At 73.2% G+C, this 113,446-nt stretch carries 96 protein-coding genes (1 of these 96 cut by a window edge); 62 read left to right on the top strand and 34 right to left on the bottom strand.

Going from position 1 to position 113,446, the window contains the following annotated elements:
- Window positions 1–438: the start of a DeoR/GlpR family DNA-binding transcription regulator gene (locus tag ACQ9ZG_RS01815; RefSeq protein WP_109917446.1), read on the bottom strand. Its footprint begins 453 nt before the window's first position; 438 of the gene's 891 nt are visible here — the first part of the coding sequence; its start codon is at window positions 436–438; its stop codon lies off the left edge, out of view.
- 256 nt (window positions 439–694) lie between these two features.
- On the opposite strand from ACQ9ZG_RS01815, the gene ACQ9ZG_RS01810 reads away from it, so the two are divergent.
- Window positions 695–3,250 (top strand): hypothetical protein, encoded by a 2,556-nt coding sequence (locus ACQ9ZG_RS01810; protein WP_499279720.1) that lies wholly within the window; start codon window positions 695–697, stop codon window positions 3,248–3,250.
- Here the strand turns inward: ACQ9ZG_RS01810 and ACQ9ZG_RS01805 are convergent.
- From ACQ9ZG_RS01805 to ACQ9ZG_RS01790, 4 genes are all read right to left on the bottom strand, one after another.
- Entirely contained in the window at window positions 3,220–5,661 is a 2,442-nt protein-coding gene (locus ACQ9ZG_RS01805) for a right-handed parallel beta-helix repeat-containing protein (protein ID WP_499279719.1), read from the bottom strand. The two genes, ACQ9ZG_RS01810 and ACQ9ZG_RS01805, sit on opposite strands and share 31 nt — an antisense overlap.
- 355 nt (window positions 5,662–6,016) lie before the next feature.
- Window positions 6,017–6,640 (bottom strand): Rv1733c family protein, encoded by a 624-nt coding sequence (locus tag ACQ9ZG_RS01800; protein WP_499279718.1) that lies wholly within the window; start codon window positions 6,638–6,640, stop codon window positions 6,017–6,019.
- A gap of 34 nt (window positions 6,641–6,674) precedes the next feature.
- On the bottom strand, window positions 6,675–7,499 hold the full coding sequence (locus ACQ9ZG_RS01795; RefSeq protein ID WP_109914250.1) for an MOSC domain-containing protein: 825 nt from the start codon (window positions 7,497–7,499) through the stop codon (window positions 6,675–6,677).
- A 68-nt stretch (window positions 7,500–7,567) separates the two neighbouring features.
- Window positions 7,568–8,056 (bottom strand): DUF6643 family protein, encoded by a 489-nt coding sequence (locus tag ACQ9ZG_RS01790; RefSeq protein ID WP_028417313.1) that lies wholly within the window; start codon window positions 8,054–8,056, stop codon window positions 7,568–7,570.
- A gap of 583 nt (window positions 8,057–8,639) precedes the next feature.
- Here ACQ9ZG_RS01790 and ACQ9ZG_RS01785 point away from each other — a divergent pair.
- Together ACQ9ZG_RS01785 and ACQ9ZG_RS01780 are read left to right on the top strand one after the other, a co-directional pair.
- A complete protein-coding gene (locus tag ACQ9ZG_RS01785) occupies window positions 8,640–9,326 on the top strand; it encodes a 2-phosphosulfolactate phosphatase (protein WP_499279717.1) in 687 nt (228 codons plus the stop codon).
- A 115-nt stretch (window positions 9,327–9,441) separates the two neighbouring features.
- Window positions 9,442–10,812, top strand: coding sequence for a TerD family protein (locus ACQ9ZG_RS01780; protein WP_462933972.1), 1,371 nt, complete (start codon window positions 9,442–9,444; stop codon window positions 10,810–10,812).
- A 150-nt stretch (window positions 10,813–10,962) separates the two neighbouring features.
- On the opposite strand, the gene ACQ9ZG_RS01775 is transcribed toward ACQ9ZG_RS01780, so the two are convergent.
- Window positions 10,963–12,282 (bottom strand): glycosyltransferase, encoded by a 1,320-nt coding sequence (locus ACQ9ZG_RS01775; protein WP_499279716.1) that lies wholly within the window; start codon window positions 12,280–12,282, stop codon window positions 10,963–10,965.
- A gap of 58 nt (window positions 12,283–12,340) precedes the next feature.
- On the opposite strand from ACQ9ZG_RS01775, the gene ACQ9ZG_RS01770 reads away from it, so the two are divergent.
- The 7 genes from ACQ9ZG_RS01770 to ACQ9ZG_RS01740 all read left to right on the top strand — a co-directional run bounded on the left by ACQ9ZG_RS01770 (window position 12,341) and on the right by ACQ9ZG_RS01740 (window position 19,016).
- Window positions 12,341–13,126: a glutamate racemase gene (locus ACQ9ZG_RS01770; protein ID WP_499279715.1), complete on the top strand. Its 786-nt coding sequence runs from the start codon at window positions 12,341–12,343 to the stop codon at window positions 13,124–13,126.
- Window positions 13,127–13,220: 94 nt separating this feature from the next.
- Window positions 13,221–13,784, top strand: coding sequence for a hypothetical protein (locus ACQ9ZG_RS01765; RefSeq protein WP_018491396.1), 564 nt, complete (start codon window positions 13,221–13,223; stop codon window positions 13,782–13,784).
- Between the two features lie 212 nt (window positions 13,785–13,996).
- Window positions 13,997–15,589: an apolipoprotein N-acyltransferase gene (gene lnt / locus ACQ9ZG_RS01760; RefSeq protein WP_109917272.1), complete on the top strand. Its 1,593-nt coding sequence runs from the start codon at window positions 13,997–13,999 to the stop codon at window positions 15,587–15,589.
- Window positions 15,590–15,687: 98 nt separating this feature from the next.
- Window positions 15,688–16,173: an NUDIX hydrolase gene (locus ACQ9ZG_RS01755; RefSeq protein ID WP_028417308.1), complete on the top strand. Its 486-nt coding sequence runs from the start codon at window positions 15,688–15,690 to the stop codon at window positions 16,171–16,173.
- A 286-nt stretch (window positions 16,174–16,459) separates the two neighbouring features.
- Window positions 16,460–16,933: a carboxymuconolactone decarboxylase family protein gene (locus tag ACQ9ZG_RS01750; RefSeq protein WP_018491393.1), complete on the top strand. Its 474-nt coding sequence runs from the start codon at window positions 16,460–16,462 to the stop codon at window positions 16,931–16,933.
- Between the two features lie 257 nt (window positions 16,934–17,190).
- Entirely contained in the window at window positions 17,191–18,120 is a 930-nt protein-coding gene (locus ACQ9ZG_RS01745) for an oxidoreductase (protein WP_499279714.1), read from the top strand.
- A gap of 110 nt (window positions 18,121–18,230) precedes the next feature.
- Window positions 18,231–19,016, top strand: a complete 786-nt coding sequence (locus tag ACQ9ZG_RS01740; protein WP_109914077.1) for an SAM-dependent methyltransferase — start codon at window positions 18,231–18,233, stop codon at window positions 19,014–19,016.
- Window positions 19,017–19,260: 244 nt separating this feature from the next.
- On the opposite strand, the gene ACQ9ZG_RS01735 is transcribed toward ACQ9ZG_RS01740, so the two are convergent.
- A complete protein-coding gene (locus ACQ9ZG_RS01735) occupies window positions 19,261–19,944 on the bottom strand; it encodes an HSP18 transcriptional regulator (RefSeq protein ID WP_499279713.1) in 684 nt (227 codons plus the stop codon).
- 153 nt (window positions 19,945–20,097) lie between these two features.
- Here ACQ9ZG_RS01735 and ACQ9ZG_RS01730 point away from each other — a divergent pair, with 153 nt between their 5' ends.
- Together ACQ9ZG_RS01730 and ACQ9ZG_RS01725 are read left to right on the top strand one after the other, a co-directional pair.
- Window positions 20,098–20,529 (top strand): Hsp20/alpha crystallin family protein, encoded by a 432-nt coding sequence (locus ACQ9ZG_RS01730; protein ID WP_028417304.1) that lies wholly within the window; start codon window positions 20,098–20,100, stop codon window positions 20,527–20,529.
- A 277-nt stretch (window positions 20,530–20,806) separates the two neighbouring features.
- A complete protein-coding gene (locus tag ACQ9ZG_RS01725; RefSeq protein ID WP_084996603.1) occupies window positions 20,807–21,265 on the top strand; it encodes a DUF2267 domain-containing protein in 459 nt (152 codons plus the stop codon).
- Between the two features lie 448 nt (window positions 21,266–21,713).
- Here the strand turns inward: ACQ9ZG_RS01725 and ACQ9ZG_RS01720 are convergent, their stop codons facing one another.
- Together ACQ9ZG_RS01720 and ACQ9ZG_RS01715 are read right to left on the bottom strand one after the other, a co-directional pair.
- Window positions 21,714–23,183, bottom strand: a complete 1,470-nt coding sequence (locus tag ACQ9ZG_RS01720; RefSeq protein ID WP_109917423.1) for a SulP family inorganic anion transporter — start codon at window positions 23,181–23,183, stop codon at window positions 21,714–21,716.
- Window positions 23,184–23,787: 604 nt separating this feature from the next.
- On the bottom strand, window positions 23,788–24,435 hold the full coding sequence (locus tag ACQ9ZG_RS01715) for a class I SAM-dependent methyltransferase (RefSeq protein ID WP_499281564.1): 648 nt from the start codon (window positions 24,433–24,435) through the stop codon (window positions 23,788–23,790).
- A gap of 229 nt (window positions 24,436–24,664) precedes the next feature.
- Between ACQ9ZG_RS01715 and ACQ9ZG_RS01710 the strand changes: the two genes are divergently transcribed.
- Window positions 24,665–24,925 (top strand): hypothetical protein, encoded by a 261-nt coding sequence (locus ACQ9ZG_RS01710; protein ID WP_028417300.1) that lies wholly within the window; start codon window positions 24,665–24,667, stop codon window positions 24,923–24,925.
- Between the two features lie 13 nt (window positions 24,926–24,938).
- On the opposite strand, the gene ACQ9ZG_RS01705 is transcribed toward ACQ9ZG_RS01710, so the two are convergent.
- Window positions 24,939–26,828 (bottom strand): ABC transporter ATP-binding protein, encoded by a 1,890-nt coding sequence (locus ACQ9ZG_RS01705; RefSeq protein ID WP_109916729.1) that lies wholly within the window; start codon window positions 26,826–26,828, stop codon window positions 24,939–24,941.
- Between the two features lie 200 nt (window positions 26,829–27,028).
- Here ACQ9ZG_RS01705 and ACQ9ZG_RS01700 point away from each other — a divergent pair, with 200 nt between their 5' ends.
- Both ACQ9ZG_RS01700 and ACQ9ZG_RS01695 read left to right on the top strand, forming a co-directional pair.
- Window positions 27,029–27,823 carry an SDR family NAD(P)-dependent oxidoreductase gene (locus ACQ9ZG_RS01700; protein ID WP_109916730.1) on the top strand — a complete coding sequence of 265 codons (795 nt, stop codon included), beginning with the start codon at window positions 27,029–27,031 and terminating at the stop codon, window positions 27,821–27,823.
- A 112-nt stretch (window positions 27,824–27,935) separates the two neighbouring features.
- A complete protein-coding gene (locus ACQ9ZG_RS01695) occupies window positions 27,936–28,655 on the top strand; it encodes a ribonuclease H family protein (RefSeq protein ID WP_499279712.1) in 720 nt (239 codons plus the stop codon).
- Between the two features lie 55 nt (window positions 28,656–28,710).
- Here the strand turns inward: ACQ9ZG_RS01695 and ACQ9ZG_RS01690 are convergent, their stop codons facing one another.
- A complete protein-coding gene (locus tag ACQ9ZG_RS01690; RefSeq protein WP_078507791.1) occupies window positions 28,711–29,121 on the bottom strand; it encodes an ATP-binding protein in 411 nt (136 codons plus the stop codon).
- A gap of 168 nt (window positions 29,122–29,289) precedes the next feature.
- Between ACQ9ZG_RS01690 and ACQ9ZG_RS01685 the strand changes: the two genes are divergently transcribed.
- From ACQ9ZG_RS01685 to ACQ9ZG_RS01670, 4 genes are all read left to right on the top strand, one after another.
- On the top strand, window positions 29,290–30,135 hold the full coding sequence (locus ACQ9ZG_RS01685) for a helix-turn-helix domain-containing protein (RefSeq protein ID WP_028417296.1): 846 nt from the start codon (window positions 29,290–29,292) through the stop codon (window positions 30,133–30,135).
- Window positions 30,136–30,227: 92 nt separating this feature from the next.
- Entirely contained in the window at window positions 30,228–31,352 is a 1,125-nt protein-coding gene (locus tag ACQ9ZG_RS01680) for a PP2C family protein-serine/threonine phosphatase (protein ID WP_499279711.1), read from the top strand.
- A gap of 81 nt (window positions 31,353–31,433) precedes the next feature.
- Window positions 31,434–31,691: a WhiB family transcriptional regulator gene (locus ACQ9ZG_RS01675; protein WP_018491378.1), complete on the top strand. Its 258-nt coding sequence runs from the start codon at window positions 31,434–31,436 to the stop codon at window positions 31,689–31,691.
- Between the two features lie 82 nt (window positions 31,692–31,773).
- The gene (locus tag ACQ9ZG_RS01670) at window positions 31,774–32,133 is read left to right on the top strand and encodes a YkvA family protein (protein ID WP_028417294.1); all 360 of its coding nucleotides are present in this window, start codon (window positions 31,774–31,776) and stop codon (window positions 32,131–32,133) included.
- Between the two features lie 262 nt (window positions 32,134–32,395).
- On the opposite strand, the gene ACQ9ZG_RS01665 is transcribed toward ACQ9ZG_RS01670, so the two are convergent.
- Both ACQ9ZG_RS01665 and ACQ9ZG_RS01660 read right to left on the bottom strand, forming a co-directional pair.
- On the bottom strand, window positions 32,396–32,944 hold the full coding sequence (locus ACQ9ZG_RS01665) for a hypothetical protein (RefSeq protein WP_109917522.1): 549 nt from the start codon (window positions 32,942–32,944) through the stop codon (window positions 32,396–32,398).
- 423 nt (window positions 32,945–33,367) lie between these two features.
- Window positions 33,368–33,784: an ATP-binding protein gene (locus ACQ9ZG_RS01660; protein ID WP_181398234.1), complete on the bottom strand. Its 417-nt coding sequence runs from the start codon at window positions 33,782–33,784 to the stop codon at window positions 33,368–33,370.
- A gap of 274 nt (window positions 33,785–34,058) precedes the next feature.
- Here ACQ9ZG_RS01660 and ACQ9ZG_RS01655 point away from each other — a divergent pair, with 274 nt between their 5' ends.
- The 7 genes from ACQ9ZG_RS01655 to ACQ9ZG_RS01625 all read left to right on the top strand — a co-directional run bounded on the left by ACQ9ZG_RS01655 (window position 34,059) and on the right by ACQ9ZG_RS01625 (window position 44,915).
- Window positions 34,059–37,370, top strand: a complete 3,312-nt coding sequence (locus ACQ9ZG_RS01655; protein ID WP_109915372.1) for a LamG-like jellyroll fold domain-containing protein — start codon at window positions 34,059–34,061, stop codon at window positions 37,368–37,370.
- A gap of 444 nt (window positions 37,371–37,814) precedes the next feature.
- On the top strand, window positions 37,815–38,900 hold the full coding sequence (locus ACQ9ZG_RS01650; RefSeq protein WP_109915373.1) for an ABC transporter substrate-binding protein: 1,086 nt from the start codon (window positions 37,815–37,817) through the stop codon (window positions 38,898–38,900).
- A 97-nt stretch (window positions 38,901–38,997) separates the two neighbouring features.
- The gene (locus ACQ9ZG_RS01645; RefSeq protein WP_499279709.1) at window positions 38,998–40,737 is read left to right on the top strand and encodes a sugar ABC transporter ATP-binding protein; all 1,740 of its coding nucleotides are present in this window, start codon (window positions 38,998–39,000) and stop codon (window positions 40,735–40,737) included.
- The gene (locus tag ACQ9ZG_RS01640; protein WP_028417289.1) at window positions 40,734–41,708 is read left to right on the top strand and encodes an ABC transporter permease; all 975 of its coding nucleotides are present in this window, start codon (window positions 40,734–40,736) and stop codon (window positions 41,706–41,708) included. The genes ACQ9ZG_RS01645 and ACQ9ZG_RS01640 overlap by 4 nt, the downstream gene beginning before the upstream one ends.
- Window positions 41,705–42,751: an ABC transporter permease gene (locus ACQ9ZG_RS01635; protein ID WP_028417288.1), complete on the top strand. Its 1,047-nt coding sequence runs from the start codon at window positions 41,705–41,707 to the stop codon at window positions 42,749–42,751. The genes ACQ9ZG_RS01640 and ACQ9ZG_RS01635 overlap by 4 nt, the downstream gene beginning before the upstream one ends.
- A gap of 48 nt (window positions 42,752–42,799) precedes the next feature.
- Window positions 42,800–43,819, top strand: a complete 1,020-nt coding sequence (locus tag ACQ9ZG_RS01630) for a LacI family DNA-binding transcriptional regulator (RefSeq protein WP_028417287.1) — start codon at window positions 42,800–42,802, stop codon at window positions 43,817–43,819.
- A gap of 25 nt (window positions 43,820–43,844) precedes the next feature.
- Window positions 43,845–44,915, top strand: coding sequence for an aldose epimerase family protein (locus ACQ9ZG_RS01625; protein WP_109917546.1), 1,071 nt, complete (start codon window positions 43,845–43,847; stop codon window positions 44,913–44,915).
- 97 nt (window positions 44,916–45,012) lie between these two features.
- Here ACQ9ZG_RS01625 and ACQ9ZG_RS01620 read toward each other — a convergent pair whose 3' ends face one another.
- Entirely contained in the window at window positions 45,013–48,036 is a 3,024-nt protein-coding gene (locus ACQ9ZG_RS01620; RefSeq protein WP_109917545.1) for a carbohydrate binding domain-containing protein, read from the bottom strand.
- A 225-nt stretch (window positions 48,037–48,261) separates the two neighbouring features.
- Between ACQ9ZG_RS01620 and ACQ9ZG_RS01615 the strand changes: the two genes are divergently transcribed.
- Entirely contained in the window at window positions 48,262–48,678 is a 417-nt protein-coding gene (locus ACQ9ZG_RS01615; protein ID WP_109917544.1) for an acyl-CoA thioesterase, read from the top strand.
- A gap of 72 nt (window positions 48,679–48,750) precedes the next feature.
- Here ACQ9ZG_RS01615 and ACQ9ZG_RS01610 read toward each other — a convergent pair whose 3' ends face one another.
- A complete protein-coding gene (locus tag ACQ9ZG_RS01610) occupies window positions 48,751–49,284 on the bottom strand; it encodes an EF-hand domain-containing protein (RefSeq protein ID WP_028417284.1) in 534 nt (177 codons plus the stop codon).
- A 259-nt stretch (window positions 49,285–49,543) separates the two neighbouring features.
- On the opposite strand from ACQ9ZG_RS01610, the gene ACQ9ZG_RS01605 reads away from it, so the two are divergent.
- The 11 genes from ACQ9ZG_RS01605 to ACQ9ZG_RS01555 all read left to right on the top strand — a co-directional run bounded on the left by ACQ9ZG_RS01605 (window position 49,544) and on the right by ACQ9ZG_RS01555 (window position 64,485).
- Complete coding sequence (locus tag ACQ9ZG_RS01605; RefSeq protein ID WP_050451295.1) at window positions 49,544–50,359, top strand: helix-turn-helix domain-containing protein; 816 nt, start codon at window positions 49,544–49,546, stop codon at window positions 50,357–50,359.
- 254 nt (window positions 50,360–50,613) lie between these two features.
- On the top strand, window positions 50,614–51,648 hold the full coding sequence (locus tag ACQ9ZG_RS01600; RefSeq protein WP_109917543.1) for an iron-siderophore ABC transporter substrate-binding protein: 1,035 nt from the start codon (window positions 50,614–50,616) through the stop codon (window positions 51,646–51,648).
- Window positions 51,645–52,688: a FecCD family ABC transporter permease gene (locus ACQ9ZG_RS01595; RefSeq protein ID WP_018491362.1), complete on the top strand. Its 1,044-nt coding sequence runs from the start codon at window positions 51,645–51,647 to the stop codon at window positions 52,686–52,688. Before ACQ9ZG_RS01600 ends, ACQ9ZG_RS01595 begins: the two co-directional genes overlap by 4 nt.
- The gene (locus ACQ9ZG_RS01590; protein WP_028417280.1) at window positions 52,685–53,758 is read left to right on the top strand and encodes a FecCD family ABC transporter permease; all 1,074 of its coding nucleotides are present in this window, start codon (window positions 52,685–52,687) and stop codon (window positions 53,756–53,758) included. Before ACQ9ZG_RS01595 ends, ACQ9ZG_RS01590 begins: the two co-directional genes overlap by 4 nt.
- Window positions 53,755–54,633 carry an ABC transporter ATP-binding protein gene (locus ACQ9ZG_RS01585; protein WP_109915661.1) on the top strand — a complete coding sequence of 293 codons (879 nt, stop codon included), beginning with the start codon at window positions 53,755–53,757 and terminating at the stop codon, window positions 54,631–54,633. The genes ACQ9ZG_RS01590 and ACQ9ZG_RS01585 overlap by 4 nt, the downstream gene beginning before the upstream one ends.
- A 99-nt stretch (window positions 54,634–54,732) precedes the next feature.
- Window positions 54,733–55,968 carry a cytochrome P450 gene (locus ACQ9ZG_RS01580; protein WP_084996622.1) on the top strand — a complete coding sequence of 412 codons (1,236 nt, stop codon included), beginning with the start codon at window positions 54,733–54,735 and terminating at the stop codon, window positions 55,966–55,968.
- Window positions 55,969–56,002: 34 nt separating this feature from the next.
- Window positions 56,003–57,121: a type III polyketide synthase gene (locus ACQ9ZG_RS01575; RefSeq protein ID WP_028417277.1), complete on the top strand. Its 1,119-nt coding sequence runs from the start codon at window positions 56,003–56,005 to the stop codon at window positions 57,119–57,121.
- Window positions 57,122–57,223: 102 nt separating this feature from the next.
- Window positions 57,224–58,414, top strand: a complete 1,191-nt coding sequence (locus ACQ9ZG_RS01570) for a S8 family peptidase (protein WP_499279706.1) — start codon at window positions 57,224–57,226, stop codon at window positions 58,412–58,414.
- Between the two features lie 230 nt (window positions 58,415–58,644).
- On the top strand, window positions 58,645–62,934 hold the full coding sequence (locus ACQ9ZG_RS01565; RefSeq protein ID WP_109915513.1) for a discoidin domain-containing protein: 4,290 nt from the start codon (window positions 58,645–58,647) through the stop codon (window positions 62,932–62,934).
- 125 nt (window positions 62,935–63,059) lie between these two features.
- The gene (locus ACQ9ZG_RS01560; protein WP_028417274.1) at window positions 63,060–63,377 is read left to right on the top strand and encodes a cupin domain-containing protein; all 318 of its coding nucleotides are present in this window, start codon (window positions 63,060–63,062) and stop codon (window positions 63,375–63,377) included.
- Window positions 63,378–63,558: 181 nt separating this feature from the next.
- On the top strand, window positions 63,559–64,485 hold the full coding sequence (locus ACQ9ZG_RS01555; protein ID WP_109915514.1) for a YihY/virulence factor BrkB family protein: 927 nt from the start codon (window positions 63,559–63,561) through the stop codon (window positions 64,483–64,485).
- Here the strand turns inward: ACQ9ZG_RS01555 and ACQ9ZG_RS01550 are convergent.
- A complete protein-coding gene (locus ACQ9ZG_RS01550) occupies window positions 64,469–65,479 on the bottom strand; it encodes a zinc-binding dehydrogenase (RefSeq protein ID WP_028417272.1) in 1,011 nt (336 codons plus the stop codon). The genes ACQ9ZG_RS01555 and ACQ9ZG_RS01550 overlap by 17 nt on opposite strands.
- Window positions 65,480–65,535: 56 nt before the next feature.
- Complete coding sequence (locus ACQ9ZG_RS01545) at window positions 65,536–66,390, bottom strand: zinc-dependent metalloprotease family protein (RefSeq protein WP_109914066.1); 855 nt, start codon at window positions 66,388–66,390, stop codon at window positions 65,536–65,538.
- A gap of 226 nt (window positions 66,391–66,616) precedes the next feature.
- Here ACQ9ZG_RS01545 and ACQ9ZG_RS01540 point away from each other — a divergent pair, with 226 nt between their 5' ends.
- Window positions 66,617–67,492: a substrate-binding domain-containing protein gene (locus ACQ9ZG_RS01540; RefSeq protein WP_499279704.1), complete on the top strand. Its 876-nt coding sequence runs from the start codon at window positions 66,617–66,619 to the stop codon at window positions 67,490–67,492.
- A 6-nt stretch (window positions 67,493–67,498) separates the two neighbouring features.
- Here the strand turns inward: ACQ9ZG_RS01540 and ACQ9ZG_RS01535 are convergent, their stop codons facing one another.
- A complete protein-coding gene (locus ACQ9ZG_RS01535) occupies window positions 67,499–67,927 on the bottom strand; it encodes a nuclear transport factor 2 family protein (protein WP_109914219.1) in 429 nt (142 codons plus the stop codon).
- A gap of 130 nt (window positions 67,928–68,057) precedes the next feature.
- Between ACQ9ZG_RS01535 and ACQ9ZG_RS01530 the strand changes: the two genes are divergently transcribed.
- The 9 genes from ACQ9ZG_RS01530 to ACQ9ZG_RS01490 all read left to right on the top strand — a co-directional run bounded on the left by ACQ9ZG_RS01530 (window position 68,058) and on the right by ACQ9ZG_RS01490 (window position 78,272).
- The gene (locus ACQ9ZG_RS01530) at window positions 68,058–68,612 is read left to right on the top strand and encodes a PadR family transcriptional regulator (RefSeq protein ID WP_109914220.1); all 555 of its coding nucleotides are present in this window, start codon (window positions 68,058–68,060) and stop codon (window positions 68,610–68,612) included.
- A 126-nt stretch (window positions 68,613–68,738) separates the two neighbouring features.
- Window positions 68,739–69,476: a helix-turn-helix domain-containing protein gene (locus ACQ9ZG_RS01525; RefSeq protein WP_499279702.1), complete on the top strand. Its 738-nt coding sequence runs from the start codon at window positions 68,739–68,741 to the stop codon at window positions 69,474–69,476.
- Window positions 69,473–70,876 (top strand): MFS transporter, encoded by a 1,404-nt coding sequence (locus ACQ9ZG_RS01520; protein WP_499279701.1) that lies wholly within the window; start codon window positions 69,473–69,475, stop codon window positions 70,874–70,876. Before ACQ9ZG_RS01525 ends, ACQ9ZG_RS01520 begins: the two co-directional genes overlap by 4 nt.
- Window positions 70,877–71,035: 159 nt before the next feature.
- Window positions 71,036–71,983, top strand: a complete 948-nt coding sequence (locus ACQ9ZG_RS01515; RefSeq protein WP_415738413.1) for a carbohydrate kinase family protein — start codon at window positions 71,036–71,038, stop codon at window positions 71,981–71,983.
- A gap of 80 nt (window positions 71,984–72,063) precedes the next feature.
- Entirely contained in the window at window positions 72,064–73,206 is a 1,143-nt protein-coding gene (locus tag ACQ9ZG_RS01510) for a beta-ketoacyl-ACP synthase 3 (RefSeq protein ID WP_499279699.1), read from the top strand.
- Window positions 73,190–74,446, top strand: coding sequence for a beta-ketoacyl-[acyl-carrier-protein] synthase family protein (locus ACQ9ZG_RS01505; RefSeq protein ID WP_499279698.1), 1,257 nt, complete (start codon window positions 73,190–73,192; stop codon window positions 74,444–74,446). The genes ACQ9ZG_RS01510 and ACQ9ZG_RS01505 overlap by 17 nt, the downstream gene beginning before the upstream one ends.
- 62 nt (window positions 74,447–74,508) lie before the next feature.
- Window positions 74,509–76,611: an acyl-CoA dehydrogenase family protein gene (locus tag ACQ9ZG_RS01500; RefSeq protein WP_499279696.1), complete on the top strand. Its 2,103-nt coding sequence runs from the start codon at window positions 74,509–74,511 to the stop codon at window positions 76,609–76,611.
- 120 nt (window positions 76,612–76,731) lie between these two features.
- On the top strand, window positions 76,732–77,013 hold the full coding sequence (locus tag ACQ9ZG_RS01495; protein ID WP_018491342.1) for an acyl carrier protein: 282 nt from the start codon (window positions 76,732–76,734) through the stop codon (window positions 77,011–77,013).
- Entirely contained in the window at window positions 77,010–78,272 is a 1,263-nt protein-coding gene (locus tag ACQ9ZG_RS01490; protein ID WP_499279693.1) for a beta-ketoacyl-[acyl-carrier-protein] synthase family protein, read from the top strand. The genes ACQ9ZG_RS01495 and ACQ9ZG_RS01490 overlap by 4 nt, the downstream gene beginning before the upstream one ends.
- A 293-nt stretch (window positions 78,273–78,565) precedes the next feature.
- Here ACQ9ZG_RS01490 and ACQ9ZG_RS01485 read toward each other — a convergent pair whose 3' ends face one another.
- The gene (locus ACQ9ZG_RS01485; protein WP_499279692.1) at window positions 78,566–79,600 is read right to left on the bottom strand and encodes a PRC and DUF2382 domain-containing protein; all 1,035 of its coding nucleotides are present in this window, start codon (window positions 79,598–79,600) and stop codon (window positions 78,566–78,568) included.
- 221 nt (window positions 79,601–79,821) lie between these two features.
- Here ACQ9ZG_RS01485 and ACQ9ZG_RS01480 point away from each other — a divergent pair, with 221 nt between their 5' ends.
- On the top strand, window positions 79,822–80,727 hold the full coding sequence (locus ACQ9ZG_RS01480) for an adenosylcobinamide amidohydrolase (RefSeq protein ID WP_499281563.1): 906 nt from the start codon (window positions 79,822–79,824) through the stop codon (window positions 80,725–80,727).
- Here the strand turns inward: ACQ9ZG_RS01480 and ACQ9ZG_RS01475 are convergent.
- The 4 genes from ACQ9ZG_RS01475 to ACQ9ZG_RS01460 form a co-directional block, all read right to left on the bottom strand.
- On the bottom strand, window positions 80,720–81,994 hold the full coding sequence (locus ACQ9ZG_RS01475) for a sulfite oxidase (RefSeq protein WP_499279691.1): 1,275 nt from the start codon (window positions 81,992–81,994) through the stop codon (window positions 80,720–80,722). The genes ACQ9ZG_RS01480 and ACQ9ZG_RS01475 overlap by 8 nt on opposite strands.
- The gene (metX, locus tag ACQ9ZG_RS01470) at window positions 81,991–83,202 is read right to left on the bottom strand and encodes a homoserine O-acetyltransferase MetX (RefSeq protein WP_499281562.1); all 1,212 of its coding nucleotides are present in this window, start codon (window positions 83,200–83,202) and stop codon (window positions 81,991–81,993) included. Before metX ends, ACQ9ZG_RS01475 begins: the two co-directional genes overlap by 4 nt.
- Window positions 83,199–84,560 carry a bifunctional o-acetylhomoserine/o-acetylserine sulfhydrylase gene (locus ACQ9ZG_RS01465; protein WP_099218683.1) on the bottom strand — a complete coding sequence of 454 codons (1,362 nt, stop codon included), beginning with the start codon at window positions 84,558–84,560 and terminating at the stop codon, window positions 83,199–83,201. Before ACQ9ZG_RS01465 ends, metX begins: the two co-directional genes overlap by 4 nt.
- A gap of 231 nt (window positions 84,561–84,791) precedes the next feature.
- Window positions 84,792–85,667 (bottom strand): RNA polymerase sigma factor SigF, encoded by an 876-nt coding sequence (locus tag ACQ9ZG_RS01460; protein WP_028417257.1) that lies wholly within the window; start codon window positions 85,665–85,667, stop codon window positions 84,792–84,794.
- A gap of 673 nt (window positions 85,668–86,340) precedes the next feature.
- Between ACQ9ZG_RS01460 and ACQ9ZG_RS01455 the strand changes: the two genes are divergently transcribed.
- From ACQ9ZG_RS01455 to abc-f, 6 genes are all read left to right on the top strand, one after another.
- Window positions 86,341–87,099 (top strand): GNAT family N-acetyltransferase, encoded by a 759-nt coding sequence (locus ACQ9ZG_RS01455; protein ID WP_499281561.1) that lies wholly within the window; start codon window positions 86,341–86,343, stop codon window positions 87,097–87,099.
- Window positions 87,100–87,391: 292 nt separating this feature from the next.
- Window positions 87,392–88,582, top strand: coding sequence for a PP2C family protein-serine/threonine phosphatase (locus tag ACQ9ZG_RS01450; RefSeq protein WP_109914132.1), 1,191 nt, complete (start codon window positions 87,392–87,394; stop codon window positions 88,580–88,582).
- Window positions 88,583–88,653: 71 nt separating this feature from the next.
- The gene (locus tag ACQ9ZG_RS01445) at window positions 88,654–89,376 is read left to right on the top strand and encodes a TetR family transcriptional regulator (protein WP_499279689.1); all 723 of its coding nucleotides are present in this window, start codon (window positions 88,654–88,656) and stop codon (window positions 89,374–89,376) included.
- The gene (locus ACQ9ZG_RS01440) at window positions 89,373–90,146 is read left to right on the top strand and encodes an SDR family NAD(P)-dependent oxidoreductase (protein WP_499279687.1); all 774 of its coding nucleotides are present in this window, start codon (window positions 89,373–89,375) and stop codon (window positions 90,144–90,146) included. Before ACQ9ZG_RS01445 ends, ACQ9ZG_RS01440 begins: the two co-directional genes overlap by 4 nt.
- A gap of 143 nt (window positions 90,147–90,289) precedes the next feature.
- Window positions 90,290–91,330: an NAD(P)-dependent alcohol dehydrogenase gene (locus ACQ9ZG_RS01435; RefSeq protein WP_109916466.1), complete on the top strand. Its 1,041-nt coding sequence runs from the start codon at window positions 90,290–90,292 to the stop codon at window positions 91,328–91,330.
- 339 nt (window positions 91,331–91,669) lie between these two features.
- Window positions 91,670–93,409, top strand: a complete 1,740-nt coding sequence (gene abc-f, locus ACQ9ZG_RS01430) for a ribosomal protection-like ABC-F family protein (RefSeq protein ID WP_109916465.1) — start codon at window positions 91,670–91,672, stop codon at window positions 93,407–93,409.
- On the opposite strand, the gene ACQ9ZG_RS01425 is transcribed toward abc-f, so the two are convergent.
- The 4 genes from ACQ9ZG_RS01425 to dhaK all read right to left on the bottom strand — a co-directional run bounded on the left by ACQ9ZG_RS01425 (window position 93,340) and on the right by dhaK (window position 96,074).
- A complete protein-coding gene (locus ACQ9ZG_RS01425; RefSeq protein WP_109916464.1) occupies window positions 93,340–93,846 on the bottom strand; it encodes an NUDIX hydrolase in 507 nt (168 codons plus the stop codon). The two genes, abc-f and ACQ9ZG_RS01425, sit on opposite strands and share 70 nt — an antisense overlap.
- Window positions 93,847–93,981: 135 nt before the next feature.
- The gene (locus ACQ9ZG_RS01420; protein WP_018491327.1) at window positions 93,982–94,392 is read right to left on the bottom strand and encodes a PTS-dependent dihydroxyacetone kinase phosphotransferase subunit DhaM; all 411 of its coding nucleotides are present in this window, start codon (window positions 94,390–94,392) and stop codon (window positions 93,982–93,984) included.
- Window positions 94,389–95,003, bottom strand: a complete 615-nt coding sequence (gene dhaL, locus ACQ9ZG_RS01415) for a dihydroxyacetone kinase subunit DhaL (protein WP_499279684.1) — start codon at window positions 95,001–95,003, stop codon at window positions 94,389–94,391. Before dhaL ends, ACQ9ZG_RS01420 begins: the two co-directional genes overlap by 4 nt.
- Window positions 95,004–95,081: 78 nt before the next feature.
- Window positions 95,082–96,074, bottom strand: a complete 993-nt coding sequence (gene dhaK / locus ACQ9ZG_RS01410; protein WP_018491325.1) for a dihydroxyacetone kinase subunit DhaK — start codon at window positions 96,072–96,074, stop codon at window positions 95,082–95,084.
- A gap of 519 nt (window positions 96,075–96,593) precedes the next feature.
- Here dhaK and ACQ9ZG_RS01405 point away from each other — a divergent pair.
- Window positions 96,594–97,832, top strand: a complete 1,239-nt coding sequence (locus ACQ9ZG_RS01405; RefSeq protein ID WP_109917010.1) for an endonuclease/exonuclease/phosphatase family protein — start codon at window positions 96,594–96,596, stop codon at window positions 97,830–97,832.
- Between the two features lie 594 nt (window positions 97,833–98,426).
- Here the strand turns inward: ACQ9ZG_RS01405 and ACQ9ZG_RS01400 are convergent.
- The 6 genes from ACQ9ZG_RS01400 to ACQ9ZG_RS01375 all read right to left on the bottom strand — a co-directional run bounded on the left by ACQ9ZG_RS01400 (window position 98,427) and on the right by ACQ9ZG_RS01375 (window position 105,560).
- Window positions 98,427–99,296, bottom strand: coding sequence for a trypsin-like serine protease (locus tag ACQ9ZG_RS01400; RefSeq protein WP_146225930.1), 870 nt, complete (start codon window positions 99,294–99,296; stop codon window positions 98,427–98,429).
- Window positions 99,297–99,570: 274 nt separating this feature from the next.
- Window positions 99,571–100,569 (bottom strand): acyltransferase domain-containing protein, encoded by a 999-nt coding sequence (locus ACQ9ZG_RS01395; RefSeq protein ID WP_258312483.1) that lies wholly within the window; start codon window positions 100,567–100,569, stop codon window positions 99,571–99,573.
- 8 nt (window positions 100,570–100,577) lie between these two features.
- Complete coding sequence (locus ACQ9ZG_RS01390; protein WP_499279682.1) at window positions 100,578–102,398, bottom strand: glycoside hydrolase family 20 zincin-like fold domain-containing protein; 1,821 nt, start codon at window positions 102,396–102,398, stop codon at window positions 100,578–100,580.
- An 82-nt stretch (window positions 102,399–102,480) separates the two neighbouring features.
- Window positions 102,481–103,386, bottom strand: coding sequence for a polysaccharide lyase (locus ACQ9ZG_RS01385; protein ID WP_109915388.1), 906 nt, complete (start codon window positions 103,384–103,386; stop codon window positions 102,481–102,483).
- A 72-nt stretch (window positions 103,387–103,458) separates the two neighbouring features.
- Entirely contained in the window at window positions 103,459–104,526 is a 1,068-nt protein-coding gene (locus ACQ9ZG_RS01380) for a dihydrodipicolinate synthase family protein (protein WP_109915387.1), read from the bottom strand.
- Window positions 104,526–105,560 (bottom strand): NAD-dependent epimerase/dehydratase family protein, encoded by a 1,035-nt coding sequence (locus tag ACQ9ZG_RS01375; protein WP_109915386.1) that lies wholly within the window; start codon window positions 105,558–105,560, stop codon window positions 104,526–104,528. Before ACQ9ZG_RS01375 ends, ACQ9ZG_RS01380 begins: the two co-directional genes overlap by 1 nt.
- 122 nt (window positions 105,561–105,682) lie before the next feature.
- Here ACQ9ZG_RS01375 and ACQ9ZG_RS01370 point away from each other — a divergent pair, with 122 nt between their 5' ends.
- The 6 genes from ACQ9ZG_RS01370 to ACQ9ZG_RS01345 all read left to right on the top strand — a co-directional run bounded on the left by ACQ9ZG_RS01370 (window position 105,683) and on the right by ACQ9ZG_RS01345 (window position 112,002).
- Window positions 105,683–106,816, top strand: coding sequence for a GntR family transcriptional regulator (locus ACQ9ZG_RS01370; RefSeq protein WP_109915385.1), 1,134 nt, complete (start codon window positions 105,683–105,685; stop codon window positions 106,814–106,816).
- A gap of 55 nt (window positions 106,817–106,871) precedes the next feature.
- Window positions 106,872–107,894 carry a Gfo/Idh/MocA family protein gene (locus ACQ9ZG_RS01365; protein WP_109915384.1) on the top strand — a complete coding sequence of 341 codons (1,023 nt, stop codon included), beginning with the start codon at window positions 106,872–106,874 and terminating at the stop codon, window positions 107,892–107,894.
- On the top strand, window positions 107,891–108,667 hold the full coding sequence (locus ACQ9ZG_RS01360) for a sugar phosphate isomerase/epimerase family protein (RefSeq protein ID WP_499279680.1): 777 nt from the start codon (window positions 107,891–107,893) through the stop codon (window positions 108,665–108,667). Before ACQ9ZG_RS01365 ends, ACQ9ZG_RS01360 begins: the two co-directional genes overlap by 4 nt.
- 106 nt (window positions 108,668–108,773) lie before the next feature.
- The gene (locus ACQ9ZG_RS01355) at window positions 108,774–110,093 is read left to right on the top strand and encodes an ABC transporter substrate-binding protein (protein WP_109916819.1); all 1,320 of its coding nucleotides are present in this window, start codon (window positions 108,774–108,776) and stop codon (window positions 110,091–110,093) included.
- Window positions 110,090–111,079: a carbohydrate ABC transporter permease gene (locus tag ACQ9ZG_RS01350; RefSeq protein WP_109916820.1), complete on the top strand. Its 990-nt coding sequence runs from the start codon at window positions 110,090–110,092 to the stop codon at window positions 111,077–111,079. The genes ACQ9ZG_RS01355 and ACQ9ZG_RS01350 overlap by 4 nt, the downstream gene beginning before the upstream one ends.
- Entirely contained in the window at window positions 111,076–112,002 is a 927-nt protein-coding gene (locus tag ACQ9ZG_RS01345; RefSeq protein ID WP_018491274.1) for a carbohydrate ABC transporter permease, read from the top strand. Before ACQ9ZG_RS01350 ends, ACQ9ZG_RS01345 begins: the two co-directional genes overlap by 4 nt.
- A gap of 548 nt (window positions 112,003–112,550) precedes the next feature.
- Here the strand turns inward: ACQ9ZG_RS01345 and ACQ9ZG_RS01340 are convergent.
- Entirely contained in the window at window positions 112,551–113,438 is an 888-nt protein-coding gene (locus ACQ9ZG_RS01340) for a bile acid:sodium symporter family protein (RefSeq protein ID WP_109916935.1), read from the bottom strand.
- Window positions 113,439–113,446: the final 8 nt, after the last annotated feature.

The raw sequence follows: 113,446 nt of genomic DNA, 5'->3' as shown, positions 1-113,446 counted from the left end.
GCCGGACGCGGCGCGCTGGGCGTCGTGGAACACATCGGCCACCCGCACCGAGTTGGTGACCACCGTCAGATCCGGCACGTCCAGCAGATGCCGGGCCAGCGCATAGGTCGTCGTACCGCCCGAGAGCGCGATCGCGCTCCCCGGCTGGGCCATCGCCGCCGCCGTCCGCGCGATGTCCTCCTTGGCGCTCAGCTCCAGCGCCGACTTGGCCTCGAACCCCGGCTCGTGGGTGCTCGCCTCGACCACGGGGACGGCACCGCCGTGGACCTTCTCGATGACCCCCTGGCGGGCCAGCGAGTCCAGATCCCGACGGATCGTCATGTCCGAGACGTTCAGTCTGCGGGTCAGCTCGTTGACCCTGACCCCGCCGCGCCTGCGCACCTCGTCGAGGATCAGGGAACGTCGCTGCTCCGCGAGCAGATTCTGATTCTCGCTCAACGCGGTCGCCCGGTCCTTCCCTCTGCCGTACGGTCCGCAGCGGTCTGCGAGACACGCTCATCCTGCCACGCAGGCATGTCCCGCGTACCACCTGGGGAGATTCCGTGAGACCGCTCACGCACGCGCCCCGCCCGAAGGACTCTGGGGCCGGGCCGCGGGCCGGGGCCCACGGCTCCGCGTGCCCCGCGCCGCTCCATCCCTGTCATGTCTCCGTCGGCCCGAACGCGCGGCCGACGCGCCCGAGAGAGAGTTCCCCTTGGCTCCTGCCGTCCCGCCCCCGAAGCCGCCCCCGCCGAACAGCGGGGCAGCGCTGGAACTGCTGGTCCACGGTGTGGGAGGCGCCACCCCGCAGGAGATGCTCGGTGATCCCCGGACGGTCCGGGTCACCGGGGACGCGACCGCCGCCGTCTACCGGCGCACCGAGGACGCCCACGGCGAGGACCACCCCGAGCGCTACCGGGACGAGCCCGTGGCCGAGGCGTACTGCTGGTCGGGGCTCACCTCCGGCAACGGCTCCCGCGCCCTGTGGCTGCTGCTCCTGCCGTTCATGGTGGTCAACCTGGCCCACTGGATGCGCCCCACCGCCACCGGCCGCACCCGCGCGGTCCGGCTGTACGGGGTGGTGGTGCGGCTCATCGCGCTCAGCCTCACCGTGCTGCTCACCGCGGCCGCCTGCGAGGTGGCGCTGGACCTGGTGGCCTGGCAGTGCGCGGGCACCTCCGCCTGCTCCGAACGCCGTTCCTGGCTGGGCTTCCTGTCGAGCCATCAGGGCGGCTGGTGGTCCGAGCCGGGCCGACGGCTCGGGCTCGCGGCCGTCGTGCCCGCCGCCCTGGTGGGGCTGTTGTGGTACCTCTCCAACCGGACCTGGAGCGCCTACGAGTCCCAGAGCCCGCTGGATGCCACGGACGCCGACGCCTGCGACCCGGACGGGGCGGAGGAGGCCCACGGGCCCGGCGCGCCGGGGGCCCCGGAAGGCCGGGCGGCCCGGGACGGCTCGAACACCCCGGCCACCGCGACCCCCCCCGACCCGGCGGGCTCCCCGGCCGCGGGGAACTCCCCGGGACCCCAGGCGCCCCCGGGCTTCCCGTGCGGAGTCCCCGCCCCCGCGCCCCCGGCCCCCGCCGTCCGCCCCGCGCTCGGCCGGCCCGGCTTCTGGTACGGGCGGCGGCTGGTGGCGCGGCTGCGGGCCGCGCACACCGCTGCCGGGTTCCTCACCGTCGCCGCCGCCGTCTCGGTCCCGGTCGCCCGCCACGACCGGACCGCCGACAGCCCGGTGCCCCAGGTGCTGGGCGCGGCCCTGGAAGCCGGCCTGGTCCTCTGCGCCGTGGTGACCGTGTGGGTGGTCTGCCGGCGCGGGCGCAGCGAGAGCGCCCGCGACACCCGGCTCGACGGCGCCCTCATCACCTATCTCCCGGGCTCCGCGCTCGCCCTGCTGGTCCTCGCCGTCCTGCACGCCGGGTGGTCGCGGCCGGCGTGGGAGTCCTCCGGCAGCCTGCCCGGCGAGGCGGTCTTCCGGTTCCTCGCCGTCGCCCAGGGGCTTCTGGTCGTGATCCTCGCCCTGGTCGCCCGCAGCCTCTACCGGCGCACCCCCGAACTCCGCACCACGCTGTACGGGCTCGGCGGACCGTCCGTCGCCATGCTGGCCTGCGCCCTGGGCGGCGTGATGACCGGGGGCGTGGCCCAGCGCGTCGCGGACTGGCTGGACGGACCGGGCACCCCGGGCACGGGGCGCGGCTCCATCATCGAGGGCCCGCCCGTCCTGCTCAGCTGGCAGGCCTCCGTCATCCCGGTGCTGCTGCTCATGCTGCTCGCCCCGGTCCTCTACCTGGTCGTCCGCACTGCCCGCCGGGCCCGCCGGATGGGGCCGGACATCGAGGCGGAGTACGCCCCCGAGCCGCCCGACCGCGCCCGCACCCGGCGGATCGCCCGGATCCGGGCCACCGCAGCCCTCACCGACTCGGCCCCCTGGATCGTCGGCGTGGTCTCCGCCGCCACCCTGTTCCTCGGGGCGGCGGCCGTCGTCGGCTCCTGGACCAGCGGCGAGGTGCCGGGCCTCGCGACGGACGGGGCCGCCGCCCCCGTCGCATCGCTCGCGGAGGCCGCCCAGTCGACCGGCTCCTGGCTGATCGGCCTGGGCTTCATACTGTTCGTCGCGGGCGGCCGCCGCGCCTACCGGGACGCCTCCGCCCGGCGCACCATCGGCATCCTCTGGGACGTGGGCACCTTCTGGCCGCGCGCCGCCCACCCCTTCGCGCCCCCCTGCTACGCCGAACGTGCCGTCCCCGACCTGGCGTCCCGCATGTGCGCCTGGACGGCAACGACCCGGGGCCGGCTCATCATCTCGGGCCACTCGCAGGGCAGCGTCCTCGCGGCCGCCGCCGTCTGGCAGCTCCCCGCCACCGCCCGCCGCCGGGTCGGACTGCTCACCTACGGCTCCCCGATCGAGCGGCTGTACGGCCGCTGGTTCCCGGCCTACTTCGGCGCCGTACCCCTGCTCGGCCTGCACGACTCGGTGCACTGCTGGCGCAACCTGTGGCGGGCCACCGACCCGATCGGCGGGCCCGTCCGGCTCGCCACCGACCACGACCCCCGGGTCGACCGGGGACCGCTCAAGGACCCGCTGGCGTACGGGCGTACCACCGCGCTCCCGCTGCCCGAACCGATCCTCGGCCACTCCGACTACCAGGCCGACCCGGTCTTCGCCCAGGAGCGCACCGCCCTCCTGGAGGAGCTGGGTCCCCGCCTGCCCCGGCAGACCGGGGGAGAGGAGGGCGGGCGGCTTCACAAGAGCGGGGGCAGGTCCTCCGGATAGAGCAGGGTCAGGTCGTCCGTGCTCGTCTCGGCGAGCTGGGCGACCCGGCCCGCGTGCCGCTCCACCATCGACTCGAAGGTCTGCCGGGCGGTGCGGCCGTTGCCGAAGGCGGGGCCCTTGGGCAGCTCCGTGAAGTACTTCAGCAGCGCCTCGCCGGTCCCGTCCGCCAGGCTGTACTCGTGCTCCTCGGCCTGCTGCCCGACGATCCGCAGCAGCTCCTCGGGGGCGTAGTCGCTGAAGGTGATGGTCCGTGAGAAACGGGACGCCACGCCGGGGTTGACGGTGAGGAACCGCTCCATCTCGTGGGTGTACCCGGCGACGATCACCACCACCGCGTCCCGGTGGTCCTCCATCAGCTTCACCAGCGTGTCGATGGCCTCCCGGCCGAAGTCCCGCCCGGAGTCCTCGGGGGAGAGGGCGTACGCCTCGTCCACGAAGAGCACCCCGCCGCGCGCCCGGTCGAACGCCTCCTGGGTCCGGATCGCGGTCGAGCCGATGTGCTCCCCGACCAGGTCCACCCGGGAGACCTCCACCAGATGGCCGCGCTCCAGCACCCCGAGGGAGGCCAGGATCTCCCCGTACAGCCGGGCGACCGTGGTCTTGCCCGTGCCGGGGGAGCCGGTGAAGACGAGGTGGCGGCGGACGGAGGCGGCCTTGAGCCCGGCCTCCTGGCGGCGGCGGCCCACCTCGATCATGTCGGTCAGCGCCCGCACCTCGCGCTTGACGCTCTCCAGCCCCACCAGCGCGTCCAGTTCGCCGAGGACCGCCGAGGCGTCCCGGGCGGGCTCGGCGGCGGGGGCCGGGGGCGCCGGGGCGGCCGGTTCGGGCGCCACGGGGCGCTGACCGGGCAGGGCGGAGAGCAGGCCGGGCGTCGCCTGGGTGGCCGTCAGCACGGGGGGCGCCGGAGCCGGTGCCGTCCGCAGACCGCTCTCGTCGCTCGTGCAGTCGGTGACCACCGGCCCCGACGCGCCGGCCCCGTCGCCGCCCTCGGGGAACTCGTAACCACCGCGCGCGCACCGCTCGGTGCGGCAGCGGGTCAGCGTGGTGCGGCAGCCGTCCATGACGTGGAAGCCGTACCCCTCGCTGCCCGTCACCCGGCAGCTGTCGAAGGTGCCCCGGCCCTCGGCGGAGACGTAGAACCCGGCCTCGGCGGGGTTGGTGACCGTGCACCGCTCGATCACCGGGTCGGCGCCCTTGGTGACGATGACCCCGGTCTGGGCCGTGTCGATCGTGCAGTTGTTGAGCGTGCCGCCGCTGCCGTGGTCGCGGAACCAGGCGCCGGTGGAGGCCTCCCGGATCCGGCAGTCGTCCAGCTGCGCGGTGGCCCCGTCGCTCACCGAGACGGCGGTGTTGCGGATCTGCGAGAGGTCGCTGTCCACCACGTCGGCGCGCGAGCCCCGGTCCAGGACGAAGAGGGCGTCCGGCACGTCGTGGACCCGGCAGGCGTCCAGTATCACCGTGGCCCCGTCGCTCACCCAGACCGCCGGGTAGTCGCCCGTACTGTCGTGGATCTCGCACTGGTTGGCGTCCACCCGGGTCCCCGGGTCCCAGACCGAGAGGCCGTTGCGGCCGAAGCGGCGGACCGTGGAGCGGGTCAGGGTGAGCACCGACCGCGACCGCAGGTCGATCGCGTTCTCCGGGATGTCGTGGATGTCGCAGTCGGCGAGCGTCAGCACCGCGTCGGTGTCCAGCGTGACGCCGTCGCCCGACGTGCGGTGCACGGTGCAGTCGGTGAGGTGCGCGGTGGCACGGGCGGTCACCTGGACCCCGCTGCCCTTCACCTCGTACACCTCGCAGCCGATCGCCTCCAGGCCGCTGCCCTCGCCGGTGACGCCGATGCCCGCACCGGAGGCGTGGTGGATCCGGCACCGGTCGAGGCGGGGGTGGCCGCCGTCGCGTACCGAGACACCCGACTGCCCGGCCGAGACGATCTCGCACTCCTCGAAGACCCCGCCCGCCCCGTCCAGCACGGCGATGCCGACCCCGGCCGGATTGTCGACGGTGCAGCGCCGCACGGTCGGCCGGGCCGCTCCCCGCACCTCCACGCCCGCCGCCGACCGCGTCACCACCCGCAGATCGGTGAACTCCGGGGTGCCGTCCTCCACCAGCAGCGCCGGGGCGGCCGAGTCCTGCCCCTCGATGTGCAGGTCCTGGATGATCGCCGAGGCCCGGACCGTCAGCGGTACGCCGTCGGTGGGCGCGATCCGCACGGAGCCGACCGAGCCCTCGGGGCCGCGCAGGGTCACCGCCCGGTGGACGACGAGGTTCTCCCGGTAGGTCCCGGGCGCGACGGTGAGGACGTCGCCCTCGGCCGCCGCTTCCAGGGCCGCGGAGAGGGAGGCGTACTCGCCCGTGCGGCGGCGCCATCGCGATGTTCCGGTGTGCGTCACCTGGACCGTGCCCTGTGCCATGGAGTTGCTCTGCCCCCACCTCGTGCCGTGCGCTGCCTCGGGTCCGTCCGCCCGGCCTGCCTCTGCGGCTGCTCGGGGGCCGGACGCGGTCGGACCACCGTAGCGCGCGGGAGGGGCGGGAGTTGACGAGTCGGGGTGGTGCGGGGCGGAGGGGCCGCCCGCGCCGACCTGCTGTGCGTCTCCCGTCACCGTCCGCGCGGGTCCGCTGTGCGTCTCCCGTCACCGTCCGCGCCGGTCCGCTGTGGGCTCCCCGTCACCGTCCGCGCCGGCCTGCCGCGCGTTTCCCGTCATCGTTTGCGCCGGTCTGCCGCGCGCTCCCGGCCACCGTCCGCGCCGGTCCGCTGTGCGCTCCCCGTCACCGTCCGCCGTACGGTTCCGGCTCCCCGCTGCCGGTCCCGGCCCGGCCCCAGTCGGCCCCCGCGTCGGCCCACGCCCGGTCCCAGCGCGCGTACCGCGCCCGCACCAGGCGCCCCACGACCAGCCGCCTGCCCGCCTCGACACACCCGGCGGCCAGCAGGAACGCCCCGATGCCACCGAGCACCGCATGCGTACGGGCCGTGCCCGGGGCCATCGGGGGCGGTACGGGGACCCCGGCGCCGTCCGTCCAGATCCGCACCGGCGAACCGGGCGCCCCGGACCCCGACACCACGGTGACCTCTCCGGTGCGCGGAGAGCCGTCCGGCGCCCGCCAGGCCGCCACCACCGTCCGCCCCGACGTCACGTCGGGGTCACCGGTGAACCGCCGCGCCCCCGGCGGCCCGCCCACCACGGTGGCCGCCGTCGCCCGGCGCTCGGCGTGCTGGGCCGCCACCTCCCGCTGGAGCGAGGCGTCCGCGAGTGCGCCGGCCGCCCAGCCGGCCGCGGGCGCCCCCACGGTCAGCAGCACCAGCGCGCCGAGCGTCACCCACGCCTCGTGGCGGTCGGTGGCGCGCCACAGCGGGTTGTGCCGCCACCGCCGGACTCCCCTGATCGCCCCCATGTGCTGACACCTCTCCCCCTCGGGCCCGCCGTCCTCAGTCGAGGATCTTGACGGGGTCCCCGGCCCGGATCACCCCGGTCCCGTCCGGAATCAGATTCTGGCCGAAGAGCAGCCGCTTGCCGACCCGCCGGTGCCGGGCCAGGGTGAGCAGCGGCTCCTTGCCGCGCTCCGCGGTGCGCTGGTCGGTGGTGGTGATGACGCAGCGGGCGCAGGACTTCACCACGGAGAAGTGCACGTCCCCGATGGCGATCCGCCGCCAGTCGTCCTCGGCCCAGGCCTCGGCGGTCTCGATCACGACGTTCGGCCGGAAGCGGTTCATCGGCAACGGCCCCTCGTGCGGATGGTCGCCCGCCGCGATGAGGTCGTTGAGCGCGTCCAGCGAGGCGGTGGTGGTCAGCAGCAGCGGATAGCCGTCCGCGAGGGAGACCGTGTCGCCGGGGCGCGCGTACTCCGGGTCGACGGGCCTGCGGTGGGCCGGTTCGTCGAGATGGACCAGCCGGATCTCCGCCCCCAGGACCTCGCTGAACCAGGCGTGCGCCTCCGGTGCCGCCTCGGCCACCGTGATGGTGTCCCGGCGCACCTCCGCCCGGATCAGCCGCTCGGGACCCGGCACCTCGACCCGGAGCGGCGGACGCCCCGGCAGGGAGACGGCGATCCCGCCACCCGGCAGCGGCGCGGCGGAGATCAGCGCCATCGACGGCTGCTCGCGCTGGGTGATCCCCCGCGAGGTCTTGTCGACCAGCATCCAGCGGCGGTCGCCGTCGAGTCCCCATGGCTCGACGGCAACCTCGTCGGATGTCTGGGCGCCCAGCGATTTGACCGGATACACATGGACGGACCGGAGCACAGGAAGGGCCATGAGCCCATACTGCCAGCCACCCCGCATGCGTACGCCCGGTCTTTCGCGGACCCGTCAGGTGGACGCCGTCAGTACCCGCGGCCCTGGTAGGGCCGGTTGTACGGATCCTCGTACGGCGACGGGGTCGGCGCGGGCCGCGGCGCGGCCGGTCGCATCGACTCGTACCCCGAGGCGGGTGCCGGGCGCTGCGGCTGGGGCTGCTGCGGATAGCCGCGCACGGCCGAGGGCTGCTGCGGGATGTACGGCGCCGGGGCGTTCTGCAGCCCGGCGGGATACATCGGGGCGCTCTGCGCGGGAGCTGGCTGGTACTGCGGCACCGGCTGCTGCTGCGGGTAGCCGTACGAACCGCCCATGGGCTGCGAGGGCGCCGCGGGAAGAGCCGGCAGCGCGGACGGCAGGGCCGGCAGATAGCTGCTGGACGTGTCGTACGCGGCAGGGACGCGGATCGGGGCGATCTGCGGGGTGCCCCGCTCCGCGACCAGGGAGTCGTAGATCGGAGTGTCGGGGAACGACGCGGAGTAGTAGCCGCCGCCGAAGGCGGAGCGAGGGGAGGTCATGGCACCTAAGTTAAGCCCACGACGAGCCGGTTGGGGAGCCCCAATCCTGTGCTCATCACATTTTCATCGCTTCTGTCGGCCGGAACTGCCGGAACACCGCTCATCCCGCCCTCACCAGGAGGCTTTTCTCTTCATGGTCGCCATTGTTGACGAGAAGTGGCGGGCGGGTTACGAACGGCGACCCCGGGCCGGCGCGCGACGTCATTTCCCCCGGTAATGCGGATGGGCCCGAGAAGCGACGACGGGCCGTGGCGACCCGGTGCGCGGGACCGTCGCCGGGCGGGCCGGGACACGGCGGGCGGCCCGGGACCGGACGGCTCCGGGCAGGGCGGCGGCCCGCAATCGGGCGCCGCTCCGGGCCACCCGTAAACGAGGGCCCGGACGTGACCCGCCCGCTATCCCGGCGACAAAGGTCCGATACGATTCCGGCAACGCGACTCCGTGTGTTCCCCCGGCCCGGGCGTCGGCAACCGCCGCGCACGTACGGCTTTGTGTCACCCCGTCATGAACGCCATACCGGCAAACCCGCACCGGACGCACACCCGTCGGGCGCTTCCCCTCGGGCATAGGCGACCATGATCGGATGGAATCCCGTTTCCTCGGCATAGGTGAACTGCGCTCCACTCCGTCCGTGGCCGTCGTGGTCGACGTCATGCGCGCCTTCACGGTGGCCGCCTGGGCCTTCGCCCGCGGGGCCGAGAAGATCGTTCTCGCCGGGTCGCCGGACGAGGCCCTGGCGCTCAAGGCCCGCAACCCGGAGTGGATCGCGCTCAAGGACGGGGCGCCCGCCCCCGGGTTCGACACCGTCAACTCCCCGGGCCTGCTGCGCTCCCTCGACCTCGGCGGGCGGACCGTGGTCCAGAAGACCACGGCGGGGACGGTCGGCGCCCTCGCGGTCAAGGACGCGCCGCTGGTGCTGTGCGCCGGGTTCGTGGTGGCCGAGGCGACGGCCCGGGTGCTGCGGGCCCGCGGAGGAGACAGCGTCACGTACGTGGTCACCGGCGAGGACGGCCGCGCCGACGAGGACCTGGCCTGTGCCCAGTACATCGCGCGCCGGGCCGCCGAGGACGGCCCCGGGACGGACCCGGCCGACTACCTCCGCCGCGCCCGCGACTCGCGCGCCGCCCACGAGCTGGCGGAGGGGGTCCGCCTGGGCGTCCACCCCGACGACATCGCCCTCTGCCTCGAACTCGACCGGTTCCCCTTCGCCATGGTGGCGACCCAGGAGGACGCGCTCACGGTCCTCCGCCCGCACCGCACCGACGGCTGACCGCCGCACCGACGGCTGACCGCCGGACCGTGCCGGTCCGCCGCACCCCGGAGGGATTAGGTTGTGGGGGAGAGGCCTGCGGGCAGCCGGACACCTGATGGGGGCGACCATGACCATGCAAAAGGGAACCAACGTTCCGGTGCCGGCGGGCACCGTGCGCGTCGAGCTGGGCTGGCGGTCCGCCGCGGGCACCCCGGACGTCGACGGCTCCGCACTCCTCCTGGTGTCGGGGAAGGTCCGCAACGACGCCGACTTCGTCTTCTACAACCAGCCCGCCCACTCCTCCGGCGCCGTCCGCCACGAGGGCAAGCGGACCGCGGGCGACGCGGTCACCGACACCCTCTTCGTCGACCTCGGCCGGGTCGAGCCGGCGATCGAGCGCATCGTCGTCGCCGGATCGGCGGACGGCGGCAGCTTCGGCCGGGTGAGCGGCCTGTACGTACGGGTCGTGGACGCGGCGAACGGCGCCGAGCTGGCCCGCTTCGACTCCACCGACGCCACGGTCGAGACCGCGTTCATCCTCGGCGAGCTGTACCGCCGCCAGGGAGCCTGGAAGTTCCGCGCGGTCGGCCAGGGTTACAGCACCGGGCTCGAAGGACTGGCCACGGACTTCGGCATCTCCGTGGACGAACCGCAGCAGGCCGCCCCCGCGGCACCGCCCGCCCCGGTCGCGCCGCCCGCCCCGGCCTGGCCCGCCGCCCCCGGCTCCGTACAGCCCCCGGCCCCGCCGGCACCCCCGGCGCCCACCCCGACGCTCCACACCGCGCCGACCCTCCACACCCCGCTGTCCACCCCGGCGGCACCACCCGCCCCTCCGGCCCCGCCCGCCCCGACGCCCGCGCAGCCCGTCCGGCTGTCCAAGATCACGCTGACGAAGGAGGCCCCGGCGGTCTCCCTCGCCAAGCAGGGCGGCACCTCCGGCGCGCTCCGCGTCAACCTCAACTGGGAGGTGCGCAAGCAGTTCAAGGGCTGGGGAGCCAAGCTCGGCCGGGCCGTCGCGATGCACGCCGACCTCGATCTCGACCTGTGCGCCCTGTACGAACTCACCGACGGACGCAAGGGAGTCGTGCAGGCCCTCGGCAACGCCTTCGGGTCGCTGCACCAGCCGCCGTTCATCCACCTCGACGGCGACGACCGCACCGGCGCGGTCTCCACCGGCGAGAACATGACGGTCAACCTCGACCACAAGAACCTGCTCCGCCGCGTCCTGATCTTCGTCACCATCTACGAGGGCGCCCGCAGCTTCGCCGACCTGCACGCCACGGTCACCCTCCAGCCGCAGAACGGCGCGGCGATCGACTTCTCCCTCGACGAGTGCACCGTCCCCTCCACGGTCTGCGCCCTCGCGCTGATCACCAACAACGGCGGCGACCTCACCGTGCAGCGCGAGGCCCGCTACCTCGTCCCGCAGCGCGGAGTCAGCCCGCAGCGCACGATCGACGCCGCCTACGGCTGGGGCATGAACTGGACGCCGGGCCGCAAGTGAGCCGTGCGCCCGGGGCGCCCCCGAGCCGCGCCTGACGTGCTTCCGGACGGTGCTCCGAGCATTGCTCGCCCGGCCGGCGACGCGACGGTAGGCGCCTCTGAGGTGTCACCGCCCGGCCGGTGACGCCGACAGGCACGAACACCCGTCGCGTCACCGCCCGGGCGCGGTCCCAGGCGCTCCGTCCGGCCCGGCCCCCGGCGCCACGTCCGGCCGAACGGTCCCGTCCCGGCCCGGCGCCACGTCCGTCCCGGCCCTTCCGTCCCGGCCGGGGGCCACATCTCCGTCCCGGCCGGGCGGAGCGTCCGGCTCCGGCCGCGCGTATGTCCGCCCCTTCCAGGCCGCCCCCCGCCCCCGGTAGTGCCGCACGGCCGAGTCCACCGTCATCAGCAGATACAGCACCGCCGTGAGCGGCAGCAGAGGGCCGAGCCATGGCGACTGCCGGTAGTAGGCGAGCATCGGCAGGTACGTCACCGTCATCACCGCCCACGCCAGGCCACCCGCCCAGGCCGCCACCGTGTCGCCCGTCGCCAGCCCGGCCGCCAGGGTCGCGGGCGGAGCCACGTACACGAGCAGCAGCCCCGGCACCGTCCCCGCCAGCAGCAGCGGGCTGTGGCGCAATTGGGCGTACGCGCTGCGCGCCACCATCCGCCACAGGTCCGCGAGCCGCGGATACGGCCGCACGCTGTCGACCCGGTCCGCCAGCCCCAGCCAGATCCGGCCGCCGCGGCGCCGGACCTCGCGGGCCAGGGACACGTCGTCGATCACCGCCTGCCGGATCGACTCCGGGATCCGCGCCCGCTCGGCGGCCTCCGTGCGCAGCAGCACACAGCCGCCCGCCGCGGCCGCCGTCCGCGACTCCGGCCGGTTCACCCGGCGGAACGGGTAGAGCTGCCCGAAGAAGTAGACGAACGCGGGCACCACCAGCCGCTCCCAGAAGCTCTCCACCCGCAGCCGCGCCATCTGCGACACCAGGTCGTACCCCGCAGGCCCTTCGGCCCCGGCCGCCGCCACCAGATCGCGCAGGCTGTCCGGCTCGTGCGCGATGTCCGCGTCCGTCAGCAGCAGGAAGTCCGGCTTGTGGCGCCGGGCCAGCGCGATCCCGTGCCGCAGCGCCCAGAGCTTGCCCGTCCACCCCGGCTCCGGCTCCCCGGGCTCCACGACGGTCAGCGGGAGCCCGCCGTACCGGGCGGCCAGCTCCCGGGCCAGCTGCCCCGTACCGTCGGCGGAACAGTCGTCGACCAGGATGATCCACGCCTCGCCCGGATAGTCCTGGACCAGCAGCGAGGGCAGGCTCACCGGCAGCATCTCCGCCTCGTCGCGGGCCGGGACCACCACCGCCACCGACGGCCAGCGGGCGGGATCGGCGCGGCGGGGCAGCCGCTGGTCGGTCCGCCAGTAGAAGCCCTGCCCCAGCAGCAGCCAGCCCCACGCGATCAGCGAACCCACGGCGATCCAGGCAACGGCGCTCATTCGCCGCAGTCTGCCCCACTGAGCCGGGTCCGCAAGGGCTGTCGGCTAGGGTGACCGGGTGAAGATCGCGCTCATGGACTCCGGAATCGGCCTGCTGGCGGCAGCGGCCGCCGTTCGCCGACTGCGGCCCGACGCCGAGCTGGTCGTCTCCTCCGACCCCGGCTCCATGCCCTGGGGCCCGCGCACCCCCGAGGACGTCACCGCCCGCGCCCTGGCCGTGGCCCGTGCCGCCGCCGACCACCGGCCGGACGCCCTGATCGTCGCGTGCAACACCGCCTCCGTCCACGCGCTGCCCGCGCTCCGGGCGGCGCTGGAGCCCGCGCTGCCGGTCATCGGCACGGTCCCGGCCATCAAGCCCGCGGCGGCGGGCGGCGGCCCCATGGCCATCTGGGCCACCCCGGCCACCACCGGCAGCCCCTACCAGCGCGGGCTGATCGCCGAGTTCGCCGGGTCCGTCGACGTCACCGAGGTGCCCTGCCCCGGACTGGCCGACGCCATCGAGCACGGCGACCAGGCCGGCATCGACCGCGCCGTCACCGCTGCCGCCGCCCTCACTCCGCCGGGCGTACAGGCCGTGGTCCTCGGCTGCACCCACTACGAGCTGGTCGCGGACCGCATCCGCGCCGCCGTCCAGCAGCCCGGCCGCCCGCCGCTCGTCCTGCACGGCTCCGCCGGGGCGGTGGCCGCCCAGGCGCTCCGCCGGATCGGCGCCGGGCCCGCCCCGACGGCCGCCCCTTCCGGCACCCTCACCGTCCTGCTCGGCGGCCGCCCCGGCACCCTGCCGGAGCCCGCCTTGGCCTACGCGGAAGGCCGGGCCCTCCAGACGGTCGCCCCCGCCCGCTGACCTGGGACTTTCCGCCGGTTCCGGCGGTGCGGAACCACCGCGCGGCGCTCGGCCAGCCCGGGCCGGGCGGCCTCGACGTGGGTACGCTGCGCCTATGACGGACCACCCCGAGAGCACGCGCCACGGCTCGACGCAGGCACCGTCCACCGTCTGGACCGGCCGTGCGACCAACCACCTGCAGTGGCTCCTGGCCCTCGCGGGCGCGGGCTGCATGGCCCTGGGCATCGAGCTGGCCGTCGTCTCGCCCTGGTCCTCCGGCCTCACCCCGCTGCTGATGTCCGTCATCGGCTGCCTCGCCGTCGGCCTGCTGATCCTCTTCGGGACGCTGGCCTTCGTCCACGTGGCCGTGAAGGTCGACGGCGACGCCCTGGAGGTCCGCTGCGGCCACGCCGGCCTGCCGCGCCGCAGGATCCTGCTCGACCATGTGGTCGGCGCGGAGTACGTCCCCCGGATCAACCCGCGCCAGTGGGGCGGCTGGGGCTACCGCTGGCGCCCCGAACAGGGCACCGCCGTCGTCGTGCGCAAGGGCGAGGGCATGGCCCTCCGCCTGGGGGACGGCCGCACCTTCACCGTCACGGTCGACGACGCGGAGACCGCCGTACGGTTCATCCGCGAACGCCTCCACCTGGCGGGGCGGGCGGAACGGGACCGGGGCTGAGGAGGCGCGCCCGCCGACCGGGACCGGGACGGATGGGCGTGCGGGCGGCCCCGCCCCGCGCGGCCTTCCTGCATGGCCCTCCTGCACGGCCTTCCCGCACGGCCTTCCCGCACGGCCCTCCTGCGCGGCCCTCCTGCGCGGCCCTCCCGCACCACCCTCCTGAGCCGCTCTCCACAGCCGCCCACCGTAGACTCCGCCAGGTGAGCGCCACTATGACCCCCGTCGACGACCCGCAGCCCGCGCCGACGCCCCAGCCCTCCGGATGGCCGCGGCGGCTCCTGCGCCCGTCCGCCGCAGCCCTCTCCGGGGTGCTGCTGTACGCGAGCTTCCCGCCCCGGCCGCTGTGGTGGCTGGTCCTGCCCGGCTTCGCCCTGCTCGGCTGGGTGCTGTACGGGCGCGGGCTGCGCGCCGCCTTCGGTCTCGGGCTGCTGGCCGGGCTCGGCTTCATGCTCCCGCTGCTGCGCTGGACCGGCGAGGACGTCGGCCCGGTGCCGTGGCTCGCCCTGGCCACCGCGGAGGCGCTCTTCATCGCGGTGGGCTGCCTCGGGATCGCCGCCGTGACCCGGCTCGCGTACTGGCCCGTCTGGGCCGCCGCCGTCTGGACCCTGGACGAGGCGGTCCGCGCCCGGATCCCGTTCGGCGGCTTCCCCTGGGGCAAGATCGCCTTCGGCCAGGCCGAGAGCGCGTTCCTGCCGCTCGCCGCGCTCGGCGGCACCCCGCTGCTCTCCTTCGCCGTCGTCCTGTGCGGCTTCGGCCTCTACGAGACGGTTCGCCGGCTCCGCACGTACCGCACCTCCGGGCACGCCCACCGTGCCGCGGCCGCCGGAGCCGTCGCCTGTGTGCTCGCCCCCGTCGTGGCCGCGGTCGCCGCGCTCCCGCTCGTCGACGACTCGGCCGAGGACGGCACCGCCACCGTCGCCGCGATCCAGGGGAACGTGCCGCGGCTCGGCCTGGACTTCAACGCCCAGCGCCGCGCGGTCCTGGACAACCACGCCCGGCGCACCACCCAGCTCGCGGAGGAGGTCAGGGCGGGGAAGGCGAAGCAGCCCGACTTCGTCCTGTGGCCGGAGAACTCCTCCGACCTCGACCCGTACCTCAACGCCGACGCCCACCAGGTCATCGACGACGCCGTCAAGGCGATCGGGGTCCCGACGGTGATCGGCTCGGTGGTCGAGAAGGGCTCGGACAGCCTGCGCAACACCTTGATCGAGTGGGACCCGGAGCAGGGCCCGGTGGACACGTACGACAAGCGGCACATCCAGCCGTTCGGTGAGTACATGCCGATGCGGACGGTCGCCCGGTTCTTCAGCGAGGACGTCGACCGGGTGCAGCGCGAGTTCGTGCCCGGCACCGAGGTGGGCGTCTTCGACCTCGCCGGTACGAAGGTGGGGCTGGTGACCTGCTACGAGGCCGCCTTCGACGACGCCGCCCGCGACACCGTCCTCAACGGCGGCCAGCTGATCGCCGTACCGAGCAACAACGCCACCTTCGGCCGCAGCGAGATGACCTACCAGCAGCTCGCCATGTCCCAGGTCCGCGCGGTCGAACACGGCCGGGCCGTCGTCGTCCCCGTCACCAGCGGGGTCAGCGCCGTCATCCGCCCGGACGGCACCATCGCCGACCGGAGCGGCATGTTCACCCCTGACGCCCTGGTCGCCGAGGTCCCCCTCCGCTCCTCCCTCACCCCGGCCACCCGGCTGGGCCCGCTGCCGGAGGGCCTGATCGCCCTGGTGGCGGTGGCGGGCCTGGGCTGGGTCGGCGTGTCGGCGGTACGGGCCCGGAGGGCGCGGGGGACCGAGGGGTAGCCCGGGGCGCGGAGGCCGAAGGACCGCCCCCGGACCGGCAGCCGGGCGGGACCGGGGAGCGCGCGGCAGCCCGGCACCGGCCGCGTAGGCTCGGGCCCATGGCGACTCCCGACTTCATCCGCACCATCCGCGCCACCGCCGGCCACCAGCTGCTCCTGCTGCCCGGGGTGACCGCCATCGTCTTCGACGACGAGGGCCGGGTCCTGCTGGGACGGCGGGCGGACACCGGCAAGTGGTCGGTGATCGGCGGCATCGCGGAGCCCGGCGAGGAGCCCGCGCTGACGGCCGAGCGCGAGGTCCTGGAGGAGACCGGGGTGCACTGCGTGGCCGAGCGCGTGGTCCTCACGCAGGCGCTCCAGCCCGTGCAGTACGCCAACGGCGACCGCTGCCAGTACCTCGACATCACCTTCCGCTGCCGGGCCACCGGCGGCGAGGCCCGCGTCAACGACGACGAGTCCCTGGACGTCGGCTGGTTCCCCCTGGACGGGCTGCCGCCGCTCGCGGAGTTCGCCCTCTTCCGGATCAAGCAGGCGCTGACGGACGGACCGGCCTGGTTCCAGCGGACGCCGGCGCCGGAGGCCTGACCCACGTCGGCCGCTGGTCCACGGGGCCGGGGCGGGGGCTCCTCCCCGGTTGACCCGTTCCTGGACCGCCCACCATGCCCCCGTACAAGCCTCGTTGCGGCCACGGGACGGGGGGCCACAACGCGCGGGGCCGCGGGCCCGATGCGGCCGGGGACACGGCCGTGTGCACCGCCACGACAGAGGTGACGGGTCCGCGTGTCACATCAGGAAGATCCTTTCCGTCCTGAGGCCGGTCGGACACCCTCAAGGTGCAGGGACCGATGACCACCCAGAAGGAGCCGGAAAGATGAGCGCCCGACTGAACATGCTCGGCAGCCCGACCGCGGGCACGATCCTCAAGAACCTCACCGCCGCGGGCCGGGCGGTGTCGGAGACCCGGCTGCCCGGTGCGACGCGGGAACTGGTGAAGATCCGTGCGAGCCAGATCAACGGCTGCGGGTTCTGCACGGACATGCACACCAAGGAGGCCGCGGCGGCGGGGGAGACGCAGCTCCGCCTCAACCTGGTCGCGGCCTGGCGGGAGGCCACGGTCTTCACCGACGCCGAGCGCGCGGCCCTGGAGCTGACGGAACAGGGCACCCGCATCGCGGACGCGGCCGGTGGCGTCCCGGACGATGTCTGGGCGCGGGCCGCCCAGCACTACGACGAGGAACAGCTCGTCGCCCTGGTCTCCCTGATCGCCCTCATCAACGCCTTCAACCGGCTGAACGTCATCGTCCAGCAGCCCGCGGGCGACTACCAGGTGGGCCAGTTCGGCTGACACCGGCCCCGCCAACCCATCTCGGGCCCTACTGCCAGGCCTCCGCCGCCTTCCGGCATCCCCGCCGGCGGGTTCTTGGCAGAGCCTCAGGCAGTCCTCAGTCAGTCCTTCGGCGGGCCTCCAGCGGGCCTCCAACGGGCCTCCGGTAGTCCCTCGACGGGCTTACGACTGGCCTCTGACGGGCCTCCGGCCCCTCCCCGGTCCGTCTCCGGCCGAACGGCGGGTGTGATCCGGCCCCCGCCGGGGAGGTGTGCGGCATGCACTCCTGGAACCTCGACGACATGCCCGACCTCTCCGGCAGGACCGCCGTCGTCACCGGCGCCAACAGCGGCATCGGGGCGGTCACCGCGCTCGCCCTCGCCCGCTCCGGGGCCCGCACCCTGCTCGCCTGCCGGGACCCGGAGCGGGGGCGGCGGGCCCTGGAGGCCGTCCGCCGGGCCGCGCCGCGTTCGGACACCCGGCTCGTCCGCCTGGACCTGGCGGATCTGGCCTCGGTGGCCGAGGCGGCCGACACCGTGGCGAAGGAGGTGGACGGCCGCCTCGACCTCCTGGTGAACAACGCCGGGGTGATGGCGCTGCCGCTCCTGCGGACGGCGGACGGCTTCGAGATGCAGTTCGGCACCAACCACCTCGGACACTTCGCCCTCACCCTCCGGCTGCTCCCGCTCCTCGGCGTGACGGGGCCCGCCCGGGTGGTGACCCTCTCCTCGCTCGGTCACCGCATCGGCCGCATCGACCTCGGCAATCTCGACGCCGCGCGCGGCTACAGCAAATGGGGCGCCTACGCCCAGTCCAAGCTCGCCAACCTGCTCTTCACCGCCGAACTCGACCGGCGCGCCCGTGCCTCGGGCCGCGACCTCCTCGCGCTCGCCGCCCACCCCGGCCTCGCCGCCACGGAGCTGGGGCAGGCCGGACCGCTGCTGTCCGGCCGGAAGTGGGCGGCGAAGCTGGAGCGGGCGTCGCGCCTGTACACCCAGCCCGCCTCCGCCGGAGCGCTGCCGACGCTGTACGCGGCGACGCTCCCGGACGCGCCCGGCGGCTCGTACTACGGCCCCCGGCACCTGGGCGAGACCCGGGGCGCACCGGGACCCGCCCGCAGGTCGGGACGGGCCCGGGACATGGCGATGGCCCGGGCGCTCTGGGAGGAGTCGGCACGGCTGACCGGCCTGGACGCGGACCTGGTCTGAACGGGAGCCGGTCCCGCGTGGGCCGGAGGCGCGATGTACGGTCAGCTCAAGGCTCTCACCGGCGGTCATGCGGTCAACGGCCTTGCACGGACAGTGAGTAGAGGAGAGACATGAGCGTCGACGACGTTGAGTTCCGCCGCAGGATCCGCTCCGATGTCCCGCACTCGGCGAGGGTGTGGAACGCCTGGCTGGGCGGCAAGGACAACTACCCCGTGGACCGGGAGCTGGCCGACGCCGTGAGCGCCGCCTACCCCCAGATGGTCGACATCGCGCGCGCCTCCCGGGCTTTCCAGGCCCGGGCGATCCGGCACCTCGCCTCCCTGGGAGTCCGTCAGTTCCTGGACGTCGGCACGGGGCTGCCGGTGGCGAACAGCACCCACGAGGTGGCCCAGGGCATCGTGCCCGAGGCGCGGATCGTCTACGTGGACAACGACCCCATCGTCCTCGCCCACGCCCACGCCCTGCTGACCAGCGCCCCGGAGGGCCGGACCGCCTACGTGGACGCCGATCTCTCCGAGACGGACACGGTGGTGGACGAGGCGGGGAAGACGCTCGACCTCTCCGAGCCGGTCGCCGTGCTGCTGCTCTCGACCCTGGGGCACCTCACCCCGGCCGACGGCATCAGGGTCGTCCAGCAGTACATGGCCCGGATGCCCTCGGGCAGCTACCTGGTGCTCTGCGACACGGTGAAGACCCCGCAGACACTGGCCGCCCAGGAGGCGTACGACTCCGGCGAGAACCCTCCGTACCTGGTCAGGGAACCGGAGGAGATCACGGACTGCGCGGCGGGTCTGGAGATCATCGAGCCGGGCTTCCTGTCGATCGCCCTGTGGCGCCCCGAGGAGGACGACCCGGTGCTGGTCGACCAGTGGGGGCTGGTGGCCCGCAAGCCGTAGCGGGGAGGCGGGTCTCGCCCGGGGGCGGAGGGTGCCGGAACCCTCCGCCCCCGGGCGTTTCCCGTGCGGGCGTACGTCGCGTTCTCCGCGGCCGGATCCGTTACGCGGCCTTGGTCCCGTACGCGGTGTTGTTCCCGCCCCGCCCAGCCCCTGCCCCGCCCAGCCCCTGCCCTGGGCCGCCCCTGCCCTGGTCCGTCCCGCCCCGGTTCGTGATGTAGCGCGGCCCTCGTCGCCGCCCCCTCGCTCAGCCGCTCTGCCGCCGCGCCGCCGTGTCCTCGCGCAGTTCGCCCGTGCGTCGGGTGAGGGAGTCGATCCGGTCTGCCAACTGCCTTTGCTCCGAAGGAAGATGCGGCCGGACCGCCGCGAGCGGGGCGACGAGGAGGGCGGCGTCGTCGGCGGCGAGAGCCCGGCGCAGCTGGTCCAGCGGGGCGCCGGCGGAGGAGGGCAGGCCGGTGAGAGCGGTGACGCGGCCGGCCAGCGAACGCAGGTCGGCGGCGTTCTCGCGGGCCCAGGTGGTGATGGTGCGGTCGGCCGCGCGCCGGTCCCGGGTGGCCTTGACCCGCTCCTCCCCGGTGGAGCCGAGGGAGCCGGGGCGCAGCCGCAGATAGCGGCGCTCGGCCGCCTGCCGGCTGGCGACGCCGAGCGGGTCGGCCAGCTCGGCCCAGCTGGCCCCCGCCGCCCGGGCGGCCTCGATCAGTCCGGTCTCCCACCCCGCGAGCCGCTCCCGCAGTTCGCGCAGCAGCTGCAGCGAGTCCAGTGCCTGGGCCCGGTCCGGATCGGCCGCCGGGCCCTCGGCCTGCTCCGCCGTGGTGGTCCGGGCGTCGCGGACCGCGCCGTCGATGATGCCCAGGGCCGCGGCTGCGGCGAGGAGGGAGACGGCGTCCGGATCGGGGTGGCGGGTGGCGTCGGGCTCCTCCGCTGCGGGCATGGTGACTCCTTCGACAGGTGCGGCTTCACGACAGGTTCGCTCTGGTGTCGTCCTTTCGGTGACATTTCATTTGTCATCGAATGGATGACATGCTACAACGGTCTCAGGTGAAAAGCGCGGGCTACCGCCCGACCGACTGGAGGTGTTTCCGCAATGCTCATGCGTACCGACCCCTTCCGTGAACTCGACCGGATCACCGAGCAGATCCTGCGCCCCGGCACCTGGTCGCGGCCGTCGGCGATGCCGATGGACGCGTACCGCGAGGGCGACGAGTACGTGGTGGCGTTCGATCTCCCCGGTGTCTCGCCGGACGCGATCGACGTGGACGTCGAGCGCAACATGCTGACCGTCCGGGCCGAGCGCCGACCGGCCGTCAACGCCGACAACGTTCAGATGGAGCTGTCCGAACGGCCGCTGGGCGTGTTCTCCCGGCAGATCGTCCTGGCGGACACCCTGGACACCGAGCGCATCGACGCCGACTACGACGCGGGTGTCCTGACCCTGCGCATCCCGATCGCCGAGCGCGCCAAGCCCCGCAAGATCTCCATCGGCGGGGGCTCCTCGCGCAAGCAGATCAAGGGCTGACCGTCCCCGTCCCCGCCCTCTGCGCCGCATCGTGCTGCACCTGCCGGCGGGGTACGACCTGCTCTGCGGCCGCCCGTAGCCCCGGGTGGCCGCAGAGTCGTCCCGGGAGCCTGTCCGGATCGCTACCGGACCTGGGCCTGGGCCGGACCCGGGCTTGGGCCCGGAGCCTGCCCCTGATCACTCCCGGATCACCCCCGGGGGGTGTACGGCGGCGCTTTCGGAGAAGAAGCCAGATGCAACGTGACACCGCGGAACCACGAGAAGGGCTGCTGCCGCCATGATTCCTGAGCCTCGGACCATCGCCGCCCCGAAGGCCATGACGTTCGACCGGCTGCTGGAGAAGATCAGATACGAGGGTGCCTACCCCACCCGGGAGCGGGCGGAGGAGGCTCTGAACGCCGTACTGGGCGGGCTCGGCGCGCAGATCACCGGTGAGGAGCGGGTCGCGTTCGCCGCCGCGCTTCCCAGGGAGGCCGCCCGGGTGTTCACCGGCGAGGCTCCCGGCATCGACCCGGCCCCGGCCGCCCGCTTCGTGGACGACCTGGCCGTGCGGACGGGCGGCACGGCGGCGACCGCCCGCTGGGACGCGGGCACGGTGCTGGCGGCCGTCGCCACGCTGATGGACCCGGCACTCGTGACCCGGGTCATCGAGTCCCTGCCGCCCGGCTACGCCCTGCTCTTCGGTCGCGCCCAACTCACCACGGCGGCCCGGACCCAGCTCAGCGCGGCAGCCTGATCGGTCCGAGCGGCCCAGGAGGTCCCCGCACGGTCCGAGCGGCCCAGGAGGTCCGGGGAGCCCGGACGGGGTGAGCCGTGGGGCCTGGGCGCTCATGTGGGCGGGCCGGCCCGAGAACACCGCCGGGGGCCCGGGACGACACCGTCCCGGGCCCCCGGCCCGTACCGTCAACGCGCCCCGGCCCGTACCGTCGGCGCGGTCGGCTCGTCCAGCCTGCGCCGGGCCTTCCGCGGCGGGGCCGGGCTCGGCCTCTCCGGGTGGCGGCCCCGGTCGCGCATCGGCCGCTCGCTCCGGCTGCCCGCCGCGGACGCCTGGTGACCACGGCCGCTGCCCGGGCCGGCGTCGGCTCCACCGACGGCCGCGTCCTGGCCTTCCGGCGCTGCGTCGGCGGGTCGCCGGGCGCCGGGTGGAGCGCCCGACGACCCGCACGGCCGCCCGAACCGCCGGTCTACCGGCGGATCGTCACCGGTTCGATCTCCGCGTTGTTGTGCCGGCGAGCCCAGTTCTCCAGGGCCACCCGGCAGGCGTGGTCGAGGTGGCGCAGCCCGGTCAGGTCCAGCTCTATGGGCTGGTCCTGCGGCAGCTTCTCCAACTGCTCCAGGATGCGGGGCAGGCGCAGGAAGGTCGCGTTGCCGGTGAGCGTCACCACGACCCGGCCGCCGGTCAGCTCACGTGTGGAGAGCTGTACGTGGGAGGTCTCCCAGGCCGACTTGACCACGGCGAGCAGCAGCCCCAGCACCACGCCCTCGAAGAGGTTGGTCACCACGATGGCCAGTGCGGTGACCGCCAGCAGCACGGCCTCGCCGCGGTGTTCGCGCCAGAGCGGGCCGAACTCCTTCCAGGGCACGAGCTTGCACCCGGCGTGCACCAGGATCCCGGCGAGCGAGGCGAGCGGGATGATGCCGATGGCGGCGGGCAGCAGTGCGGCGAAGAGCAGCAGCCACACGCCGTGGGCGACCCGGGAGAGCGCGGTGGTGGCCCCGGCCTGGACGTTGGCCGCGCTGCGGACGATGACGGCGGTCATGGGGAGCGCGCCGAGCGCCCCGCAGATGGTGTTGCCGACGCCCTGGGCGACCAGCTCCTTGTCGTAGTCCGTACGGGGACCGTCGTGCATCCGGTCGATGGCCGCCGCGCTGAACAGGCTCTCGGCCGAGGCGATCAGGGCGAAGGCGAGCACGGTGCCGATGACGGCCACACTGGCCAGATTGCCGAACTCGGCGGCGCCCGGCAGGTCGATGGCGTGCAGCAGCCCGTTCACATCGGCCACCATCGGCCGCAGCCCGGCCAGGGCGGCGACGGCGGTGGCGAGCCCGACCGCGGCGAGGGGGGCCGGGACCATCCGCACGCGGGCGGGGAGCCTGGGCCAGATCAGCAGGACGGCGACGGTCCCGGCCCCGAGGCCGAAGGCGGTCATCGCCTCGCCGTCGGTGATGATCTCGACGGCCAGTCCGGGGAGCCCGGCGAGCTTGGCGAGGGCGGTGTCCGGCTGTTCGGTGTCGGCCATCGCGTAGAGCTGGCCGAGCACGATGACCAGGCCGATGCCCGCGAGCATGCCCTGCACGACGGAGACGGAGATGGCGCGGAACCAGCGGCCGAAGCGCGCGAAGCCCATCACCACCTGGAGCAGGCCGGCGGCCAGGACGATCGGCCCGAGCGTGGCGAGGCCGAACTCGGTGACCGCCTCGTAGACGAGCACGGTGAGACCGGCGGCCGGGCCACTGACCTGGAGCCTGCTGCCGGGCAGCAGACCGACGACGATGCCGCCGACGATCCCGGTGACCAGGCCGAGTTCGGCCGGTACGCCGGAGGCGACGGCGACACCGACGCAGAGGGGAAGGGCGACCAGGAAGACGACGAGTGACGCCAGCAGGTCACGTCGTACGACGTGGGGGTTCTTGAGTTCCTTCACGGAGATCACGGGTGACGATTCCCTCGGGGGTCAGATCCGCGCCCGGCCGGAGCCGGGCGCGGACAGGGTGGGGGCGGGAAGCCGTCAGAGGCGGCCGCACGACGGGCCGCTCTCCGGCCGGTGAACGCGGATCGGGCCGGGACGCAGCGCGCCACGGACCGAAGGGAAAGGTCTCGGGGGCCGGGCGTACGTGGGGAGCCCGGCCTCCTTTGCGTTCGCGGTGTCGTGCTCGGTGAAAGTCCGGGCGGGTGCGACAAGGGACTTCATGGGGTGGCCTGCCTCCTGCACCCGGTGGTTCCGGGGAGCGGTGTGGTCGGGTCATGGGGACGAATGCGCTGATTAAATCCGGATGAATGTTCGGGGAGAGATGGGTGTTCCACCTCGCGCTTTTATCGAACATCCGGGCTGTGGAGCCGCGCGTACGGCATCCGAACGGGTACGACTACAGCTCAGCATATAGACGAGAACTTTGCTATCGCATTACCTTCTCGTGAAGGAACGCGAATGCGCCATTCTTGTCATTCATTCGGCTTGTTCTTTGTGATTGCGAAAACCTTTGGGGTAATGGCGCCCTATGCGACGGCAGGGGAACGGGATGCGTCCGGCGGGGACGTCAGGGGCGTCGGCCGTCCAGGAAGAGATGCGGCTCGGGCTCGCCCATCCGGTGGTCCGGGGTGAACAGCACGCTCTGCCGCTCCTCCACCGCGAACCCCGCCCCGGCCACCACCGAGACGAACTCCTCCTCACCGAAGCTCGACACCACCACCGGCTGCCCCATGAACACCACGCTCACCTCCGCCGCGTCCACCGGCACGGTCGCCACGGCCAGCCGGCCGCCCGGCCGCACCGCACGGGCCAGCCGGCCCAGCAGCTCCCGCTGTTCGCCGCGGGCCAGCTGGAGCAGCGAGAAGTAGACACAGACGGCGTCGAACTCCCCGTCCACCAGAGGCAGCTCACGGACGTCACCGCACCGGAACTCGGCCTCCGGCACCTGTCGGGCCGCCAGCGCCGTCATCACCGGCGAGACGTCCACCCCCACCACCCGGTGCCCGGCCGCCGCCAGCCGCCGCGCGGTCGGCACCCCCGTACCGCTTCCCACGTCCAGCACCCGGCTGCCCGGCGCGAGCCGCTCCAGCAGCCGGTCCAGGGCGGCGTGGTGGGCCGCCGAACCGGCGAACGCCCGCTCGTACTCGGCGCCCAGCGCGTCGAACACCGTCGCGGCGGGGAGTCCCGCGGGCCGTTCAGGCGTCCGGTCGCTCATGCCGGACGTCCGGTCGCTCAGGTCGGGCGTGTGGTCGCTCATGGGACGTGGTCCTTCCGGTGGTACGGGGCTCCGCGAAGCCTCCGGTCCGAGGCCCCGCGGCCGCCGCGCCCCCGCCGACCGGGGTCGCGTCCCCAGCGTCCCCGTGCGCGCGTCTGAGTATGCGGTGCGCCGCATACTGAGTACCCGGTCCGATGCTCCGGCCCCCGGCCGCTGTTCGAATGGGGTCATGGACTCCGCAGCGCGGCGCAACCCCCGCATCCAGCACGTCACCACCGCCGGTACCGCCCTGGCGGTCTCCCTGCTGCCCCTGGTGGTCGGTGTGCTGCTGGCCAAGTCCATGGCGGCGGACCCGATGACCTCGGTCAACGCCCTTGTCACCAACGGCAGCCACCGCCCCCGGGTCTCGCCCAAGCAGTGGCGCAGCTGCGGCGGGGACGCCCTGCGGCGCCTGCGCACCACGGGACGCCCCCGCCTCGTCCGCCGCTGAGACCGGTCCGCCGTCAGCCGACCGGCTGGGCCTCGTCCGCCGACGGCCGCTCGAACTGGGTGCGGTACAGCTCCTCGTACCGGCCGCCCGCCGCCAGCAGTTCGGTGTGGGTGCCGCGCTCGACGATCCGGCCCGCCTCGACGACCAGGATCTGATCGGCCGCCCGTACGGTGGAGAGCCGGTGGGCGATCACCACGGCGGTCCGCCCCTCCAGCGCCTCGGCCAGGGCCTCCTGGACGGCGGCCTCGGAGGTGGAGTCCAGGTGCGCGGTCGCCTCGTCCAGGATGACGACCCGCTGACGGGCCAGCAGCAGCCGGGCGATGGTCAGCCGCTGGCGCTCACCGCCGGAGAGCCGGTAGCCGCGCTCGCCCACCACCGTGTCCAGCCCGTCGGGCAGCGAGGCCACCAGCCCCTCCAGCCGGGCCCGGCGCAGGGCGTCCCAGATGTCGTCCTCGGACGCCTCCGGTCGCGCGAGCAGCAGATTGGCCCGTACGGACTCGTGGAAGAGGTGCCCGTCCTGGGTGACCATGCCCAGGGTGTCGCGCAGCGAGTCGGCGCTCAGGTCCCGTACGTCGATCCCGTTGAGCCGTACGGAACCGGCGTCCGCGTCGTACAGCCTCGGCAGCAGCTGGGCGATGGTCGACTTGCCCGCGCCCGACGAGCCGACGAGGGCGATCATCTGCCCCGGCCCGGCGCGGAACGACACGTCGTGCAGGACCGGCGTGCCGCCCCGGTTGTCCAGCGTCGCGACCTCCTCCAGGGAGGCGAGGGAGACCTTCTCCGCCGACGGGTAGCCGAAGGAGACCCGGTCGAACTCCACCGACACCTGACCCTCCGGCACCTCCCGGGCGTCCGGCTTCTGGGCGATCAGCGGCTTCAGGTCCAGCACCTCGAAGACCCGCTCGAAGCTGACCAGGGCGCTCATCACCTCGACCCGGGCCCCGGCCAGCGCGGTCAGCGGGGCGTACAGCCGGGTCAGCAGCAGGGCCAGGGCCACCACGGACCCCGGCTCCAGCGTGCCGCGCAGCGCGTAGAAGCCGCCGAGCCCGTAGACCAGGGCGAGCGCGAGGGCGGAGACCAGGGTGAGCGCGGTGATGAAGGCGGACTGGGCCATCGCGGAGCGGACCCCGATGTCCCGCACCCGGCGGGCCCGTTCGGCGAACTCGGCCGACTCCAGCGACGGGCGGCCGAAGAGTTTGACCAGGGTGGCGCCGGGGGCGGAGAACCGCTCGGTCATCTGCGTGCCCATCGAGGCGTTGTGGGCGGCCGCCTCCCGCTGGAGACCGGCCATCCGGGCCCCCATCCGGCGGGCGGGCACGACGAAGACCGGCAGCAGGACCAGCGACAGCAGGGTGATCTGCCAGGAGATCGTGAGCATCACGCCGAGCGTCAGCAGCAGGGTGACGAGGTTGGAGACGACCCCGGAGAGCGTGTTGCTGAACGCCCGCTGGGCGCCGATCACGTCGTTGTTGAGCCGGCTGACCAGGGCGCCGGTCCGCGTCCGGGTGAAGAAGGCGACCGGCATCCGCTGCACATGGTCGAACACGGCCGTTCGGAGGTCGAGGATCAGCCCCTCACCCAGGTTGGCCGAAAGCCACCGGGTGACCAGACCGAGGCCCGCCTCGGCCACCGCGATCAGCGCGATCAGCAGGGCGAGCCGGGTGACCGTGCCGGAATCCGCACCCCGCACGATGGCGTCGACGACCCGCCCGGCGAGCACCGGTGTGGCCACCGCCAGCAGCGCGGTCACGGTGCTGAGCAGCAGGAACCGGCGGATGCGTGTCCTGTGCGGCCGGGCGAAGGCCAGGATGCGGCGGAGCGTCGCCTTCGAGAAGGGGCGCCGGTCCTGCTCGGCGTTCATCGCGCTGTGCAGCGAGGTCCACGCGGTGACTTCCATGTCCATGGGGTGCTCCGACACTCTGCCGACCTGGATGGTGGCGACTGATCGGAACGCTAGGACCTCACGTTTGGTTGAGGTCAACAGGGCGCGCCGCCCTCCGCCGGGCGCCGCCCTCGGCCCGGTGCGAGCCTGAGGGGGGAACGCCCCGCCCGGGGTGGCCGGCCGACCGGCAGCCGGGACGAACGGACCAGAGGAGCGACGGCGTGCGCATCGATCTGACGGGCAGGAACGCGTTGGTGACCGGCTCCTCGCAGGGCATCGGCCTCGCCATCGCCACCGGGCTGGCCGAGTCGGGCGCCGAGGTCGTCCTCACCGGCCGCTCCCGGGACCGGCTGGACGCGGCGGCGGGCTCCCTGCGGGATCAGGTCCCCGGGGCGGCCGTCACGGCGGTGGCCTGCGACCTGACCACCGAGGAGGGGGCCGCCGAGCTGTACGCGGCCGTTCCGGCGGTGGACGTCCTCGTCAACAACCTCGGCATCTTCGGCTCCCGCCCGCCCCTGGAGATCACCGACGAGGAGTGGCGGACGTACTTCGACACCAACGTGCTCAGCGCGGTCCGGCTCATCCGCCACTACCTGCCGCCGATGACCCGCAAGGGCTGGGGCCGGGTGCTGAACATCGCCAGCGACTCCGCGCTCGTCATCCCCGCCGAGATGATCCACTACGGCATGTCCAAGACCGCGCTGCTGGCCGCCTCCCGGGGCTTCGCCAAGGAGGCCGCCGGGACCGGGGTGACGGTGAACTCCGTGATCGCGGGCCCCACCCACACCGGGGGCGTGGAGGACTTCGTCTACGAGCTGGTCGACAGGGACCTTCCGTGGGAGCGGGCCCAGCGGGAGTTCATGCGGCTGCACCGGCCGCAGTCCCTGCTCCAGCGGCTGATCGAACCCGAGGAGATCGCCAGCATGGTGGTCTACCTCAGCTCCGTCCAGGCCTCCGCGACGACCGGGGCGGCGGTGCGGGTCGACGGCGGATACGTCGACTCGATCGTGCCCTGAGCAAGGAGCCCGACGCGGGACGTGCCCGAAGCGTGCGCGGGGCGTGCCCGGCGCGCCGGGGGAGCGGTGCGGGCCGGTCGGGACGGTCATGCGGGGCTGGCATGATCGGGGGATGAACGAGAGCATCATCGCCGCGTGTGACGGCGCGTCCAAGGGAAACCCCGGTCCGGCCGCCTGGGCCTGGGTCGTCGCGGACGCGCAGGGCAGCCCGGAGCGCTGGGAGGCGGGCCCGCTGGGCACCGCGACCAACAACGTCGCCGAGCTGACCGCCCTGGCCGAGCTGCTGGAGTCCACGGACCCGGCGGCGCGTATCGAGGTGCGGATGGACTCGCAGTACGCGATGAACGCCGTGACCAAGTGGCTGCCGGGGTGGAAGCGCAACGGCTGGAAGACCTCGGCGGGCAAGCCGGTCGCCAACCGTGAGCTGGTCACCCGTATCGACGCCCTGCTCACCGACCGTACGGTGACGTTCCGCTACGTCCCCGCCCACCAGGTGGACGGCGACCCGCTCAACGCACTCGCCGACCAGGCCGCCAGTGAGGCGGCGGTGGCGCAGCGCCCGGCCGGTACCGCGCACGGGGCGACCGCCCTGCCCGTCCCCGCCCCGACGCGCTCCACGAAGGGGCGTACGGAGACGGGCGGCGGCGGCACGGGCGGTGCGAAGGCGAAGGGGGCGGGGGGCTCGTCCCGGTCCGGGCGGTCGTCGAGCGGCACGATCAAGGCGCGGTTCGCCGGCCGGTGCCACTGCGGCAAGCCGTACGCGGCCAAGGAGCCGATCGCGAAGAACCCCAACGGCTGGGGTCACCCGGAGTGCCGTACGGCCACCGTCTGATCAGGGACGGTCCGGACGCTGCGGGGAGTCGCGGGAGGCGGTCACGCGGCGGGTCTCAGAGGTCGGCCCAGACGAGCCGGCCGGCCAGCGCGGCGCGCGTGCCCCAGCGGGCCGCCAGGGCCTCCACGAGAAGAAGGCCTCTGCCGTCCTCGGCGAGGCAGTCGAGCGAATCATCGCCGTCCGGGCCGTCCGCCGCCGGGGCCGCCTCGACGGGCAGCCCCGCCGGATCGGCCGGGCACGCCGGCGCCGGGATCCGGGCCCGGCCGCGGTTCCACACGCAGATCCGCACCCCGTCCGCCGAGCGGAGGAGGCGACAGCGGATCCTGCGGGTACGGGTGTGCTGGACGGCGTTGGTGACCAGCTCGGTCACTATCAGCGCCGCCGCCTCGATGCGTTCCGCGGGTTCTCCCCACGCGCGCATCACCTCCTGCACCCGGTGCCTGGCCTCCGGAACGCCCCCCGGCAACCGGGGGACCCACCAGCTGTGTGCACCTCTGACACTCCCCTCGGCGGGGGCGCGTTCTGCGCAACTGACTATTTCCGACATGTATGCACTCTCGGCGCAAAACGCGTACTTTGCAAGCGACAGAGTGTTTAAGGCTCCGTACCGGGGCTCGACGAACGAGGTACGACCATGCGACCCCGCTCCGGCCCCACGGTGCAGCACCGCGTCCTGGCGGCCCGGCTGCGCATCCTGCGGGAACAGGCCGGGGTCTCCCTGCGGGCCGCCGCCGACGCCCTGGGCGCCCACCCCGCCACCGTACGGCGCATCGAGCGGGCCGAGACCGGGCTCGATGTCCGGCAGGTCACCGAACTGCTGCGCTGCTACGGCGCTCCGCCCCGGATCGCGGAACCGATCCTGGCCGGGCTCGGCGCCGCGAACCTGCCCGGCTGGTGGCACCGGTGGCGCGACACCATGGAGGGCTGGCAGCAGGACGTCATCGGGGTCGAGTCCTCGGCCAGCCTGGTCCGCACCTGGCACCCGGCCCTCGTGCCCGAACTGCTGCGGACGCCCGACTACGCCGCCGGGCTCGACCGGATGCGGTACCCGGACGACGGACCCGACCGGATCGAGCGCCGCGTGGAGCTGCTCCGGGAGCGGCAGCGCCGGCTGTGTGAACGCGGTACGGCCCTGTGGGCGCTGTTCCCGGCCGTCGCCCTGCTCACCCGGGTGGGCGGTCCGGAGACCATGGCCGGGCAGCGGCGGGCGCTGGCCGCGGCGATGGAGCAGCAGCACGTGACCGTCCAGGTGGTGCCGCTGGACCACCCGCCGCACGCCATGACCGGCATGCCGCCGCTGCACCTGCTGCGGGTCCCGGCCCCGGAGATCGGTGACCAGGCGGTCCTGGAGACGCCCGGGGTCCGCGTCGACCTCGTCCACGAGCCGGAGGCCGTGATGGCCCACCGCATCCGGCTCGACGCGGCGTGCGCCGCCGCCCCGCCGCCGGAGACCCCGCTGCCGGACCCCGCGGCCGGCTGACCTGCCTGGTGGGGCGGGGGAGAGGCCGTTTCCCGGTGTCCGTACGGACCACTCCGGATGCGGCGCGGGCCGGGGCCGTACAGCGTGGGGGAGTGGTGCGGCAGCGCAGGGCCCAGTGGATCCCGGTCGGGGTGATCGCGCTGTCCGTCGTGATCGATCTGGTGACCCCGACCGACGTGACCTCCGCGCCCCTGCTCGCGACGGCGCCCGTCGCCGCCGCGCCCCTGCTGAGCCCGCCCGGCATCGTCGCCATCGGGATCCTCTCGATGATCGTCCAGGTGATCCTCGCCCGGGTCGACCACACCTTCGGCTGGCACGGCGGCGTCGCCAACCAGCTCACCCTGGTGGCCGTGACCGTGCTCGCCGTCCTCATCAACCGCACTCTGACCGGCCAGAGCGCCCGGACCCGGCGCGCCCGCCAGGTCGCCGCCGTGGCCCAGGCCGCCGTCCTGCCCAGGCCGCCCTCACGGCTGGGCGACCTCGCCATCGCCGCCCGCTACGTCCCCGCCGAGGACGAGGCCATGATCGGCGGCGACCTCTACGTCGTCCAGGACACCCCGCACGGCGTCCGCGTGATGGTCGGGGACGTCCGGGGCAAGGGGCTGGGCGCCGTCAGCGCGGTCTGCGCGGACCTGGGGGCCTTCCGCTACGCCGCCGACGAGGCGGAGGACCTGCCGCGCCTGGTGGACGCGCTGGAGTGGGCCCTGCTGCGCGAGGGCGGGCGGCGCGGCGGCCAGGAGGAGGACGAGGGGTTCACCACCGCGCTGATCGCGGAGTTCGCCGCCGGGCTCGACACCGTACGGATCGTCAACCGCGGCCACCCGCCCCCGCTGCTGCTGGACGCCCAAGGCGGAGCCGTCGTGCTCGGCCCGTCCCACGAGGCGCCCCCGCTCGGCATGGGGGACCTGGGCACCTGGCGGGCCCCGGTCGACACGTTCGCCTTCCCGCCCGGCTCCACCCTCCTCTGCTACACGGACGGCGTCACCGAGGCCCGCGACGAGAACGGGGTCTTCTACGACGCGGCCGTACGCCTGCCCGACCTGCTGCGCCACCGCTCGCTCGTGGGCGACCCGCCGGCCCCCGCCCAGATCCTCCAGCTGCTGATCGACGACGTCGGCCGCCACACCGGCGGCCGTGTCCAGGACGACCAGGCCCTCCTGGCCCTGCACCGCCCCGCCGGGGCGACCGGCCCGGTTCTCCGGCCGCCGCGTGTTTGAGGCGCCGATCACCGGTCACCCGCACGGTACGGCCGTGGGCAGGTGCCTACGGCACGCATCCGACACCCGGGAGTGAGCAGCATGGAGAACTGGCGCACACACGCGGCCTGCCGCGACGAGGACCCGGACCTGTTCTTCCCCATCGGGACGTCCGGCCCCGCCGTCGTCCAGGCGGCGGAGGCCAAGGCGGTCTGCCGGACCTGCCCGGTGCAGGCCCAGTGCCTGGAATGGGCCCTGGAGACCGGCCAGGACACCGGCGTCTGGGGCGGTCTCGCCGAGGACGAACGACGCGCGCTGAAGCGTCGCAACCGCCGCCGTACGAAGAACTCCGCCGGCTGACCTCCGGCCACGGCTCCGTCCGCCACCGAGGTCCGCCCGACGGAGAATTTCGTCATCGGCGGCAGTGGGTAGACGATGAGCCATGGACACCACCGTTTGGCTCGTTGTCGCAGCCGTCGCCGCCCTGGCCATGCTGGCCCTGGCCGTCGTCCTGCTGGTGCGGGTCTTCAAGGCCCGGAAGCTCCTGGTCGACGCCGGGATCCCGCTGCGCAGCAAGGCCCTCGTCTGGGCGGCCGTCGTCTACACCGTCTCGCCGGTCGACCTGCTGCCCGATCCCGTCTACCTCGACGACATCGGCTTCCTGCTGCTGGCGCTGCGCTCCCTGCACTCCGCCGCCGCCTCGGCCGGACTCGGACGGGCCAAGGGCGCGGGCGCCCCGGTGGAGCTTCCGCGCCCGGAGAAGACCGGCAGGGTGGACCGGCGGCCGGACGCCGTGCTCTAGACGGAGTGTTCCGAGGCCGACAGGGGGCTCGCTTCCGCTCCCCCTGCCCGAACGGGGGCTGCGGCAGCCCCGCTTCGCCCCGCGCACGGCCGGACCGGCCCCGGGCTCCGGGGAGCCGGGCTCCGGGGAGGCACGGCCCCGCTCCGTTCTCGTCGTCGATCTTCACGTACGGCGCTGTGGTCGGGGCGCCCGGGTCGCTCGTCACCGAACGATCCCGGGTGCCCTGCCGGCACTCCCGGACGCGCCCTCGGCGGAAGCCCGCTCAGAGGCGGGTGGCGGGAAGCGGTTCCACATCGTAGGGAGTGGAGCCGGGCGTACGGACGGACCGAGTGCGGATCAGGGGCAGCGCCGCGCGGAGGTCCGTGCCGAGGTAGTGCAGGGAGTTGATACCGCGCGACTCCCAGACGGGGAACTCCCCGTCCGCGTCGCGTGAGGCGCTGTTCCACAGCAGGGCATCGCCGTTCTCGCTCCACGCGAACACCTCCAGAGCGGCCGCCAGGTTCCAGTCGCCGTCCGGTTCCACCATCCAGTCGTACGCCTCGTTCTCTCCGTCCCGGTAGCTCGCGCGGAGACGTCGCGTGAGCTGGGCGCCTCGACCGTGCAGGCCGTCGGCGTATCCCGGGTGGACCGGCGGGTAGACCAACCACAGACCGAAGAGGCGTCCCCACCCCGCGTGGCGGACGAACGCGCGATAGGAGGCGGGGAGCCCCTCGCCGTCCGCGAAGCGGTATCCGTCCAGGGTGTCGAAGTCGATGTGCTCGACCGTCGGAGCATCCGGACGACGCAGCTCGGTTATCGGATCGCTGACCATGTCGTGGATGCTAGCGACCGCGCAGAACCGGAGACGAGGCTGCCGCTCCTCCGGGCCGCGGCTGCCGCTGTTCCGGTTCCTGCGGCTCCTACGGGCTTCCGAGACTCCTGCGGCGGCGTGAGCCGTGGGCCCGGCGTCTCCGCGGGCTGTCCGGCGGCGGGGCGGGGGAGGCGGACCGTGCGGCGGTGCGGTCGTTCGGTTGGTTGCCGGCGGGGCGGGGAGCCACCGGGCCGCGCCGACCGTGCCGTTCCCCGGGCCGGTCCACCGTTCGACCGTGATCCGGACCTCCGGACCTCCGGCCCTCGCCCCGGCCCCCGGCCCCCGGCATCCCGGACCTCCGGCCCTCGCCCCGGCCCCCGGCCCCCCGGCCCTCGTTCCGATCCGGGCCCCGGTGGTCCGTGGTCAGAGGTCAGATGTCAGAGGTCAGCGGAGCACGGTCGCGAGGATGACCTTCCCGCCGTCCGGCGACTCCTGGACCGTGACCTCCCGGGCCAGCCGCCGGATCATCGGCCAGCCGAAGCCGCCCGTGCGGCCGGTCAGGTCGGGTGTGCGGTCCTGAGGCTGCACCGGGCTCGGGTCGCTGATCCGGACATGGATGCCACTCCGGTCCGCGGTGAGCCAGAGCCCGGTGACCGCGCCCGCGTGCCGGATGGCGTTGGTGACCAGCTCCGAGACGAGGAGCAGCAGGTTCTGCACCACGTGGGCGGCCGGCGCGGGGTGCAGCCGCGCCACGAAGCCGGTGACGGCGTCCCGTGCGTCGGCGGCCCTCTCCGGCCTGCAGACGTAGTCGGTGCGGGTCTCCCCGTCCGGCGAAAGTGTCATCAGCATGCGGTCGTTCATGGCGGTCACCCCGTCGCGTGAGCTTTCTGGCTGAAGAACCGGATACCCCCGGGACGGCGTTTCATGGAGCGTGCCCGGGGCGGGCGGACGGCGCGGGCCACCCCCGGGACGGCGGGGCGGGACCGGCGGGCCCCAGCGTGCCGCCGTTTTCTATCGTTGAAAATTCTCTGTGCACGACCGTTGTGCAGTGTTTGGTGTTGTGGCTCAATGTTCGACTATGTGCAGTGCCTCGCCGGTTCGAGGCACTCCCCGGCTCTGCGACGAGGACGACGCCTTGAGACGACAACACCCGCGCCACCGTGCCCTGTTCAGGGCCCTCACCTGCGCCGCCGCGCTCCTGATACCGGCCGGCGCCACCCTGGTCCCGGCGGCGGCCGCCCCCGCCACCCCCGCTCCCGCCGCCGTGACGGCCTTCGCGGCGGACGACCCGGTCACCGATGTGCGGGGGCTGAAGGGCGAGTACTTCCGCATGTCCGCCCCGGGCGCCCGGGACTTCGCCGAACTCGGCGCCACCGTCCTGGACCCCGAGATCGATTTCCCCGGCCTCACCGGCACCTTCGAGTCGGCGACCGGGCAGACCGAGCACACCACCGCCCGCTGGACCGGACAGCTCGAAGCCCCCGAGACCGGGACGTACACCTTCTCCGCCATCGGTGACAACGGCTTCCGGCTCTTCCTCGACGGCAACGTTGTCATCGACCACTGGCAGCCCGACTGGGACAACGAGCGGCACAGCGAGCCGATCGCCCTGAAGGCGGGCGAGAAGCACGACTTCAAGCTGGAGATGTTCCAAGACGTCGGCGGCGCCAGCATGTTCCTGCGCTGGCAGAGCGACACGGTCAAGAAGCAGATCGTGCCCGAGTCCGCCTTCACCCCGCCCGCCGACTTCGAGGTCTACCCGGTCGCCCTGAGCGTCGCGCGGAACGGCAAGCGCCTCCAGGCCACCTTCAAGGACCGGGTCGGCCATCACGGCAAGGTGAAGGACCACCTCAAGATCGAGGTCGACACCTCGCCGATGCCGGTGAAGGCGGTGCGGCGGGCCTCGGACAACCCCCGGGCGCTGATCGTCGACCTCGCCGCACCCGTTCTGAAGGACCAGCGGGTCAAGGTCGTCTACGACGGCAAGGGCGGGCTCACGTCCGGGTCCGAGACCGTGCCGGAGATCGGCCGCACGGCGAAGAACCTCTCCACCCACCGCCTCACCACCCCGTGGGGCGACAAGCTGGACGTGAACAACCCGCTGCCCGAGTACCCGCGCCCGCAGCAGGTCCGCGAGCGGTGGAAGAACCTCAACGGCCCGTGGGAGTTCGCCGGGGCGACCGAGGGCGAGCGGCCGGTCTTCGGCAGGAAGCTCGGTGAACGGATCATCGTGCCGTTCCCGGTCGAGTCCCAGCTCTCCGGCCTGGAGCGCGACGAGGACCACATGTTCTACCGCAAGCTCGTGACCGTCCCGAAGAACTGGCAGATCGCCCAGGGAGGCAAGAGCGGTGGCAAGGACGGCAAGGGCGGAGGCAAGGGCCAGCGGCTGAAGCTCAACTTCGACGCCGTCGACTACGAGTCCACCGTCTGGGTCAATGGCACCAAGGTCGCCGAACACACCGGCGGCTACACCGGGTTCAGTGCCGACATCACCGACGCGCTCAAGGGCACCGGCCCGCAGGAGATCGTCGTCGCCGTCACCGACACGACCGGTCCGAACCAGCCCAAGGGCAAGCAGTCGACCCGCCCCGGCGGCATCGTCTACACCCCGACCTCCGGCATCTGGCAGACCGTGTGGATGGAGCCGGTCGCGCCCGTCGCCATCGACTCCCTGACCACCACCCCGGACATCGACACCGGCCGCCTCGCCGTCACCGTCAACTCCGGCCAGGCGTCCCCCGATTCCCGTATCACCGCGGTCGCCCGCGACCGCAAGGGGAAGGCCGTCGGCACCGTCACCGGACCGGCCAACCGCAAGCTGAGCCTCCAGCTCAAGAACCCGCGCCTCTGGTCGCCCGACGACCCCTACCTGTACGACCTCGACGTCTCCCTCACCGACGGCCGCTCCAAGGACAGCGTCGAAAGCTACTTCGGCATGCGGCAGTTGAAGGTCGACAAGGTCGGCGGCTACCAGAAGCTCGTCCTCAACGGGAAGCCGTTCTTCTCTCTCGCCATGCTCGACCAGGGCTTCTGGCCCGACGGCCTGTACACCCAGCCCAGCGACGCCGCGCTCACCTTCGACCTGAAGGCGCAGAAGGACCTGGGCTTCAACGCCGTACGCAAGCACATCAAGGTCGAGTCGCCGCGCTGGTACTACCACGCCGACCGGCTCGGGCTGCTGGTGTGGCAGGACTTCGTCAACGCCGACATCGACAACGACTTGGGCAAGGACGCCTTCCTCACCCAGGGCAAGGAGTTGATGAAGCAGTTCCACAACTACCCCTCCATCAGCGGCTGGATCGTCTTCAACGAGGGCTGGGGCGAGTGGGACCGTACGGCGACCGGAGAGATCGCCGAGGAGGTCAAGGCGCTGGACCCGTCCCGCGTCGTCAACGCCCACAGCGGGGTCAACTGCTGTGCGTCCAAGGGTGACTCCGGCAAGGGCGAGATCATCGACCACCACGACTACGTGAACGACGACCCGGCCTTCCCGGACGACCGCCGCGCCGCGATGGACGGCGAGCACGGCGGCTTCACCCTCCGCACGCCGGGGCACATGTGGCCCGGCGCCCCGGCCAACATCTACTCCGGGGTCGCGGACAAGGCCGCCCTCACCGCCAAGTACGTCGACAACACCCGTACGTACTACCTCGCGGCGGCCGGAGCCGAACTGTCCGGCTCCGTCTACACCCAGGTCAGCGACCTGGAGAACGAGCTGAACGGGCTCTGGACCTACGACCGCCGCGAGATCAAGGTCGACCCCCGGCCGGTCCGGGAGATCAACCGCCAGGTCATCGCCGCCGGGGCCGAGGCCGGCGAGCGCGACGAACTCAAGGGCGGCGGCTCCTGGCCGCTCGACGAGAACAAGGGCACCACGGCCCGTGACAGCGGACCCAACAAGGCCCATCTCGCCCTGGAGGGCGGCGCGTCCTGGACACCCGGCGTCAAGGGATCCGCGCTGAAGTTCGACGGGGAGGGCCAGTACGCGCAGAGCGCCGGTCCCGTCGTGGACACCACGAAGGACTACACCGTCTCCGCGTGGGCCACCCTGGACGCCCTGCCCGGCAACTACGCCACCGTCGTCAGCCAGGACGGCCGCCGCACCGAGAACCCCTTCTATCTCCAGTACGGACAGGGCGCGTTCGCCTTCTCCACCCCGGGCGGCAAGCGCGCCCGCCTGGAGATCGTGCCGGAGACCGGGAAGTGGTACCACCTGGTCGGCGTCCGGCAGGGCGGCGAGGCGAAGCTGTACGTCGACGGGACGCTCGCCGCCACCACCGGGGCCGGACCCGCCGACGTGAGCACCGGCCCGCTCTCGGTCGGGCGCGCCCTCTACGGGGGTGCGAGGACCGACTTCTGGAAGGGGGCCGTCGACGAGGTCGGGGTGTACGACCGGGCCCTGACCGCCGACGAGGTGACCGCCCTCCACAGCGGCCGGAAGCCGTAGGAGGGGCTGTACGGGGCCGGTCCGGCGGCGCACGGAGTCTCTCCGCCGCTGCCGGGCGGGCCCGGGTATGGACATCCCTTTCCCGTTCATGCCGAGGGCTCCCCTCGGGGAGCCCTCGGGCTCCGAACGCGCCCTCGGAGAAGGCCGGTTGCGGCCCGCGGAGCCGGACCGTACGACGTGCGTACCGCCTCCCCGCCCCGCGGCCGGCACATTTTCGAAACGCATCGGCAGCGCTCTTGCCGCCCGTGCTCCACCGCCTATATAACGTTGTAAACCGAGCCGCCGACAGCCCCGGGCAGGCGCTCGCGACCGCTGTTCCCGCACGTCGGAGCAGGGGTGCGAGGGATGCCGTGGCATCAGTCCCCGAGCGGCCGCCGCCTCGTCCCGCATGCCCGACCGCACGCCGTCGCGCGTGCCGTCAACCCGCCAAGGAGCGTTCCGCGCATGATGATCCAGCGTCGACCCCGTACCCTCGCCGTGGCCTGCCTCCTCGCCGCCACCGCCACGCTGGCCGCCGCCGGCTGCGCCAAGTCGGAGACCTCGAACAGCGCGGGCGGCGACAGCAGCCAGGGCGCCCAGGAAGCCAAGTCCCCCGACTCCACCTCCGGTTCCGGCTGCTCGCTGGAGACCTACGGCGCGCCGAAGCTGGACCTCAAGGACGCGGTGGTCGGCTTCTCCCAGTCGGAGAAGGAGGCCAACCCGTTCCGGATCGCCGAGACCCAGTCCATCAAGGACGAGGCGAAGAAGGTCGGCGTCAAGAAGCTGCTCACCACCAACGCGCAGTCCCAGCTCTCCAAGCAGATCAGCGACATCCAGGACATGCTGGCGCAGGGCGCCCAGTTCCTCATCGTCGCCCCGCTCAACTCCGACGGTCTGGAGCCCGCGTTGAAGGCGGCGGCGGCCAAGAAGGTGCCCGTCCTCACCATCGACCGCAAGGTCAACTCCACCGCCTGCAAGGACTACGTGGCCTTCCTCGGCTCCGACTTCGTCGAGCAGGGCAAGCGCGCCGCCGACGCGATGATCAAGGTCACCGGCGGCAAGGGCAAGGTCGCGATCCTGCTCGGCACCTCCGGCAACAACGTCACCACCGACCGCACCAAGGGCTTCGTCGACCAGGTCGAGGCCGAGGCGCCCGGCCTGGAGATCGTCGCCCAGCAGACCGGCGAGTTCGCCCGCGACAAGGGCCAGCAGGTCATGGAGCAGCTCATCCAGTCCAAGCCCGACATCACCGCCGTCTACGCGGAGAACGACGAGATGGGCCTCGGCGCCCTCACCGCGATCAAGGCGGCCGGGAAGAAGCCCGGCAAGGACGTCAAGATCGTCTCGGTCGACGGCACCCGCAACGCCGTCCAGGCCCTGGCCGACGGCGAGTACAACGCGGTCATCGAGTCCAACCCGCGCTTCGGCCCGCTCGCCTTCGCCACCGCGCAGAAGTTCTACGCGGGCGAGGAGATCCCGGAGAACGTGATCATCACCGACCGGGAGTACGACGAGGCCAACGCCAAGGACTCGCTCGGCGGAGCCTACTGACCCCCGACCGGACGGCCGCCCGCCGCCGTGACGCACCCGGAATCCGGACGTCACGGCGGCCCGGCCCCACTCCCGTACCACCGGAAGGCCAGGATCCATGGCACCCACCGCAGCGACACCCCGGCACGCGGAGACCGCCGTCGCGGACCCCGTGCTCGAAGCCCGCTCGGTCAGCAAGCGGTTCCCCGGCGTCGTCGCCCTGGACGGCGTCTGCTTCTCGCTGCGCGCCGGGGAGACCCACGCGCTCGTCGGAGAGAACGGCGCCGGCAAGTCCACCCTCATCAAGGTGCTGACCGGCGTCTACCGGAGCGACGAGGGCGAGGTGAGGGTGGCGGGCACGCCGGTCCGCTTCGCCCGCCCCTTCGAGGCGCAGCAGGCCGGGATCTCCACCATCTACCAGGAGGTGAACCTCGTCCCGCTGATGAGCGTGGCGCGCAACATCTTCCTGGGCCGTGAGCCGAAGAACCGTTTCGGGCTCATCGACTTCGGCCGGATGAACCGCGAGGCCACCGGACTCCTCGACGGCTTCGGCGTCCGCGTCGACCCCAAGCGCCCCCTGCACACCCTGGGCATCGGCACCCAGCAGATGGTCGCCCTCGCCCGCGCGGTCTCCGTCAGGGCCCAGGTCGTCATCATGGACGAGCCCACCTCGTCGCTGGAGCCCCGCGAGGTCGAGACCCTCTTCCGGGTCATCGAGAACCTCCGGAACCAGGGCATCGCCGTCCTCTACGTCAGCCACCGCATGGACGAGCTGTACCGCGTCTGCGACCGGGTCACCGTCCTGCGCGACGGCCGCCACGTCCACACCGGCGACCTGGCCGGACTGGACCGGATGCGGCTCGTCTCGATGATGCTCGGCCGCGACCTGGCCGAGGTCCGCCGCGAGGGCCTCACCAACTTCGACACCGCCGGGCACGACGTGGCCCGCACCCCCGTCCTCACCGCCACCGGACTCGACCGCCGCCACCAACTCCACGGCATCTCCCTTGAGTTGTACGGGGGCGAGGTGCTGGGGCTCGGCGGGCTGCTGGGCTCCGGGCGCAGCGAGACCGCCAAGGCGCTGACCGGCGCCCTGCCCCTGGACGGCGGCGAGATCACCGTCGACGGCGAGCGCGTCGGCCGCCCCACCCCGGCCGCCGCCATCCGCGCGGGCATCAGCATGCTCCCCGAGGACCGCAAGGCCGAAGGGATCATCCCGCAGCTCTCCGTCCGCGAGAACATCGTCCTCGCCGCCATGCCCCGGCTCTCCCGGGGCGGGATCGTCTCCCGCGAGCGGCAGGACCGGATCGTCGACATCTTCATGAAGCGGCTGCGGATCAAGGCGGCCGGCCCCGAGCAGAAGGTCGGCGAACTCTCCGGCGGCAACCAGCAGAAGGTGCTGCTCGCCCGCTGGCTCTGCCTGGAGCCCAAGGTACTGCTGCTCGACGAGCCCACCCGGGGCATCGACGTCGGCGCCAAGGCCGAGGTGCAGAGCCTCATCGACGACCTCGCCCGCGAAGGGCTCGCCGTGCTGCTGATCTCCTCCGACATCGAGGAGCTGATCGAGGGCGCCGACCGCATCGTCGTGCTGCGCGGCGGTGCCGTCGCCGGCGAACTCGCGGGCGACGAGGTGGCGGAGAGCCGCCTCCTCGAAGTGCTCGCCGACCACACGCCCGGTGCCGCACCCGACTCCGCCAGCGCCGCCGAGCCGCCCGGCGACGTACCGGCCGGGGACGCGTCCGCCGACGGGCGCGCGCCCGGCGCCGTACCCGACGACCGACCACCGCACCCCGCGCCCGCCGACCGCACGCCCGAAGCCGGCGGGACGTCTCCCACCGGCCAGGAGGACCCCCGATGACCACCCAGGCCACCCTGGAACGCCCCGCGAGGCCACTGGCCCGGCTCCGCGACCCCGCCTGGTACCAGGAGTACGGCGTCTACGCGGCCGTCGCCGCCCTCCTGCTCTTCAACGCCGTCTTCACCGAGCACTTCATGACGGCCGACAACCTGCGCACCCAGCTCGTCCAGGTCGCCCCCATCGTCATCGTCGCACTCGGCATGGCCCTGGTCATCGGCACCGAGGGCATCGACCTCTCCGTCGGCTCCACCATGGCGCTCGCCGCCGCCCTCCTCCCGCTCTACCTCGGATACGGGCTGGTGCCCGGCCTCGTCGTCGCGCTGCTCGCCGGAGCGGTCGTCGGGGCCGTCAACGGGTCGCTGGTCTCGCTCGTCGGGCTGCAACCCATCGTCGCCACCCTCGCCCTCTTCGTCGGCGGCCGGGGCCTGGCACTGGTGCTGGCCGACGGCCAGCTGAAGCAGATCGTCAACCCCGACCTGCTTGCCCTCGGCACCGGCTCCTTCCTCGGCATCCCGCTGGTCGTCCTCATCGCGGGCGTCCTCGCGCTCGCCGTCGCCTTCCTGGTGCAGCGCACCACCTTCGGCCGCCAGATCGTCGCCATCGGCGGCAACCGCCCCGCCGCCGTCCTCTCCGGACTGCCCGTCAAACGCGTCCTGATCGGCGTCTACGTCCTCTGCGGCACGATGGCCGCGCTCGCCGGGATCCTCGCCACCGCCCGGCTCACCGCCAGCGACCCGTCCTCGCTCGGCACCCTCATGGAACTCTCCGCGATCACCGCGGTCGTCGTGGGCGGCACTCCGCTCAACGGCGGCTCCATCCGGGTGCTCGGGACCGTCGCGGGCGCCCTGCTGATGCAGCTCCTGCGCGCCACCCTCGTCAAGCACGACCTGCCCGACTCCACCGCACAGATCGCCCAGGCGGCCATCATCATCGCCGCCGTCTACGTCGCCCGGGAGCGTCGGTCCCGATGAAGAACACCACCTCACCCGCCCCGGCCCCCCAGGTGCCGGCGCCGCTCAAGAACGCCCCCTCACGCCCCGTACCGCACCCCGGGCGCACCACCGGCGCCCGCGTGGGCGAACTCCTCCAGCGGCAGGGCGTCCTGGCGGTCCTGCTGACCGTGATCCTCATCGCCTCGTTCGTCTACCCGTCCTTCGCCAGCGTCGACAACGCCCGGGGCGTCACCATCCAGGCCTCGTTCCTCGCGATCGTCGCCCTCGGCATGACGCTGGTCATCATCACCGGCGGCATCGACCTCTCCGTCGGCTCCGTCTTCGCCCTCGGCGGGGTCCTCGCCGCCTGGGCCTCGCAGTGGGGCTTCTTCCCCGCCCTGCTGGTGCCCCTGGTGGTCTGCGGGGCGATCGGGCTGGTCAACGGGTTGCTGATCGCCCGCGCCGCCATGGCCCCCTTCATCGTCACCCTCGCCACCCTCCTCGCCGCACGCGGCCTCCTGCTCGCCTTCACCGACGAGGGCGCCACCACCTACCTGGTCCCCAAGGAGTCCGCCTTCGCGGAGCTGGGCCAGGGCAGCGTCTGGGGGTTCGGCTACCCGATCCTCGTCGCACTGGCCCTCTTCGGGGCGGGCGGACTGCTGCTCCAGCGCACCTCGTTCGGCCAGACGCTCTTCGCCGTCGGCGGCAGCAGCGACGCCGCCACCCTCATGGGCCTGCCCGTCGCCCGGACGAAGATCCTCGTCTACACCCTCAGCGGACTGCTCGCCGGACTCGCCGGAGCGCTCAACGCCGCCCGGCTCTCCTCCGGCGTCACCATCATCGGCGTCGGCATGGAACTCGACGCGATCTCCGCCGTCGTCATCGGCGGCACCCTCCTCATCGGCGGCGCCGGTTCGATCAGCGGCACCCTCTGGGGCGTCCTGCTGCTCGCCGTGATCCAGAACCTCATCAACCAGATCGGCTCCCTCAACTCCTCCTACCAGTCGGTGGTCAGCGGCGGCTTCCTTATCGTTGTCGTGGTGGCGCAGCGTTACCTCGCGCGCAGCCGGAGAACCACCTGAACCGGACGGACCGGACGGGAACCAGCCGAACCGAGTACAAGGAGTGCCGTGGGCGTCAGCCTCAAGGACGTGGCTCAGCGGGCGGGCGTGTCGATCAAGACCGTGTCGAACGTGGTGAACAACTACCAGCACGTCACCCCCAAGATGCGGGCCAAGGTGCAGCAGGCCATCGACGAGCTGGGCTACCGGCCCAACCTCACCGCCCGCCATCTGCGCAAGGGCCGCACCGGCATCATCGCGCTGGCCGTCCCCGAGTTCGGCAACCCCTACTTCGCGGAGCTGGCCGGTGAGGTGGTCGACGCCGCCGCCCGCCACGACTACACCGTCCTGGTCGACCACACCGGGGGTCTGCGCGAGAAGGAGCTGCTGGTCAGCCAGGGGTTCCGGTCCCATGTCATCGACGGGCTCATCCTCAGCCCCATCCACCTGGAGACCGAGGACCTGATGGCCCGCACGGAGACGGCACCGCTGGTGCTGCTGGGGGAGCGCGAGTACGAGGCCCCGTACGACCACATCGCCATCGACAACGTGGCCGCCGCCCGCGAGGCCGTCGCCCACCTGATCGCCCTCGGCCACCGCCGGATCGCCTTCCTCGGCTCCCGTACCGGCCGCGAACGCCAACCCGCCCACCTGCGGCTGCGCGGGTGGCGCGAGGAGCTGACCGCCTCCGGCATCGCACCGGACGACTCCCTCGTGGTCGTCACCGACGGCTACGGGAGGGAGGACGGGGCCGCCGCCATGGCCTCCCTCCTGGACCGCGGCATTCGGCCCGACGCCGTCTTCGCGTACAACGACCTGATCGCCATCGGCGCCATGCGCACCATCACCGAACGCGGCCTCACCATCCCGGGCGACATCGCCGTCGTCGGCTTCGACGACATCGAGGAGAGCCGGTACGGCACCACCACCCTCACCACCATCGCCCCCGACAAGGCCGCCATCGGCCGGCTCGCCGTCGACAGCCTCGTCGAACGGCTCGCCGGCACCGCCGAGGCCGAACCCCGGCGCCCGCGCCCCGGCCACCGCCTCGTCGTCCGCGAATCCACCGGCCCCCGCCGTTCCCGCTAGACGTCGTCCACCCCCGAGGACCCCCATGCCCACTGTGCACCGCACCCCGTTCGGCCACGTCCACGGACGGACGGAGACCGACCTCTGGACCCTGGACTCGGGCAACGGAGTGCGAGCCGAGATCCTTGACCACGGCGGCATCCTGCACAGCCTCACCGTGCCGGACACCGACGGCGTCCCCGGACCGGTCGTCCGCTCCCTGCCCGCCCTCGACGACTACACCGACAAGGACAACCCCTACTTCGGGGCGATCGTCGGCCGGTACGCCAACCGCATCGCCCACGGCCGCTTCACCCTAGACGGCACCACGCACCACATCCCCGCCAACGACCGGGGCCACGCCCTGCACGGCGGCCCGGAGGGCTTCCACACCCGGAGCTGGCAGGCGGAGGGCGACCGTACGGACTCCGCCGCCCGCCTCCGCCTCACCCTGCACAGCCCCGACGGCGACATGGGCTTCCCCGGGGCGCTCGACGTCACCGCCACCTACACCCTGGACACCGCCGGCACCCTCGCCCTGGAGTACACGGCCACCACCGACCGGCCCACCGTCGTCAACCTCACCCACCACGCCTACCTCAACCTCGGCGCCGACGACATCCTCGGCCACACCCTCCAGGTCGACGCCGACCACTACCTCCCCGTCGACCCCGACTCCATCCCCGACGGCCCCCCGCTCCCCGTCACCGGCACCCCCTTCGACCTCACCACCCCGCGCCCGCTGGGTGAACGCCTGGCTCGGGAACACCCCCAACTCGCCCTGGCCGGAGGGTTCGACCACTGCTGGGTGCTGCGCGGAGAGAACCCCGCGACGCTCCGCCGGGCCGCCCGCCTCACCGCCCCCGGCGACCGGCGCACCCTCGAACTCTGGACCACCGAACCCGGGCTCCAGGTCTACACCGCCAACCAGCTCGACGGGGCCTTCACCGACGGCACCGGCCGCCCCCATCAGCGCCACGGCTCCCTCTGCCTGGAGACCCAGCACCTGCCCGACTCGCCCAACCGCCCCGACCACCCCAGCACGGTTCTGCGCCCCGGCGAGACCCTGCGCAGCCGCACCGAATGGCGCTTTCCGCACCTGGGCGCCGGGAAGTAACGGGCCGCGACCCGCCGCACGCGCGAGGAGTACCTCCTGCGCACGGTGCGGCGGGTCGCGGAACGGTCCCGGGCAACTTCGGCCCCGGGCAAGGGCGTTACTTCAGATACGGGCCCGCCGTACCGATCTTCCCGGGCGCGGCGTTCCTGCCGCCGAGGTCCAGGACGTACACGCGCAGGTTCCCCTTGCCGGGCGCCGGGACCGTGAGCGTGCCGCCGCTCACCGTCCTGGTGTCACCCGTGACGGCGTCCTTGTACGTGCCGTTCGGGATGCCGGTGTACGTGGCGCCCCCGGAGACCGTCACCAGCGCGAAGCTGTCGGTGCCGGTCGCCGCGTCGGTGTAGCGCCGCTTGTACGCCATGGAGCCGCTGATGCCCTCCGTGGAGTACTGGCCCGTCTGGAGCGCCGGCACGGCCCGCCGGATCTCGTTGAGCCGCTGCAGGTGGCGGGCGAGCGGCGCGGCGAGGGTGTCGGCGACCTTGCCGGTGGCCGAGGTGACCTTGCCGAAGTCGGAGGCGGTCACCTCACCGGTGAGATGGTCCCCGAAGTAGGCGCGCCCGGTGGAGGCCAGCGGACACGTCGGCCCGCAGTCGATCTTCTTCCCCTTCTGGAACTCGATCTCGGAGCCGTAGTAGAGCGTCGGGATGCCCCGGAAGGTCCACATCAGCGACATGTTCTCGGCCCAGGCGTCCGTGCCGCCCGTGTACCGCTCGCTGCTCTTGTTGGGCCCGTAGTCGTGGCTGTCGACGTACACCACGTTGTAGGTGGCGTCGTGGTAACTGTCGTCGGAGTCCTTGCCGTTGTGGAAGGCGTTGTTCGCGTCACCGAAGTTCATGTGCATCCGCATGTCGATGACGTTCATCCCGGAGAACCGGCTGCGGTCGGGCGTGTGGTACGCGTTGCCCCTGAGGAAGGCGTTGTCGGACACGGGCTGCGCCGCCGTGCCCTGCTGCTGCTCGTAGTCGTACATCTCCAGGGCGGCCTTCTCGTCGTCGGCGCTGTACTCCTTGCGCTCCTTCCACGTGAAGAACTGCGCCGAGTGGTTGACCGAGCCGCGGTTCCACTTGTCGTTGACGAAGGCGGCGACCTCGCCGAAGACGAAGAAGTTCGCCGCGGCCGCGGCGCCGAACCGCTGGGTGACCCGCTCCTGGATCGCGGGCAGGAAACGGCGGTTCCAGGTGGTGCGGGGGATGTGCACCGCCGTGTCCAGCCGGAAGCCGTCCACGCCCATGTCGATGTACTTGTTGTAGGCGCCGATCAGATAGTTCTGGACCTGGGCGTTCTCCGTGTTGAAGTCGGCGAGGTCGTCATGGATCCAGCAGGAACGGGAGTCCTCGCCCTCCCAGTTGCCGATCCAGCAGTTGTGGTAGAGCGCCTTCGGGAACATTCCCGAAGTGGGGCTCGGCCACTGGCAGTTGTAGATCCGGTAGCCCTCCGGCGAGGTGTGCCCGGTGGGTGTGCCCCAGCCCACGCAGGTGTTGCCGGACGGCTCGGCCGTGGACCAGAGGTCGCCGTTGTAGTACGACTTCCCCGACTTGGGCTCGACGTTGAGGCCGTCGTACTCGAAGCCGTCGTTGCGCTCGTCGTAGTACCAGCTCCACTGGGCGTCGCGCACGCCGTACGTCTTCGGCGTGAAAAGCCCCTTGGCGCCCCAGCGCGAGGAGTGGTTGTGGATGACGTCCTGGTAGATCTTCATGCCCTTGGCGTGGGCCGCGTTGATCAGATCCTGGTAGGAGGCGCCGGCCGACTCCAGCCGCGGGTCGACCTTGTAGAAGTCGTAGCCGTGGTAGCCGTGGTAGTCGTAGTCCGAGCGGTTGAGGACGACCGGGGTGATCCAGATCGCGGAGAAGCCGAGCCCCTTGATGTAGTCGAGCTTCTGCACCAGGCCCTTGAAGTCCCCCCGGAACATGGGGTCGTCGTTGGCCGCGTTGCCGGACTTCACGTGCTGGCTGCCGCCCCGGTTGTTGGTGGGGTCGCCGTCGTTGAAGCGGGCGGTCAGGACGAAGTAGATCGGGTCCTTGCGGGGATCGGTGCCCAGGGGTGTACCGGCCGCCGGGGCGGTGGGCTTCTCGCCGGTGGTGGCGGTGGCCGCCGCGGACTCGGCCGACACGTTCCCGGCGGCGTCCACGGCCCGGACGGTGTAGCGGTAGGCGGTCTTCGCCTCGAGTGCGGTGTCCGCGAGGACGGTCGACCCGACGTCGGTGACCAGGGTGCCCTTCGTCCCGCCGGTGCGGGTGACCTGATATCTCGTCACCCCCCGGTCGTCCGTGGCGGGTTCCCAGGTGACCAGCACCGACACCCCGTCGGCCACGGCCTTCACCCCCGTGGGTACGGAGGGCGCCTCGGTGTCCGGCTCCTCGGCGGCGCACGGGTCCTTCGCGGTGGCGGTCACCTTGCGGTCCTTCACCGTGGTGAGCCCGGCCGGGAGCGTGTAGTCGGCGCCGTTGTTGTTGTCCCAGACCCCGGTGCCGTTGTTGAAGGCCGCCTGGAGACCGGTGGCGCTGCCCAGGTCCACCGTCCGCCGCACCCAGCCGGTGCAGGCCGCCTCCATCCCGACGCCCGGAACCGCCGTCCAGGCTCCGCCGTGCGGCCGGTAGTGCAGGTTGACGGTGGACCAGCCGACGGTGGACGTCGCGTAGTAGACGGACGCGGTGTTCGGCCCGCCGGGATCCGGCTCCTCGGGACCCGTCCCCGCACACGGGTCGCTGTGCGCCACGACCCCGTCCTTGACGGTGATGTTCCCGGTGCCCAGGTCGTAGTTCCGGCCCGCGTTGTTGTCCCAGGTGCCCGAGCCGTCGGTGAAGGTGGCCTGGAGCCCGGCCGCTCCGCCGAGGGGCACCGTCAGCTTGACCCAGTCGGCGCAGGCGGACTGCATGCGGGTGCCGGGCACGCTGGTCCAGGAACCGCCGTCGGGGGCGTAATGCAGGTAGTACGCCGACCAGTCGCGGGTCCTGGTGGAGTAGAAGACGGTCGCGGTGGTCGCGGCCGCGGTCGCGGCGACGGGTTCGGTGGCCGGTGCGGGGGCGGTCTGCGGTACGGCGGTGAGGAGTCCCAGCAGTCCGGCCGCCGCCAGGGCCGCCGCGAGCGGGCGGCCGGGCAGCCGGCGAGGGGTGCGTCTCATGCGTGTCTCCATGGGGAGGGGGGAGAACCCTGACGCGCCTCGAGGTTCGGCGAGTTGGAACACGGTCCGGCAGAAAACTCTGCCGGAATGTTGCTGCAATCTCTTGCGGGGTGGAAGTTACCGGTGCATGACAGGTCCGTAAAGAGATCCGACCGGGCCGGTTCGGCGGACCTATGCGGGACCGGTGGCCGGAATGGTCCGCCGCCCGGGAGCGTTCGCACGGTCATGACCTTCTCCGTCGATGTGACCGTGCGCGGCTACGAGCTGGACACCCAGGGCCATCTGAACCAGGCCGTCTACCTGCAGTACGCGGAACACGCCCGCTGGGAGCTGCTGCGGGCGGCCGGGCTGCCGCAGGAGAAGCTGCTCGCGGACGGGGTCGGGCCGGTGGCGCTGGAGGTCACCGTGAAGTACCTCCGCGAGCTGCGCGGCGGCGAGCGGGTGCGGGTCACCTGCCGTTTCGACTACGGCACGGGGAAGACGTTCACCGTGGAGCAGCGGATCCTCAAGGAGGACGGCACGGTGGCCGCCGAGATCACCGGCGTGGGCGGCATCCTGGGCCTGACCGCCCGCCGCCTCGTCCCGGACCCCGGCGGCCGGCTGGCCGCCCTCGCGGACAACCCGGACCTGCTCACGGGCTGACCGGCCGACCGTACGCCGGAGGCCCCCGCCCTGCGAGGACGGGGGCCTCCGGCGTACGCGGGGGCGAGCCGGTCAGACGGCGGTGCCGACGGTCAGCTGGTCGCCGGGGATGCCCGCCTTGCCCGGGGCGTAGTAGTCCTTGATCCCGGAGACCCAGGTCTCCACCCGGATCCGGTCCCCGTCGGCGGGCTCGAAGGCGTCGAAGAGCGCGTCGATGTTGGCCGGCTCGAACCCGATGGCCGTCATCAGCGCCATGAACAGGGGACGCTCGATCAGTCCGTCCCCGTCCGGGTCCCCGAGCGCGGCCAGCGCCTCCGCGAAGACCGCCACGGTCTCGTCGAACCGCTCCGGCGACAGCACGCAGGCGCTGAACTCCTCGAAGCTGATCTCGCCGTCGCCGTTCTCGTCCAGCTCGGTGAGCAGGGTCTGCCAGTACCGCCGGAACGCCGCCCGCATCGCGTCCCTCGCCGCCTGGTCCGAGGCGTGCGCCTCCCGGATGACCCGGTCGGCCATGATCTCGAAGTCGTCGGCCTCCAGGACTCCATTGGCGTTGGCATCGAACAGGGAGAAGACGAGCGCCACGCGCCGGTCGGCCTCAGTGGTCATGAATCCGTCACCTTTCGCCGTACGGTCCCGCCGGCCGGAGCCCGGCCGGCGGGACCCACTGTCCGGCCGGGACGGGGCGGGCACGGCGAAAGCCGTACCCCTTTCACCTGAAGGACGTAACCGCACCGGCGTAAACGTCCGGTTGAGGCAGACGGTGCGGGCCCGCGCCCCTCGCACGCCCCGGTACGGTCCGCCGACGACGGTGTCGTACCGGGGGAGCGGGGAAGGGGCCGCCGGGCCCACCTTCTAGGGTGGACGGATGCGAGCGACGACCACCGGGACCGGGGAAGCCGGACCGGCCACGACCCCGGAGACCCGATCGCTGCCCGCGCACGCGCCCGGCGCGGTCGACACCCCCTTCGTCATCCAGCCCTACGACGAGGTCGTCGCCCACGACACCCTCTGGGACGCGCACTCCCACCCCTTCCACGAACTCCTCTGGAACGAGCGCGGAGCCTCCTGCGCGGTGGTGGGCGAACGCATCTGGACGATCACCCCCACCCTGGGACTCTGGATGCCCGCCGGGACCCTGCACTCCGGATCGGCCCTGGCGGGGACCTGGTTCCGCGCGAGCTTCTTCGGCTTCCGTACGACGTCGTCGATCTCCGACACCCCGGTCGCCGTCGAGATCACCCCGCTGCTGCGCCTCCTCCTGGAACGCCTCGGCGAACCCGGCCTCGCCCCCTCCTCCCGGGCCGCCACCGAGGCCCTGGTCCTCGACGTCCTCGCCCCCTCGCCCCGCGAACTGCTCGTACAGCTCCCCGTCTCCGCCCTGCTGCGCCCCATCGCGGACGCCGTCCGCGAGGACCCGGCCGACCGGCGGACCCTGGCGGACTGGGCCGCCGAGCTGGGCGTGAGCACCCGTACGGTCACCCGGGCGTTCAGCGCCGAGACGGGCACGAGCTTCGTCCGGTGGGTCGCCGCCGTCCGCGCCCAGCACGCGATCGACCTGCTGGCCCGGGGCTGGGACGTGGAGTCCGTGGCCGAACAGGTCGGCTACCGCTCCGCGAGCGCCTTCGGCGTGGCCTTCCGGCGCACCACGGGGCTCACGCCGGGGGCCTTCCGGTCGGGGTGAGTGGCCCGGAAGCCGGTGGCCGCCGTCCCGGGGCGCTGACCGCGTGGTCGCCCCGTACCTTCGTTAGTGTCCTGATCGCGATATCCCATGTCTCAAACCGTTGATTGCGACACCCCGGCCCCCTCTCATAAGGTGCGAAGGCAAGCCTTACCTAAGCCGCTGTGCCTCCGCACCGCACCCCTCCACCACGGCCACCCACGCCCGGACGTGCGGGAAGCGGCACCCCGAACCTCCGGAAAGCCGGGTACTCACCCATGTCCACACACCGCCTCCGCCTGCTCGCCGTGGCCGCCGCCCTCGTCTCCGTAGCCGCCTGTGGCGGGGGTGGTGACACCGGGAGCCAGAAGGCCGAGGGGAGCGCGGCCGGCGGCTTCCCGCTGACGGTCGAGCACGCCCTCGGCAAGACCACCATCCCCGCCAAGCCGAAGCGCGTCGCCACGGTCAACTGGGCCAACCACGAAGTGCCGCTGGCGCTCGGTGTCGTGCCGGTCGGCATGGCGGCTGCCAACTTCGGTGACGACGACGGCGACGGGGTGCTGCCCTGGGTCGAGGAGCGGCTGACGCAGCTCAAGGCCAAGACGCCGGTGCTCTTCGACGAGACCGACGGGATCGACTTCGAGGCCGTCGCGGACACCAAGCCCGATGTCATCCTGGCCGCCTACTCCGGGCTGACCAAGAAGGACTACGACACCCTCAGCGAGATCGCCCCCGTCGTCGCCTACCCGGACGCCGCCTGGGCGACCCCCTGGCGCGAGATCATCCGCACCAACAGCAAGGCCATCGGTCTCGCCGACGAGGGCGAGAAGCTGATCACCAAGCTCGACGGGGACATAGCCAAGACCGCGGCCAAGTACCCGCAGCTCAAGGGCAAGTCCGCGATGTTCATGACGCACGTCGACCCCAACGACGTCAGCGAGATCGGCTTCTACACCACGCACGACACCCGGACGCAGTTCTTCAAGGACCTGGGTATGACGACCCCGGGCAGCATCGAGAAGGCGTCCGAGGGAACGGACAAGTTCGCCCTCACCAAGAGCGCCGAGCAGATCGACGCGTTCGACGACGTCGACATCATCACCGGCTACGGCGACGACACGGGCGAGCTGCTGAAGAACATCAGCAAGGACCCGCTGCTCTCGAAGATCCCCGCGATCAACCGCGGCTCGGCCTACCTCCTGCCCGGCAGCTCGCCGCTGGCCACCGCCGCCAACCCGACGCCGCTGTCGATCGGTTACGTGCTCGACGACTACGCCGCCGCCCTCGCCAAGGCCGCGGACAAGGTCAAGTGACGGTTTCCACGGACCGGCGCCCGCCGGACGCCACCACGGCCCGGCGTCCGGCGGGCGTCCGCACGCTCTGGCTCCTGCTCGCCCTGGCGGCGCTGGCCGCCGTCATGGTGGCGTCCGTCGCCTTCGGCTCGCGCGACGTGCCCTGGGCCGACGTCCAGGCTGCACTGGGCGGCGCCGACGAGACCCTGGGGCAGGCGGCGGCCACCAAGCGGATCCCCCGTACGGTCCTCGCGGTCGTCATCGGGGCGGCGCTCGGCCTCGCGGGCGGGGTGATGCAGGGGGTGACCCGCAACCCCCTGGCCGACCCCGGCATCCTCGGCGTCAACATGGGCGCCTCGCTCGCCGTCGTCACCGCCGTCGCCTTCTTCGGCCTCTCCTCGCCGACCGGCTACATCTGGGTCGCCATCGCGGGCGCCGGCCTCTCCGCCCTCTTCGTCTACACCGTCGGCACGCTCGGCAGGGGAGGGGCCACACCGCTCAAGCTGGCGCTGGCGGGCGCGGCCACCTCCGCCGCCTTCGCCTCGCTGGTGAGCGCCGTCATCCTGCCCCGCAACGACATCGCCGGAAGCTTCAAGCTCTGGCAGATCGGCGGCGTCGGCGGCGCCTCCTTCGAGCGCATCGGGCAGGTGGCGCCGTTCCTCGCGGTCGGCTTCGCCATCTGTCTGCTCTCCGCGCGCGCCCTCAACTCACTCGCCCTGGGCGACGAGTTGGCCGCCGGGCTGGGTGAACGCGTCGCCGTCGCACGGGCGGTGGCCGCGCTCGGCGCCGTACTGCTCTGCGGAGCCGCCACCGCCGTCGCCGGCCCCATCGGCTTCGTCGGCCTCGTCGTCCCGCACGCCTGCCGGCTCCTCGTCGGCGTCGACCACCGCTGGCTGCTGCCGCTCTCGGCGCTGCTCGGCGCGGTCCTGCTCACCGCCGCCGATGTGGTGGGCCGGATCGTGGCGCGTCCGTCCGAGATCGACGTGGGCATCGTGACGGCGCTGATCGGCGCCCCCTTCTTCATCTACATCGTCCGCCGACAGAAGGTGCGTGCCCTGTGAGCGCCCCCGCCCTCACCCGGCCGGCCCCCCGGGAGGCCGCGCCCGCGTCCGTCGCGGCGGCCACCCGCCGCCGGGTCCGCAGCGCCCTCCGCAGGCGCACGGTGATCCTCGTCCTGGCGGTCCTCGTCGTGGCCGCGTTCGCGGTGACGCTGATGGCGGGCCGTACGTTCTACCCGCCCGGCGACGTCTGGCGGGTCATCCTCGGGGAGCAGGTGCCGGGCGCCTCCTTCACCGTCGGGCGGCTCCGGCTGCCGCGCGCGGTCCTCGCCGTGGTGGCCGGATTCAGCTTCGGCCTGGCCGGGGTCACCTTCCAGACCATGCTGCGCAACCCGCTCGCCAGCCCCGACATCATCGGCATCAGCTCCGGGGCGAGCGCCGCCGCGGCCATCGCGATCGTCACCCTCTCCCTGGGCGAGATCCAGGTCTCCGTCCTCGCCATCGCCGCCGGACTCGGTGTCGCCCTGCTCGTCTACGCGCTCGCGTTCCGGGGCGGAGTAGTCGGGACCCGGCTCATCCTCATCGGCATCGGCATCTCCGCCATGCTCGACAGCATCACCTCCTACACCCTCTCGCAGGCCGCCGAATGGGACCTCCAGGAGGCGATGCGCTGGCTCACCGGCTCCCTCAACGGAGCCAGCTGGGACCAGGTGCTCCCCGCCCTCGCCGCGGCCGCCGTGCTCACCCCGCTGCTGCTCGGCCGGGCCCGCGACCTCTCCGCGATGCAGCTGGGCGACGACACCGCCTCCGCCCTCGGCGTACGGGTCGAACGCACCCGGATCACCGTGATCGTGGCCGCCGTCGGGCTCATCGCCTTCGCCACGGCCGCCGCCGGCCCCATCGCCTTCGTGGCGTTCCTCTCCGGCCCCATCGCGGCCCGGATCGTCGGCGCGGGCGGCTCCCTGCTCGTGCCCGCCGGGCTCGTCGGCGCTCTGCTGGTCCTCGTCGCGGACTTCACCGGCCAGTTCGCCTTCGGCGAGCGCTACCCCGTGGGCGTCGTCACCGGCGTCCTCGGCGCCCCCTACCTCGTCTACCTGATCATCCGCACCAACCGGGCGGGAGGCTCGCTGTGACCACCGACCACCAACTGACCGCCGAACACCTCACGCTCGGCTACGGGGACCGTACGGTCGTCTCCTCGCTCGACCTGGTCGTACCGCCCGGCGCGGTCACCGTCATCGTCGGCGCCAACGCCTGCGGCAAGTCGACGCTGCTGCGCTCGATGTCCCGCCTCCTCGCACCCCGCGAGGGCCGCGTCGTGCTCGACGGCAAGGAGGTGCACCGCCTCCCCGCCAAGGAGCTGGCCCGCACGCTCGGCCTGCTGCCCCAGTCCCCGGTGGCCCCCGAGGGCATCACCGTCTCCGACCTGGTCGGCCGGGGCCGCCACCCGCACCAGTCGATGTTCTCCCGCTGGAACGAGAAGGACGACGCCGCCGTCGCCTCGGCCCTGGAGGCCACGGCCACCGAACCGCTCGCGGACCGCGCGGTGGACGAACTCTCCGGGGGCCAGCGCCAGCGCGTCTGGATCGCCATGGCCCTCGCCCAGCAGACCGATCTGCTCCTGCTCGACGAGCCCACCACCTTCCTCGACGCCAGCCACCAGATCGAAGTGCTCGACCTGCTCACCGACCTCAACCAGGAGCGCGGGACCACCATCGTGATGGTCCTCCACGACCTCAACCTCGCCGCCCGGTACGCCGACCACCTCATCGCCCTCGCGGACGGGAAGCTGCACTCCTTCGGCTCCCCGGCCGAGGTGCTGACCGAGGAGACCGTCCGCGCCGTCTTCGGCCTGGAGAGCCGCGTCATCGAGGACCCCGTCTCGGGCCGGCCCCTGATGCTCCCCCTCGGCCGGCACCACGTCCTGGACCGGGCGGAGACCGTCGGGCAGGGGACGGCAGGGGGAGCGTGCGCCCCCTCTGATCGGCTGACTGCGAACCGTGGCTGACATGTTTCGCGGGACGACGGGGGACACAGGGGAGGTCTGTTCCCGGGCCCGGAGCCCGGACGCCCCGACACCCCCGAACCGGCCATTGGGAGAACCTCGGTGGAGAACACCTCGGTGCGACACGCCCCTGCACAGGACAAGGAAACCGTACGGAGCTGCCCCTTCGACTTCGCGGAGCGGCTGGAGTTCGACCCCCAGCTCAAGGAGTTGCTCACCGAGGAGCCCGTCTCCCGTATCCGTATGGCGTACGGCGAGGGCGAGGCCTGGCTCGTCACCCGGTACGAGGACGTCCGGACGGTCACCACCGACCGGCGCTTCAGCCGCGGTGCCGTCCTCGGCCGGGACTTCCCCCGGATGACCCCCGAGCCGATCGTGCAGGCCGAGTCCATCAACCTCATGGACCCGCCCGCCAGCAGCCGGCTGCGCAGCCTGGTCGCCAAGAGCTTCACCCCGCGCCGCGTCGAGCAGATGCGTCCGGGCACCCAGCGCGTCGTGGACCGGCTGCTCGACGAGATGGAGGCCGAGGGCTCACCCGCCGACTTCGTCGCCCGGGTTTCCTCGCCGCTGCCGCTCATCACCATCTGCGAGGCGCTCGGCATCCCCGAGGCCGACCGGCCCTGGCTCCGCGCCCACGCCATGACGATGATGAGCGTCGGCGCGGCGGGCAAGGAGGACGCGGTACGGGCCAAGGCCGAACTGCGCGGCTACTTCACCGAACTGACCGCCGAGCGCCGCCGCTCCCCGGGCCAGGACCTGATCAGCACCCTGGCCACCGCCCGCGACGGCGACGAACTGCTCGACGACAAGGAACTCGCCGTCATGGCGATGGTCCTGCTCATCACCGGCCAGGACACCACCACCTACGAACTCGGCAACATCGCCTACACCCTGCTGACCCGGCCCGGCCTGCTCGGAACGCTCCGGGCCGAACCCGGGCGGCTGCCCCGCACGATCGACGAGCTGCTGCGGTACATCCCCTTCCGCAAGGGCGTCGGCATCCCCCGCATCGCCCTGGAGGACGTGGAGCTGGGCGGGGTCACGATCAGGGCGGGCGACGTCGTCCACGTGTCGTACCTGACGGCCAACCGGGACGGCGCCAAGTTCGACCGCCCCGACGAGCTCGACCCCGACCGGCCCTCCATCCCGCACATGACCTTCGGCTGGGGCGCCCACCACTGCCTGGGCGCACCGCTGGCCACCATGGAGCTGGAGGTGGCCTTCACCACGCTGCTGGCCCGCTTCCCGGGCCTGCGCCTCGACGCCGCGCCCGAGGACATCCGCTGGAACACCACGTCCATCTGGCGTTACCCGCTCGCCCTGCCCGTCACATGGTGACGAGAGCCCCCGCTCCCAGATACGAGGAGAACCCATGGCGACCCTGTGCCGACCGGCCATCGCTGTGCCCGAACACATCATCACGATGGAGCAGACGCTGGACCTGGCGCGGGAGACCCACCACGGGCACCCGCAGCGCGACCTGGTCCTGCGGCTCATCCGCAACACCGGTGTACGGACCCGGCACCTGGTGCGGCCGATCGAGGAGACCCTCCGGCACCCCGGCTTCGAACTCCGCAACCAGGTGTACGAGGCCGAGGCCAAGTCCCGGGTCCCCGACGTCGTACGGCAGGCCCTCGCCCACGCCGGGACCGAACCGGACGAGATCGACCTGATCGTCTACGTCTCCTGCACCGGCTTCATGATGCCTTCGCTGACCGCCTGGCTCATCAACACCATGGGGTTCCGCGCCGGGACCCGGCAACTGCCCATCGCCCAGCTCGGCTGCGCGGCGGGCGGGGCGGCGATCAACCGGGCGCACGACTTCTGCCGCGCCTACCCCGGCTCCAACGTCCTCATCGTCTCCTGCGAGTTCTGCTCGCTCTGCTACCAGCCCACCGACATCGGCGTCGGATCGCTGCTCTCCAACGGCCTGTTCGGGGACGCCATCTCCGCCGCCGTCGTCCGGGGCGAGGGCGGCACCGGTATGAGCCTGGAGCGCAACGGCTCCCACCTCGTGCCCGACACCGAGGACTGGATCTCCTACGCCGTCCGCGACACCGGATTCCACTTCCTGCTCGACAAGCGCGTCCCCGGCACCATGGAGATGCTCGCGCCGGTCCTCAAGGACATCGTCGACCTGCACGGCTGGACCGTCCCGGCCATGGACTTCTTCATCATCCACGCGGGCGGACCGCGCATCCTCGACGACCTCTGCCACTACCTCGACCTGCCGATGGAGATGTTCCGCTACAGCCGGGCCACGCTCACCGAGCGCGGCAACATCGCCAGCTCCGTCGTCTTCGACGCGCTCGCCCGCCTCTTCGACGACGGCGGGGCGGCGCCCTCGGCCCAGGGCATGATCGCCGGATTCGGCCCCGGCATCACCGCCGAGGTCGCCGTGGGCAGCTGGACCCACCACGACCCGGCCGCCGGCCCCGACCGGGAGCTGGCCGAGCTGGAGCTCACGACGGGCGTTGCGCTGTCCGGCTGAACCCGTGTTAGGGCGCCGCACAGCAGGGGACGAAGGACCGGGTATTCGCGCTTCGCGGCCGCACACCCGCACCGCGGACCGGACCCACCCAAGGAGACCTGCATGCGCCTGCGCGCCCGATGGGCCCCGGCAGCCCTGCTGCTGATCGCGCCACTGATCGGCACCACCACCCCGGCCAACGCCGACACCGGACCGAAGGGGGTCCCGGTGGAGCGGAGCGCCCGGGCCGTCCCCGGGCAGTACATCGTCACCCTGGAGCCCGAACTCTCCCCGGACACCGTCCTGGAGGAGTTCGGGCTCCGCCCGCTCTTCACGTACGGGAACGTCCTGCACGGGTTCGCCGTCACGCTCACCGCCACCGAGCTGGAGGCGGTCCGGACCCTTCCCGGGGTGCTCGCCGTCGAGGAGAACGCCGAGGTGGCCGTGGAGGCACCCCGTACGGGCGGTCTCTTCCGGGCCTCTGCCGCCACCTGGGGCACCGACCGGATCGACCAGCGCGCCCTGCCGCTGGACGGCACCTTCACCACGACCGCCACGGGCGACGGCGTGAAGGTGTACGTCGTCGACACCGGGATCGACGCCGCTCACGCCGAGTTCGGCGGCCGGGTGGTGGGCGGCTACGACTCGGTCGGGGACGGCCGGACGGGCCAGGACTGCAACGGCCACGGCACCCATGTCGCCGGGACCGTCGGCGGCTCCACCTCCGGGGTGGCCGAGGACGTCTCGCTGGTCAACGTGCGGGTGCTGGACTGCCGGGGCCGGGGAAGCTGGGCCGGGATCCTGGCCGGGTTCGACTGGGCGGCCAAGGACGCGGCCGCCGGGACCGCCCCCGCCGTGCTCAACGCCTCGCTCGGCGGGGCCCGTTCGCGGGCGGTCGACGCGGCGGTCGAGGCCGTGGCCGACGCGGGGGTGCTGCCGGTGGTGGCCGCGGGCAACGAGGACCAGGACGCCTGCAACGTCTCCCCGGCGGCGGCCGACGGGGTGGTCACGGTGGGTGCGAGCGACCGCGAGGACCGGGAGGCCTCGTTCAGCAACTGGGGCTCCTGCGTCTCGCTCTACGCCCCGGGCGCCGATGTCGTCTCCGCCCGGCTCGGCGGCGGCACCGTCTCCCTGAACGGCACCTCCATGGCCAGCCCGCACGTCGCCGGGGTCGCCGCCCTGCACCTGCAGGAGAACCCGGAGGCCTCGCCCGCGGCCCTCGCGCGCACGCTGACCGAGACCGCCACCCCCGACGTGCTCTCCGGCCTCGGCCAGGGCTCGCCCGACCTGCTGCTGTACACCGGCGGGCTCTGACCCGTACCGCCGGCCGGGGCCGGTGGGCGGTGGCCGACCGGCCTCCCGCCCACCGGCCCCCGCCGTGTCCGGCTGTTGCCGGAACGGTGGACGGTCTCTCAATTCTCTGCAACTCTCTGACCTCACAACGCAAAAGAAGCCGTAGTGCGTGCAGAATCGCGTGTTCCTGACTACGGATCCAGAGCCGCGCCCTCGACGCACTCTGCGCCGGGGCCGACGATCGGGGAACCATGAGAGCCCAACGCTGGAGACGGCGGGCGATATCCGCCCTCGTCGCGACGAGTCTTCTGCTGATCGGCGGGCCGCCGCTCGCCGCCTCGGCGGCCGACGGCCCCAACCTCGCCGCGGGCCGGGCCGCGGCCGCGAGCAGCGCCCATGCCGAGTACCCCGCCACCGGTATCACCGACGGCAACGCGTCGACGTACTGGGAGAGCGCGGGCGGCAGCCTGCCCCAGTGGGTCCAGGCCGACCTCGGCACCCCCGCCCGGGTCGACGAGGTGACCCTCAAGCTCCCGCCGTCCTGGGAGAGCCGGACGCAGACCCTGTCCCTCCAGGGCAGCGCGGACGGCACGAGCTTCGCGACCCTGAGGAGTTCGGCCGCCTACTCCTTCACGCCGGGGGCCGCCAACACGGTGAAGGTCACCTTCCCGGCCACCCTGACCCGCTTCGTCCGGGTACACATCACCGCCAACACCGGCTGGCAGGCGGCCCAGCTCTCCGAGCTGGAGGTACGGGCGGCAGCCGCCTCGTCGGGCAACCTCGCCGCCGGGAGGACCCTCAAGGCCAGCAGCAGCACGGGCAGTTACGTCGCCGCCAACGCCAACGACGGCAACCGGGCCAGCTACTGGGCGAGCCGGGAGAACGCCTTCCCGCAGTGGATCGAGGCCGACCTCGGATCGTCGGTCCGGGTCGACCGGGCCGTCCTGCGGCTCCCCGACGGCTGGGCGGCGCGCAGCCAGACGCTGAAGCTCCAGGCCTCCGCCAACGGCACCGAGTACACCGATCTCACGGCCTCCCGCGACTACCGCTTCGACGCGGCGGGCGGGCAGTCGGCCACGATCTCCTTCGACGCCACGACCACCCGGTACGTCCGGGCGCACTTCACCGCCAACACCGGCAGTCCCTCGGCGCAGTTGGCCGAGCTGGAGGTGTACGGACCCGCCACCGGCGACACCCAGGCCCCGACCGCACCGGCCGACCTGGCGCTCACCGAACCCGCCACCGGGCAGATCCGGCTGACCTGGAAGGCCGCCACCGACAACGTCGGCGTCACCGGCTACGACGTCTACGCGAACAACACCCTGCTGGCCTCCGTGGCGGGCGGCACCACCACGTACACCGACACCCGCCCGGCCGGGCAGACCGTCACGTACCACGTGCGCGCCAAGGACGCGGCGGGCAACGTCTCGGCCGACAGCAACAGCGTGACCCGCAACGGCTCCACGGGCGACACCCAGGCGCCCACCGCCCCCACGGCCCTCGCGTTCACCGAGCCGGCCGCCGGGCAGATCCGGCTCACCTGGCAGGCCTCCAGCGACAACGTCGGCGTCACCGGCTACGAGGTGTACGCCGACAACGTGCTGCGCACCACCGTCGCGGGCAACGTCCTCACGTACACCGACACCCAGCCCGCCTCCACCACGGTCAGCTACACCGTCCGGGCCAAGGACGCGGCGGGCAACGTCTCGGCCGACAGCAACACCGTCACCCGCAACGGCTCCACGGGGTCCGCCTCCAACCTCGCGGTCGACAAGCCGATCACGGCCTCCTCGGTGGTGCACACCTACGTCGCCGCCAACGCCAACGACAACAACACCGCCACCTACTGGGAGGGCGCGGGCGGCAGTTACCCCAACACGCTCACCGTCCGGCTCGGCTCCAACGCCGACACGCGGAGCGTCGTCGTCAAGCTCAACCCGGACAGCAGCTGGGGCCCGCGCACCCAGCGGATCGAGGTCCTGGGCCGTGAGCAGAGCGCCTCGTCCTTCAACTCCCTCGTCGCCGCCCGCGATTACGCCTTCAGTCCGGCGAGCGGCAACACGGTGACCATCCCGGTCACCGCCCGAGTCGCGGACGTCCAGCTGAAGTTCACCGCCAACAGCGGCTCCGGTGCCGGTCAGGTCGCGGAGTTCCAGGTGCTGGGCGCCCCGGCCGCCAATCCCGACCTCCAGGTCACCGGCATCACCGCATCGCCCGCCGCCCCGGTGGAGTCGGACGCCGTCACCCTGACCGCCACCGTCCGCAACGCGGGCGCGCTCGCCGCACCGGCGAGCAAGGTCGAGTTCCGGCTCGGCGGGACCAAGGTCGCCACCGGCACCGCGGCGGCCCTGGCCCCCGGTGCCTCCACCCAGGTCAGCGCCTCCATCGGCGCCCGGGCCGCGGGCAGTTACGGGCTCAGCGCGGTCGCGGACCCGGAGAACGAGATCATCGAGGAGAACGAGACCGACAACACCTACACCAGCGCCTCCCCCCTCGTCGTACGGCCGGTCTCCAGCTCCGACCTGGTCGCCGCCTCCGTCACCACCTCACCCTCCGCCCCGGCCGCGGGCGACACCGTCACCTTCTCCGTCGCCATCAGGAACCAGGGCACCATCGCCTCCGCGGGCGGCAGCCACGGCATCACGCTCACGCTCCTCAACTCCCAGGGCGCCACGGTGAAGACCTTCACCGGCGCGCACACCGGAGCCATCGCGGCCGGCGCCACCACCGCACCGGTCACCCTCGGCACCTGGCCCGCCGCCAACGGCTCGTACACCCTGCGTACGGTCCTCGCCGCCGACGCCAACGAACTGCCGGTCAAGCGCGAGAACAACACCTCCACCGAGTCCCTCTTCGTCGGACGCGGCGCCGACATGCCGTACGACATGTACGAGGCGGAGGACGGCACCACCGGCGGCGGCGCCCGGGTCGTCGGCCCGAACAGGACCGTCGGCGACATCGCGGGCGAGGCCTCCGGACGCAAGGCCGTCACGCTCAACAACACCGGCAACTATGTGGAGTTCACCACCAGGAAATCCACCAACACGCTGGTCACCCGGTTCTCCATCCCCGACTCGGCGGGCGGCGGCGGGATCGACTCCACGCTCAACGTCTACGTCGACGGCACCTTCCTCAAGGCCATCGACCTCACCTCCAAGTACGCCTGGCTGTACGGGAACGAGGCCGCACCCGGCAACTCCCCGAGCGCCGGAGCACCCCGCCACATCTACGACGAGGCCAACGTGATGCTGGGCCGGACGGTCCCGGCCGGCGCCAAGATCCGGCTCCAGAAGGACGCCGCCAACTCCACCACGTACGCGATCGACTTCATCAGCCTGGAGCAGGTCGCCCCGGTCGCCAACCCGAACCCCGCCACGTACACCGTGCCGACCGGGTTCACCCACCAGGACGTCCAGAACGCCCTGGACCGGGTCCGCATGGACACCACCGGCAACCTGGTCGGCGTCTACCTGCCGCCGGGGGAGTACAGCACGGCGAGCAAGTTCCAGGTGTACGGCAAGGCCGTGCGGGTGGTCGGCGCCGGGCCCTGGTACACCCGGTTCAACGCCCCCACCACCCAGGACAACACCGACATCGGCTTCCGGGCCGACGCCACCGCGAAGGGGTCCTCGTTCGCGAACTTCGCCTACTTCGGCAACTACACCTCCCGCATCGACGGGCCCGGCAAGGTGTTCGACTTCGCCAACGTGTCGGACATCGTGATCGACAACATCTGGAACGAGCACATGGTCTGCCTCTACTGGGGCGCCAACACCGACAACATCACCATCAAGAACTCCCGGATCCGCAACATGTTCGCCGACGGCATCAACATGACCAACGGGTCCACCGACAACCTCGTCACCAACAACGAGGCCCGCGCCACCGGTGACGACAGCTTCGCGCTCTTCTCGGCCATCGACGCCGGGGGAGCGGACATGAAGAACAACGTCTACGAGAACCTGACCTCGATCCTCACCTGGCGCGCGGCGGGCATCGCCGTCTACGGCGGCTACGACAACACCTTCCGCAACATCCACATCGCCGACACCCTGGTCTACTCCGGGATCACGGTCAGCTCGCTGGACTTCGGCTACCCGATGAACGGCTTCGGGACCCAGCCGACCAGGATCGAGAACGTCTCGATCGTCCGCTCCGGCGGCCACTTCTGGGGATCGCAGACCTTCCCCGGGATCTGGCTCTTCTCGGCCTCCAAGGTGTTCCAGGGCATCCGGATCACGGACGTGGACATCGTCGACCCGACGTACAGCGGGATCATGTTCCAGACGAACTACGTCGGCGGACAGCCGCAGTTCCCGATCAAGGACACCGTGCTCACCGACATCTCCATCACCGGTGCGCGCAAGAGCGGGGACGCCTTCGACGCCAAGTCCGGCTTCGGCCTCTGGGCCAACGAGATGCCGGAGGCGGGGCAGGGCCCGGCCGTCGGTGAGGTCACCTTCAACGGGCTGAGACTCGGCGACAACGCCCAGGACATCCGGAACACCACCTCCACCTTCAGGATCAACGTCAACCCGTAACGGAGCGGAATCCGCCCCGGCCCCCGGCGAAGGGAGAACAGGTCCGGGACAGCGAGGCGCCTCCCGCCCGGCGGGAGGCGCCTCCAGGATCGCGGGGCGGCAGGCCCTGCGGCAGAGTGGGCACCATGGACGACCTCAACGCACTCGCCGAGGAGCACCTGACCGCTGCCCGCACCTCCCCGCACGGCCGCAGCGCCCACCTCCTCGTCCAGGAGCCGCCCCTGCGCCAGACGGTGATCGCCCTCACCGCGGGCTCCGCGCTCGACGAGCACAACGCCCCGCCCGCCGCCTCCCTCCTGGTGCTGCGCGGCACCGTCCGCCTCACCGCCGCGTCCGGGGACACGGAGCTCCCGGCCGGCACGCTCCACCCGATCCCGCAGGAGCGCCACGGGCTGGTGGCACTCCAGGACGCGGTGGTGCTGCTCACAGCGGTCAACACCTGACGGCTGCCGACCGCGGAAACGGCCGCGGACCGTGGAGGAACACCGGGACCCGCGGACCCGTACGGCCCGGACAGGTGTGTCCGGCCGACGGCGTGGCAGGAGAGGATCGAGACAAGCAGGGGCGTCCGACGGACGGACACCCCCGCCCACCGCGTCCGATCCACGTCCCCGGAGTATCAGCTTGACCACCCAGACCGCCGCCCCCGCGGACCGCACCACCACCCCCGCCGGGCGCCCCCGCACGCCGCGCCACTGGCTGACCGCCCTGCGCCGCACCCCGGTCTCGCTGTGGAACGACGACATCACCGACTGGGCCGCCGCCCTCACCTACTACGCGATCCTCGCCCTGCTCCCCGCGCTCCTCGTCACCGTCTCCGTGATCGGCCTCGCCAACCCCGACGCCACCACCGCCCTGATCGCGGACATCACCGCCTTCGCCCCCGCCGAATCCGGTGATGCGCTGCGCCGCCCGCTGGAGGCGGCGACCGAGCAGCGCACCGCCGTCTGGCTGCTCGTCGGCACCGGTTCCGTCAGCGCGGTCTGGTCCGCGTGCAGCTATCTCGCCGTCTTCCGCCGGGCCATGCACTCCATGCACCACGTACGGGACAACCGGCCGCCGCTCCGCCAGGCGCACATCATCGTCGTCTCGGCCGTCGGGCTCCTCGTCCTCCTGATGACCAGCGCCTTCGCCCTCGTCCTCACCGGCCCCCTGGCGCGCTGGCTGGGCCGCCGCGTCGGCCTGCCCCACGAGGGCGAGAGCCTGTGGGTGATCCTGAAGTGGCCGGTGCTGCTCTGCCTGGTCGCCTGTCTGATCCTGGTCCTCTTCAGCACCGGCCCCCGCTCCGCGCGTGGCGTCCGCCGGGGACTGCCCGGCGGGGTGCTGGCCGCGTTCCTCTGGCTCACCGCGTCGGCGCTCTTCGCCGTGTACGCGACCCAGGTCGGCAGCTACAGCAGGCTCTACGGCTCCCTCGCCGGCCTCGTCGTCTTCCTGATCTGGGTCTGGTTCGCCAACCTCTCCCTGCTCGCCGGAGCCCAGTTCAACGTGGAACTGGACCGCCCGGAGCCGGCGGGGAAGCCGGGGAAGGAACCGGTCACGGGCGAAGGATGAGACGGACCGGGGCGCCCTCCTTGGTCTCCATCCGCCGCACCGCCGTGGCCACCTCCTCCAGCGGCAGTACGTCGGTGACCGACCGGGAGAAGTCCAGCCGCCCGCCCTCCGCCAGCCGGACCAGCTGCGCCACATGGTGCTCCTCGGAGCCGTAGTGGCCCAGGATGCGGTGCTGGAGGTAGCTGAAGCGGGTGGAGCGGTCGACCGTCAGCGGCTGGTCGCTCAGCCCCACCAGCACCAGCCGCCCCTTCGGCGCCAGCACGCCCAGCGCCTGCTCCCGGACCGGGGGCGCGCCCGCGAAGTCGAAGGCCGCCTCCAGACCGGCGCCGTCCGTCGCCCCGAGCACCCGCTCGCGCAGCAGCGGGTCGCCGGAGTCCAGCGCCAGATCGGCCCCGAAGTGCAGGGCCCGGTCGCGGGCGGCGGGGTGCGGGTCGACCGCGATCACGGGGTACGCCCCCACCGCCCGCAGCAGCTGTACGGCGTGCACCCCGAGCCCGCCCGCGCCCCAGACCCCGACGGCCTGGGCCGGGCGCACGTCACCGGTCCCGGTCACCGCCGCCCAGGGGGTGGAGACCGCGTCCGGGATGATCGCCGCCTGCTCCAGGGGGAGGGTGCTGGGCAGGGCGACCAGGGTGGTGGCCGAGGCCACGGCGTACTCCGCCCAGCCACCGTCGTAGTCGACACCCCGCGTATGCGTCCGGCCCCCGCGCCGCTCGCCGGCCTGGAGGACCACCCGCTGCCCGGCCGTCCAGCCGTCGACCCCGGGCCCGAGCGACTCGACCGTCCCGGCCACCTCATGGCCCAGGGTGACCGATTCTTCTTCCAGGTAGAGGGGCGTCAGCGTGCCGTCCGCGAGATGCACATCGGAGAGGCAGACCCCGGCGGCGCCGACCTTCACCAGCACCTCACCCGGGCCCGGTACCGGCTTCGCCACCTCCTGGACGGAGAGGGTGCGGGTGGGCAGGTGCAGGCGCACGGCGCGCATGCGGTCCATGGCGGGGACCCTTCGTACGACGGTTCGGCCCGGTCCCGGGCGAGCGGCCCGGCCGGTCAGGCCTTCGCACGGTATCCGGCCACGATCGGCATCGTCTCGCGCAGCACCCGCACACTGTCGTTCGACGCGTCCCCGAGCCGGTTCCCCTTCCACACCCCCTCCGCGCTGGAGAACCGGCTGATCCGCTTGCAGTGGCCGCCACAGGCGGCGCGGTACGCCATCAGCGTGTAGTGGTTCCCGTCCTCGGTGATCCAGCCGGTGTTGTACGGGCGGGTGCGGCTCAGGCTCATCGCCCCGCCGCCGTCCGACGCCAGCGTCGTACGGTCGTGTGCCAGGCCCAGGTTGTGGCCGATCTCGTGGCTGGCCGAGTCCAGCTCGATGCCGTCGACCTCGACGACCGCGTACGCGTACTCATGGGTGGAGCTGTCGAGGGCGGGCGTGTAGTCCGCGGTGCCCCCGCCGCGCTCGGCCCGCTCCACGACGAGTGTCACCAGATCGGCGCCGTACAGGTCGCGCTGCCGGTGCACCTGGCGCCCGAGCCCTCTGGTGCGGTCCTTGAGAACGGCGTACGCGCCGCGGAACTCCTCCGGACCGTCGTACCCCTTCGCCGTGTACGGGTGGACGATCCGGATCGTTCCGCAGAGCCCGTCCGCCGCCAGGGAGCGGTTCATCCGGGTCGCGATCCGCTGGGCCGACGCCGGGACCCGGTGCTCGCCGCCGACCCGCTGCGCGGCCTTGGGCGTGTGCACCACCAGGACGTCGACCACGGGGCATGCCGCCGCCCCTGCCGCCTTGCCCTCCGCCGCGGGAACGGCCGGAGCGCCCGTCGACCGGCCGGCGAGGAACGGGGCGGCACAGAGGGAGGCGGTGAGGGAGACGGCCAGCGCCGTCTTGAGAAGGGGTGCGCGCATGGGGAGTCGGCTCCATCCGGAGAGGGCGGGCGGAGGGTGCCGATCATGCTTACCAAGGGCGACGGCTTTTGACACCCGGTCCACTCGGCCGCTGGTCGCGCCGGATACCGGGCGGTACGAAGGTCGGGGCCGGGCCGAGGGATGTGCCGGTGAGGAGGTGGGCATGTACACGTGTGCGAACTCGCACAAGAGGTACGGCAGTCGGCGGTAGAGGGGCGTGTGTGACGTGACGGAACAGAGCGAATGGCGATTCTCCGACGACCGGGGCCAAGTGTCGACGGCGGCCCGGCGGCCCGGGCGGGTGCTCGCCTATGTGCAGGCCGGGGCGACGCTGTGGGGCCTCGGCATCCGGCCGCAGGGCATCTTCGGCTCCGACCACGACGGCCCCGACCCCGACCGGGCCAAGACCGGGACGCTCCCGCTGGACGAGGTGGAGTACGTCGGCGCGGGGAGCGCGCTGGACGTCGAGCGGCTGCTCGCCGGACGGCCGGACCTGGTGGTCACCGTGAGCTACGGCGGCGGTCATGTGTACGGGCTGGCGCCGGAGACCGCCAAGCCGCTGGAGGAGCGGGTCCCGGTCGTCGTCATCGATGTGAGCCAGGCCCGCACGTTCACCGAGATCGGTGAACGCTTCGCCGAACTGGCCCGCTCGCTCGGCGCCGCAGGCGGCGCGGACGCGGACGCCGACCTCGACGCCGCCCGGGAGCGGCTGCGGACGGTCGCCGCCTCGGCGGGCGGGGCCGAGGGGCCCCGGGTGGTCGCCTTCTCCCCGGCCGGACCCGACCAGGCGCACGTGGCCCGCCCCGCGATGTGGCCCGAGCTGCGCGTCCTCACCGAGCTGGGTGTCCGCCTGGTGGAGCCGGCCCCGGGCCCCGGGGCCAACTGGTCCACCCTCGGCCGGACCGAGACCTTCGCGCTCCGCCCCGACGTGATCCTCACCGACATCCGCGCCCACGCCGCCCCGCTCGACGAACTGCGCGGGGAGGAGCACCGGGCGGTGCCCGTCGTGCCGTGGAACCCGGAGCCGCTGTACGGCCCCCGCGACCACGCCCGCTTCCTCGGCCTGGTCGCGGACGCGCTGGAGGCGGCCCGGGCGCGGTAGGCGCGGTTACGGAGCCGGGACCAGCCCGTCGGCCACGAGCCCGGCGAGGACCGCCTCGCCGAGCGCGTGGACGGCGGACCGGGGCCGGACCATCACCGTGAACTCCTTGATCCGGCCGTCCTCCGCGAGGTGGACCAGGTCGATGCCGTGGATCTCCCGGCCGTCCACGGTGGCCCGGAAGAGGAGGACCGCCGCCGGGGCCTCTGCCCCGTCGGCGCTGGTCTCTGCCGTGCCCGCGAACTCCCCGACGTACCGGAAGTCCTCGAAGGTGCGCAGCAGCACCCCGAAGAGGCCCAGCACCATGGGCCGGCCCTCGAACGGGGTGAACTTCACCGGGCTGTAGAGCCGGATGTCCTCGGTGAACAGGTCGTCCAGGGCGGCGAGATCGCGGGTGTCGACGGCTGCGCGGAAGCGTTCCACTGCGGTGGTGGTCATGGCGTCCCCTCGAAGGTGGTCGGTCGGGAGAGTGACTAGTCATCAATGTGAGTAGTCACTTTTATGACTATCATGGAGTGAGCGCTCCGGACCAGGGGTGCTGGGGAGCGAGTGGGAGAGGGGCGGCCCGATGGCCCTGCGCCATGCCGTACTGGCGGCGCTGCTCGACGAGGAGCTGAGCGGCTACCAGCTGGCCAAGGCGTTCGACATGGGCGTCGCCAACTTCTGGCACGCGCAGCCCCAGCAGCTGTACGCCGAGCTGGCCCGGCTGGAGAAGGAGGGGCTGGTGGCCGGGCGCGAGGTCGTCCAGGACGCCCGGCCCAACAAGCGGCTGTTCCGGGTCACCGACGGCGGGCTGGCCGAGCTGGAGCGGTTCGCGGCGGAGGCCGCCAAACCCTCGTTCATCCGTGACGACCTGCTCGTCAAGGTGCAGGCGGCCGACCATCTCGACGTCGGTGAGCTGACCGCCCGGCTCATCGAGCGCGCGGAGTTCGCCGAGGCCAAGGCCGCGCAGTTCGAGGCGCTGCTGGAGGGGATGCGCGGCGACCGGGCCGAGGCGGAGTTCCTGCGCCACGGGGAGCGGATCGGGCCCTATCTGACCTGCCGGCGCGGGCTCGCCTTCGAGCGCGCCAACCGGGACTGGTGCCGGGAGGTGATCGACGTCCTGCGGGCGCGGTCCGCCTGAGGACGGTCCGGGCGACCCGCGGAGGTCCGTGCGGGTCCGCGCGCCGCGAGGAGGCCGCGCGACTCTCCAAAAAATATTCTGCAAAAATACTTTGGGAAAGTGGTCGGGCCGCTCTACGCTGCTGCCATGACCAGCGAACCCAGCCGCCGCGTCCTCGATCCCGAGCGCGACGGAGCCGCCTTCAAGGCCCTCACCCACCCGCTGCGGATCGAGCTGCTCGGCCTGCTGCGGCAGCACGGCCCGGCCACCGCCAGCGAACTGGCCGCGCGCACGGGCGAGTCCTCCGCCTCCACCAGCTACCACCTGAGGGTCCTCGCCAAGTACGGGTTCGTCGCCGAGGCCGAGCACCGCGACGGGCGCGAGCGCCGCTGGAAGTCCGTGCACGCCCTCACCTCGTGGAGCAACGAGGCCATGCACCGGGCTCCCGGCGGCCGGGCCGCGCTCAGCGCACTCCGCCGCCGCCAGCTCGAACACCTGGAGCGCTCGCTCGCCCGGCACGAGGCGGACCTGGAGAGCGGCCGGCTGGACAGCGCCTGGCAGGAGCCGTCGGGCCTGAGCGACAGCCTGCCCCGGCTGACCCCCGAGTCGCTGACCGAGCTGTGGGAGGCGCTGGCGGCCAAGACGGCCGAACTGACCGCCCGCGACGCCGGTGACCCCCGCGCCGAGCAGGTCGTCGTCTTCACGGCGGGGCTCCCGCTGGCGCCGGAACCGCCCGTGGTCTCCGCCGGGCCCGCCACCGAGGAGCCCGCCCCGACCGGCGAGAACGCCGCCACCGGCGGGTCCGCCCCCACCGACGGGTCCCCCTCCACCGGCGGGTCCACCTCCACCGGCGGAAGCCTCCCCACTGACGGGAACGCCTCATGAGCGGGGCGGCCGGAGCCCCCGGCACCCCGATACCGCCCCCGACCGCCCCTGCCCCCGACCCCGACGCCCGGCGGCTGGATCCGCTGACCGCGCGCCGCCGGTTCGTCACGGTCTCGTTCCTCTTCTGGCTCCCCATCGGCATGTCCATCGCGACCGGGGTGCTCCTCTTCACCGACCGGGGCATGGGCCTCGCCGCCGTCGCGGGCTTCTTCGCCGTGCACTCCCTCACCGCCGCCGCGATGGAGCTGCCCACCGGAGGCCTCTCCGACGTCCTAGGGCGGCGCGCCGTCCTGGCCACCGCCGGGCTGCTCAACGTGGCCGCCTTCACCCTCTTCGGCCTCGCCTCCGCCGCCTGGGCCATCGCGCTCGGCATGGCCCTCATGGGGTGCGCCCGCGCCCTGTCCAGCGGGCCCGCCGAGGCCTGGTACGTCGACACCGTCCACGCCCACGCGGGCCCCGCCGCCGACCTCCGTACGGGCCTGGCGCGCGGCAGCTCCGCCACCTCGGCCGCCCTCGCGCTCGGCACCCTGCTCGGCGGCGGGCTGCCCTGGCTGCTCGGCCGTGTCCCCGGCGCGGGGGAGTGGCTCACCGGGGCGACCGGCGGACACGTCATCCCGCTCTCCGTGCCCGCGCTCCTCGGGGCGCTGGTCGAGGTCGGGTTCGTCCTCTACGTGGTGAGCGCCCTGCCCGAACCGCCCCGGCCCCGGGCCACCCTGCGCGGCGTCCTGGGCGGGGTGCCCGCCGCCATCGGGGCCGGGCTCCGGCTCGGCGGCCGGGACGTGGTGATCCGGCGTCTCCTGCTGACCGCGAGCACCACCGGGGCCGGACTGGCGGTGCTGGAACTCCTCACCCCGGGCCGGGCCGCCGCCCTGACCGGTACGGCCGAGTCCGGTGCCGTGCTCTTCGCCGGGCTGGCCTGTGCGGGGTTCGTCTGTGCCGCGCTCGGCAGCCAACTGGCCCCGTTCACCGCCCGGCTGACCCGCAGCAGTGGGCGCGCGGTACTGGCGGGGCGGGGTGTGGTGATGCTGGGGCTCGTCCTGCTGGGCGCCTCCGCGTCCTCGACGAGCGTCCTCGCCACTGCCGCCGCCGGTACCGGCTTCGGGCTGGCGTATCTGGGTCTGGGCATCGCGGCCCCCAACGCCAACGACCTGCTGCACCACCGGGTCGACGCCGCGGGCCGGGCCACCGCGCTCTCCGTCCAGTCGCTCGCCCTGCAACTGGTCGCCGCCGGTGCGGGGATCGCCTTCGGCCTGCTGCCGCTCGGGCCGCTGCCCTGGCTGCTGGCCGCCGCCGTCGTGCTCGCCGGGGCGCTGCTCTGGGTGCGCCGGACCGCCGGGAACCCGGAGGAGCGGCTGCCCTCCCCGCTGCCCGTTGTGGCCGGATCGGCGTCCGAACGGTGACCGGCCGGTGCCCGATCGCCCGGGCGGCTTCCGCCGGAGGGGCACGATCGGGCTGAATGGGCGGAGACCGCACCGGCCACCCGCACCGGTACGGGGACGGTGGAAGACCGGACCATCCGTCGCCACCCCACGTCACAGCAGCTGAGGAGATCCACCCCCATGCCCGACCACAGCGACCTGCTGGTCGTCGGTGAATGCGTCGCCGACATCGTCCGGCTGCCGGACGAGGAGGACCGGGTCCACCCCGGCGGCAGCCCCGCGAACGTCGCGTACGGCCTCGCCCGGCTCGGCCACCGGGCCACCCTGCTCACCCAGCTCGGCCCCGACGCCAACGGGCGGCTCGTCCGGGACCACCTGACCTCCGCCGGGGTCACCGTCCGCACCGACGGGGCGCCCGCCCGCACCCCCTCGGCCGCCGTCACCCTGGACGCGGCCGGGCAGGCCTCGTACGCCTTCGACGTGTCCTGGACCCTCGCCCCCGTCACCGTGGAACCGGCCCCGGGCCATGTGCACACCGGGTCGATCGGCGCGGTGGTGGGGCCGGGGGCGGAGACGGTCCTGGAGATCGTGCGGGCCGCCCGCGCCACGGCGACCGTCAGCTACGACCCCAACGTGCGGCCCGCCCTCATGGGGGAGCGCGCCGAGGCCGTGCGGCGGGTCGAGGAGTGCGTGGGGCTCAGCGACCTGGTCAAGGCGAGCGACGAGGACCTGGCCTGGCTCTACCCGGGGGAGGAGCCGGAGAAGGTGGCCGCCCGCTGGCTGGAGCACGGCCCCGCCGCCGTGCTGGTGACCCGGGGCGGCGACGGGGCCCTCGCGGTGCTGCCCGGCGGGCCGTTCACGGTGGCCGCCGCGCGGGTGGAGGTGGTGGACACCGTGGGCGCGGGCGACGCGTTCATGTCGGGCACCCTCCACGCGCTGGCCGCGCACGGCCTCCTCGGCGCCGGAGCGCGGGAGCGGCTGCGCGCGGTGGACCGGGACACCCTCACCGACGTCCTGCGCCACGCGGTCGCCTCCGCGGCCGTCACCGTCTCCCGGGCCGGTGCCAACCCGCCCGACACGGCGGAGCTGAGGGAGGCGCTCGACGCGCGGGGAGGCGCTCGACCATAACTGACAAACCGTCATGACCCGTTCGGCCCAGTCGAACGCACCCTCGCCAGGCGCCCCGCCGTTCGTCAACCGGCCGCAGTATGACAACGGGATCGGGGCAGCGGGTGACGGGAAGACGAGCAGCCGGCAGCGGGGCGGGGCCGCGGGGACGCGAGCGCGCCTCAGCGACCGGGAGCGGACGCACGGCCGTACTGGAAGGCGTGGCGGGCTGGGTGCCGGGGGAGCCGGTCCCCAACGAGCTGCTCCCGGCGGGCTGGGGCGTCGACGACGCCTGGGTGCGCCGGCGCACCGGCATCGGCAGCAGGCACCGCGCCGGACCCGGGGCCGCCACCGGTGACCTCGCCTACGAGGCGGCCTCCCGGCTGCTCGCGGGCGCCCCGCCGGCCGGGCCCGTCGACGCGGTGGTCCTCGCCACCGCCACCCCCGACCACCTCTGCCCCGGCACCGCCCCCGCCCTCGCGGCCCGGCTCGGGCTCGGCACCGTACCGGCGCTGGACATCGCCGCCGTGTGCAGCGGTTTCGTCTACGGGCTCGCCCTCTGCCACGGGCTCGTCGCCTCGGGGCTGTACGGGCGCGTCCTGCTGGTCGGCGCTGACGTCTACTCGACCTGGCTCGACCCGGAGGATCGTTCCGCCGGGGTCGTCTTCGGCGACGGGGCGGGCGCGGCCCTGGTCGCGGCGGGGCAGGCCGGTGACCCCGGTGAACTGCTCGCCTTCGACCTGGGCAGCGACGGCACCGGCTACGAGCTGATCACGGTCCCCGGCGGCGGTGCCCGCTCCCGCGCGAGCGGGAAGCCCCCCGCGCTGTCGGACGCGTACTTCCGGATGCAGGGCTCCACCGTCTACCAGCACGCCGTCGAGCGCATGACCGGCTCCTGCCGGACCCTGCTGGAGCGGGTGGGCTGGGACCCGGCCGAGGTCGAGCACTTCGTGCCGCACCAGGCCAACGCCCGGATCCTGCGCGCCGTCGCGGACCGGGTCGGGATCGGACCGCAGCGCTGCGTCACCCATCTGGAGCGGGTTGGCAACACCGGCGCCGCCTCCATCCCCCTCGCCCTGGCCGACGCGGCGGGCCGGGGGGTGCTCCGGGGCGGCGACCGGGTGCTGCTGACCGCGTTCGGGGGCGGCTTGACCTGGGGCTCGGCCGCACTCCGCTGGCCGGGGACCCCGCAGACCGATTCGACGATTTCGACGGAAGGAACACAGCATGTCGCAGTCCGCTGATCAGGGCACCGGGGCCGGATCCGGCACCGCCGTCGCGGTGACGGGCGTCGGCCTGGTGACACCCGCAGGGGCTGACGAGCACAGCTTCTGGGAGGGGCTGTGCGCCGGGCACTCCACCGCCCGGCGCCAGCCTGAACTGGCCGGTCTCCCGGTCGACTTCGCCTGCGCGGCCGACGGCATCGACCTCGACGCGGTGGTCGGCGGCCGCTCGGTGTGGCGGATGGCCCGCTTCGTGAAACTGGCCGTCGTCGCGGCCCGGCAGGCCGTCGCGGACGCCGGGCTCGATCCGGCGGTGTGGGACGGCGGGCGGGTCGGCGTGGTGCTGGGCGTCGGGGTCGGGGGCGTCTCCGTCCTCGTCGACAACGCCGCCAGGCTGGCCGCCTCGGGGCCCGACGCGGTGTCCCCGCTCCTCGTCCCGATGATGATCCCCAACGCGGCGGCGGGCGAGGTCGCCATCGCGCTGAAGGCAGGCGGCCCCTCCCTCGCCCCCGCCACCGCCTGCGCCTCCGGGGCCACCGCCGTCGCCGTCGCCCGGGATCTGCTGCTCGGCGGGAGCTGCGACGTGGTGGTGGCGGGCGGCTCCGAGTCGGTGCTGACGCCGCTGGTGGTGACGGCGTTCGCCCGGATGGGCGCGCTCTCCACCCGTACCGGCGATCCGGCGGGCGCGTCACGGCCGTTCGCCGCCGACCGGGACGGGTTCGTGATCGGCGAGGGTGCCGCCATGCTCGTCCTGGAACGGGCGGAGGCGGCCCGCGCCCGGGGCGGCCGGGCCCGCGCCCTGCTCACCGGCGCCGGGTCCAGCACGGACGCCCACCACCCCACCGCCCCGGCCCCCGACGGGCGCGGCGCCGAACGCGCGGTACGGGCGGCCCTCGACCAGTCGGGGTGGACGCCCGACGAGGTCGACCACGTCAACGCCCACGGCACCTCCACCCCCCTCAACGACGCCATGGAGACCACCCTCGTCTCCCGGCTGTTCCCGCACCGCCCGTCCGTCACCGCGCCCAAGGGCGTCATCGGGCACACCCTCGCCGCGGCGGGCGCGATCGAGGCGGTGGCCACCGTCCTGACGCTGGAACACTCGCTCGTCCCGCCGATCGCCAACCTGGACTCCTTCCCCGACGCCTTCCCGCTCGACTGCGTGGTGAAGGAGCCCCGCCACCAGCGGGTCGAACGCGCGGTGAGCCACTCCTTCGGCTTCGGCGGCCACAACGTGGCGCTCGCCTTCCAACGCGCCTGACCCGAAAGGTCCGTTCGGGAACGGCGGGGGTGTCCTCGCCGTTCCTAGATCGTTACTCTGTCGTGACCGTATTCCTGCATGAAACGCCCCCGCCCACGACCGTCGATCAGCTCACCCGAACGCTCTACGGTGACAACTTCCGCCAGGAGCACGCCTTCTGGCGTCGGCTGATCACAACAGAACCGTTTCGGCGGCCCGGTGGCGGCACCCCCGACGAACGGCTCGCCCTCTCCTACCACCGGCTGCGCATCCTCAACGACACGCTGGACAGCGGTGCGAGGCTGGCCGCCGACCCCCGCGCCCTGGCCGCCCTGCACGAATGGCTCGGCCCGGTCGACCCCGCGCTGACCACCGTCGCGGGCATCCACTACAACCTCTTCCTCGGCTCCCTCCTCGACCACGACCCGGGCACGCTCCGCGATCTGTCGGACTTCCTGGAACTGCGGAACATCGGCACCTTCCTCTGTACGGAGGTCGCGCACGGCAACGACGCGGCGGCCGTCGAGACGACCGCGACGTACGACCCCGAACGCGACGGCTTCGTCCTGCACACCCCGCACGCCGGTGCCCAGAAGTTCATGCCCAACACCAGCCCCGCCGGGGGCCCCAAGACCGGAGTGGTCGCCGCCCGGCTCCTCGCCGACGGCGCCGACCACGGGGTCTTCCTCTTCCTCGCCCCGCTCACCGACGCCGTGGCCGCCCTGCCCGGCGTACGGGTGCGGCGGCTGCCCGCCCGGATGGGCTCCCCGGTCGACCACTGCCTCACCTCCTTCGACCGGTACTTCGTCCCGCGCGAGGCGCTGCTCGCCGGGGAGCAGGGGCGGATCGGCGCGGACGGCCGCTTCACCAGCCGACTGGCCAACCGCAGAAGGCGGTTCCTCCTCTCCATCGGGCGTGTCACCCCCGGCAAGCTCTCCATGAGCGCCTGTGCCGTCGGCTCCGCGCGGGTCACCCTCGCCATCGCGATCCGGTACGCGGGCCACCGGCTGGTCTCCGGAGCGCGCGGTGCCGGGCGGGTGCCCGTCTACGCGCACCGCAGCCACCACGGCCCGCTGGCCGGGGCGATGGCCACCGTCTTCGCGATGAGCCTCCTGCACCGCAGGGCACTGGACCGCTGGGAGTCCGCCCCGGCCGCCGACCGGACCGAGGCGGAGCGCCTGGTCGCCGTCGCCAAGGGGTGGATCACCTGGCAGGCGCGCGGCGTCATCGTCGAGTGCCGGGAGCGGTGCGGGGCGCAGGGGCTGCTGGAGAACAACGGGATGACCGAACTCTTCACCGGCATCGAGGGCGCGATCACCGCCGAGGGCGACAATCTCGCCGTCCACGCCAAGGCCGCCGCCGAGATGCTGTTCGGCGTCACGGTCCGCGACGAGGAGGAGGCGGACGGGCCCGGCGACCTGGACGACCCGCGCTTCCTGGGGCGGCTGCTCGCGGCGGTGGAGGACATCTGGTTCGACCGCGCCCGGGAGCGGATCAGCGCCGCCCCGGCGGGCGACCCGCTCGGCCGGTGGAACGCCGCCTCGGGGCCGGCGCTGCGCGGGGTGGAGGCGTACGGCTACCGGCAGGCGGGCGAGGCGTTCGAACAGGCCGTGGCCGCGCTGCCCGAAGGACCGGCCCGCGAACGGCTCACCGAACTGCACCGGCTCTTCGCCCTGCGGTGGATCGCCCGCAACAGCGGCGACCTCCTCGCCGCCGGACGGCTGACCGCCGGACAGGTGGCCGCGCTGCCCGACGAGGAGGAGCGGCTCATCGCGACCGTGGCCCGGCACGCCCCCGAACTGGTGCGCTCCTTCGCGCTGCCGGAGCGGCTGCTGTCGGACTGGCCGATCGCCGGACCCGGTTACGCGCACGCCTACGACGACCCGGAGGGGCCCTGGCACCAGGGCCGCAGGCCGGCAGGGGCCGGGGCGGGCGCTTCGGGCGGGGGCGGCGGCCGTGCGGGAGGCGGGAGCGGCACCCGGACGGCGGACGGGGCCGGGCGCCGTACGGCGGATTTCCGGCGGCCGGCCTGCGGCAGCAAGCGGCGGCGGCCGTTGCGCGAGAAGGTCGCGGCGCTCGGGACGCGCGGGGTGCTGCTGGCGTACTGGGGGACCACGTCCGTGCTCTCCCGGTGGTTCGAGAAGCCGCAGGTGGGCGCAGACGAATCGGTTCGCCCCAGGGCGTAACCGGAGGGTCTTCATCCAGTTACTTCGGCGGGGGCTGCTTTCGGCCGGCCGCCCCGCGTCAAGCCCCCGATGGGCTGATGAAGCCGTCGACGGGCCGATGAACCGATGAGAGGAAACACCGTGGAGACCCAGACCATCCACCCGAAGATCACCGAGGTACTCACCGGGACGTTCAAGGTGCCCGCGGCCGAGATCCTGCCGGAGTCCACGATGGACAGCCTGGAGATGGACTCCCTGGCCGTCGCGGAGTTCGCCGTCATCATCAAGGAGACCCTGGGGGTCAGCGCCGACTCCGAGAAGCTCTACAAGGACGCCACGCTCGCCGACATCACCGCGTTCATCGACGCGGCCGTCGGCGGCGAGGCGGCCGGCAGCGCGGTGCCGGTGAGCGACACCCGATGAACCGACCCGCCATCGCCGTCACCGGCCTGGGCATGATCACCCCGGCCGGCCACACCACCGACACCACCTGGGAAGGCGTCTGCCGGGGCGACTCCTTCGCCCGCACCGTCCCCGAACTGCACGGCTGCGCCGTCGACTTCGCCTGTACGGTCACCGGCATCGACCTGGACGGGGCGGTCGGCGGCCGCAGCGCCTTCCGGATGGGCCGGTACGTCAAGTTCGCCGTCCTCGCCGCCCGGGAGGCGGTGGCCGACGCAGGGCTCGACCCCGCCCGCTGGGACGGCGCCCGCGTCGCCGTCGTCGTCGGCACCAGCAGTGGCGGCTCCGCCGGACTCACCGAACAGGCCGTCGCCCTGGAGCGGCGCGGCCCCGAGGCCACCTCGCCCTCGGGCATCCTGCTCACCATCCCGAGCATGCCCGCGGCCGAGATCGCCATCCAGATGAAGGCCACCGGCCCCAGCCTGGCGCCCTGCACGGCCTGTTCCTCCGGGGTGACCGCCCTCGCCGTCGCCCGCGACATGCTGGCGCTCGGCCAGTGCGACATCGCGATCGCCGGGGCCACCGAGTCGATCGTCTTCCCGGTCGCCATGACCGGCTTCGCCCGCTCCGGCGCGGCCGCCCGGCGGGACGCGGACGGGCCGGAGGGCGGCGGCCCCGCCCGCCTCTGCCGCCCCTTCGCCGCCGACCGGGCCGGGCTCGTCATGGGCGAAGGCGCCGCGATCATGGTCCTGGAGCGGGCGGCCGACGCCCGGGCCAGGGGAGCGGCCCCCCGAGCGCTGCTCGCCGGCACCGGCGCCACGACCGACGCCCACCACCCGACCTCCCCGCACCCCTCCGGGGCGGTCGCCCAGGCCGCCGTGGACGCGGCGCTGAGGGACGCGGGCTGGCGGGCCGAGGATGTGGAACACGTCAACGCACACGGGACCTCGACGCCGCTGAACGACGCGACCGAGGCCGCCCTCATCGGCCGGGCCTACCCCCACCGGCCGCCCGTCACCGCCCCCAAGGGCGTCCTCGGCCACTGCATGGGAGCGGCCGGTGCCATCGAGGCGGGGCTGACCGTCCTGACGCTCCAGCACGGCCTCATCCCGCCGATCGCCAACCTGGACACCCCCGACCCCGGGTTCGCCATCGACTGCGTCACCAAGACCCCGCGTGAGGTGCCCGTACGGCGGGCCGTCAGCCACTCCTTCGGGTTCGGCGGACAGAACGCGGTGATCGCCCTGGAGGCCCCGCAGACCGCCCGACAGGCCCCCTGAGGTGCGCCCGGGCCGGTGCGGCGGGACGATCCCGCGCCGCACCGGCCCATGGGGGAGCGGCCCGCGCACCGGCTCCGGCCCGGGCGAGGGACGACCTGACGACCTTCGGTACGGCCCCCGCCGCGTCGCTGAAAAGTACGGCTCCCGCCGCGTCGCCGGCCCTGCGGTCCGGCCACCGGTGCCGGGCGGGACGCACCGGCCCCGGACAGTCCGCCGGGCGGACCCGTCGTACAGGGCCCGCCCGGAGGTCGAGGACATGGGAGCGGCCTTCCGGCCGCCGGATCCAGGTGCCGTCAGCGGCGGCGCCCCTGGCCGAACTCGCCACCGGCGTCCTTGCCGGTGCCCATCTCCTTGCCGTCCGCGTAGTCGATCTTCTCCTTGCGGATCTCGGCCGAGACTTCCTTCTGCTCGGTGACCCGCTCGGTCTCCAGCCGCACCCGCTCCACCGGGACGGCCTCCTTGCGCACCGTGGCGCGCTCCGCGTGCAGGGTGACCTCCACGTCCTGCTCGCCGAAGTCCGTCGTGCCGGTCACCTTCTCCCCGGGCTGCAGTGGCTCGCGGACCACCCGCACCTCCTCGTGGGAGACCGGTACGGACCGGGTGACCTCCTCGGTCACCACGTACTTGTGCAGCCGGGCCCGGCCGCTCTCGTACTCCTCCGTACCGACGTGCAGCTGCTCCTCGGAGCGGATCAGCTCGTCCTTTCCGCTCATGTCGGCGCCCCGGGACGCGCCCGCGCCCGCGAGCGGCCTGGAGGTGGCGGAGGTGTCGCGGTGCCTGCCGGTACCGGCACCCGCACCGGCCATGCCGGCTCCGGCCGTCGTCCCCGCGGCGCCCGTGCCCGTCGCGGCGGGGCCGGTCGCCTTGGCGCTCGGCGGCGTGCCCGTGCCCCGGGCCGTGCCCGCCGCACCCGCTCCGGCCGCGCCCATGGCGCCCGTCCCGGCGACGGTCCGGCCGTCGGTGCCCGTGCCGGTGCCCTTGGTGTCTCCGCCGAGATCGCCCGCCTTGCGGGTCATGCCGTAGTGCCGGTACAGCTCCTCCTCCTCGGCGACGGAGAGGTGCGCGTCCGCGTCCACGCGGGGCGCCTCCTTGACCGTCTCCTTGGAGTGCGAGACGTGCAGGTCGGAGCCCACTCGACGGGCCCCGGCGAGCGGTACGAAGCTCTCCTTCATGCCGAACAGGCCGGTCTTGACCGTGACCCAGTCGGGCTTGCCGGTGTCGTCGTCGACGTACACCCGGCCCACACTGCCGACCTTCTCGCCCTCGTTGTCGTACACGGTCAGACCGTCGAGCTCTCCGGAATCCGTGAAACCGTCAGCGGCTCCCATAACCGAACCCTCCTCGCTGGGCGCGCCCTGTGGGTGGCTCCACCAGATGTGGCACGTCCGGCTTCCATCGCGCCTCACCCGGTTGGACGGTGCAACCGCCCGGCCACCCGGCCGGAGGTCCCCCGGAGGCCCCGGGGGACCCTCCTGGCCCCGTACGGAGCCGCCCGGCGGCCTGTGACCCGGTTAGGCCAATCGGGTGAGAGGGTGCGGGCCCGCATAGGATCGGCGGAGCACGGCCGCCCCGGGAGGACGGGCCGGAGCCGGTCCCGCCGAGCCGCCAGGAGTGCGCCATCGATTCCGTACGCGTCCACCCGCCCGGCCGGCGCACCGGACCCCGCACCGAACCGCGTGCCGAGCTTCGCGATCGGCACGAGGACGGCCACCACCTCCACCACCTGGTGTGGCGGCTGGGCCCCGGGGTGCGGGTGTGCAGCAGCGCGGTCCTCGGCGGCGGTATCGGCCCGCGCGCCTGGATCCTCAACGCCCAGGTCCCCGGCGGCTATCCACGGCTCGACCCGGACCGCCACCTCGCCGAGATCGCCGCCGCCGAAGGACTCACCGGCTCCGGCGCCGGGCTGATGACCGCGGCCGAGGTCGCCGCGTACACCACCGGCCGGGACGGCGGCGTCACCGCGACCGTCACCACGGGCCTCGGCGTACGGGGCTGGGCGGCGGCCCCGGAAACCGCGGGTCCGATGTGCGCGGCCCCCGAAACCGCGGGTCCGGACTCCGCGGCGCTCGAAGCCGCGGCCCCGGAGTCCGCGGCCGGCGAGACCGTGGCTTCCGGGACAGCGGCCGCCGAGACCGCGGACCCCGTCGCGAGCGTCCGCACCCCGCACCGGCCGGGCACGGTCAACATCGTCGTCGAACTCCCCGTCGCCCTCTCCGACGCCGCCTTGGTCAACGCCGTCGCCACCGCCACCGAGGCCAAGGTGCAGGCCCTCCTGGACGCCGGACTCGACTGCTCCGGCACCCCCACGGACGCCGTCTGCGTCGCCGCGCCCGAGCCGGGGCCCGACGGCGGCGAACCCTTCGCCGGACCCCGTTCCCCCTGGGGCGCGCGCATCGCCCGCGCCGTGCACACCGCCGTACTGGCCGGAGCGCGCCCGGCGCGGCACCTCAGCTGACCGTCACCGGGTGCCGGACCACCGCGTCGAAGAGGTACCCCTGCGTGTTGTGCGCGGTCACCTTCGGCTGCGTACGCCCCGACCGGTCCGTGGCCCGTGCCAGCAGCTCGACCGGGCCCGTCCGCACCGGCACCCAGTCCGCCGACCACCGCACCCAGCTGCCGGCCCTCGGCTCGTCGCGCAGCCGGGCCCGCCGCCAGCGGTGCCCGCCGTCGGTGCTGACCTCCACCGACCGCACCGGCGCCCCGCCCGACCAGGAACGCCCGGTGAGGACCGTGCGGCGCCGGGCGCGGAACGTGGCGCCCCGCTCCAGCTCGAAGGCGCTCTTCAGGGTCTGCCGGGTCAGCGGGGCGCTGCCCTCCGGCGGGTGGCCGGGGCCGAAGAGCCGGTAGAGGCCGGTGTTCCACGGGGTGAGCAGCGGTTCGGCGCTCACCTCGATGTCCCCGAGCCACTTGATGTTGGCGATGCCCACCCAGGACGGCGCGATCACCCGGACCGGGTACCCATGGTCGGGCGGCAGCGGCTCGCCGTTCATCCCGTACGCGAGCAGGACGTCGTCCAGCGCCTTCGCCACCGGCAGCGGACGGCGCACCCGGCCCAGGTCCACCCCGTCCGTGACCACCTCGGCGTCCAGCCCGCGCGGCAGCACGTCGACCGCGTGGCGCCCGATCCCGGCCCGGCGCAGCACATCGCCCAGCCGCACCCCGCGCCAGCGGGCCGTACCGATCGCCCCCAGCGTCCACGCCGTACCGCTGACCGCCTGCCCCTGCTGCGAGGTGAAGAAGCTGCGCCCGTTGCCCGCGCACTCCACGAAGGCGGTACGGGTGGCCGAGGGCAGGCGCAGCAGATCGGCGTACGTGAAGTCGACCGGGCCGCCCGTGAGGCCGTCGCCCCAGACCGTCAGCTTCCAGGTGGCCCGGTCGATCTCCGGGGTCGCGGTGTGGTTGCGGACGAAGAACCGGTCGGCGGGGGTGAGGAGCCCGGTGTCCCTGAGCGCGGCGAAGTCGGTCTCCGCGTTGGTGCCGCGCAGCGTGAACAGCTCCGGGGGCAGCGGCTTGACCACCCCGGGCAGCCCGGCCGCGGGGGCCGGAGCCGCCGCCTGGGCCGGGGCGGCGACCGAGGCCAGCGGGACGGCGGCCGACGCGGCCGCGACGAACCGCAGCAGGTCGCGGCGGTCGATCCCGGCGGAACGCGCCCGCCCGGCGGACCACTGGCGCAGCCGCATCCGGTCGTAGGCGGCCTCGGAGGCCGGGTGCAGCGGGTTCATGGCAGCTCCTGGTGGGGGAGGGGCGAGGGGAGGACGGCGGGAGGTGCGGGCGGAGGCTGGGGAAGCAACTCCCGTACGAGAGAGGCCACCTGGTCCGTCTCGATGAGGAACCCGTCGTGGCCGTGAGGGGATTCGACGATCCGCGGCCGGTCGCAGCCGGGCAGCAGCTCCGCCAGCTGCCGCTGCTGGGAGAGCGGATAGAGCCGGTCCGAGTCGACGCCCGCCACCAGTGCGGGCAGCTCCGCCCGGCGCAGCGCCCGTTCGATCCCGCCCCGGCCCCGGCCCACGTCGTGCCCGTTCATCGCCCCGGTGAGCGCCACATAGCTGCCCGCGTCGAACCGGCGCACCAACTTCCCCGCGTGGTGGTCGAGATAGGACTCCACCTGATAGCGCCCGCCGCGCCCCGGCTCCTCGCCCGGCTGCGGCTCCCGGCCGAAGCGGGCGGCGAGTTCGGGCTCGCTGCGGTACGTGATGTGGGCGATCCGGCGCGCCCGGCCGAGGCCTCGGTGCGGACCGGCGCCGGGCGGGGAGGTGTGGTAGTCGCCGCCGCGCCACCCCGGGTCGGAGCGGATCGCGTCGATCTGCACCGAGCCCCAGGCGATCTGCTCGGCGGAGGCGGCGGCCGGGGCGGCGAGCACCAGCAGCGAACCGGTCCGCTCCGGTCTGCCCACCGCCCACTCCAGCGCCCGCATCCCGCCCATGGACCCGCCGATCACCGCGGCCCAGCGCTCGACACGGAGCGCGTCGGCGAGCGCCGCCTCGGCCGCCACCTGGTCCCGCACCGTCAGACACGGGAACCGGGAGCCCCAGGGCGCGCCGTCCGGCCCCGGGGAAGAGGGGCCCGTACTGCCCTGGCAGCCGCCGAGCACGTTCGGGGCGACGACGAACCACCGGTCGGTGTCGAGCGCCCGGCCGGGGCCGACCAGCGCGTCCCACCAGCCGGGGGTGGGGTGGCCGGGACCGGCGGGTCCGGCCACATGGCTGTCGCCCGTCAGCGCGTGCAGCACCAGCACGGCGTTGGAGCCGTCCGCCGCCCGCTGCCCCCAGGTCTCGTACGCCAGGCGGACCCCCGGTAGCCGGGCGCCGGACTCCAGGGGCAGCGGGTCCTCGATCGTCACCCAGCGGCGACGACCGGGCGGGTCCCCCTCCCGCCGGCCGCCGGAGGCCGGCGGGAGGGGAAGTGCGGCGGGCGCGGTCGTACGGTTCAGGACGCGGCCTTCGCGGCCCGGAACCCGGCGTCCAGGTCGGCCTTGAGGTCGTCCACGTTCTCCAGGCCGACCGAGAGCCGCACCAGACCGGGCGTGGCGCCGGTCAGCAGGAGCTGCTCCTCCGTCAGCTGGCTGTGGGTGGTGGAGGCGGGGTGGATGATCAGGCTGCGGACGTCACCGATGTTGGCGAGATGGCTGAACAGCTCCACCGCGTCCACGAACCGCTTGCCCGCCTCGGCCCCGCCCTTCAGCTCGAAGGAGAGCACCGCGCCCGCGCCGCGCGGCAGATAGCGCTGCCCGGCCTCGTACCAGCGGCTCGACGGCAGACCCGCGTAGTGCACGGTCTCCACCTCGTCGCGCCCCTCCAGCCAGCGGGCCAGCTCCAGCGCGTTGGCGGTGTGCCGCTCCAGCCGCAGGCTCAGCGTCTCCACGCCCTGGAGCAGCAGGAACGCCGAGTGCGGGGAGAGTGCCGGGCCCAGGTCGCGGAGCAGCTGGACCCGGAGCTTGACGGCGAAGGCGCCCGGTCCCAGGGCGGGCCAGTAGCGCAGCCCGTGGTAGCTCGGGTCGGGCTCGTGGAAGTCGGGGAAGCGCTCGGGGTGCGCCCCGAAGTCGAAGGTGCCGCCGTCCACGACGACCCCGCCGATGGTGGTGCCGTGCCCGCCGAGGAACTTGGTCGCGGAGTGGACGACGATGTCCGCGCCGTGCTCGATCGGCCGCAGCAGATACGGCGTCGGCACGGTGTTGTCCACGATCAGCGGGACCCCCGCGGCGTGCGCGGTGTCGGCCACCGCCCGGACGTCCAGCACGTCGCCGCGCGGGTTGCCGAGCGTCTCGGCGAAGAACGCCTTGGTGTTGGGCCGGACGGCGGCCCGCCAGGCCTCCAGGTCCTCGGGGTCCTCGACGAACGTCACCTCGACGCCGAACCGGGGCAGCGTGTGGCGGAAGAGGTTGTAGGTGCCGCCGTAGAGCGAGGGGGAGGAGACGATGTGGTCGCCCGATCCGGCCAGCGTCAGCAGCGCCAGGGTCTCGGCCGCCTGCCCGGAGGCGAGCGCCACGGCCGCGACCCCGCCCTCCAGCGCGGCGATCCGCTGCTCCAGGACGTCCTGCGTGGGGTTGTGGATGCGGGTGTAGATGTTGCCGGGCTCGGCCAGCGAGAACACGTCCGCGGCGTGCTGGGTGTCGCGGAAGACGAACGACGACGTCTGGTAGATCGGCACCGCGCGGGCGCCCGTCGCCGGGTCCGGGGCGGCTCCGGCGTGGATCTGCTGGGTCTCGAACGACCACGCGGCCCGGGGTTCCCGGCGGTCGGTGTCCTCGGGGGTGTGGCCTGCGGTGACGGAGTCGAGGGGCTGGCTCATGTGTTTCCTCGCACGTGGTTCGGTCGCCGTACGGCGTACGTCCGCCGGTCGGCGGCAACCCGGGCGGCACCGGGCTGACTACGGACCGTAGGACGTGCCGGACCGCCCCGGAAGCGTGTCGCCCGCTTGGCCACGAACCTGCAATACGGCGGCAATGCGAAGGCCGGCCCGGAGCCCCGGACCGGCCTTCACCCCATGCCGCGGCGCGGCGAGGTCGTCACTCCCCGGATGTCACTCCTGGGTGAGCATCCCGTTGCGCAGCTTGCCCAGCATCCGGCTGAGCAGCCGGGAGACGTGCATCTGCGAGATCCCCAGCTCGGCACCGATCTGGGCCTGCGTCAGCTCCTGGCCGAACCGCATGTCGATGATCCGCCGCTCCCGCTCGTCCAGGTCGCCCAGCAGCGGCGCGAGGGCGTGCAGGTTCTCCACCGCCTCCATCGCCGGATCGGGTTCCCCCAGGACATCGGCGAAGGTCCGCCCGGCGGTGTTCTGCGGACCGGACTCCGTGGAGTCGGTCGGCATGTCCAGGGAGCCCGCGGTGTAGCCGTTGGAGGCGACGATCCCCTCGGTGATCTCCGCCTCGTCCATGCCCAGGCGTTCGGCCAGCTCCTTGACCGTGGGGTCGCGGTCCAGCTCGGCGGAGAGCTGCTCCTTCGCCTTGGCGAGGTCGACCCGCAACTCCTGGAGGCGCCGGGGCACATGGACGGCCCAGCTGGTGTCCCGGAAGAACCGCTTGATCTCACCGACGATGTAGGGGACGGCGAAGGAGGTGAACTCGACCTCGCGGGAGAGGTCGAAGCGGTCGATCGCCTTGATCAGCCCGATGGTGCCGACCTGGACGATGTCCTCCATGTCGCCGCTGCCCCGGTTGCGGAAGCGGTTGGCGGCGAACCGGACCAGGGACAGGTTCATCTCGATCAGGGTGTTGCGCGCGTACTGGTACTCGTGCGTTCCCTCCTCCAGCACCTGGAGGCGGTCGAAGAAGAGGCGCGAGAGCCGGCGCGCGTCCATGGGGGCGACCTTGCCGGCGTCCTCGATCCAGGGAAGGTCCTCCGTGGTGCTCGTCCGGTGGTCCGCACCGGTGGTCCGCGCGGTCTGCGCCGTCATCTCGTCACGCTCCCCTCGCTCGTAGGCCATGAGGTCTACTCGCCTGCCCCGCACTCCCGCCCTCATGCGCAGAGCGGGGGATGAGATTCGGCCGACCGGTGCGAGGTAGCCGGGAACGGTCTGCCCGCAGCACTGAAACCCCGTCATGGGGCGGACTGATCCACGGGGGGCGCACAGAACCGCCCCACCGGTACGGGGGAGCCCGGTGGGGCGGTCTCCACCAGAGTGCCACAGCTGACGGGCAGTTGGGGCCGGACCGGGCCGTATTGGCTGACGGATGAGTCGAATTCGCCGGTCCCCGCGGCAGGCGCACGCCGGTCCGCACCGTGCTCCGGAACCTCTCCCTCCGGCCGACGCCGACCCTGTGGGAGCCCTCTGCCGGGCACTCCGTTGCAGCCGCGTGAACAGTTCCCCGACACGGAATACGCCCTGCGCGCATCGGCTTTTGCCCGGTGGCGGGCGCGCGGCGCCGGGGCACCGGGGTGCCCGCAGGGAGAACCGCGCGATGGACCGGAACGAGGGAGAGCATGCGCCGTTCGTACGCGTACGAAGAGGGGTGCCGGGGAGCAGCACGGGGTGCCGGTGAACGGCCCGATCCGATCGCCGGGGTGATCGCGTGAGTACCCTCGGCCGGCACCGGGAGCCGGCCCTCCGGCAGCCGTCCGCCGCCCGGGTGGCGGACGGGGAGCGGGAGCCCCGTCCGGTGGCCGGGGAACCCCATCCGCTGGACGCACCCGCCCGCACGTCGCTCACCGGCCCGCACGCCCGCTTCGCCGAGCGCCGGGGCCGGATCCTGCGCTACCCCGTCGACGTCACCCCCTGGACCGCCCACCCCGACACGCCGGACGCCCGGGACTGGGCCGATCTCGCGGCGCTCGCCGGCCCGGGCGGCACCATCGGCCTGAACACGCTGAAGGAGGAGCCCCCGGAGGGCTGGGAGATCCTCCAGCGGATCGCCGGGGTCCAGCTCGTCGACGAGTCGGTGGTCCCGGAACCCGACGCGGAGGCCGTACGGCTCGGCCGGGCCGACGTACCGGAGATGCTGGACCTGGTGGAGCGCACCCGCCCCGGTCCCTTCCTGCCGCGCACCGTGGAACTGGGCACCTATCTGGGCATCCGCCGGGGCGGCGCCCTGGTGGCGATGGCGGGGGAGCGGCTGCGTCCACCGGGCTGGACCGAGATCAGCGCGGTCTGCACGGACGAGTCCGTACGGGGCCAGGGGCTGGCGAGCCGCCTGGTGCGGGCGGTCGCGCACGGGATCCGGGAGCGCGGCGAGACCCCGTTCCTGCACACCTCGGCCGCCAACACGAGCGCGATCCGGCTCTACGAATCGCTCGGCTTCCGGCTCCGCGCCCACCCCGAGTTCCTCTCCCTCCGGGCCCCGGCCGCGCTCCCGCCCACCGGGGAGCCCCGCGAGGCGGCGCCGCGGTGACGAGGGCCGTGCCGCGGTGACCGGGGCCGTCCTCGGGTGACCGGGGCCGTCGGCGGGCCTCCGGGCGCCCACGGCCCGGCGACGGGACTTCCGGCCCCCGCCGCCGGTCCGGCCGCCAGGACCTCCGGCCTCCGGCGCGCCCGCCTGAGGTCCCGGGCCGAACGGCCCGACAGGGACCTTCGGCACCCCCCGCGGGCCCTATGCCCCCCTGCGCCCGGGGCCGGTTCCCGGTCAACTGGAAGGGACCGGCCGAACAGCGGGCGGCACCGAGGAGTGGACGGAAGGAGCGGCCGTGGCCCTGGGCAGACGGCGCACGGCACGAGGCCGGACGGAGGTCCCGTCCGGCACGGACGCGGTCGCGGAGGCGGCCACGGGCCGGATCGGGAGCTGGGCGCTGGCCGGCTGGCTGGCTCTGGTCACCGTGCTGATCGTCCTCCTGGACCTGTTCACCGGCGAGGACCTGCGGGTCATCCCCCTGCTGGTGGTCGTTCCGGCCCTGGCCTCCGTCTTCTGCAGCCTCCGGCAGACGGTCTGGGTGGCGGTCTGGATCACGGTGGTCGTCGTCGGATCCGGCCTCGGCGGTCACGGCACCTTCTGGGACTTCGTCTTCGGCATGGGCTTCACCGTGCTCGCCTGCGCCCTCGGGGTCGCCGCCTGCGCGGCCCGCATCCGCCACGCCACCGAGATGGCCCGGCTCCGCTCCGCCGCCGTCGCCCTCCAGCGGCAGATCCTGCGCCCGCTGCCGGTCGTCACCGACCAGGTCTTCGCGTACGGGCTCTACGAGCCGATCGAGGAGGACCGTTTCGTCGGCGGCGACATCTACGAGGTCGTCGAGTCGCCGTACGGGACCCGGGTGATCATCGGGGACGTCCAGGGCAAGGGGCTCGCGGCGATAGGAGCCGGGTTCGCCGCCATCGCCGCCTTCCGCGAGGCCGCGGTCCGCGAGCGGACGCTGACCGGGGTGGTGGAGGCACTGGAGGACGCCGTCGTCCGGCACAACGTGTTCTCCGCCCAGACCGGCGAAGCCGAACGCTTCGTGACCGCGCTGGTCCTCGGGTTCGACGGGAAGGACCGCGTACAGGCCGTCAACTGCGGCCATCTGCCGCCGCGCCTGCTGCACGAGGGCCGGGCCCGTGCCGTTCCGCTCCGCCGGATCTCCGTCCCCCTCGGTCTCGCGGGGCTCAGCCGCGAGACCCGTACGGCCGAATCGTTCGCCTTCCCGCCCGGTGCCACTCTCCTGGCCGTCACCGACGGGGTGACCGAGGCCCGTGACGCGGCCCGCGCCTTCTACCCGTTCGACCGGCGGCTGGCCGACTGGGCCGGTCACGACCCGCGCGAGCTGCTCGACGCGCTCCGCGCCGACCTGGAGCGGTTCACCGGAGGGGTCCGGCGCGACGACGTCGCCGCGCTCGCCCTCCGCCGCGCCCCGGCCTCCGGAGACGGAGAGGCCGCCAGGCCCGTCGCGGGTGCCGTGACCGACTGAGCGGAGAGCCGACCGTATGTCCCCATGAGACTGATGTCGCATGGGGACATTTTGAGGTGTACGGTGCATGTATGAGCCCGGAAGAGAGCACCCCGGAGCGCGGCACCGCCGAGCGCAGGACGCCCGAGCGGCGCAGCCGCAAGGCCCGCCGCACCCGCGACACCCTCGCGCAGGCCGCGTTCGAGCTGGTGCTCGACCGGGGGCTGCGGTACGTCACGGTCGAGGAGATCGCGGAGGCCGCCGACGTCGACCGCCGCACCTTCAGCCGCTACTTCGCGAGCAAGGAGGCCGCGGCCCTCGACTCCCTGCGCGGCGACGGCGACCGGATCAACGCGGCCCTGCGCGCCCGCCCGGCCGAGGAGCCCCCGCTCCTCGCCTACCGGCACGCCGTCCTCGCCTGGCTGGCCGACCCCGGGGCGGAGCCCTGGCACCGCCGTCCCCGGATCTTCGACCTCCTGGTCGCCGCCGAGGACGAACCGACCCTCTACGCGGCCTTCCACCACATCCGGGCGGACGCCCAGGAGGACTCGATCGCCATCGTCGCGGACCGGCTCGGCGTCGACCCGAGCCACGACATCCGCCCCGCCGTGACCGTGGCGGCGGGCGCGGGCGCGCTCCTCGCGGCCCAGGCCGCCTGGGTGCGCGGCGGACGCCCGGACGCCCTGCCCGCGCTGGTCGCCGAGGCGTTCGACGCGCTCTCGGCGGACCTGCTCGCGGCACCGGACACCACAGCGGGCCGCCACCGGCCCGGCACCACCGAACACACAGCGGAAGCAGAAGAGGCAACCTCATGAGCACCACCCCCACCACCCCCGCGGCCGAGTTCGCCGGCCGTACCGCCCTCGTCACCGGCGGCGCCTCCGGCATCGGCCTCGCCGTGGCCCGGCTGCTCGCCACCGCCGGAGCGGCCGTCGTCGTCGCGGACCACGACGAGGAGAGCGCCCGCAAGGCCGCCGCCCAGCTGGAGAGCGCCGGGGCGCGCGCCGCCGCCGTCCGCATGGACGTCACCGACCCGGCCTCCGTGGAAGCCGGGGTGCGGTTCGCCGTCGAGACCTTCGGCGCCCTCCACCTGGCCGTGAACAACGCCGGGATCGCGGGCCCCTCCGCCCCCACCGGGGCCTACCCCGTCGAGGACTGGGACCGGGTCGTCGCCACCAACCTCAGCGGCGTCTTCCACTCGATGCGCCACGAACTCCCCGCCATCGTCGCGGCGGGCGGCGGCGCGATCGTCAACATGTCCTCGATCCTCGGCACCAACGGCTTCGCGGGCTCGCCCGCCTATGTCGCCGCCAAGCACGGCGTCGTCGGCCTCACCAAGAGCGCGGCGCTCGAATACGCCGCGCAGAACGTCCGGATCAACGCCGTCGGCCCCGGCTTCATCGACACCCCGCTCCTGCGGAACGCCGAGCCCCAGGCCCGCGAGCACCTGGTCTCCCTGCACCCGGCCGGACGCCTGGGCACCGCCGAGGAGGTCGCGGAACTCACCGTCTTCCTCCTCTCCGAGAAGGCCTCCTTCATCCACGGCAGCTACCACCTGGTGGACGGCGGCTACTCCGCCCCGTGACGACGGCGCCCGGGTGGCGCACGGGGGAGCCGGGCGGGACAAAGGAGAGAGCGATACGGGCACGGGGGAGGGGACCGGGGGACGCAAGGCCCGGGGGCCGGGGGCCAGGAAGAGAAACCAGCGGGAAGAAGCGAGGAAAGCCCATGAAAGCCGTCCAGTACCGAGCCGTCGGCGCCGCCCCCGAGGTCGTCACCGTCCCCGATCCCGAGCCCGGCCCCGGCCAGGTCCTCCTCAAGGTGACCGCCGCCGGTGTCTGCCACTCCGACATCGCGGTGATGGGCTGGACCGCCGACGAGATACCCTTCCCGCTCCCGCTCACCCTGGGCCACGAGGGCGTCGGCACCGTCGCCGCCCTCGGGGACGGCGTGAGCGGCCTCTCCGAAGGCGACTCCGTCGCGGTGTACGGGCCCTGGGGCTGCGGGATCTGCGTCAACTGCGCCGAGGGCAAGGAGAACTACTGCCTGCGCGCCAAGGAGCTGGGCATCATGCCGCCCGGTCTCGGCGCCCCCGGTGCGATGGCCGAGTACATGATCGTCGACGACCCCCGCCACCTGGTGCCCATCGGTGACCTGGACCCGGTGAAGACCGTCTCGCTCACGGACGCCGGACTCACCCCGTACCACGCGATCAAGCGGTCCCTGCCCAAGCTCGTCCCCGGCGCGACGGCCGTCGTCATCGGCACCGGAGGCCTCGGCCATGTCGCGATCCAGCTCCTGCGCGCCATGACGGCCGTACGGGTCGTCGCCCTCGACGTCACCGAGGAGAAGCTCGACCTCGCCCGGGCCGTCGGCGCCCACGAGACAGTCCTCTCCGACGAGAAGGCGGCGGACCGCGTCCTGGAGCTGACCGGCGGGCTCGGCGCGCACGTCGTGCTGGACTTCGTCGGCGCCCCGCCCACCGTGCGGACCGCCGGGGCCGCCGCCCGGGTCGACGGTGACATCACGATCGTCGGCATCGGCGGCGGCGCGCTCCCCGTCGGCTTCGGGGCACTCCCGTACGGCACCGGCGTCAGCGCCCCCTACTGGGGCTCGCGCAGGGAACTGGCCGAGGTGCTGGACCTGGCCCACGCGGGCGCCGTGGACGTCCACGTGGAGACGTACTCCATCGACGAGGCCCCGCGCGCCTACGAGCGGCTGCACGACGGCCGGATCACCGGCCGCGCGGTCATCCTGCCGAACGGCTGAGCCACCCCCGTACGTCCGCGAGCGGGGCCGGGAGAAAATCCCCGGCCCCGCTTCCGGCACCCCGTTACACTCGACGCCATGGGTTCGTACTACTTCTTCCGCTGATTCCCCGGCCCGGACAGCCGCCGCACGACGCCTGACGTCACCGGCGGGCACCCACCGGCCCGACCGCCACCGAGCACCGCACCGCCCGTGACCCCACCGGGCGGCCCCGCTCGTCGCCGTCCCCGGTGTGCCGCTGTCCCTCCGCCGTCCGGACACCCACGTCACGCCCCGCCCCCGCGCGTCCCCGCACGCGCCACCGCGGACCGGCACCCAGGAACCAGGGAAAAGGCACCCATGCACCCCCAGCGCGACCGCGCCCAACTGACCATGAAGGACGTCTCCAAGGCGTACGGGGACCGCTCCGTACTCGACCAGGTGACGCTCACCGTCCGCCCCGGCGAGAAGGCCGCCGTCATCGGCGAGAACGGCTCCGGCAAATCCACCCTCCTGCGTCTGCTGGCCGGGGCCGAGCAGCCGGACAGCGGCGAGATCACCGTCCGCTTCCCCGGCTCCGCCAGCTACCTCGCCCAGACCCTCGCCCTCGACCCGGCCGACACCGTGCAGGACGTCGTCGACGCCGCCCTGGCCGAACTCCGCACCCTGGAACGGGCCATCCGCGCGGCCGAGGACGCGCTGTCGGCGGGCGACCCCACGGAGGCCGAACTCGCCGCGTACGGAGACCTCCTCACCGCCTACGAGGAGCGCGACGGCTACCGCGCCGACGCCCGCACCGAAGCCGCCCTCCACGGCCTCGGCCTCGCCCACCTCACCCGGGACCGGGCGCTCGCCACCCTCTCCGGCGGCGAACAGTCCCGGCTGGCCCTCGCCTGCGTCCTGGCGGCCGCCCCCGAACTGCTCCTCCTGGACGAACCCACCAACCACCTGGACCTGCGGGCGGTCACCTGGCTGGAGGAGCACCTGCGCGCCCACCGGGGCACCGTCGTCGCCATCACCCACGACCGGGCCTTCCTGGAGCGCGTCACCTCCGTGATCCTGGAGGTCGACCGCGACCTGCGCACGGTCACCCGGTACGGGGACGGCTGGGACGGCTACCGCAGGGCCAAGGCCGCAGCCCGCCGCCGCCGGGCGCGGGAGCACCAGGAGCACCTGGACGAACTGGCCCGCACACAGGAGCTGGTGGAGGCCGCCGGACAGCGGCTCGCGGCCACCGGCACGGACCCGAAGCAGGGGTTCGGCAAGCACCGCCGTTCCCACGAGGCCAAGCTCTCCGGCCGGGTCAGGGCCGCCCGCACCCGGCTGGAGGCGCTGCGCCGGGCCCCCGTACCGCCCCCGCCCGAGCCCCTCGCCTTCACCGGCCGCCCGTCCCTCGCGGGGGAGACCGGACCCGGCCCCCTGGTGGAGCTGGCGGACATCTCCGTGGGCGACCGGCTCCACCTCCCGGCCCTGCGCGTCGGGCCCGCGGCCCGGCTGCTGGTCACCGGGGAGAACGGGGCCGGGAAGACCACCCTGCTGCGGGTCCTCGCCGGAGACCTGGCGCCCGACACCGGGACGGTCGCCCGCCGCGCCCGGGTCGGCTACCTCCCGCAGGAACTGCCCGCCCGGCCGACCCGGCGCACCCTGCTCGCCACCTACGCCGCGGGCCGCCCCGGCTTCCCGGACGAGTACGCGGACGAACTCCTGGAGCTGGGCCTGTTCCGCCCCGAGGACCTCGGCGTGCCCGTGGCGTCCCTCTCGATCGGCCAGCAGCGCCGGCTGGCCCTGGCCCGGCTGGTGGTCCGGCCGGCCGATCTGCTGGTGCTGGACGAGCCGACCAACCACATCGCGCTCGACCTGGTGGAGGAGGTGGAGACGGCCCTCGCGCGATACCCGGGAGCCGTCGTGGTGGTGTCGCACGACCGCAGCTTCCGCGCCCGCTTCGCCGGTGACGTACTGGAGTTGAGGGCGGGCCGCCCCGCCGCGGACTGCCCCTCGGGGGAAGCGGGCCCGACCCCGCCGGGACCCGTCTACGCCTCCGGTGAGCCGGAGCCCTCGCCCCGTACCCGGTCGCGCAGCCGCTCGACGAAGACCCGCTGACCGGCGATCAGCCGCTCGGCGGCCTGCTCCGGCGTGCACCAGGCGAACCGGTCCATCTCCGGGAACTCCCGCCGCACGCCGGAGCCGCGCGGCCACTCCATCGTGAACGTCCCCGGCACCACGGCCGCCACGTCCAGCTCCGCCTCCACCGCCCACACGGTCACCGTCTTGCCGCTGCGCTGCCGGGCCTCGCCCAGCGGCAGCCACACCCCCTCCGGCACCGGCAGCCCCAGCTCCTCCTCGAACTCCCGCCGCGCGGCCGCCGCCGGGTCCTCCTCGGGGCCGTACTCACCCTTCGGCACCGACCAGGCGGCCGCCTCCCGCCCCGCCCAGAACGGCCCGCCCATGTGCCCGATCAGCACCTCGATGTCCCGCCCACCTCCCGTACCGCCGGTCCGGAAGAGGAGAAGCCCCGCACTGCGCCTGCTCGCCGCCATGCGGCCCAGTCTGCGGCGGGTCGGGGAGAGGCGCGAACGGAAGGGGGGCGGGGAGGGCGGAGGCACGAACGGAAGAGGCGCGGGCGGAGCCGGACGGGACGGAACTTGCCCGCCCCCCCGTCTCCGCCTCCGCCCCTACGTCTTCCGATACCCGTAGGCCTCCGAGGCCGCCGCCTCCACCGCACCGATGTCGCCACCGGAGGAGGCCGTCACCACGGCGGCGACCGCGCCCTCCACGAACGGGGCGTCCACCAGCCGCGCGTTCTCCGGCAGTTCGTCCCCCTCCGCCAGCATCGCCTTCACCGTCAGGACCGCGCTCCCCAGATCGACGAGGATCGCCACCCCGGCCCCCCGGTCCACCGACGCGGCGGCCCGGCCGATCAGTTCGGCGCTGGTGCCGAGCCCGCCGTTCGGCAGCCCGCCGGCCGCCGCGACGGGGGCCGTCACCCCTCCGGCGGCCAGTCCCCGGGCCAGCTCGGCCACCGACTCCGCGACCGGACCGCTGTGCGAGACCAGCACGATGCCCACCTGCGGCGCCCCGCTCATGCCTCCGCACCCCCGTCCCGCGCCGTTTCGGCCAGCGCCTCGACCAGCAGGGCCGCCGAGGTCGCGCCCGGATCCTGGTGGCCGATGCTGCGCTCCCCGAGATAGCTGGCCCGCCCCTTGCGCGCCTGCAGCGGGACCGTGGCCCCGGCGCCCGCCCGGGCAGCCTCCGCCGCGCCCCCGAAGGACGAGGCCAGCGCCTCGGCGGCCGGCAGCAGCGCGTCCAGCATCGTCTTGTCCCCGGCCCGCGCCCCGCCCAACTGCCCCACGGCGGCCACGCCCTCCGCGAACGCCCGGGCCAGCTGGTCCCGGTCGACCTCGGCGGCCTCGCCGAGCGCCTTGCCCGTACGGCGCAGCAGCGTCCCGTACAGCGGCCCGGACGCCCCGCCGACGGTCGAGATCAGCTGCCGCCCCGCCAGCGTCAGCACCGCGCCCGGGGTCGCGGGCGCGTCCTTGTCCACCGCGGCGGTCACGGCCGCGAAGCCGCGCTGGAGGTTGCTGCCGTGATCGGCGTCCCCGATCGCGGAGTCCAGCTCGGTCAGTCGGCCCGCCTCACGGTCCACCGAGGCCGCGGCGGCGGCCATCCAGCGGCGGAAGAAATCGGCGTCGAGCACATGCTCTCCTGTTCCCCGGGCCGGTGGGGCCCGGTGCGTACGGTCGTCCGTGCGAATCCGTCACCGGGAGTGCGGGGCTCAGCGGCCCCAGCGCAGCGCGGGCGTCTCCACGGGCGCGTCCCACAGCCGCAGCAGCTCCTCGTCGATCTGGCACAGCGTCACCGAGCAGCCTGTCATGTCGAGGGAGGTCACGTAGTTCCCCACGAGCGTACGGGCGACCGGCACGCCCCGTTCGGTGAGGACCCGCTGGACCTCGGCGTTGAACCCGTACAGCTCCAGCAGCGGTGTCGCCCCCATCCCGTTGACCAGGGCGAGTACGGGGCCGGTGGGCCGCAGGTCCTCCAGCACCGCGTCCACGGCGAAGTCCGCGATCTCCCCCGAGGTCATCATCGGCCGCCGCTCGCGACCGGGCTCCCCGTGGATGCCGATGCCCAACTCCAGCTCCCCGGCGGGCAGATCGAAGGTCGGGCTGCCCTTCGCCGGGGTGGTGACCGAGCTGAGGGCCACCCCGAAGCTCCGCGAGGACCCGTTCACCTGCCGGGCCACCGAGACGACCCGGTCCAGCGGCGCGCCCTCGTCGGCGGCGGCCCCGGCGATCTTCTCGACGAAGAGCGTCGCCCCCGTACCGCGCCGCCCGGCCGTGAACGTGCTGTCGCTCACCGCCACGTCGTCGTCCACCACGACCTGGGCGACCTGGATGCCCTCGTCCTCCGCGAGTTCGGCGGCCATCTCGAAGTTCAGCACGTCACCGGTGTAGTTCTTGACGACGAACAGCACCCCCGCCCCGCTGTCCACCGCCGCGGCCGCCCGCACCATCTGGTCGGGCACCGGCGAGGTGAAGACCTCCCCCGGACAGGCGGCCGACAGCATCCCCGGCCCCACGAACCCCGCGTGCAGGGGCTCGTGCCCCGACCCGCCCCCCGAGACGAGCCCCACCTTCCCGGCGACGGGCGCGTCCCTCCGCACGACGACCCGGTTCTCCACGTCGACGGTCAGCTCGGGGTGGGCGGCGGCGATGCCCCGCAGGGCGTCGGCGACCACGGTCTCGGGGACGTTGATGAGCATCTTCATGCCGATCTCCTGGTGAGGGGAACAGAGGCCTTGCCGACCTGTGTGTTTCCCAGGTCGGCAAGGTGTGGCCGGTGGTGGATCTTGCCGGTCCTCGGCGGCCTGCCGCGCCGCGTGGCGGTACTGATACCGACTGCTTGCCGAGTCTCCTGACCGGTCCTCAACTTGCGGGTGGGCGTTTCTCGATCTTGAGGGGCTCCCGGGTGCTCCAACGCGATGATGCCAACGTGGCGTGTCCGATGCCACCGCAAAGGCGGACTGGGAAGGTCCAGGGCTCGAAGCGTCGGAGCGTGTGATGGTCGTTCCGGATCCGGGTGGTGGGGTTGCGCGTGGCTGGATGGCTGGCGGTGGCGACCTCGATCCGGCGGATCCCCGGCCACTACCGCCGGCTGACACTCGCCGGTCCGCCGATTCAGCTTCGGGAGCGGCCTCCCGCCCCGTGCCCTCGTCAACGGGAGCGGCCCTGATCGAGCAGACGTGCCTATGATCATCGCCTTTGCTGGGTGCACAGAAAGAGAACCGATGAGAATACGCGGGATCCTGGCGGCCTTCGTGGTCGCCCTCTCCGTCGTTCTGCTGGCGGGCCTGGCCCAGAGCGGGGCGGACCGGCTGCGGGCGGACCGCGCAGCGGCCACGGACACGAAACGTGCTGCCACGGATGCGAAGCGTACGGCGACGGAGCCGGAGTCCACCGGCGCCGGGGCCGGAACCCAGGTCCAGCTCCGGGCGGTTACCTTCAACATGTGCGGTGGCATGTGCAACAAGGGCGGTACCGACCTGCTCCACCACATCGAGAAGGAGATCGACGCCTTCACGCCGGCGCACCTCGTCATGCTGCAGGAGGTCTGCTACTCGCAGTTCGAGTGGTTCAAGAGCACGTACGCGGGCACCTACGAGTTCAGTTTCACGCCCCTGCTCACCAACTACCCGAGCTGTGGTGCGCCCGACTGTTCGGTGAACATGGACAGCGACCCGAACAACGACGACAAGCGCTGCTGGATCGGCCAGGTCCTCGGCGCCCGTGGCGCACTGGGAACCAGGGACGAGATCTCCCTCGGCGGCGAGAGCTACCAGATCGACGGCAAAGGCAACCCGATCCCCCTCCCGCGGACGTTCAACGCCCTCTGCCACGACGTGGCCCTCGCCGGCATCGCCGGCAAGGTGAAGGGCTGCAGTGTGCACCTGCGCGCCTGGGACGACCCCAAGGGCGTCAGCGACCGGGCCCGTTCCGCGCAGGCGGCGCGCCTCGCCTCCGAACTCGATGCGGACATCGACGCCGGCAAGGTCGTCGTGGTGGGCGGAGACTTCAACATGGTCCCGCAGCCGCACAAGGGGCCGGGCCTGGACAGCTTCTACCGCCCCGACGCCGCGCCGGGCGGGGGCATCGGCCGCTTCTACGAAGCCGACACCACCGACACCAGGGACCCCGACGGCACCGGACCCGATCCCGCCCTCTGGACTCTGCCGGACCCGGACTGTGTCGCACCTGCCACGACCTGCCGCAGCGGCCAGTCCACCACTCTCGATCTGTCACCGCTGGGTGACGACCAGCGCAACAGCAAGATCGACCACCTCTTCTTCTCCGAGGCCACCACAACCGCCTCGCTCAGCGGCGGTCCCCGGCCCCTGTACTTCAAGGACGCCGCGCGCACGACCACCACGCAGAACCCGGCCGAGGCCGCCAGGGACGCCAACGGCAAGTACCTGAAGCTCTCGGATCACACCTTCTACCGCGGCTGGGCGACGGTCACCGTCTCCTGACCCCCGGGTGGCCGAAGGCTCGGCGCTCAACACCTGGGGCGCGAGCAGTCCCGGTTCGCACCGACCGGTGCACGTCTGGGTGTGCGCCTGCACCCTGGAGATCGCCGGTGCCTATGTGCGATGCCGTCAGTCACGACTCTTCTGCCAGGTTCAGTCGGAGTCCGGACCGCGATACCGGGTCCGTCTCCTGCTGCTTCCTCTGGCGTTGCGAGCCCGCTCCACCGTCAGCTCACTCACGAGGAACTCGTCGGCCGCCTTCGCCGTGCCGCCTTCGCGCGTGCGGGGCAGCAGCACCGAGGCACGGGCCCGTAAGCCTCCCGGCGTCCTGCATCCCGCGGGCGATGACCTCCCGGGCGAGGTGCTGGGCCCGTTCGGCGCGCAGCTCCGGCTCGGCCTCGGCGCGGCGGGCCCGTTCGCGCGGGTTGACGGCGAGCTGACGCCGTTCGGCACCCGCGCCGGGCGGTTGTGCACCGCACAGCGGGCGTTGAGGGCGGAGGGGCGGTCGGTGTGCGACCGCCCCTCCGCCACGTCGTACGGGTCGGGTGTGACTGCGGAGTCCGACCGGCGAGCTGACCGTGCCTCAGCGCTGGGTGGTCAGCAGACGCCTTCGTCCTGCCACACGCCCCATTGGCCGGTGGTGCCGGGCTTCTCGTTGGTGGTCCACCATCTGGCCTTCCACTTGCGGCCGTCGTATGCGACGACGGTGCCTCCCGTGTAGACAGCGGTGGCTTTCCACTGGGGCAGGGTGCAGGTGTCGCCCGGGGGGTCGGTGGGCGGGTTGGTCGGCGGCGTGGTGCCGGGGTCGGCGAGTCCGCCGACGGTCTGGGCGATCCACTGCCTGACGCCCCCCTTCTCGGTGACGTCGGTGAAGATCGAGGGTGCGGCACCGCAGTCGGTGTTCGCCGTGCCCCATCCGCTGACCAGGCCCGCGAGAATCCACTCGTCGCGGGAGTTCTTCGTCAGCAGCGGGCCCCCGGAGTCGCCGTAGCAGGTGCCGGCCTGTGCGGGGTTGTCGCCGCAGATCTCGGTGTCGCCGTTGTGGATCACGGGGCACGCGGCATCGTCCAGGACCGTGGTGTCGAACTCGAGGGCCTTCTCCGTCGCACCGCCGCAGCCGGGTGTGGGGCAGGTCTGGCCGAATCCGACGACGCGGGCCGGTGTTCCGACCGAGGGTGAGTTCCAGTCGATCAGCACGGGCTCGACATTGGTGACGGGTGTTGCCAGGTGGAGCAGCGCGACGTCGGCGTCTCCGCCGGTGAAGTAGACGCGGCGGTCGGTGGAGGAGACGGCTACGGGTGCTGCCGAGTCGGTGCCGATGCCGACGTAGCCGTTGCGCCAGGTGCAGTGGGCGGCGGTGAGCAGCCAGTCCGGCTTGATCAGCACAACGGTGCAGGCGTTCCACACGCCGATGGGATAGGCCTGCGAGGCGGGTGTTCCGCCGATGACCTGCGGACTGATGCCCACGTCGACGCTGGGAGATGGCTGCGGGGTTGAGGCGCTTGCGGTCGTCGGCGTCAGAAACGCGACGAGAGAGACGACGAGAGCTGTCAGGAATACCTGGAGTCTTCGTCTGGACAAGTGATCACTCCTTCGGCGTGAACGAGCGGGCTTGCGCACACCCGATGCTATTGGTCTGAACCTGTCAAGGTCTAGACCAGCGATCGCTGTCAGTGGATGAGTACGCGTCCGAGGCCCTGCTCCCCGGGCCGTTCCGGGCGGCGGCCGCCGGGGAGCGGGCTCACGGCAGCTCGGTCCACCCGTGGGCCGTACGCCAGTGGCCTCCCGTCCGCAGGTGGCGGACCAGGGCCCGGTGCAGGGTCGTCGACTGCGGCAGGCGGCCGAGGTCGGCCGTGCCCGGCGGTGTGTGAAAGACGAACTCCAGTACGTCGTCGTCGCCGACCGGCCGGGCTCCGAACTCCGTGAAACGACGTTGGAACGTGAGGATGTTGGAGCCCTCCGGAAGACGTCCGGCGAGCTGCCGGTCCAGAAGCCAGGAGTGACAGGTGGCGTGCCGGTGGGGGGCGCCGGGGAAGTGACGGGCCTGGAATTCTCGGGCGGCGGCGAAGGAGGCGTCGCAGCCGGCGGGGTCGAGCGGGCCGTCGCCGGGGATGTGCACCCGGAGGACCGGGTCTCCGTGGGCGGGGCCTCCGGCGGCCGCCGCGTCCCCTCCCGAGGCGCCCGCGTCGAGGACGCCCCGCTCGAACTGGAGGCGGCCGAGCCGGTGCAGGGTGCCCCGGAAGTGGCGGACGATCCACCCCTGGCGGTCGAAGCCGCCGGTGCCGTGACCGAGCCGGTACGTGGTCAGCTTCGCGCCCAGGTCGGCGAAGGTGGCGGCGACGACGTCGTCCGGGATGCCGAGGCGGCGCTGCCGCTCCAAGGCGTGCGGGAGGGCCAGGAGGTAGAGGTGGACGTAGAAGTAGCGGCCGGTGCTGCCGAGGGCGGAGGGCGCGGTCGGCCAGTCGGGCGCGTTCGACGGGACGTCGGGGCCGGGGTCGGCGTAGAGCTGCTGGTGGCAGCGGACCAGCGCCTCCCACCTGGCGGGGGAGCGTACGGCGTCCGGAAGACCGGCGGCCACTTCTTCCCGGTCCTGGCCGGGGACGGCCAGCAGGTCCATCCGCTCGGCCAGTTCCGCACCGGTCGGCGGTTTGGGATCGGCGACGGTCCTGACGGAGGGTTGGCCCCCGAGGGCGGCCAGCCACTGACCTGCGGCGGTCTCCGGGTCGGCGGGACGTTCCACGGGCCCGGTCATGCGTGGGCCGCCGCCGTGAGGTGGTGGCGGAGCCGGTCCAGCTCTCGGATGCTGTCGTCGAGGCCGCCCGGGCGGGACCTGAGGAGCCAGCAGGCGCGCTGCTCGGCGACCAGCGGCTCGATCCGGCGCAGCAGACGGCGCGCGGTGCCCGGTTCGATCGCGTCGGCGTCGGGCAGGGAGCCGGCGTCGGCCGGTACGGCGGCGCGGGCGCGCAGCACGTCGAGGGCGAACTGAGCCAGCGCGACGGCGTGGTGGAGTTCGCGCCGCACCACGTCACCGTCGGCGGCGGCCGGGTCGGCGGTGGTGAGGTCGGACCGGCAGTCGGCGAGCGTCGCGGCGACCCGGTCCAAGGCCTCCGGCGCCGGAAGGGCCGGCAACGGGACGGCGGGGTCGGGGAAGAGGGCGCGGGCGATCGGCGAACCGTTGAGCAGCGGCACCCCCAGGTCCCGGTGGACCCGGCCGAGGCGCATCAGTACGCCGCCCGTCAGGCGGGCCTCGTCGAGCAGCACGTGGTCGTCGAGCACGGCGGCGATGTCCAGGTCCCGGTTGGCCTCCAGGGACCAGCTCACCGCGCCGCCGAAGACGACCGGACCGTACGCCACCGAGGGCGCGTCCCAGTGGCCGTGGTCGCCCCAGGAGGTGAGGAGGAATCCCTGTGCGGTGTTCTCGCGGCCGGTCTCGGCGGCGTCCAGCATGTTGTCGACGGCGTTGTCGATCCGGCCGAGGAGGGAGTTCCAGTTGCTCGCGCCGGGTGCGACCCAGAACGGCACTCCGGCCTCGGAGAGGAGCTTGCCGCGCGAACGGAAGCCTTCGCGGAGGTTGTCGAGGTCGGCGCCGAGCCGTTGCCAGGTGCGGGCCTCGGGCGTGTCGCCGTCGATGACCTCGGACAGCAGCCGGGGCCCGTCGTACTGCCACACCACGGGGACGGCTCCCGGCGGGACCCGGTCCATCAGTTCGGGGTGGTCGGCGAAGACGTCGGCCCAGAACTCGACGGTGTACCCGGCCTCCAGCCAGGGGGCCATGAGTCGGGTGACGAAGGAGAAGTAGACCTCCCCGACACCCTGTTCCGCCACCCGCTGTGCCGACCGCCCGCGCCCCAGCTCGAAGGGCTCGTCGGCCCCGATGTTGAGCCGCCGTGAGCGGACCTCGCGGGCGGCCTCCGCGACCAGGGCGGTGGCGAAGGCGGCGTTGTCGCCGGTGGGTTCCAGGGTGCTGGGCGGGCGGTGGACGCCGCCCCGTTCGAAGCCTTCGGGGTTCTCGGCACGGTGGGCGTGGCGGGGGTGGCGCAGGAAGCGTTCCATATGCCCGAAGGTGTTCTGGTTGGCGACCAGTTCGATGCCGGCGGCGGCGCAGCGCGCGTCGAGCCAGCGCAGGTCGTCGGCGGTGAGCGGGGAGGCGTCCTGCCAGACGTCCCGGTGGTCGCGGAAGGCGTAGGTGTGCTCGCCGTACAGCTCCAACTGGGTGAAGCGGGCCAGGGCCAGGATCTCGATCCAGCGGGCCAGGGTGCGGCGGGTGGGAACGCGGTCGCGGCTGATGTCGAGGAGGAAGCCGCGTACGGGGAAGTCGGGGTGGTCGCTGATGTCGTAGCCGGTGGAGGTGTAGTCGTGTCCGGCGCGGAGCTGGTCCAGGGTGCCCAGGGCGTAGCGCAGGCCGAGGGCGTCGCGGTGGTCGACGGTGACGCCCTCGGGACCGGTGCGCAGGCGGTATCCCTGGGGCGGGAGGTCCGGGTCGGCGGTCACGTGGACCGGGGCGTCGAGGGCCGCGCCGCCCGGGGTCGTGGTGAGGGAGCGCGGGGCGGGAAAGGGGGTGACGGGCACGGTGGGGCTCCGGGGTGCTGGGGCGGGAGGTGTGGCCGGGTGGCGCGGGGCCGGAGCTCCGCGCCACCCGGCGGCGTGCGGGTCAGGTGCAGGAGCTGAGTTCGCAGATGTCGTTGCGGTCGGTGGAGACCTTCAGGTCGTCGTACCAGATGAAGCTGTTGTCGTTCTTCGGAGCGAAGGAGGGGGTCGCGCCGCCCGCGAAGCTGGAGAAGTAGGCGCGGTCGACCTGGTCGTTGTTGGTGACGAAGCGCAGGCCGGTCACCTTGGCGGCGGACTTGCCGTTGTAGAAGACCTCGATCTCGCCGTCGGGGTTGGCGTTGCCGCCGGTGACGGTGTTGACCTTGACGCGCTGGGCGACGTTGACCCACTGGTTCTTGGGCCAGTGGATGTCGGCGCCGTTGTCCTTGAGCACGGCGTAGTCGCCGTACTGGCCCGCGTGGCCCATGTGGTAGTAGTACACGGCCGCCTGGCCGTTGTTCTGCCGCCAGATCATGCGGGAGCTGAAGCCGTTGGTGCCGTCGCAGACCTGTCCGCCGGAGCAGGAGGCCCCGCCGGCGAGTCCGAGCCCGACCTTGCCGGCGTACTCGGTGGTGCCCCAGCTGAAGTCGCCGCTGAACTTCACCCAGAACGAGAGGTAGTACTCGCGCGCCTTGGTGAGCGCGAAGGGCGCCTGCGCCCCGGAGTCCTCGGGACCGATCTTGCCCTTGGGGTAGTGGACGCGCAGCGACTTCGAACCGCTGTGCGCGGGGGTCGTGTTGTCGATGCGGGCCCGGGTCTCCATGCCCTGCTGCCAGGGCGCGCTCCAGCCGTCGGCGGCCCACTGGCCGAGCGGGTAGCCGTTCCCGGCGGCGGGGCGTTCGAAGGTGTTGACCTTGTACGTCGGCGCCTTCGCCGCCGGGGCGGGTCCGGCGGTTGCCTGCGGGGCCAGGACGGCGGCGGGGACGAGCAGCGCGGCCGCGGCGGTCAGGAGCAGGGTTTTCGTCTTCATCGTTCCTCTTCCCTGTGGGGTGGGGATGCCCGGTGGGGCGGGCGTCTCCCCGTGGGTGGGTGCGGGGTGATGTCAGGCGAGCCAGCGCGGCAGGGCGCCGGCGATGAACGCGTCCTCCTCTGCGAGCCAGGGGTAGGCGGTGTGCACGCGGCCGATCTCCTGTGCCTGTCCGGGCGAGAGACCTTCCGCGGGATCGAGGCACCAGGTGCCGTTCAGCAGGCCCTGGCGGCGGAGCACTTCGTGGACTCCCGCGATGACTCCGGCGAAGGAGCCGCGTACGTCGTAGACGGCGGCGTTGGCGTCGGTGTCCCCGGCGAGCCGGGTCAGCGCCCGCTGCCGGGCCGCTTCGTCCCCGGCGTCGGCGGCGTGGACGTCGGCGAGCAGCCGGACGGCCGAGCGGGTCCAGACGGCCCAGTGGCCGAGCAGCCCTCCGACGAAGCGGCGGACTGCCGGGCCGGTGGGGGTGGTCACGTGGTACGGGGTGAGGAGGTCGGCGACGATGCTGTCGTCGTTGCCCGTGTAGAGGGCGACCTCGGCTCCCCGGGCGGAGTCGGCGACACCCTGGACCAGCTCCAGGGTGCGGTAGCGGTCGAAGGGGGCGGCCTTGACCGCGACGGTGGACTCCTGGTCGGCGAGCGCCCGCCAGTAGGCGCGGGGCAGTTCGCGGCCGCCGACGGCTTCCTGGAGGTAGAAACCGATGACGGGGAGGACCTCGCCGACGGCGGCGCTGCGGTCCAGGAGGTCCTCCGGCGTGGCGTGCGGGAGCCCGGCGGGGGAGACGAGGACGGCGTCGTATCCCAGTGCGCGGGCGGCGGCGGCCTCCTCGACGGCCTGGCGGACGGGTCCGGCGACTCCGGCGATCCGCAGGAATGGGCGGCTCGCGACGGCCGAAGCGCTCTCCTCGGCGGCGAGTTCGAGGACGGGCCGGAACAGGCCGTGGTCGCGGATGGCGAACTGGGTGGTGTGCACGCCCACGGCCACTCCTCCGGCGCCCGCTTCCGAGTAGTAGCGGGTGAGGGCGCGTTGCCGCCGTTCGTCGAGAGTGCGGCCGGCGGTGAGGGCGAGGGGGTGGGCGGGGATGACGGTTCCCCGGCGGAGCAGTGCGGCCCTCGCCGGAGCCATCGGGGCGGACGCGGACATCAGAACGAACCGTCCCGTCGCTCGAACTTGGTCGGCTTGTCCCAGAGTTCGCCGCCTGCGGCGATCCACCGGGCCTGGAGTGCCACGAGTTGGCCCAGGGTGCGGTCCGGATAGCCGAAGAGGGTGTGGCAGAGCGTGGCGTCGGCGAGCAGGCTGGTGGCGGGTTCCTCCCCGGTGAACTCCGGTACGACGTCCAGGTGGTGGGCCAGCAGGGTGGCGAGGGCGCGCACTCCGGCCGTCTCGGGCCCGGTCAGATTGAGGACGAACGGCTCGGGTGCGGCCGCGTGGCCGACCGCGCGCAGGACGACCTCGTTGGCGTACCGCTGCCAGACGACGTTCACCGCGCCCGCGCCGAGGTCGACCGGCTTGCCGGCGGACAGGGTGCGGGCCAGGTCGGCGAGGACGCCGTAGCGGGGCTCCACCGCGTAGTTGAGGCGGATCAGGGCGACGGGGGTGGACCCGGTGCGTGCGGCGTGGGTGAAGACCAGTTCCCGGCCCCGGCAGGTGACGGCGTAGTCGCCGACGGGGCGGGGTTCCTCGCTCTCCCGCGAGCCGCCGGTGACCGGGGCGGTCATCCCGTAGACGTTGCCGGTGGAGAGTGCGACGACGCGGGCGCCCCGGTAGCGCCGTGCCACGGAGGCGGGCAGCACCGTGTTGGTCATCCAGGCCTGTTCGGGTGCGGAGGCGGTGCCGAACTTCGCGCCGACCAGGTGGATCACGGCCGCCGCGTCCGGCAGGGCGTCCACGGCGGCGGGGTCCGACAGATCGGCGACGACCGTGCGCACGCCGAGCTCCTCCAGCCCGGCCCGGCCCCGCGCGTCCGTCCACCGGGACACCGCCAGCACCCGGACGCCGTCCCGGCCCGCCGCGTCCAGTGCCCGGCGGGCCATCGATGCGATACCCGCACCCGTCTTGCCGCCGGCTCCCAGGACCACCACGTCACCGGGCCAGTCGGCGGCCTCGGCCACCAGCGCCGCACCAGGGCGGCCCAGTTCCTCTTCGAGATCCGGGACGCCGCTCCGGAGTTCCTTCATCGCACTCTCCCACTCAATTCATTCCCATTTAAGGAATGAATTTCTGCATTTATTGACGCTGGGGTTACAAAAGCACCGCCAAGTGGTTGACGCAAGAGATTGATTGCTGCAATCTCACCGGCATGAAATCGGCAGAGAAGAAGGATTCATTCCTTCGCGGGCCCAAATACCTGCAAGTCGCCGAGCGGCTGCGCAAGGAGATCACCGACGGCTTCTGGGCGCCCGGGGCGCAGCTGCCCGTCGAGCGGGAACTGGCGGACACGCTCGCGGTCAGCATCAACACGCTGCGCCGGGCGGTCAGCGAACTCGTCGACGAGGGCATCGTGCAACGGCGGCAGGGCGCGGGCACGTTCGTGTCACCGCTGCCGGAGGCCGCGCGTGCGGGCGCCGGCTCGCCGGGGGGCCGCCGCCTGGTGGGCGTACTCGTCCCTTCGACGACGTACTACTATCCGCGGGTCGTCGACGGTATCCAGCGGGTGCTGCGGGACGCCGGCGTCGGCGTAGTCCTCGCCTCCTCGAAGTACGACCCCGGCATCGAGCGCGACGAGGTGCGGGCGATGCTCGACAGCGGCGTGCAGGGGCTGCTGCTCGTGCCGAACCTTCATCTGCTGGACGAGCCGCAGGAGTACGTGGACGGCCTGCGGAGCCTCACCGTGCCGTACGTCCTCGTGGAGCGGCGTCCGCCCGCCCCGGCGCCGGACGATCCCACGTCCTACGTGGCCACGGACCATCCGGGCGGGGTCTGTCTGGGCGTACGTCATCTGCGCTCGCTCGGCCATGAGCGGATCGGTCATCTGGGGCGGCTGCGCACCGGGACGTCGGACGCCGTGGCGCGCGGGTTCGACGAGGCCGCGGCGCTGCTGGGCGCCGATGTGGTGGAGGGCGCGGTGGCCCGCGCGGACGTCTGGTCCGCCGAGGGCATCGCCGCCTACGCGCGGCACTGCGCCGCCGCGGGCATCACGGCGGTGTTCTGCCACGGCGACCGGGACGCGGCGGCCCTGGTGGTGGCCGCCCGGCGGCACGGCCTCTCGGTCCCCGAGGACCTCGCCGTCGTCGCGTACGACGACGAGGTCACCGAAGTGGGCGACATCCCGCTGACGGCGGTCTCCCCTCCCAAGGAGGAAGTCGGGGGACTTGCCGCCCAACTCCTGCTGAGCCGAATGGACTTCGGGTCGGACGCGGTGTCCCACCGGGTCGATGTCCAGCCGCGCCTGATCGTCCGCGCGTCCTGCGGCGCGGCTCCACGCGACCGCTGACCTCGCTTTCCCCTACTTCCGACCTGCACCCTCCCTCACTTCTCCGGAGATCCCCATGCCCCCCGCCCCGCCCGCCCGCCGGTTCCGTATCGGCGTCCTCGGCGCGGGAGGTGTCGGCGCCGCGCATGTGCACGCGGCCGCCGGCGCCCCCGACTACGAGATCGCGGCGATCTGCGACACCGACCGTTCCGCGGCCCAGGCACTCGCGGACTCCGCCGACGTACCGGCCTACAACGACCACCGGGTCATGTTCGCCGAGGCCGGTCTCGACGCGGTCGTGATCGCCTCACCGCACGCGCTGCACGCCCCGATGACCGTCGGGGCCGCACGGGCCGGACTCCACGTCCTGGTGGAGAAGCCGATGGCCACCACCACCGAGGACTGCGCCCTGATGACGGAGGCGTGCGAGGCGGCCGGTGTGCTGCTGGCGGTCGCCCACGTCATCCACTTCGACCCGGTCGTCCGCGAGACCCGGACCCTCATCGCTTCCGGGCGGTACGGGCAGCCGCTGCTCATCACGCACCGGCGCTCCTCCCACTACGAACCCGGCTCCCGCCCGCCGTGGTTCTTCGACCGGGCGGTCGCGGGAGGTGGCATCGTCCTCAACGTCGGCACCCATGGCCTCGACCGCATCCAGCTGTTCGCCGACTCCGCCGTCCGCCGCGTCAGCGGGGTGGTGCGGGGCCGCCCCGGGCTGGAGGTGGAGACCGACGCCCTGGCGCTGGTCGAGCTCGACAACGGCATCAACGCCAGCATCGCGCTCACCAGCCGGGGCATGCCGTACTTCGACGAGACCGAGGTCGTGCTCGACGAGGCCACGCTGCGCATATCCGCGACCGAGGGACTCTTCGTCCTCCGCGACGGACGGTCCACGCACCTCCTCAAGGCCGACCCGGGCCACCAGCAGCGGTCCTTCCGTGCGCAGCTGGACGGATTCGTGACGGCGGCACGCGGCGGGCCCGGCCACTACGTCGACGGTGCGTACGGACGCGGTGTCGTCGCCGCCGCGCTCGCGGTCTACGACTCCGCCGAGCGTGGGCAACGGGTCGATGTGGCCGCCGAGCGGGTGGCCCCGTGAACCCCCGGGCGTTCAGCACGCTGGGCTGTCCCGGCGCCGGACTGGACGAGGTCGTCCGACTGGCCCGTAACGGCCCGTGTTCCGGGGTCGAACTCCGCTGCCTCAAGGGCCAGTTGGTTCACCCCGAGTCGGATCGGGCGGAGGTGGACCACATCGCGGGGGCGCTGCGCCGGGCAGGTCTCGCGGTGCCGGTGCTCGCCTCGTACGTCCAGGTCGCCGCCGACGGGCCGTACGTCGTCGAGCAGTTGGCCCGGCACATCGCCCTCGCGGCCCGGCTCGGCGCCGGCCAGGTGCGGGTCTTCGGCGGCGGGGCCGGGCTGCCGAGGGGGAGGTGGGAGCGGGCGGTGCGTCATCTGGCCGCGGCCGCGCCTCTCGCAGCCGCGGCCGGGGTCGGCATCGCGCTGGAGACCCACGACGAGTTCCTGACGGGCGCCGAGGTGGCCGAGGTCCTGGAGGCCGTCGGCTCTCCCGCCGTGGGTGCCGTGTGGGACGCGGTCAACCCGTGGCGGGCGGGGGAGAGCCCGGAGCGCACCGCCGACCTGCTGGGGCCCTGGCTCCGCCACGTACAGCTCAAGGACGTCGCCTCGCCCACCGATCTGCGGCCGGTCCTGCCCAGCCGGGGTGCGCTGCCGCTCGGAGACGTGCTGGGACAGCTCCGCCGTCTCGGGTACGACGGCTGGATCAGCCTCGAATGGGAGCGCGCCTGGTACCCCGAGGCGGCTCCGCTCGCCGATGCGCTCCCCGCCTTCCACCGGGTCCTCGACGCCGCCTGACGGCTTCCGTACCCCCTCTCCGTCCTTCATCTCCCTTCCCACGGAAAAGGTCTCCCCATGTGTCCTCCCTGTCCCCCTGCCACCGTTCTCGCCCCGGGCCTCCGTCATGGCTAGCCCGGCGCTCGGCAGACGAGGCCTGCTCTCCGCCGGTCTGTGGACCGCCCTGGCCGGTGTCACCGCCACCGCGTGCGGCGGTGGCTCCGATGCCGGGCCGAGCGGCCCCGACGGCCCGCTGACCCTGTGGTCGGCACTGCGCGGCACGGACACCCTGGTCGCGGCCTGGAACGAGCTGCATCCGGAGGAGCCCGTCGACTTCTCCCCGATGACGTCCGGACTCGCGGGCGGCAACGCGAAACTGTCGAACGCCGCGCGGGCCGGGAACGCGCCGGACATCGTGACGCTCGTCGACGCCGATCTGCCGTCCTTCGCCATCGACGGGGTCTGTGCGGACGTGACCGAGCTCGTCACACCCCGGCTCCGTGAGCGGCTCGGTCCGCAGGCATGGACCAACGGGGTGCTGGACGGCCGCACGTACGGCATTCCGGTCGACCTCGGCCCGATGCTGTTCGCCTACCGCGAGGACATCCTGACCCGGCACCGTATCGAACCACCTTCCACCTGGGAGGAGTTCGGGGAGGCGGCCCGTCGGCTGAAGCGGGACGCGGGCGTCGACCTCGCGACCTTCCACCCCAACGCCTACAACGTGCTGGCCGGGCACACCATGCAGAGCGGCGGGCAGTGGTTCGCCATCGAGGACGGCGCCTGGGTGCTGGACTTCCTCGGCGGGCCGAGCCGGCGGGTCGCGGAGTTCTGGCAGGGCCTGGTCGACGAGAAGGCGCTGATGTTCGCCCCCGGCTCCAGCCAGCAGTGGCTGTCCGCGCTCGCAAGGGGCGCCGTCGCCTCGCATCTCGTGGGGCCGTGGGGGCTCGCCGCCCTCGTCCGGTCCGTGCCGGGCACGTCGGGGCGCTGGCGGGTGGCCCCGCTGCCCCGCTGGGAGGGCGGTGAGGACGTCGTGGGGACCGACGGGGTCTCCGTGCACGCCATCACCTCCGGCAGCGACAAGAAGGAACGCGCGATGCGGTTCCTGGAGTGGATGACCACCGCGCCCGAAGCGATCACCGCCCGCCTCTCCGGCGGCCGCTCCAGCATCCTGCCGGCGGACGCCGGTCTGGTGGCCAACGCCTCCCGCGAGTTCGACACGGCGTTCTACGGCGGCCAGGACGTCTACCGACTCGTGGCGCGGCAGGCCGCGTTGCTGCGCACCGGCTGGACGTGGGGTCCGCGTATGCAGGCGACCGCGACCTCGCTGCACCAGGGGCTGGCCCGGCTGGAGTACGGCACGACCATCGCCGAGGCGCTCCGCACCGCCCAATCCGAGACGCTGCCCGACCTGCGCAGCCTGGGTCTTTCTGTGAGGCAAGCATGAGCACCGCCGCCGACAGTATGAGCACCGCCACGGAAGGCATGACCACAGCCACCGACTCCCGCCGCGCGCGCCGCCCTCAGCGGCTGGCCGTCTCCACCCTCCTCGGTCCGTTCGGCGTCCTGCTGGTCGCGGTGTTCGTCGTCCCGACCCTGTACGCCGTCTACCTGAGCTTCTTCTCGACCTCGCACAGCGGCCTGGGCTTCGGCAACGCCCGCACGGCCTTCGCCGGGCTGCGCAACTACACCGCCGTCCTGTCCGACCCGAGCTTCGTCCGGGGTGTGGGCATCACCCTGCTCTACGCGGTGGTGTTCATCCCGCTGGTCCTGGTCGGCGCCCTCGCCCTGGCGCTGCTCTTCGACTCGGGGCTGATCCGGGCGCGGCAGCTCACCCAGACGGTGCTCTTCGTACCGCACGCGGTGCCGGGCATCATCGCCACGGTCATCTGGCTGTACCTCTACACTCCGGGGATCTCCCCCGTGCTGGACGCCCTCCAGGGCGTCGACATCACCGTGGACTTCCTGGGCCTGACGATGATCGTGCCGTCGCTGGTGAACATCGCGCTGTGGAGCGGCCTCGGCTACACGGCGGTCATCTTCTTCGCCGCGCTCAAGGCCATTCCCCGCGAGCTGATCGAGGCCGCGGCGATGGACGGGGCGGGCCCGGTGCGCACCGCGCTGACCATCAAGGTGCCGCTGGTGCGCTCCACGCTCTCGACGGTCGCGATCTTCACGACGATCGGCGCACTCCAGTTGTTCACCGAGCCGATGCTGCTGGCGAAGGCCACCCCGCTGATCAGCCCGCGCTACACGCCCAACATGTACATCTTCGACGCGGCGTTCACCCGGAACAACTACGGCCTGGCCTCCGCCGCCTCCGTCCTCCTCCTGATCGTCTGCTGTGCCCTGTCCTTCGCCGTGACCCGTGGTTCGGCCGGTTCGGCGCGACGGAAGACACGTGTCACCTCTTCGAGAAAGGCCCGCCCGTGAGTACGTCGGTCCGCACCACCCCTCCGGCGCCTGCCGCGCCGGCCGACTCCTCGCCCGGCACCCGGCGTCCGCCCGTCCGCCCGCGCCGGACCGGCTGGTACGGCCCGGCGGCGGCCAACCTCGTGGTCGGGCTGAGCGCCCTCTACGCGCTCCTGCCGCTGCTGTGGCTGCTCGTCGCCTCCGCGGTGGACTCCGAGGCGCTGTTCGCCTCCGACTTCTTCGACCCGTCACACTTCGCGCTGTTCGACAACATAGGGACGCTGCTCGCCCAGGACGACGGGGCGTACCTTCGCTGGTACGGCAACAGCCTGCTGTACGCGGTCGGCGGCGCGGCCGTCGGGGCGCTGATCAGCACCGCCGCCGGATACGTCTTCGACAAGTTCGAGTTCACCGGGAAGCGTCCGCTGTTCGCGCTGATCCTGATCTCCGTCATGGTCCCGGCGACCGTCCTCGCGCTGCCGATGTACCTGCTCGCCTCCGACCTGGGCCTCGCCAACACGGTGTGGTCGGTCCTGATCCCGGTGCTCTTCAACCCCTTCGGCGTCTACCTGGCCCGGATGTTCTCCGCCTCCTACGTTCCGGACGAGGTGCTGGAGGCCGCACGGGTGGACGGGGCGAACGAGCTGCGGAGCTTCTTCTCCGTCGGCCTCAGGATGATCGCCCCCGGCTATGTGACGATCTTCCTGTTCCAGCTCACCGCGATCTGGAACAACTTCTTCCTGCCACTGGTGATGCTGTCCGACGAGTCGCTGTATCCGCTCAGCCTCGGCCTGTACAGCTGGAACGCGGCCGCCCCCATCAACCCCGACTACTACCCGTTGATGGTGATCGGTTCGCTGCTGGCGCTGCTGCCGCTGGTGATCGCGTTCCTGCTGCTCCAGCGGTACTGGCGGTCGGGGCTCACGGCGGGCAGCGTGAAGTAGGCCCGCCGCCGCTCTCCCCCGTACCCCTCACCCGTGGGCACCGCCCGGAAGGCCGGTCCGCGGCGGCGGGCCGGAAGCGGAGGCGCTGAGCTCCGGGACGCCCCGTGCCTCACCGCGGCGGCCGTCCTCGCGGGCGGAGAGGGCGGACCGATGGCGGGACCTGCACGCCGGGGGCGTGGAGACGCCCGAACAGGCCCGCGAGCTGGTGGCGCAGAGCCGGACGGCGGCGGGCCGGCAGGCGCGCGATGTGTGGCTGCGGGTGCGGGACCTGTGGCGGGGGCCGTCGCGCTGAGAGCGGGCGCCGGTCCCGTACCCGTACCTGCGGCCCTGTACCCGCTCAGGCGTCCCGGACCGCGATGGCCGCCGGCTCGTCGGGCTTGCCGAACCGTACGTGAGCGCTCGGGGTTGTGCGCGAGGTGCTCACGCAGAACGCCGATGGGCACTTCGCGCGCCGGAAGTTCCTCTGCGCGGTCGGCCCATCGCCGTGTGCCGGCAGACCGCCGCCGACACCGCCGGGTCCGGCGGGTCGTGCGGAGGCACCCGCGTGGTCATCCCGCCGGTCGGTGGAGGCTCTCCTCGGTGTCGGTGTGCCGGCGGGTGATCAGGTAGCCGAAGGCGGCCGCGAGGACGTACATGAGGACCGAGTAGACGGCGCTGGGGATCGCGACCTCGGTGCTGTCCAGGACGCTGAGCGCGATGGTGAGCGCGACCGTCGTGTTGTGGATGCCGACCTCCATGGAGCTCGCTATCGCCTGGCGCTTGTCCAGACGGAGGAGGCGGGCGCCGGCGTAGCCGAGGGTGAGGCTCGCGAGGCAGAAGATGCCGGTCACCAGTCCGACCTGCTGCATGTAGTCGGCCAGGTTCTCCCGCTCGCCGAGCAGGGCGCCGACCGAGACGACCACCAGGACGAGGACGGAGAAGATCCGGACCGGGCGGTCGGCGCGTGCGGCGAGCTCGGCGGAGCGCCGGCGGACCGCCATGCCGACGGCGACCGGGATGAGCACGATGGCGATCACCTGCACCACCTTGCCGAGTTGCAGGCCGAGATCGCCCTGGGCGTCGAAGTGGTCGATGGCCAGATTGGTGACGACCGGGATGGTGATGGCGGCGAGCACCGAGTTGATCGCGGTCAGGGTGATGTTGAGCGCCACGTCCCCTCGGAAGAGGTGGCTGAAGAGGTTGGCCGTGGTGCCGCCGGGGGACGCGGCCAGCAGCATCACGCCGACGGCGAGCAGGGGGTCGAGGTCGAAGAGCTTCACCAGCCCGAACGCGATGAGCGGGAGTACCAGCACCTGCAGCACCAGCGCGACGACCACCGCCCTCGGCGACCGGGTGACCCTCCTGAAGTCGTCGGTGGTGAGGGACAGCCCGAGGCCGAACATGATGATCGCCAGAGCGATCGGCAGGCCGGTGGTGATGAGCGCTGAGTCGTTCATCGGTCTCC

This window comes from Streptomyces araujoniae (assembly GCF_050871195.1).
GTDB lineage: Bacteria > Actinomycetota > Actinomycetes > Streptomycetales > Streptomycetaceae > Streptomyces > Streptomyces bacillaris.
This window is presented reverse-complemented; position numbering and strand designations above follow the sequence as displayed.

What these genes read in the sequence shown, in the direction of transcription:
- ACQ9ZG_RS01805 (WP_499279719.1), bottom strand. Translation starts at nt 5,661, where the DNA reads ATGGCACAGGGCACGGTCCAGGTGACGCACACCGGAACATCGCGATGG.
- ACQ9ZG_RS01800 (WP_499279718.1), bottom strand. Translation starts at nt 6,640, where the DNA reads ATGGGGGCGATCAGGGGAGTCCGGCGGTGGCGGCACAACCCGCTGTGG.
- ACQ9ZG_RS01795 (WP_109914250.1), bottom strand. Translation starts at nt 7,499, where the DNA reads ATGGCCCTTCCTGTGCTCCGGTCCGTCCATGTGTATCCGGTCAAATCG.
- ACQ9ZG_RS01790 (WP_028417313.1), bottom strand. Translation starts at nt 8,056, where the DNA reads ATGACCTCCCCTCGCTCCGCCTTCGGCGGCGGCTACTACTCCGCGTCG.
- ACQ9ZG_RS01785 (WP_499279717.1), top strand. Translation starts at nt 8,640, where the DNA reads ATGGAATCCCGTTTCCTCGGCATAGGTGAACTGCGCTCCACTCCGTCC.
- ACQ9ZG_RS01780 (WP_462933972.1), top strand. Translation starts at nt 9,442, where the DNA reads ATGCAAAAGGGAACCAACGTTCCGGTGCCGGCGGGCACCGTGCGCGTC.
- ACQ9ZG_RS01775 (WP_499279716.1), bottom strand. Translation starts at nt 12,282, where the DNA reads ATGAGCGCCGTTGCCTGGATCGCCGTGGGTTCGCTGATCGCGTGGGGC.
- ACQ9ZG_RS01765 (WP_018491396.1), top strand. Translation starts at nt 13,221, where the DNA reads ATGACGGACCACCCCGAGAGCACGCGCCACGGCTCGACGCAGGCACCG.
- lnt (WP_109917272.1), top strand. Translation starts at nt 13,997, where the DNA reads ATGACCCCCGTCGACGACCCGCAGCCCGCGCCGACGCCCCAGCCCTCC.
- ACQ9ZG_RS01755 (WP_028417308.1), top strand. Translation starts at nt 15,688, where the DNA reads ATGGCGACTCCCGACTTCATCCGCACCATCCGCGCCACCGCCGGCCAC.
- ACQ9ZG_RS01750 (WP_018491393.1), top strand. Translation starts at nt 16,460, where the DNA reads ATGAGCGCCCGACTGAACATGCTCGGCAGCCCGACCGCGGGCACGATC.
- ACQ9ZG_RS01745 (WP_499279714.1), top strand. Translation starts at nt 17,191, where the DNA reads ATGCACTCCTGGAACCTCGACGACATGCCCGACCTCTCCGGCAGGACC.
- ACQ9ZG_RS01740 (WP_109914077.1), top strand. Translation starts at nt 18,231, where the DNA reads ATGAGCGTCGACGACGTTGAGTTCCGCCGCAGGATCCGCTCCGATGTC.
- ACQ9ZG_RS01735 (WP_499279713.1), bottom strand. Translation starts at nt 19,944, where the DNA reads ATGCCCGCAGCGGAGGAGCCCGACGCCACCCGCCACCCCGATCCGGAC.
- ACQ9ZG_RS01730 (WP_028417304.1), top strand. Translation starts at nt 20,098, where the DNA reads ATGCTCATGCGTACCGACCCCTTCCGTGAACTCGACCGGATCACCGAG.
- ACQ9ZG_RS01725 (WP_084996603.1), top strand. Translation starts at nt 20,807, where the DNA reads ATGATTCCTGAGCCTCGGACCATCGCCGCCCCGAAGGCCATGACGTTC.
- ACQ9ZG_RS01715 (WP_499281564.1), bottom strand. Translation starts at nt 24,435, where the DNA reads ATGAGCGACCGGACGCCTGAACGGCCCGCGGGACTCCCCGCCGCGACG.
- ACQ9ZG_RS01710 (WP_028417300.1), top strand. Translation starts at nt 24,665, where the DNA reads ATGGACTCCGCAGCGCGGCGCAACCCCCGCATCCAGCACGTCACCACC.
- ACQ9ZG_RS01705 (WP_109916729.1), bottom strand. Translation starts at nt 26,828, where the DNA reads ATGGACATGGAAGTCACCGCGTGGACCTCGCTGCACAGCGCGATGAAC.
- ACQ9ZG_RS01695 (WP_499279712.1), top strand. Translation starts at nt 27,936, where the DNA reads ATGAACGAGAGCATCATCGCCGCGTGTGACGGCGCGTCCAAGGGAAAC.
- ACQ9ZG_RS01685 (WP_028417296.1), top strand. Translation starts at nt 29,290, where the DNA reads ATGCGACCCCGCTCCGGCCCCACGGTGCAGCACCGCGTCCTGGCGGCC.
- ACQ9ZG_RS01675 (WP_018491378.1), top strand. Translation starts at nt 31,434, where the DNA reads ATGGAGAACTGGCGCACACACGCGGCCTGCCGCGACGAGGACCCGGAC.
- ACQ9ZG_RS01670 (WP_028417294.1), top strand. Translation starts at nt 31,774, where the DNA reads ATGGACACCACCGTTTGGCTCGTTGTCGCAGCCGTCGCCGCCCTGGCC.
- ACQ9ZG_RS01665 (WP_109917522.1), bottom strand. Translation starts at nt 32,944, where the DNA reads ATGGTCAGCGATCCGATAACCGAGCTGCGTCGTCCGGATGCTCCGACG.
- ACQ9ZG_RS01660 (WP_181398234.1), bottom strand. Translation starts at nt 33,784, where the DNA reads ATGAACGACCGCATGCTGATGACACTTTCGCCGGACGGGGAGACCCGC.
- ACQ9ZG_RS01650 (WP_109915373.1), top strand. Translation starts at nt 37,815, where the DNA reads ATGATGATCCAGCGTCGACCCCGTACCCTCGCCGTGGCCTGCCTCCTC.
- ACQ9ZG_RS01645 (WP_499279709.1), top strand. Translation starts at nt 38,998, where the DNA reads ATGGCACCCACCGCAGCGACACCCCGGCACGCGGAGACCGCCGTCGCG.
- ACQ9ZG_RS01640 (WP_028417289.1), top strand. Translation starts at nt 40,734, where the DNA reads ATGACCACCCAGGCCACCCTGGAACGCCCCGCGAGGCCACTGGCCCGG.
- ACQ9ZG_RS01635 (WP_028417288.1), top strand. Translation starts at nt 41,705, where the DNA reads ATGAAGAACACCACCTCACCCGCCCCGGCCCCCCAGGTGCCGGCGCCG.
- ACQ9ZG_RS01625 (WP_109917546.1), top strand. Translation starts at nt 43,845, where the DNA reads ATGCCCACTGTGCACCGCACCCCGTTCGGCCACGTCCACGGACGGACG.
- ACQ9ZG_RS01620 (WP_109917545.1), bottom strand. Translation starts at nt 48,036, where the DNA reads ATGAGACGCACCCCTCGCCGGCTGCCCGGCCGCCCGCTCGCGGCGGCC.
- ACQ9ZG_RS01615 (WP_109917544.1), top strand. Translation starts at nt 48,262, where the DNA reads ATGACCTTCTCCGTCGATGTGACCGTGCGCGGCTACGAGCTGGACACC.
- ACQ9ZG_RS01610 (WP_028417284.1), bottom strand. Translation starts at nt 49,284, where the DNA reads ATGACCACTGAGGCCGACCGGCGCGTGGCGCTCGTCTTCTCCCTGTTC.
- ACQ9ZG_RS01605 (WP_050451295.1), top strand. Translation starts at nt 49,544, where the DNA reads ATGCGAGCGACGACCACCGGGACCGGGGAAGCCGGACCGGCCACGACC.
- ACQ9ZG_RS01600 (WP_109917543.1), top strand. Translation starts at nt 50,614, where the DNA reads ATGTCCACACACCGCCTCCGCCTGCTCGCCGTGGCCGCCGCCCTCGTC.
- ACQ9ZG_RS01575 (WP_028417277.1), top strand. Translation starts at nt 56,003, where the DNA reads ATGGCGACCCTGTGCCGACCGGCCATCGCTGTGCCCGAACACATCATC.
- ACQ9ZG_RS01570 (WP_499279706.1), top strand. Translation starts at nt 57,224, where the DNA reads ATGCGCCTGCGCGCCCGATGGGCCCCGGCAGCCCTGCTGCTGATCGCG.
- ACQ9ZG_RS01565 (WP_109915513.1), top strand. Translation starts at nt 58,645, where the DNA reads ATGAGAGCCCAACGCTGGAGACGGCGGGCGATATCCGCCCTCGTCGCG.
- ACQ9ZG_RS01560 (WP_028417274.1), top strand. Translation starts at nt 63,060, where the DNA reads ATGGACGACCTCAACGCACTCGCCGAGGAGCACCTGACCGCTGCCCGC.
- ACQ9ZG_RS01550 (WP_028417272.1), bottom strand. Translation starts at nt 65,479, where the DNA reads ATGGACCGCATGCGCGCCGTGCGCCTGCACCTGCCCACCCGCACCCTC.
- ACQ9ZG_RS01545 (WP_109914066.1), bottom strand. Translation starts at nt 66,390, where the DNA reads ATGCGCGCACCCCTTCTCAAGACGGCGCTGGCCGTCTCCCTCACCGCC.
- ACQ9ZG_RS01535 (WP_109914219.1), bottom strand. Translation starts at nt 67,927, where the DNA reads ATGACCACCACCGCAGTGGAACGCTTCCGCGCAGCCGTCGACACCCGC.
- ACQ9ZG_RS01530 (WP_109914220.1), top strand. Translation starts at nt 68,058, where the DNA reads ATGGCCCTGCGCCATGCCGTACTGGCGGCGCTGCTCGACGAGGAGCTG.
- ACQ9ZG_RS01525 (WP_499279702.1), top strand. Translation starts at nt 68,739, where the DNA reads ATGACCAGCGAACCCAGCCGCCGCGTCCTCGATCCCGAGCGCGACGGA.
- ACQ9ZG_RS01520 (WP_499279701.1), top strand. Translation starts at nt 69,473, where the DNA reads ATGAGCGGGGCGGCCGGAGCCCCCGGCACCCCGATACCGCCCCCGACC.
- ACQ9ZG_RS01515 (WP_415738413.1), top strand. Translation starts at nt 71,036, where the DNA reads ATGCCCGACCACAGCGACCTGCTGGTCGTCGGTGAATGCGTCGCCGAC.
- ACQ9ZG_RS01510 (WP_499279699.1), top strand. Translation starts at nt 72,064, where the DNA reads ATGACAACGGGATCGGGGCAGCGGGTGACGGGAAGACGAGCAGCCGGC.
- ACQ9ZG_RS01505 (WP_499279698.1), top strand. Translation starts at nt 73,190, where the DNA reads ATGTCGCAGTCCGCTGATCAGGGCACCGGGGCCGGATCCGGCACCGCC.
- ACQ9ZG_RS01490 (WP_499279693.1), top strand. Translation starts at nt 77,010, where the DNA reads ATGAACCGACCCGCCATCGCCGTCACCGGCCTGGGCATGATCACCCCG.
- ACQ9ZG_RS01485 (WP_499279692.1), bottom strand. Translation starts at nt 79,600, where the DNA reads ATGGGAGCCGCTGACGGTTTCACGGATTCCGGAGAGCTCGACGGTCTG.
- ACQ9ZG_RS01475 (WP_499279691.1), bottom strand. Translation starts at nt 81,994, where the DNA reads ATGAACCCGCTGCACCCGGCCTCCGAGGCCGCCTACGACCGGATGCGG.
- ACQ9ZG_RS01465 (WP_099218683.1), bottom strand. Translation starts at nt 84,560, where the DNA reads ATGAGCCAGCCCCTCGACTCCGTCACCGCAGGCCACACCCCCGAGGAC.
- ACQ9ZG_RS01460 (WP_028417257.1), bottom strand. Translation starts at nt 85,667, where the DNA reads ATGACGGCGCAGACCGCGCGGACCACCGGTGCGGACCACCGGACGAGC.
- ACQ9ZG_RS01445 (WP_499279689.1), top strand. Translation starts at nt 88,654, where the DNA reads ATGAGCCCGGAAGAGAGCACCCCGGAGCGCGGCACCGCCGAGCGCAGG.
- ACQ9ZG_RS01440 (WP_499279687.1), top strand. Translation starts at nt 89,373, where the DNA reads ATGAGCACCACCCCCACCACCCCCGCGGCCGAGTTCGCCGGCCGTACC.
- ACQ9ZG_RS01435 (WP_109916466.1), top strand. Translation starts at nt 90,290, where the DNA reads ATGAAAGCCGTCCAGTACCGAGCCGTCGGCGCCGCCCCCGAGGTCGTC.
- abc-f (WP_109916465.1), top strand. Translation starts at nt 91,670, where the DNA reads ATGCACCCCCAGCGCGACCGCGCCCAACTGACCATGAAGGACGTCTCC.
- ACQ9ZG_RS01425 (WP_109916464.1), bottom strand. Translation starts at nt 93,846, where the DNA reads ATGGCGGCGAGCAGGCGCAGTGCGGGGCTTCTCCTCTTCCGGACCGGC.
- ACQ9ZG_RS01420 (WP_018491327.1), bottom strand. Translation starts at nt 94,392, where the DNA reads ATGAGCGGGGCGCCGCAGGTGGGCATCGTGCTGGTCTCGCACAGCGGT.
- dhaK (WP_018491325.1), bottom strand. Translation starts at nt 96,074, where the DNA reads ATGAAGATGCTCATCAACGTCCCCGAGACCGTGGTCGCCGACGCCCTG.
- ACQ9ZG_RS01405 (WP_109917010.1), top strand. Translation starts at nt 96,594, where the DNA reads ATGAGAATACGCGGGATCCTGGCGGCCTTCGTGGTCGCCCTCTCCGTC.
- ACQ9ZG_RS01385 (WP_109915388.1), bottom strand. Translation starts at nt 103,386, where the DNA reads ATGAAGACGAAAACCCTGCTCCTGACCGCCGCGGCCGCGCTGCTCGTC.
- ACQ9ZG_RS01380 (WP_109915387.1), bottom strand. Translation starts at nt 104,526, where the DNA reads ATGTCCGCGTCCGCCCCGATGGCTCCGGCGAGGGCCGCACTGCTCCGC.
- ACQ9ZG_RS01375 (WP_109915386.1), bottom strand. Translation starts at nt 105,560, where the DNA reads ATGAAGGAACTCCGGAGCGGCGTCCCGGATCTCGAAGAGGAACTGGGC.
- ACQ9ZG_RS01370 (WP_109915385.1), top strand. Translation starts at nt 105,683, where the DNA reads ATGAAATCGGCAGAGAAGAAGGATTCATTCCTTCGCGGGCCCAAATAC.
- ACQ9ZG_RS01365 (WP_109915384.1), top strand. Translation starts at nt 106,872, where the DNA reads ATGCCCCCCGCCCCGCCCGCCCGCCGGTTCCGTATCGGCGTCCTCGGC.
- ACQ9ZG_RS01355 (WP_109916819.1), top strand. Translation starts at nt 108,774, where the DNA reads ATGGCTAGCCCGGCGCTCGGCAGACGAGGCCTGCTCTCCGCCGGTCTG.
- ACQ9ZG_RS01350 (WP_109916820.1), top strand. Translation starts at nt 110,090, where the DNA reads ATGAGCACCGCCGCCGACAGTATGAGCACCGCCACGGAAGGCATGACC.
- ACQ9ZG_RS01340 (WP_109916935.1), bottom strand. Translation starts at nt 113,438, where the DNA reads ATGAACGACTCAGCGCTCATCACCACCGGCCTGCCGATCGCTCTGGCG.